Below are 115343 nucleotides of genomic sequence, written 5' to 3'. Positions count from 1 at the left end.
CTAGCATAACTATAAAAGAAACTTACTGATATATATCACGTTAAGTTTCTTTTGAAAAAATTATTTTAAAGCTATTTAAAATTTATACAGCTAATTAAAGAGAGGTAAAAAGGTAAATAACACCATTTTATTAAATAATTTCTCATTTAGAATTAAAAGGGAATTAAATATTAAATAAAACTATTTTATGCTTCTCTATGATTAAAAACATATAAATATTGCCCCGTAGCCATTCTTCTAGAAGCATCTTTGGCTCTTTGCGCTAAATCACCAACATATAAAGAATCTATGGTTGTAAACCAGATTTCTAACCACTTTTCAAAATGAAGCTGACTCATGGTATGTTTCAAGTTTTTATCTACTTTTAAATGTGCTTTACTTGGGCTTCCTTTAAAACAAACATCTCCCAATAAAGCAGTAACCCAAAAATCTGTCAGTTTTTCTAAATGAGCAGGCCATTGATCCGCCGCTAGGTGGCTATTAAAAATAGGCCCTAATAATTCATTTTTTCTAACTGCATTGTAAAAACTAACAACCAATAGGTTAATATCTTTTCTGTTTTCTATTTCTTTCATTTTATATAAAATTAAAAATCCGCACAAACCAATATTAGGTGTGTGCGGATTATTTATCAACTTAAACTTAATTTTTCTTTTTGATACAATAAATGGTTTCTTGTATGGTAAACCAACAGAAGTAAAAAATACCTACAGAGAAAATAACATCACCAATAACACGCATCCATTTTAAGGTTTGTACTGTTGGAGAATAGAGTAATTCTGCATCTCTTGCAAAAGAATATCCTTTTGTTATTGACGTATAGGCTTGTATAATTCCTACAGGCAACATACTTAAAAATACCATGGCTACTAACCCAATATTTAAAAACCAAAAGGCTCTTTTTAGTTTTTTAGAACTCCAATCTCTGTCTGAATAAAAACGCAAACAGATAATAATAAATCCCATTCCTAATAATCCATACACCCCAAACAACGCTGTATGTGCATGCACTGCGGTAGTATTTAAACCTTGAATATAATATAGGGCAATTGGAGGGTTAATTAAAAAACCAAATACACCTGCTCCTACCATGTTCCAAAATGCCACGGCAATAAAGAAAAATATTGGCCATTTGTATTTTTGCATCCATAGATTCGACTTTAAAAGGTTCCAATTTTCACGAATCTCAAAGCCCATTAAAGTTAGCGGCACCACTTCTAAAGCACTAAATGTTGCTCCCAAAGCAATTGCTTGCACAGGAGTTCCCGAATAATATAAATGGTGTAAAGTTCCAATAATTCCTCCTGCTAAAAATATGGTTGCTGATGCTATAGAAGCTTTTCCTGCTGTTTTTGCTGATAAAATTTTCATTCTTAAGAAAATAAAAGCAATAATTACGGTTGCAAAAACTTCGAAGAAACCTTCTACCCAAAGGTGTACCAACCACCATCTCCAATAATTAATTACTGGTAAACTACTGTTTTCTCCATACATTAAACCAGAGAAGAAAAACATACCAATTGCTATTACAGAAATTAATAAAATGATTAATAAATGTTTAGAATCATCATTTTTTCTAATTGCAAACACAACGTGTCTACCTACCATAAGTACCCATAATATCAAACCAATACCTAAGTATATTTGCCAGAATCTACCTAAATCCATATACTCATATCCTTGATGCCCAAAGAAAAAGTTAGTTGTTAAATCTAAAAATTGATGTACACCTAACCATTCGCCCATCATAGAACCTAATACGATAAGTAATAGTGAAACGAATAGAAAATTAATTCCGAATACTTGAAACTTCATTTCTTTACCACTAATCATTGGTGCTAAAAATAATCCTGTTGCTAACCAAGTTGCAGCAATCCAAAAGACAGCCAATTGAGTATGCCAAGTTCTAGTTATAGAATATGGTAAAAAACTAGATAAATCGAAACCAAAGAAAGATTGTCCTTCTACCGTATAATGTACTGTTAAGGCACCTAAAATAACTTGCAATGCAATTAATAATGAAATAACAATGAAGTACTTTAATACAGATCTTTGAGATCTTGTTAATACCAAGGTATCTAAAGGATCTTTTTTAGGATGCATTATTGCCTCTCCTTTTTCGTGATTACGAATGTAATAATAGCTTAACCCTCCAATAAATAATAATAACAATACAATAGAAAACCCAGACCATATTTGAGCATCTGGTGTAATGGTATTATCTATTAAAGGTTCATGTGGCCAGTTAGAAGTATAGGTATAGTCTTTTTCTGGTCTGTTGGTACTTGCTGCCCAAGAAGTCCAGAATAAAAAAGCATTTAATTGTGCTAATTTTGTGGTGTCTACTAAAGCTCCTTTTGGTATTGCATATTTTTCATAACCATTAGAAAAGATGTCTGTATAATGTTTATAATTCTCTAAAATAGCGGTGTACCGATCTTTAGATATGGTAATGCTACCTGTTTTTGCATTGTATGTATTTGTTTTTACATGTTTAATTAATCGCGCTTTTAAAGCTGCTTTATTTTCTACGTCTAAATTTTCGTAGGTGGAGTTAAAATCTTTTTTTGCCCAAGCATTTAACATAAAAACGGCCTCTTTATGTATCCAATCTGCAGACCAATCTGGTGCCACATAACTACCATGGCCCCAAATAGAACCTACTTCCATTCCGCCAATAGATTCCCAAACATTCTGACCAATTTGTATGTCTGCTTTGGTTAAAAAGGTTTCTCCTGTTTCTTGTATAATAACGGTTTCTGGTATTGGTGGTTGTGTTTGATAAACTTCTGTACCCACCCAAATAAGTACTATAAAGGATAGTGTTACCACACTAGTAAATGCAATCCAAACTTTTTTCATGTTGTTGTTCTTTATATAAATTATACTACGTCTTTTACTCTTTGTTCGCTGTCTGAAACTGAAATTGTAAGTCTTATAATACAATCTTCAGTACAATATAAATCGTGAGGAACATTTGCGTCTAACGCAATTAAATCTCCTTTTTTTAATGGTTGCTTTTCTCCTTCTACTCCAAAATCTATCGTTCCTTCAAATAATTCTATAACAATAGGAAACGGCGCTTTGTGCTCTTTCATTTGTTGTCCTTTTTTCATAAGGATTCTTATTTCTTTTGTGGTTGCTGTTTTAATTAATACAGTTACTGCTGGTTTGTCTTTTCCGTAGATTAAATTTTCTGTGATCGATGCTATTTTCATTATATTAAGTTTGATTAAAGTATTAAAAGATATTTATATCTCTTGTTTGATTAAATTTTTAGCGTTTTAATAATAGTCCTTCTAAAGTCATATCATCAATTATAGATTTTATAGAAGTATTTTCTAACATATTCTTTAAGTTATCACGGATATCTACAAATTTAAAATGCAACGGACAAGGAGATTCTGCATCACATTGTTTTAATCCTAAACCGCAACCTTTATAGATATTATCTCCATCTAAAATACTTACAACTTCACTTAGTTTGGTTTCCATCTGTTTTTCTTCAATAGTAAAACCACCATAAGGTCCTTTTACAGATGTAATAATTGCATTTCTTTTAAGTTGTTGTAAAATTTTTGCTGTAAATGCTTGTGGTGAGTTTATTTCTTCTGATATTTTACTCATACTAACCTTATTACCGTTGGCACTTTCTTGTGCTATAAATAGCACAGCTCTTAGTCCGTATTCACAAGTTTTAGAAAACATAATGTTACTTATTTTAATAGCACAAATATAGCTATTATTTTATAAAGGACAAATATATCCCTTATAAATTCTGCTTGTAAATATTCTTTACTCTTTTATTCTAAAAAAAAAAGTTTAAACATAAAAAAAACCTTGTATTGATATAATAGAAACAATACAAGATTTACAACAAAAATGAGGGACAGCTAGTCAATAGGAATTGAAAGTAACGGAATATTTTGACCAGAAGCCATAACTCTGGTTTTACTTTTGTGCACAATAGATTCCCAAAAACCATATTTTTTAGGCATCATGACTAAGAGTTCTGAATGTGATTTTTTAATCTCATTTTCAATTGATTCAATCACCGAATTAGATTTTACATTTTTATAAAAATGAGTAACATCTTCTAATTCCTTATTTAGATTGCTAGTTATTTCTGTTTTTAATTCTTCAATTTTTTGATCAACATAAAAAACAGTAACCGTGGCTTTTAAGTTTAATGCTACCTGACGTAGTTTTGCTAAGGTTTTTAAAGGGATGTCTTGTAATAAATCGCACGCAAAAAGTATTTGTTTTATTTCTTTAAATTTTGCTTCTATAGGAATTGCCAATACCGGAAATTCTTTCATACTTATAACACTCGTTGTAGGATTGCCCAATAAATTTTGTTCCATAGATTTTGGAGACATACCAATCACTAAAAAACGACCATTATACGCTTTCATTAAATGATCTACTTCTTCACCCAAATCACTATAACTACTCTTATAAGAAACTTTAATTTGAAACTCTTTACTTAATTGCGCTGCTATCTTCTTTAATTTATCTTTATTTTTTTGAAAAAAAACATCTAAAGACACGGCAGATAACCTACTATTTGCAGCATGTACAGGCAATCTAAATGCATGAAATAATACAAGTTCTGTCTGAAATTGTTTTGTTAATGCTGCTGCGTATAATACAGCATTTTCAGATAATTTAGAAAAATTGGTAGCTACTATAATACTCATAACTTAGATGGTTTGTTTATACTCAAAGATAAAAAACAATCCGCATTATATGGTGGTCAAAAAAAGGGATGTATTGGTCAATAACAAGTTTTTATATAAGTTTAACAAAAAATATAAATTATATTATTTTATGTTTTTTCTAAAGTAAGAAGGCGATACACCTGTATTTTTCTTAAAGTATTTGCCAAAAAAAGAAAGGTTACTAAATTTTAATTCATTGGCAACTTGAGAAATACTCAATAACGGGTTGCTCAACAACAATTTAGCTTCCATAATTACGGTATCATCAATTAATTGACCAGCTGTTTTATCTGAAACTTCCTTTAAAACCTTAGATAAATGAGCAGAAGTTAAATGCATACGATCTGCATAAAATTTAACAGAGCGTTCGTTTTTAAAATGATCGTTTAAGATGGCTAAAAACTGAAGTGTTAATTGTTGTTGTCTATTTAAATGTGCTTCTAAATTTGGATGTTCTCTTTTAAAAATAGCTCCGTAATGATATAATAATAACCCAAAAGAATGCATTATTATTTCATTTCTAAAAGGTAAAAGAAGCTCATCGGCATTATTATTTTTTGCTAATAATTTAGACAACACTATAGAGGTTTCCTTTTCTTGTTCTAATAATTTTAACTTCGGAAAATTGTTGGCTGTTATAAAATCTATGGCATCGAACTCAGATTTCTTTAATAGTATTTTAAAAATAAAATCTACCGTAAAACTAACGCTAATAATTTCTAGATTATCACTGACTTCTATAATTTGAGAAACCGTTTGAGGTTTCACTACAATCATCTCACTAGTTTTTAAAGTATATGTAATTAGGTTTAACTGTAACTTTATGGCTCCTTTAGTAATCAATAAAAAAGTATAATTCCCTGCTCTAAAAGGTGCTGAAAAAGGAGTTTTATCAAAATTATTTTTAGACAAATGCACATGTAAATCTGTGTACAGTTGTGGTTTGTCTCCAATAATTTCGACAACGTCGTTCATCGTATAATTTTTAATAAAGGGTGTCTGCAAGGAGTTTTTATTGTTAATTGGTTATTCAAAGATACCAATTTATGTAATTAACTTGCACTAAATACCTTTTGTATTGGCTTATCTATTCCATATTTTCTTGTAGTTATATGAGGTATCATTTATATTTATAAGTGTATAAATATAAATCTTTGTTAAAAAAAAGAATGAACGTTCATTTTTATGTATCTTTGTCGTCTAATATTTAGAGAATGAAAATTATTTGGAACGTATTACGTATTTTATTTGCCATATTTATGATTTATGGAGGAATACAACATTTTGTTAAGCCAGAATTTTACACCGTATTTGTTCCTGATTTTTTAACATATAAAGACATTATTATTTATGCTTCTGGTGTGGTAGAAATCTTATTAGGTATTTTATTATTAATACCAAAATACAAATATATTGGTGCAACCGGAATCTTAATTTTAATGATATTGTTTTTACCAATTCATATTTGGGATGTGTTTTCAGAAACACCAGCTATTGGAAGTCACAAAGCAGCGTTAATTAGATTACCTATACAATTTGTGTTCATTGCTTTGGCATATAAATTTCAAAAAAACAGCAAATAATGGCAAAGCTTCAAAAAAGTATAGACAAACGTAATGCACTTGTAAAGGCAACAATAGAACTCGTTAATAATAGCGGTTTTCATGCGACACCTATGAGTAAAATTGCAAAAATGGCAAATGTATCTCCTGCTACTATCTACTTGTATTTTGAAAACAAGCAAGATTTAGTGAACAAAACATATATAGAAGTAAAAGCAAAATATACAAGCTATGCTTTTGAAACGTATGATGTTAATATGTCTGTAGAAGATGGTTTTAAATTGATATGGAACCGCATTGCTAACTTTAAATTAAAAGAATGTGAAAATGCGATGTTTTTAGCACAATGTGATAACACACCAATGATAGATGAACCAAGTAGACAAGAGGGAATTAAGCATTTACAACCCCTACTCGACTTGTGGACACGTGGTAAAAAGGAAGGTATTATTAAACCGATGTCAGATTATATTTTATATGCGTATGCTATAAATCCGTTATCCTTTTTAATGATGTCGGAAAAAAGAGGTTCTTTTAAGTTAAATGAAACTCATTTAGAAGAAGCGTATCAATCTGCTTGGAGCAGTATAAAACTTTGTAAATAAGATGAAGAAAACTGCAATTATATTAGGCGCAACCGGTTTAACGGGTAACCATATTCTTCATCAATTAATTGAAGATAAAAACTACGAGACTATAAAATTATTTTCTCGTTCTAAAATTGATGGTTTACCAAAAAAGGTAACACAATTTATAGGTGATATTTTAGATTTAGCAAAATTTAAAGCAGATTTTACAGCAGACGAAGTGTATTGTTGCATTGGTACAACTGCAAAAAAAACACCAGATAAATCATTGTACAAAAAGATAGATTATGGTATTCCTGTTACTGCAGCAAAACTATCAAAAGAAAATAACATTGCTACCTTTTTAGTAGTTTCCGCCATGGGCGCAAATACAAAAAGTACTGTTTTTTATAATAAAACAAAGGGAGAAATGGAGCGAGATGTTTTAAAACAAAACATTAAAAACACTTTTATTTTAAGACCTTCCTTAATTGGAGGAGAAAGAAAAGAAAGTAGACTTTTAGAAAAAATAGGTTTGGTGGTTATTAAAGTAATTCAACCCTTATTTATAGGAAAATTAAAAGAATATAAAATAATAGATGCTAAACACATTGCACAAGCAATGATAAACCTAGCAAATACTAAAAATAATGCCGAAGTAATAATTACTTCAAACGATATAAAAAAACTTTCAAAAAAATAAACAAAGAAAAAAATATGGAATTATTAGATAAATTAAATTGGAGATATGCTGCAAAGGCCATGAATGGTAAAGTGGTTGCAGAAGATAAAATAGAACGCATTTTAGAAGCAGCTCGTTTAGCAGCAACTTCTAGTGGGTTACAACCTTTTGAAATCTATGTAATTAAAAACCAAGAGGTAAAAGAAAAAATTAAACCAGTTGCTTGGAATCAATCTGTAATTACAGACTGTTCTCACTTATTGGTATTTGCAGCTTGGGATACGTATACACCAGAGCGCATCAACTATATGTTCGATTTAACAAACGAAATTCGTGGTTTTAAAAACGAAGGTTGGGAAGATTACCGTCAAATGTTATTAGGTATGTATCCACAAAGAGATGCTGAAGAAAACTTTAACCATGCAGCAAAACAAGCTTATATTGCTTTTAGTCATGCTATAATTGCTGCTGCTTACGAAGGTGTAGATGCAACTCCTTTAGAAGGTTTTGATCCTGTAGCGGTTGATGAAATTTTAGGCCTAAGAGAAAAAGGTTTACGTAGTGCTGTTTTATTACCATTAGGTTATAGAAAAGAAGATGAAGATTGGTTGGTAAACTTGGTAAAAGTTAGAAAACCTATGAAAGATTTAGTAACTGTAATTGAATAAAAAAAATGAAAAAAATTTTATTAAACAATAGACCACAAGGAAAACCAACAACTTCTAACTTTGAATTTGTTTCGGAAGACATTGAATTAGTAATAAAAGATGGAGAAATTCTTTTAGAAGCTGCTTATGTTTCTGTAGATCCATATTTAAGAGGAAGAATGAGCGATGCAAAATCTTACATTCCTTCTTTTGAATTAAACAAACCAGTACACTCTGGAGTAATTGCTAAAGTAATTGCTTCTAAGAACGAAAACTTTAAAGAAGGTGATTATGTTTCTGGGATGCTAAATTGGCAAACACAACAAGTTTCTAATGGAGACGGTCTTTTAAAAGTAGATGGTTCTAAAGCTCCGTTAAGTACATACTTAGGTATTTTAGGGATGACTGGTTTAACTGCTTATTTAGGATTAAACGAAATTGGAAAACCTAAAGCAGGAGAAACTATTGTAGTTTCTGGTGCTGCAGGTGCAGTTGGTTCTGTTGTTGGGCAAATTGCTAAGATTCTTGGTTTAAATGTAATTGGTATTGCAGGTACTGATGACAAAATAGCAATGCTTAAAACCAAGTTTGGTTTCGATGCAGGTATTAATTACAACACAAGTAAAGATATTAATGCAGATATTAAAGCATTGGCACCAAATGGTGTAGATATTTATTTTGATAATGTAGGTGGACCAATATCTGATGCAGTTTTATTTAACATTAACCGTTTTGCTAGAATGATTATTTGTGGTGCAATTTCTGTTTACAACAATACAGAGTTACCAAAAAGTGCTAGTGTACAGCCCTTTTTAATAAAAAATAGTGCCCTAATGCAAGGTTTTATTGTGTCTAATTATGCAGATAAATTTCCAAAAGCAATGAAACATTTATCAGGCTGGTTAGCAGAAGGAAAACTAACGTACACAGAAACCATCGTAGAAGGTTTCGATAATATACCAAATGCTTTTATCGACTTATTTGAAGGTAAAAACAAAGGAAAAATGATCGTTAAAATTTAAAAAGAAAAAAAATGAACAATTTTGAATTAAAAAACCCAACCAAAATTATTTTTGGAAAGGACACAATTAAACAATTAGAAAGTGAAATTCCTAAAGACGCTAAAGTATTATTACTATATGGTGGAGGAAGTATCAAAAAAAATGGAATTTACGAACAAGTAAAAAAAGCGTTAACAAAAGTTGATGTTGTAGAGTTTGGAGGAATCCCTGCAAACCCAGAATACGCAACTTTAATGGAAGCTTTACAAGTAATTAAAGAAGAAAACATTACCTATTTATTAGCTGTTGGTGGTGGTTCTGTAATAGATGGAACTAAATTCTTATCTGCTGCAGCATTATTTGAAGGAGATACCCCTTGGGATATTTTAACCAATAATATTAGAACAGAAATAGGAATGCCTTTTGCAACTGTTTTAACATTACCAGCTACAGGTTCTGAAATGAATTCTGGAGCCGTAATTACCAGAGCAGAAACTAAAGAAAAATTAGCAATGGGTGGTCCTGGTTTATTCCCTGTGTTTTCTATATTAGACCCTCAAGTAATTAGCTCTATTCCACAACGCCAATTGGCAAACGGATTAATGGATTCTTTTACACACGTTTTAGAGCAATATATGACCTACCCAGTTGGAGCATTATTGCAAGATCGTTTTGCAGAAAGTATTTTACAAACCATTATAGAGATTGCGCCAAAAGTATTAAAAGACCCTACAAATTATGAAGCCGCTGCTAATTTTATGTGGAGCTGTACGATGGCTTTAAACGGATTAATTCAAAAAGGAGTTCCTGGAGATTGGGCTGTTCATGCAATGGGACATGAGTTAACGGCTTTGTTTGGTATAGACCATGCACGTACTTTAGCAATTATTACTCCAAGTCATTACAAGTTTAATTTTGAAACTAAAAAAGAAAAATTAGCACAATTTGGAGAACGTGTTTGGAAAATAAAAGAAGGTAATAAAGAAGAGAGAGCGCATGCTGCAATTGATAAAACAGAAGCCTTTTTTCATAAATTAGGAATACAAACAAAATTATCTGATTATACAGATGATTATAAAGGTACTGCAGAGGAAATAGCAAAACGTTTTACAGATCGTGGTTGGTTAGGTTTAGGAGAACACCAAAACTTAACACCAGAAAAAGTAGAGAAAATAGTAAAAATGGCTTACTAATTAAATATATGAAGATCACAAAAATTATAGCTTTAACGCTTACAATTATTACAGCATCTAGTTGTAAAGAGACTAAAAAAGAAACAACCTCTGAAAAAGTTTCAGAGATAGAAACAACTATTAAAAAAGATAAAAAAATGAATATATTATTTGTATTAACATCTCACGATAAATTAGGAGATACAGGAAAAAAAACAGGATTTTGGGTAGAAGAATTTGCAAACCCATATTACACATTATTAGATAAAGGAGCAACAATTACTATTGCAACTCCAAAAGGTGGTGCTGCACCTATAGACCCAAGTAGTGATGCTCCAGATGCTGCTACAGAAGATACAGATCGTTATAATAATGATGCAGATGCAAAATCTAAAATTGCAAATACAAAAGTATTAGCAGATATGAATGCAGATGATTTTGATGCTGTTTTCTATCCAGGTGGTCACGGTCCTTTATGGGATTTAACAAACGATAAAGTATCTATTGCTTTAATTGAAAAGTTTAATAGTCAAGAAAAACCAATTGCTTTTGTTTGTCATGCACCAGCTGTGTTAAAAGATGTAAAAAATGCAGACGGAACTGCATTAGTTAAAGGTAAAAAAGTAACAGGTTTTTCTAATAAAGAAGAAGCAGCTGTTGGTTTAACAGAAATAGTACCATTATTATTAGAAGATATGCTAATAGAAAACGGTGCATTTTATTCTAATGGAGACAATTGGGCACCTTATTCTGTGCAAGATGGTAATTTAATTACAGGTCAAAACCCTGCATCTTCTCAGTTAGTTGCAGAAAAATTATTAGCTAGTTTAAAATAGTTAATTTTTAACTTTTAGTAAACAATATCAGTTTATTAATGCAAAAAGGCTCGCAAATTGCGAGCCTTTTTGCATTAATAATACATACAATTAGGCAAATTAAATCACTCCTTTATATATAAATTTAGTTTAATATACATTTTATACTAAAAAACGATAGTTTGGTTTATATACCTACAAATATTGTTATTATTTACTTTTTATCCAATACCTATAATTAGGTATATTTGTACTAATGAAAGAAATAACGAGTATTCATAATACGTATATAAAAAACTTGCTTAAACTACAAGAAAAAGCAAGAGAACGAAAAAAACAAGGTTTGTTTATCATTGAAGGTAAACGAGAAATTACACTAGCGATTTCTGCAAATTATGAATTTGATACCATTTTATTTTATCCAGATTTAATTTCAGAAAATGAAATTTTACATCTTTTTAATGCCAATGTAAACAGAATAGAAATCTCTAAAGATGTCTATCAGAAATTGGCTTATAGAGGCTCTACAGAAGGTATTATTGCTGTTACAAAAGCAAAAGACTTCTCTTTAGAAAACATCTTATTTGAAACTACAGATCCATTAATATTAGTTGCTGAAGGTGTTGAAAAACCAGGAAATATTGGTGCATTGTTAAGAACTGCAGATGCAGCAAATGTAGATGCTGTTTTTATTGCAAATCCTAAAAGCGATTTGTATAATGCAAACATTATTAGGTCTAGTGTTGGTTGTGTTTTTACCAATCAAATAGCCATAGGAACATCCGAAGAAATAATTACGTTTCTACAAGAAAAGAATATCAATATATATGCTGCTACCTTACAGAATTCTAATGAATATCATTTAGAAAAATATACAGAAAGTGCTGCAATAGTTGTAGGTACAGAAGCTACTGGTTTAACAGATGTTTGGAGAGAAGCTGCTACACAAAACGTAAACATACCTATGCAAGGGCAAATAGATTCTATGAATGTATCTGTTTCTGCTGCTATTATTTTGTTTGAAGCAAAAAGACAAAGAAATTTTAAAAAGTAAAAATGAAAGTATTAGGAATTGATATCGGTGGATCTGGAATAAAAGCAGCAATAGTAGATACAAAAAAAGGTAAATTACTTTCTAAAAGACACCGAATAGATACACCAAAACCAGCAACACCAGAAGCAGTTGCAAAGGTTGTAAATGAAATGGTAAATCATTTTAACTGGAAAAAAGCAATTGGTTGTAGTTTTCCTACCACAATTGTAAATGGTAAATGTATTCATACCGGAAATTTAAGTGAAAAATGGTTAAATGTTAAGGTTGATAAATTATTTAGAAAAGAATGTAAATTGCCTTTTTACGTTAGTAATGACGCCGATTTAGCAGGTTTGGCAGAAGTAAGTTTAGGTGCTGCTAAAAAAGAGAAAGGTGTTGTAATTATGGTTACCATAGGTACCGGAATTGGTTCTGGTCTGTTTTTTAATGGAAACCTAATTCCTAATTTAGAAATAGGTAAAATGTTACATACTAATGGTAAAATAATTGAATCTTACACCGCAGATTCCGTAAGAAAAAAAGAGAATTTAAAATTAAAAGACTGGGCTATCAGGTTCGATTCTTTATTAGAATATATAAGAATTGTATACACACCTAGTTTAATTGTTTTAGGTGGTGGAATTAGCAAAAGATATGACGGTTTTAAAGAATATTTAAAAACTGATGTAAAAGTAAAAGTTGCTGAATATAAAAACAATGCTGGTATTATTGGAGCAGCAATTTACGCGAGTAAAGAACATAAAAAATAAAATACGCTTTATTATTTTCTTTTTACAATACTACTTTCAATAAAAATTTAATGGATTATGAACTTTAGAAAAGCTACCATAAACGACGTTTCGGAAATTATTAAAATGATGGCTGAAGATGAACTTGGTAAAAAAAGAGAAAACTTTAAGAATCCTTTACCTAATTCTTATTTGGAAGCCTTTAAAAACATAGATGCAGATAAAAACCAAGAACTTATTGTTATAGAAAACAAGGATTTTCAAGTTATTGGAACTTTACAAATTACTTATATTCAGTATTTAAGTTATTGTGGCGGAATGAGAGCACAAATAGAAAATGTGTTTATTAGAAGTGATCAAAGAGGACTCGGAATAGGAAAAAGTGCTTTTGAATGGGCTATAAACCGAGCAAAAGAAAAGAATGTACATGTAGTACAATTAACTTCTGATAAAAAAAGACCTCGAGCAATTAAATTTTATGAAGACTTAGGCTTTAAAGCTACGCACGAAGGAATGAAATTACACTTTTAATAAAAACAACTCTAAGCATTTTGTTTAGCACCTTTTATATATTTTATGCAACCAACTACTTTATTCTATATCATTATTGCCATATTAATTATCAGTTTTCTGGTTGATAAATTCTTAGATATCTTAAATGAAAAACGTTTTGATGCAGGAATTCCAGCTAAATTAAAGGATGTTTATGACGAAGATGAATATAAAAAATCACAAGCTTATAAAAAGACCAGTGCTCAGTTTACTAACATCACATCATTGTTTTCTACACTTTTAACCTTAGTTTTCTTTTTTTTAGACGGATTTAAATATGTAGATGATTTTGCCAGAAGTTATACAGATAATCCAATTTTGGTTGCTTTACTTTTCTTCGGAGTTATTATGTTGGCATCAGAAATAATGACCACGCCTCTCTCCTATTATAGCACATTTGTAATTGAAGAAAAATTTGGTTTTAATAAATCGACAAAAAAAACATTTTGGTTAGATAAAATAAAAGGATTGGTAATGAGCGCCTTATTAGGTGGCGGAATTCTGGCTTTAATTATTTGGTTTTATCAACTTACAGGAGAGAATTTTTGGATGTATGCTTGGGCTTTTGTCGCTATTTTCTCTTTGTTTATGAATATGTTTTACGCTAAATTGATTGTTCCTTTATTCAACAAACAAAGTCCGTTAGAAGATGGAGAATTAAAAACTGCCATAGAAAAATATGCGAAAAGTGTTGGTTTTACCATCAATAATATTTTTGTGATAGATGGTTCTAAAAGATCCACCAAAGCAAATGCTTATTTTTCTGGTTTTGGATCACAAAAAAGAATTACGTTATATGATACTTTAATAAACGACTTAGAAACGGATGAAATTGTAGCTGTTTTAGCACATGAAGTAGGCCATTATAAAAGAAAACATATCGTTTTTAATTTAATAGCATCAATTTTATTAACAGGATTCACATTGTTTATTCTATCCTTATTTATCAATTCTGCGGTTTTATCGGAGGCATTAGGTGTTTCTATACCAAGTTTTCATATTGGTTTAATTGCATTCGGAATTTTATATTCGCCAATATCAGAAATTACAGGGTTATTTATGAATTATATGTCTCGTAAATTTGAATATCAGGCAGATAATTATGCAAAAGAAACTTTTGAAGGAAATGCCTTAATAACATCGCTTAAAAAATTATCTAAAAATAGTTTGAGTAATTTAACTCCGCACCCGGCGTATGTTTTTGCGCACTACTCTCATCCAACTTTGTTGGAAAGAATTAATAATTTAGAAAGTTAATTTTTTTCTATTACGGAATGCACTATTTTCATTAACATCATTTTATCTTTAGCATCTGCATTAACAGCAAGCATGGTTGTAAGTTCTATACAAGTGTATTGATCTTGCTTTATATAATATTTTTGTTTTGTAAATTCAATTCCTTTTTTAATTATCGTACCAGTTAACAATAAAACATTTTCACTATTTATCATCTGCTCCCCTTTAAACTCCATTCTTTCCGCAGCAGGATTATTATTTATTTTTGTCTTTTTAGTTTCATAAGAAATAGGTATAAACAAACCTACAATTAATGCTTGTGGTTTTTTAGATACATACATATTTGTAGTAACACTTGTAAAAACATCTTTATTTATATCTATTTCTACTTTCTTTTTTTGAAGTTCAAAAAGACGATTTGGCCCTGCTTTTTCTTGAGCATTCATAGTAATACTGATAAATAAAACGATAAAACTGATACAAATATTTTTCATTTTACAAAAATAAGAAATAAATACATTTAGAAAACGAAATACTTGTATGTTAAAATACTTATTGCTAAATTCACTTTGAGTTAACCCCCAATTTAAAATAACGCTTTTGGAATACACCGCAACCATAGAAGAAGAAAATAAGGAAATAGCAAAACGATATAAAGATTTGTTAAAGGGTACGTATGAGATTATGTCTAAAGAAGACAAAGAACTTATACGAAAAGCCTTTGACATTGCTGTAGATGCACATTCTGAGCAACGTAGAAAAACAGGAGAACCTTATATTTATCATCCTATTGCGGTTGCTAAAATTGTTGCTTATGAAATTGGTTTAGATGCCATTTCTATAGCTTCTGCCTTGCTGCATGATGTTGTTGAAGATACGGAATACACCTTAGAGGATATGGAAAACCTTTTTGGTGAAACCATTGCTAAAATTGTAAACGGATTAACCAAAATATCTCGCTTAAACAAAGAGCAAGATGCTTCTATACAAGCAGAAAATTTTAGAAAAATGCTTTTAACATTAAATGATGATGTTAGAGTTATTTTAATAAAAATTGCAGATAGATTACATAACATGCAAACTATGGATGCAATGCCTGCTCATAAACAGGTTAAAATTGCATCTGAAACTTTATATATTTATGCGCCTTTAGCCCATAGATTAGGTTTGTATAATATAAAAACAGAGCTAGAAGATCTTGGTTTAAAATATACAGAACCAGAGGCTTATTTTGGTATTTTAGGTAAAATAAAAGAAAGTAAAGAAGATCAAAAAGTCTATTTACAACGATTTGAAGAGACTTTAAAAGCTGGCTTAGATAAAGAAAACTTCGATTATGAAATAAAAGGGCGTTTTAAGTCTATTTATTCTATTCGTAGAAAAATGATCAATCAAAATGTAACTTTTGATGAGGTTTATGATAAATATGCCATTAGAATTATTTACAACCCAAATTCTAATGACGATAAATTTGATGCTTGGAAAATTTATACCATTGTAACCGATTACTTTAAGCCCAACCCTACGCGTTTAAGAGATTGGATTTCTCAACCAAAATCTACTGGTTATGAGGCCTTACATATTACGGTTGTAGGACCTGGTTCTCAATGGGTAGAAGTACAAATTCGCTCTAGTAGAATGAATGAAATTGCAGAAAAAGGGTATGCTGCACATTTTAAATACAAACAGGGAGAAACTAAAGACAACGGATTAGAAGATTGGTTAAATAAATTAAAAGAAACCTTAGAAACACAGTCTTTAAATGCAGTAGATTTTGTTGAAAACTTTAAACTAAACCTATATTCTAAAGAAATATATGTTTTTACGCCAAAAGGCGATTTAAAATCACTTCCAAAAAACGCCACTGCTTTAGACTTTGCTTTTTCGATACATACAGATGTTGGTTTAAAATGTAGAGGCGCAAAGGTAAACGGTAAATTAATGCCTTTAAGTCACCAATTAAAAAGTGGAGACCAAATAGAAGTAATTACAACCGCTTCTAATAAGCCAAATGCCAGATGGTTAGATTTTGTAATTACAGCAAGAGCAAAAGCAAGAATTAGAGCTGCTTTAAATGAAGAAGAAAAGTTAATTGCAGATGAAGGAAAAGCTATCTTAACACGTAAATTACGTCATTTAAAAATAAATTTCACGGATAAAAATATTAATGAACTTGTTAATTATTTTAAATTAAAAACAAGTTTCGATTTATTTTATAGAGTTGGTAGCGGTACTATAGACAATACTCTTTTAAAAGCTTTTGTTTCTCAGCGAAACAGTAAAATTTTAAATTTCTTTAAAACCAAACTAAGTAGAAATACTGCTGAAAAAGAATACGTAGAATTAGATTCTGTTACAAACAAATACGACTCTTTAGTGTTTGGTAAAGAAGAACAAAAACTAGATTATAAGCTTTCTAAATGTTGTAATCCAATTGCTGGAGATAAAGTTTTTGGTTTTTTAACCATAAATGAAGGGATAAAAGTTCATAAAATGAACTGTCCGAATGCTATTTCATTACAATCTAACTATGCCTATAGAGTAATGCAGGCTAAGTGGATAGATTCTTCTCAACAAGATTTTAAAGTTATTTTACATATTTCTGGTGTAGACAATCAAGGAATGGCAAATGATGTAACCCGTACTATTTCTAGCAATATGGGCGTTTTTATTAACAGCATAAATATTAAAGGAAATGAAGGTGTCTTTGATGGTAAAATCTCTATAAGTGTTAAAAATAGCTCGCAATTAGATAAATTGATAAAAAACCTTCTTAAAATAGAAGGAGTTAAAAAAGTAGATCGTGTTAATACTTTATAAATATCAATTGATTAAAAGTGGTATTTAATTAAGAAATAACTGTAAATTTGCTTTTTGTAAAAAATAAATCTAAATGAGTAGTTCTCTTGAAAATCAAGAAGTAGTAAAAAAAGTTTTCACCACATATTTAGGCGAAAATAAGCATAGAAAAACTCCAGAACGCTATGCTATTCTTCAAGAAATATATGCGGCAGAAGAACATTTTGATATAGAATCTCTATATATAAAAATGAAAAATAAAAATTATAGAGTTAGTAGAGCTACACTTTATAATACAATAGACTTACTTTTAGATTGCGGTTTAGTTAGAAAACATCAGTTTGATGGGCAATCTATGGCGCGTTATGAAAAAAGTTATTTCGATAAAAATCATGACCACGTTATTTTTACAGATTCTGGAGAAGTAAAAGAATTTTGTGATCCACGAATTCAAATTATAAAAAAAACCATAGAAGACGTTTTTGATATTGATATTCATAATCATTCACTTTACTTTTACGGAACAAAAAAGAACAAATCTTAATTAACATCATAACAAAATAAACAATAATTAACACAACTATAATGGCTGTAGATTTATTACTAGGATTACAATGGGGAGATGAAGGAAAAGGTAAAATTGTAGACGTACTTACAAGAAACTATGATATCATTGCACGTTTTCAAGGTGGACCAAATGCAGGACACACTTTAATTTTTGATGGACATAAACATGTTTTACACACAATTCCTTCTGGAATTTTTCACAAAACGGCTTTAAACGTTGTTGGAAATGGTGTAGTTATTGATCCTGTAATCTTTAAAAAAGAATTAGAAAATCTAGACAAACACAATATAGATTATACTTCTAAATTATTAATTTCTAGAAAAGCACACTTAATCTTACCAACTCATAGATTATTAGATGCTGCTTCAGAAACTTCTAAAGGAAAAGCTAAAATTGGTTCTACATTAAAAGGAATTAGTCCAACTTATATGGACAAAACCGGTAGAAACGGAATGAGAGTTGGAGATTTAGAACTAGACAACTGGAAAGAAAAGTATGATGCTTTAACAGAAAAGCACATTAAAATGCTAGATTTCTTTGATGTTCAGGTAGAATATGATTTAAAAGAATTAGAAGCAGAATTTATTAAAGGAATTGATAAATTAAGAACTTTAGAATTTATTGATAGTGAAGAGTTTTTAAACCAAGCTATAAAAAACAAGAAAACCATTTTAGCAGAAGGAGCGCAAGGTTCTTTATTAGATATTGACTTTGGGACATATCCTTTTGTTACTTCTTCTAACACTACTGCAGCCGGTGCTTGTACTGGTTTAGGTGTTGCACCAAATAGAATTGGTGAAGTTTTTGGAATCTTTAAAGCATACACTACTCGTGTTGGTTCTGGTCCTTTTCCTACTGAATTATTTGATAAAGATGGTGAAGACATGGCAAGAATTGGTCATGAATTTGGAGCAACAACAGGTAGAGCAAGACGTTGTGGTTGGTTAGATTTAGTTGCCTTAAAATATGCTGTAGACGTTAATGGTGTTACACAATTAATGATGATGAAAGGTGATGTTTTATCTGGATTTGATACATTAAAAATATGTACATCTTATAATTATAAAGGAAAAGAAATTAGTCATTTTCCATACAATATTGAACCAGAAAATGTTTCTGTAAACTATTCTGAGTTTAAAGGTTGGGATGAAGATTTAACAGAAATGACTTCTGCAGATCAATTACCTAAGAATTTACTTGACTATGTTGCTTTTATTGAAAAAGAAACAGGAGTTCCTGTATCTATCGTTTCTGTAGGACCAGATAGAAAACAAACAATCACTAGATAATAATCTATAATTGTGACGTTCTAAAATAGCGTTATATAATTTATAAAAAAAAGGTAGTGATTTAATATCACTACCTTTTTTTATTTATAATATTTATTTACATGCTTTCTATTTTTTAACATCATTGATAACTCTATTAGTGTCCTTTTTATATGTAAATGATCACTAATGTTACTATCTACAACTCTCTAAGAGTACGCTTCTTTAATTTAATTTTTATGATTACTTTTAAAAAAAAATAAAACACGAATAATGCCAAATACAGAAGACCTAGAAACCATTAATCTAGACAACCCTTTCAAGAGAACTCTTGTTGGAATTCAATTTTTATTTGTTGCCTTTGGAGCAACTGTATTAGTACCACTATTAATAGATATAGACCCATCTGTTGCCTTATTTACCGCAGGCGTTGGAACATTAATTTTTCATTTAATTACAAAAGGAAAAGTCCCTGTCTTTTTAGGTAGTAGCTTTGCCTTTATTGCTCCAATTATAGCTGCTACTAAATTATATGGTTATGCAGGAGCCTTAGGGGGTTTAATTGCTGTTGGTTTGGTATACGGAATTGTATCTGCAATTATAAAACTGTGGGGATTACGGGTTATTGAAAAAATATTCCCTTCTATTGTGGTTGGTCCCGTAATTATGATTATTGGTTTATCTCTAGCTCCTGTTGGAGTTAATATGGCTAAAACAAACTGGCTTATTGCTCTTTCTGTATTAGTTACAGCTATTGTTATTGTTGTTTATTCTAAAGGGCTTGTAAAATTGATTCCTATTTTTATAGGAATTGTTGTTGGATACCTTATCTCTATAATTTCTGGATTGGTAGATTTTACATCCGTTAATGAAGCTGCTTGGTTTGTGCTGCCAAAATTTACAAGACCAGAATTTAATTGGGGAGCCATCATTTATATGATTCCTGTTGCTATCGCTCCTATTATTGAACATATTGGCGATATGTACGCCATTGGTGGTGTTGCAAACAAAAAATTTGTAAAAGATCCGGGATTACATAGAACATTATTAGGAGATGGAGTAGCAACTGCTTTTGCAGGTTTTTTAGGAGGCCCACCAAATACCACTTATTCTGAAGTTACGGGAGCTGTTGCTTTAACTAAAATTGTGGATCCTCGTGTGTTACGAATTGCTGCTGTAACGGCCATCGTTTTTTCATTAGTTGGAAAGATAAGCGCGATACTAAAAACCATACCACAAGCTGTATTAGGAGGAATTATGCTACTTTTATTTGGTATGATTGCCAGTATTGGAATTAAAACATTAGTAGACGCTAAAACCGATTTTGGCAAAACTAGAAATCAAGTAATTGTTTCTATTATTTTAACCATTGGTATTGGAGGAGCTGAAATTTCTTATGGTAATTTTTCATTAGCAGGAATAGGACTCGCTTCAATTGTTGGTGTAGTATTAAACTTAATTTTACCAAAAAAATCAACACCTATAAAAGGAAGTCACGAAGAATAAATCCATTTTAATTTATATAAAAAAAGCCTTTTAGAAATATTTCTAAAAGGCTTTTTTTATATTTAATTTTTAGAATTACATCATAAACTTAATTATGAATAACACTGAAATTACATACATTATAGGCTTTATTTCTTTATATTTTCCTGTAAATAATTTTAACAGTACAAAAGACAACATACCAAATACAATTCCTTCCGCAATACTATACGTTAATGGCATCATAATAATAGTGAAAAATGCAGGAATTGCTTCTGTAAAATCTTCTAAATTAATTTTTGTAATAGGTGTTATCATCATTAAACCAACAATTATTAAAGCTGGAGCTGTTGCAGCAGCAGGGATAATCATAAATATTGGTGCAAAAAATAAAGAAAGCGCAAACATAATAGCAACCGTTAAAGCGGTCATACCTGTTTTTCCTCCTTCCGCAACACCAGCAGCGCTTTCTACATAGGTTGTTACTGTAGAAGTTCCTAGAATTGCACCTACAAATGTACCAATAGAATCTGCAAATAATGCTTGCTTTACTCTTGGTACTCTTCCTTGTTCATCTAACATTCCAGATTTTGAAGATACACCTACTAAGGTTCCAACGGTATCAAACATATCCACAAATAAGAATGTAAATAATACAATTAACATATCTATTGTAAATACTTGAGAAAAATCAAACTTAAAAAAGATAGGTTCAATTGATGGAGGTAAGCTCACGAATGTGAAATTTTCTGGAATAACAGTAACGCCAACAATTAATCCGATAAGTGTAGAAGATAGAATTCCGATTAAAATGGCTCCTTTCACTTTTTTTACTAATAAAACACCAATAATTAATACACCTGCTAATCCTACCCAAACTGCCGGGTTTTTCATATTCCCTAAAGTTACTAATGTTGCAGAATTATCTACAACTACACCAGTTCCTTTTAAACCTATAAAAGCAATAAATAATCCAATACCAACAGATACTGCGTGCTTTAAATTTAATGGAATTGAATTTACAATCAATTCACGAATATTAAACGCTGTTAATAATAAGAATACAATTCCTTCTAAAAATACTGCGGTTAAAGCAAATTCCCATGTATACCCCATTCCTAAAACTACAGTGAATGCAAAAAAAGCGTTCAGCCCCATTCCTGGTGCTAATGCAAAAGGTAATTTAGCTACTAATGCCATTACTAATGTTGCAATTACTGCAGATAAGGCTGTTGCTGTAAAAACAGCATCCTTGTCCATACCAGCTGCACTTAAAATACTTGGATTTACAGCTAAAATGTAAACCATTGTCATAAACGTAGTGATACCTGCAATAATTTCCGTTCTTAAAGTTGATTTATTTTCGGTAATTTTAAAATATTTATCTAACATCTTTTCGTTATTTAATTATAAGTTCCATTTTACAGCTAAAGTAGGTCTTCCTTTAAATGCATAAGTACCAGCAAAATTATTTGACAGTTCAAGCTCACCTCCTACAGAAAATGTTTTATTTAAATGATACCATAATTGAGGCTCTGATAAGAATACCGTTTTATCACTTAGTCCATTTTCAGACCATAGATCTGCAAATCCAGAAAAAGTTAATTTATTAGCAATGATATTCCAATACCAAGTTCCTGTTACTTGGTAGTTTCCTTTACTGGTGCCTTTAAATGTTTTGTAACCAGCATAAGTAGAAAATCCCCAAACGGCATTTGACTTACCATAATTAGCTCCACAAATCCAAGCATTATTTATGGTATAACCATTTAAACCTGTACCCCTTTCAAAAGTTCCTAATCCACCATTATATTCAATATGTAACCCAACTGGCATTTTTTCAGTTTTTAAAACACGTGCAATTTCAAAATATGCTTGACTAATTCCATTGTCTGCATTAAAATCAAAATCAGTAAAAGTATAAGTGTTTCCGTAGTTATCGGGTTTAAACATTTCAAAAGTTAACGTTACATGTTCACGAGCTAAATCATAGTGACTTTGAAAATTTTGAGCACTTAAAGTTACAACGGTAAAAAGAGCAAAAAGAGTAGTAATTTTTTTCATTATAATAAGTTAAAATTAAGCGTTAAACTTACCTTAAAATGTAGAAAACAGCCTTTTATAAATAGTTCAATTATAAACAATATACTTTTAATTCATTATAGGTAATCACCTATAAATCAGCCTTTAAAAAGGTTAAACATAAAATTAAGAAGTGAAATAAAAAAATGTTAATAAGTTTTATTCTTTAACATGTTAAACACCTCTTAATAAAATTTAATAATATCACTTTCTATAAAAAGAATTTCAAACCTTAATCCAACAATTAAATCACTAAAAAACAACACCTTATATCTTTAAATTACAAATACATATTATACAAAACAATCAAGGTTATTTCTTGTACAACTCTAAGTAAGCAATATTAGATATAGCACTAATTTATGATAAACTAAAAAGCATCTTTCAAATGAGTGAAAGATGCTTTTTATATAAAATATTCAAGATATTCTAAAAATATTGCCTTATAAGAGGATATTGATATAAACTAAATTTATAATGTTCTAAAATATTCTAAAATTAATCTAGTTTCTTTTTCTGATAAATGTTGATTAGCCATTGGCACACCCTTAAATTGAATTAACAAAGCCTTTGCTATTGGATCTTTTTTAACCATTTCTTCTGGATTTAAAATCATATTCATTACCCACTCTGGAGAGCGTCTTTCTAAAATTCCATCAGGACTAGGCCCTATAAATTTTTTATTAGCTTTATGACAAGAAGAACATTTACTTTTAAATATTAACTTTCCTTCTTCTGCCATTTTTTGATCAATAGTCCCATCTAGAGTAACAGACTTTACAGGACCAATTCCTTTGTTATTTAAATCTATTGTTATCTCTTCTTTTTCTACTACTTTAGTTTTGGTTTCTTTTTCCGGAGCTTTTTTTACAGCTGCTTTTTTAGTTGGTAAGTCGTTTGTAGATTTCTTTTTTTCTTCTCCTCCACAACTAATTAATAATAGTATTGCAAACAAAGCGATTAAATTTCTTATTTTCATTTTTGGTGTATTTAAAGGTTAATTGTTATTTTCTGTAAGTACTCGTTTTTAGTATATTTTTTATTATTTGACTTGTATTACTACTAACAAATTTAAAAAAGTAGTCTGCAAAAAAACATGACAGTTATCATATTTAAAGACTTTATTATCTTTTATAAAAAAAACTTTTTACTCAGAAAAAAACCACATTAATCACCTTATAATTAATGATTTAAAAAATATTTATAATTATTATATCTCCTCTATTAATAAACATAAAAAAAGCCTCTTTTAATATTAAAAGAGGCTTTTTTTATGATAAATATTATTCCTTATAAATTCTCTATTTCTACACCTATTAAAACAAGTTTTTGTTGTTCTATTTTAAGTGAAGTTAAAAGTGCTTCTTTGCTATCTTTAAAAGCTTCTTTTTTCACTAAAAATAATTCATTATAATACTCAATTCCGGCTTCTAAATTCTTTTTAAACTTAGTTAAAGTTCTTAATTGTTTTTTATCAATTGTAGCTTTTGCTTCATTTACTTTATCTTGTAAATGGGTAATATAAAGAGATAATTCTTTTACAAAAACATTTGGTCTATCTGTTCTGGTCATCATATTTTTTCTTCCATAAATATGGTCTGTAATATCACATAAACTCATTATTTTATCATAATATGCCATATTAGGTCCAGGGCAAACAGAAACCCCTTCTCCAATTTTCTTGGTACTTAAATTATTCAAAATTAAAGTTGATGTACCTAAACCAACACAAATACATGATTTTTCAGTAACTTTATTTACTCTTTCTTCTTTTTCTTCTGATGAAATTTCTAAAGCATCTATTTCTTTTAGTTTTAAATGTTGATACTCTCTAGATGCAGTACACAAACCTGTATCTTTAAATTCATGATTTAAAGCGATAAATTTATTCGGACAAGAAGTACCTGGTCTTCCTTTATCTATTAGCATTTGTCTTTGTACATCTTTTGTATTTCCTTTTAATGTGTTAAAAGGAACTCCTAATGGAGAGCTGTTGCTTAAATATAAGTCTTGTTCTTTAGCTTCTGCCAATTGTGCTACCGTTTTCTCATCAACACTTGTTGCTTCCGGAACCAATAAAAATGGACTTCCCCACCCTACAGAATCTAATTGATATTCTTCTAATAAAAAAGAATGCTCTTCACCAGTACCAACACCACCTTGCGTTGTTATTTTAAGTTCTAAATCTTTGGCAGGAATTATACGGTCTGCATCTTTTAAAGCTTGCTGCATTAATTCTTGCGTTTGATTGATTAAAGTTTCCTTGTTTTCTTTAAATTCTTTTAAAACAGGTCCCATTAAAAAACCATCCGTGGCAAAAGCATGTCCACCACAATTTAATCCAGATTCTACTCTATATTCAGAAACCCATAATCCTTTTTTAGCCAAAAATTTCCCTTGTATAAATGCAGATCTATAATCGCTTACTTTTAAAATAATCTTCTTTTTAATATTTCCGTTTACATCCGGAAAAAAATCATCAAAATTACTCATGTAAGTATATAACCTTGGGTTCATACCAGCAGATAGAATTAAAGAGGAAGATAATTTACTGTTAGAATATCCTCTTAATGCAGCATGTGCATCATTATATTCAATAGGTAATAACTCTTTATCTACATAATTTCCTTTATCAATTTTAGTCATAATATTGACATCAATACTCCCCATTGATAAGTTTTTAGTAGCCCAATCTTTCAGCTTAGAAAAATCTACGCCTTCTTCTGTCAGTTTTAAAAACTCTTTCCTTAATGAAGAATATTCTGGTAACATATGAATATAATCCATTAAAGCTTTACTTTTTTCTGAAGTAATATTCTTTAATTGATTGAACTTTTCTTCTGTTTGATCATGTAATAAATCTAAATAAGAAGTAATTCTCTTTGCTCTAAAATCATCAACTTTATCTGAAATTTCTTTATATGGTATTTCAAATTTTTCGCTGTAAATTTTTCGCATTTTTTCTACTAAAATATCATCCACTAAAGAAATAACAGAATCTATACCAAATTGTGCTACTTTTAAAGGAGAATCTATCGTAAACCCAATTCCCATAACAGGAATGTGAAATGAATGTGCGTTTTTCATTGTTTAATTTAAATGTTTAACTAAATTTAATTAAGCTTGCAATTTATATGTATCTGCCTTTAAAAAACATGATTAATATCATTAGAAGAAAAAAAAACTAAGCATTAAACAAATAACACTCAGTTTTTTAAACGATATATTAGATATAAAATATTCTTATTCTTTATTTTTTTGCTCTAATAGAATGGCTTTAGGAAACAAAATATTATTTTCTAAATGAATATGTTGATGTAAGTCTTGCTCAAACTCATCTAATTTAGCATACAACGCCTTAAATGTATTACAAGCTCCTTCTGGTGGTGTATAATTATTAGAAAGTTTTTTAATTTCCTTTAAGATATCACCAGCACTTTCATGTTCTTCTTCCATCATTGCTATTGGATTGTTTACGGTTCCAAAATGAGGTTGATTCACTTTTACTCCTTCTAAATCTGCTTTTACTAACTTTTTAATAAAAGGGAACAAAATAAGTTCTTCCTTTTTTAAATGTGCTGCTAATTCTTGTGCTACCTCAATAAAAAGTTTATTAATTTCTACAACTTCGGTATAATGATGTCCATGAACTTTAGCCACTTTAGCGGCATATTGCAATATTATTGGAGTACTTTCTTCTACATAAGCATGGTGAATGTTTATAATATGATCTACCAAAAAATCTAGCTTCCAACTATCATAATTATATGCATTAGAGGTTGGGGTATTTATATTTAATAGTTCTTGCTCCATTTCTTCAAAAGAAACATTGTGCTTTTTACATGCTTTTTCTATAGAAATTCCTCCTCCACAACAAAAATCTATTCCGTGTTTTTTAAATACATCTGCTGTTTTTATATTGTAAGTTACTACTTCTGCTACTGTATTATCTTTTGTAATTTTCATTTTAATATGTTTTAACTGTTTCTATAATTTTTGTAATAGTCTCATTATTATCAACTCCTAATCCTTCTTGTTGATGTACCAATTCTCCTTCCGGATTAAAAACACTGATAATGTTAGAGTGTGAAAAATCTAATGGAGAAATTTGTTTGTATTTTACAGCTAAAACATTCGCAAACTCTCTAACACCACTTTCTGTACCTTGTAATAAAGTCCATTGTTTGTTGTCTATAAAATTTTCTTTAGCAAACTCTTTCAACTTTTTTGGAGTGTCATTTTCTGGATCTATACTTACCAAAACAAATGCAACATCATTTTTTAAATCTGTTGGAATTTTTTCTTCAATATTTCTCATATCTGCTGTTAACCTTGGGCAAGCAGCTTTGCAAGTGGTATAAATCATTACCATTACCAAAGTTTTACCTTTTAGTTCTTTTAGCGCTATTTCCTTACCATCTTGTGTATTCCATTTAGAGGTTAGGTTAAAAATAGATTCATCAGAAATCATAGTAGACAAAACCTTTTTTATCACTTTTGATGTTGGCCTTAATTTCATTTCACAAACAGGACAAACACCTTCTTCTGCATATACTTTATCTCCCTCACATTTCATGGGGCATTGGTACTCCTCTTTACTACTTTCTTTAGAAGTAGATGAATTACAAGAACTTAATAATGTTGCTGTTACAACCAATAACAATATGTATTTAAGTGTTTTCATTTTTCTATTTTTTAGTATCTTTTACACATCTAAAACCTAGGTTTTTCATGGTATATTTTGCTTTTAAACTTCCTCTAATTGCGTACCTCATAAAAGCAGCATAATTCATTAAATCTGTTGCATTTACGGCTGCACTTCCACAGAATAGATTATTATCTGTATCTACATCTTTTCTAGATTCTCCAGAAATTAACACCGAATTAAAATCTGAAGTCCACTCCCAAACCAAACCATGTAAATCATATACTTTCCAATAATTTTTAAAAGTAGATCCTATTGTTTGGTTAAAACTCTTTGGTTTTTCATACCAACCTAAAATAAAGGCATTGTATTCCTTTAATTTTCTAGCATCGGGTATGTTTTTATTAGCCATCGCTACATATTCCCATTCATCTACTGTTGGCAACCTTTTTCCTTGACATTCACAATACTCTTTTGCCGCAAACCAAGATACTTGAGTTATTGGAGATTGCTCTTTTTGATTTTCACCTAAAATAGTATCAGATTTCCAATCTCGTAAATAACTTCCATCAGCAAATAATTTTATGACTTTACTTTTTTGCCATTTTGGAAATTTCTTTACAAAATCTATATACTCTTTATTTGTAACCGGATACACATCCATTAAAAAATCATTAATCTTAACATTCATAGAATCTCTACCATATAAAGGCATGTATTCTCCTCCTTTTATTTGTACCATTTTAGATTGACAACTTGTATTGGTTGCATTAAGTAGAAATAAACAAATTGTCAATCTTAAAATAGTTTTCATAGTATTTAATTGAGGTTATTAATGGCTGCTTTTTACTTCTTTTACTGTGTTTACTGTAACATTGGTTTTATTATTTCCCCAAGAATTATATACATAAGTAAGTACATCTGCCACTTCTACTTCGGTAAGTGTTTGTCTTGTCATTACACTGTTATATTTATTTCCGTTTACAGTAATTTCACCTGTTTTACCATGTAACACAATACCAACAGCTCTTTTAACATCTGCATTTAAATAATCTGATTTTGCTAAAGGAGGAAATGCATTCGGTATTCCTTGTCCTTCTCCTTGGTGGCAAGCAAAACAAGTAGTCATGTAAACTTGTTTACCATCTGCTATTTTTTTAGCCAAAGGTTTTTCTGCAGTATTCACAGCCACTTTTTCTTTATTATCATTTGGCATTGTTTGAATAGTACCTCCTTCTGGGTGATAAATTCCTTCTTGTTTTACTCCAGAATATAATTTTTTATTTTCTTCTCCAGATACTTTTAGCATTCCTAAAGCACCTTTGTTAAACGCTCTAAAAATAGCATGATCTACTAAAATAAATGTTCCGGGTACTTCTACTTTAAATTCTACAATTGCTGCACCACCAGAAGGAATTGATGTAGTTTGTACATTTGTATTTATTAAATCTCCACCTTCTACATGTACTTTATCAAAAATTTCTCCAATAACATGAAAAGAGGATGTTAAGTTTGGACCACCATTACCTACAAATAAACGAACCGTTTCGCCAACATTTGCTGTAATTGCATTATCACCAGTTAATGACCCCACTTTACCGTTAAAGACAACATAATCTGCATCTTCTTTTATAGCTTTTGTCATATCAAAAGGTTGTAGCCCTTTTTCATCGGTAGCTCCTTTGGTATAAAAGTCCCCTTGCATAATATAATATTCTTTATCTACTTTTGATAAACCACCTTCTGGTTCCACCAAAATTAAACCATACATTCCGTTTGCAATATGCATTCCAACAGGTGCGGTAGCACAGTGGTATACAAACAAACCAGGATTTAATGCTTTAAAAGAAAACGTTTTATTATGACCAGGAGCCACAAAAGAAGAGGTTGCTCCACCTCCAGGTCCCGTTACCGCATGCATATCTATATTATGTGGTAATTTATTATCTGGATGATTAGATAATGTAAATTCTATTTCATCTCCCACTCTAGTTCTTATAAAGCTTCCTGGAACAGAACCACCAAATGTCCAGTAAACATATTGTACGCCATCTGTCATGGTTCCTTCTTTTTCAAGAATTTCCATATTAACTAATAACTTTTTAGCCGTTCTATCTCCTATTGGAGCGGGCACAAAAGGAGGCGAAGTTAATTCTGCTTCCATAGTTCCTTTTATATAAATGTTAGAACTATCTACTTTAGCTAATTCTTGTTTTGGTTCACTCTTACAATTAATAAGAAGTAAACTTCCTGCAAATAGTATGCACACTGCTTTTAATAATTTCATTTTTGTTTCGATTTTTAGGTTTAGTTACAATAAAAGACTTTTTAATCCTTTATTATGAAGCAAAATTATTAATCTTCTTTAAAAAAATAAATGATATTTATCATACTAAAAGATAGTTTTATCTTTATATTTTTACAAAAAATATAAAATGTTATCAAATTCAAGTAAATATGCTATAAGAGCAGTACTCTATCTTACCGAAAAAGCGAGTGTAGATAATAAAATTGGCTCTAAAAAGATTGCAAATGATTTAACCATGCCTGCACCTTTTTTAGCCAAGACTTTACAAGAATTAACTAAAAAAAATATAATAAGCTCTGTAAAAGGACCTCATGGAGGATTTTATTTAACAGAAGCTAATGAAAAAAACTCCTTATTAGATATTATAGATTGTATTGATGGAGTAGAAAAATTTAATGAATGTTATTTAGGACAATCAGAATGCAGCGATACTAACCCTTGTGTTGTTCATCAATTATATGTACCATTTAAAGACAAATTAATTTCTAAATTAAAAAAGAAATCCATTTTAGAAATGTCTATGGAGTATGTGAAAAATAATAATATTATAAATACTTTATAACAATGATGAAAGCCAAAACACAAAGTTTTGTCGCACTTTTGTATTTATTAATTGCTTCTTCGTTAGGTATTCTATTACGTCTTTTTCCTATTATTGATATAAATATTGATTATAAATTTTTTGTACACACCCACTCTCATGTAGCTCTGTTAGGTTGGGTATATATAGGTTTAACAAGCTTACTATTTTACTTGTATATAAAAGAAGAAGCTAAAAGAAAATACACAAAATTATTTTTGTTCACCCAAGTTACTATTGTAGGAATGCTTATTAGTTTTCCGATTACAGGTTACGCCTTATTCTCTATTATTTTTTCTACATTATTTATAATTTGCTCTTATTGGTTTTATGCTTTTTTTAGAAAAAACAATAATTTAGACAAAGATAGTTCTGCTTTAAAATTTATAAATACATCGCTACTATTTATGATTATTTCTAGTATTGGCCCTTGGTCTTTAGGAATAATTATGAATACCTTAGGTAGTACATCTCATTGGTATAAAAATGCTATTTATTTCTATTTACATTTTCAATATAATGGATGGTTTATTTTTTGTTTATTAGGACTCTTTTTTTCATTTTTAGAGAAGCATCACAGCATTATTCCTAAGAAAAAAGCTGTTTCTTTTTATAGATTGATGTTATGGGGTTGTGTGTTTACTTTACCACTGTCTTTTTTATGGGTTAAACCACATGTAACTATTTATATATTAGCGCTATTAGGAGTACTTACTCAATTCTTTGCTTTAATACAATTTTATCAACTAATTAAGCATCAAAAATCATTTTTAAAAGAAAAAACAACACCTTTTTTCTACCGATTAATCAGCTTTATTTTTGTATTATTTACTCTAAAAACGTTAATGCAATCTATTACGGTAATCCCTTATTTTGCAACCTTATCTTATCAAATAAGAGACTTTGTTATAGGGTATTTACATCTTGTTTTTCTGGGTATTATAAGCCTAAGTATCTTGTTTTTTTTACATCAAAACAAACTATTAAAATTACCCAAAGTTTGGATAAGCATTTACTTAATTGGTTTTCTTTTTTCTGAAATTTTAATATTCTATAAAGGATTTTGCAATTGGCAGCAATTATCTATCATTAATAATTATTATACAATATTAGTACTGATTTCTGTATTGATGCCAATTGGTATTTTAGGAATATTTATTACGAATATAAAACCTACTTTTTCCAATCTAAAAGAACCTGTTTAGCAAATACTTCACATTGGTCTAGAGTGTCTGTAACATGCTTTAACGTTGTTTTAGGGTTTATTAAACACATTCTAATTACTACTTGACTTTGTAAAACAGTAGTTACTAAAAAGGCTTCTCTAGAGTCTACCACTCTCGTAGAAATTTCTTGATTTAATCTATCTACTTCTTCTTCTGTTAAATCTTTATTTAGTGGATTATATCTAAAGTTAATAATGGCTAAAGTAGCCGGAGAAACAATTTCCCAGTTTTTACTTTTTCTTAGGATGTCTTCAGTTTTATCAGCCAAATCTATATTATAGGTAATGGCTTTCTTAAATGCATTTAGACCATACGTTTTTATAGACATATAAAATTTTAAAGCTCTAAACCTTCTAGTTAACTGAATTCCGTAATCATAAAAATTAATTTCAGACTCATTTCCTTCAATATCCCTTAAATACTCTGGTTTTTCACTAAAAGTATTACTTAACCAAGAGGCATCTTTTACTAGTAGACAACCAATCTCATACGGTTGAAAAAACCATTTATGAGGGTCTACCGTTAAAGAATCGGCACGTTCTATTCCGCGTAAAATTCTACTCCCTTTTTTAGATAAAATTGCAGCAGCACCATAAGCACCATCTATATGAAACCAAAGATTTTCTTTTTCACAGATGTCTGCTAAATCGTCTAAAGGATCTACAGTACCAGTATTGGTAGTACCTGCAGATGCAATAATGCAAAATGGTTTTTTGCCTTCTAACTGATCTCTTGCAATTTCATTTTTAAGTTTATTCATACTAAACTTAAACTCTAAATCTGTCGGAATTATTTTAATCTGTTCCTTTTTAAAGCCTAAAACACGAATTGCTTTAATATTGGAAGAATGTGCTTGGTCTGATAAATAAATAACGCCTTTAGAAAAATCATCGCCACATTTTACTCTTCTCGCTGTTGTTAAGGCTGTTAAATTAGCCATAGAACCCCCACTTGTAAAAATTCCGCCTCCTTTAGTTACAGGAAAATCGAACATTTTTAACAACCAATTTAAAGTTACAATTTCTAGTTCTGCAGCTGCAGGAGAAACAATCCATCCGCCAGAAAAAATATTAAAACCTGTTGCTAAAGAATCTGCCATGGTACTTATAAAATTACTTGGGCCAGGTACAAAAGAAAAAGATTTCGGATGCGTAGAAATATTACTGTTTGGCAACACATTATCTACCACAAAATCTAATACTTCATTTGCATCTGTAGCATTATCTGGAGCTTCACTTAAAAATAATGAGTCCATTTCTTCTCTAGAAGCCTTAATTACTGGCTTTTTATGTTCTTCTTCTGTATAATGGTCTACAATAGTATCTACTATTTTATAGCCATAAGACTGCATTTCTTCTTTTGTTAAGTAAAAGGGTGATTTCATTCTAAAATAATTTTGTCGCAAATTACGTCAACTTAAACTTTTATTGAAGATAAAAGTTGTTTTATCTCAATAGTAAGCCCCAAAAACTTCATTTTAACGTTATGAATAAATGATTTTTATTCATCATTTAACATCTACTTATCCGAAAATGATATCGTTTTAATACAAATATCTATAATTATGTAAAAAAGTGACAAAAGTCATTTTTTATCCCTAATTATAATACAATATTTGTTAGAAATTCAAAGCCTATTATTGTGAAGGACCTAATGAATAAAAGTATTGCAACAATAGTTATTGAGAACATAAATACTGCCTCCGTTTTTAAAAAATATAAAATAGACTTTAGTATTCATGGAAACATGTTACTTAGTAAGGCTTGTGAAGAAAAAAACACCAATTTAAAACACATTCTAAAGGATTTAAAAGCAGTAAATGATAAGGTTTACTATTTGAAAGATTATAATTCTTGGAAATTAGATTTTTTAATTGATTTTTTAGTGAATATTCAACATGAGTATAAAGAAGAAAATATATTATTCTTAAAAGAATATGGAAAAAAAGTAACTGCTATCTATGGGCAAGAATACAAAGAACTTATAAAAATTAATCTGTTAATATTAGAAATTGCAGATAGTGTTCTAGAGCACATGAAAAATGAAGAATGCATTATTTTTCCTTATATAAAGAAACTTATTAAGGCGAATACTAAAAAAATAGTGACTAATACATCTAATTCTCCTTTAAACAGACCTATTGATATTATAGAAGATGATCATGAAAAAGTGAGTAAAACATTTAAAAAAATAGCTGAACTAACCAATAATTATAAGATTCCAGAAAATGCATGTATCTCTTTTAAAGTCTTATACCTAAAATTACAGCAATTTGAAGAATTATTAAACAATCATATTCATATAGAAAATAATATCTTATTTCCTAAAGCAAAAAAGTTAGAGCAATCTTTATTAATACTTTGATTGCTTAATTCAACCAATTTTTAGTTTTCTTTAATACATAGCCATTTTCTTTTCATTATTTTTGCTTAAAATTCATCATTTTGAAAAGAATACTTTTTTTATTTCTTGTTATTTCATCCTTCGTTTCTTTTTCTCAAGAAAACAGAAAAATAGAATATTATGCAGAGCAGCAAGAAGCTGATGAGGAAAAATATCCTGGAGCAACACTACTAATTGGTAATGTTAAAATGATTCATGATGGAATTATTTTAACTAGTCAACAAGCCTTATACTATAAAGATAAAAACTTTTTTAGAGCTATTGGTAATGTCTTAATTAAACAAGGAGACACAATTACTCAAACGAGTAGTTATACAGATTACAATGCCAATTCTAAACAAGCGCTTTCTTGGGGAAATGTGGTTTTAAAAGACCCAACAATGACCTTAACAACGGATACATTGCATTTTGATCGATTAAATCAGAAATTATATTACAAAAATTACGCTACCATAAAAGACCAAACAAATACTTTAAAAAGTAAAAATGGAAACTTTTATTTAGAAGATAAAAAGTTTACTGCAACTACAAGAGTTACCGTAGTAAACCCAGAACATCATCTAGAATCTGATCATTTAGATTATTATACAAACTCTGGACTAACCTATTTATACGGGCCAACGACTATTACAAATACAGAAAATGATAATAGAATTTATTGTGAAAAAGGATTCTATAATACCAAAACAGATGTTTCTCATTTTGTTAAAAATGCCAAACTCTATTTAAAAGAAAGAACTGTAGAGGGAGATAGTTTGTATTATGATAAAAGAAAAGGGTTTGCTTCTGCCACCAATAATATTCAAGTTATAGACACCGTTCAAAACTTTATAACAAGAGGTAATTATGCCGAAATATTTGAATTAAAAGATTCATTATATATCATTAAAAAGGCTGTAGCTATTTCTATTATAGATAAAGATTCTATGTTTATTCATGGAGATACTCTTTTGGTTACCGGTAAACCGGATAAAAGAATTGTAAGAACCTACCATAATGTAAAAATCTTTAAATCTGATTTACAAGGAAAGTGCGATTCTATACACACAAATCAAGAAACTGGCTTGACAAAAATGTTTAAAAACCCTGTAATTTGGTCAGATCAAAATCAAATTACTGGAGATACAATTCACCTGCTTTCTAATGTAGAAACCCAAAAACTAGACTCTTTAAAGGTATTAAACAACTCATTTATAGTTTCTAAAGATTCTATTTCTAACAAAGACTTTAACCAAATTAAAGGTAGAAATATGTTTGGGAAGTTTAAGGAAAATAAATTGCACTTACTTCTGGTAAAAGGAAATGCAGAATCTGTTTATTTTAATAGAAATGCAGAAACCAATGTTTTAGAAACCATAACAAAAGAAATATCTAGTAATATAGAATTTACTTTAGACCAAGGACAAATTGAAACCATAAAGTATTTAAAAAAATCTGATGGAGATACTTACCCTCCTTCTAAATTACCAGATGATGTTAGAGAGTTAAAAGGTTTTATTTGGCGAGAAGATGAACAGCCTAAAAAGATGGAAGACATCTTTATAAAGGACGATAAAAACACATCTTCTTCTAAAACAGAAAATAAAGTCGAAAAAATTTCTGACCTTCTGAGTAAGAAAAAGGTTCTTAAAGACAAAAAAAAGATTAAATTACCAAAATCAGCTATTTCTCCTAAAAAACAATAAGTTGAAAAAAGACTTCTTTAAATACCAAGCACAAACTACTCCTCACCCATTAGCTATAGAAATATCTAAGGCAAAAGGAAGTTATATTTATAATACTTCGGGTAAAGAATATTTAGACTTTGTAGCTGGGGTTTCTGCAAACAGTTTAGGTCATAATCACCCAAAAGTTACAAATGCCATAAAAAATCAATTAGATTCTTATGCGCATGTTATGGTTTATGGCGAGTTTATACAGCAGCCACAAGTAGCATTATGTAAATTATTAGCTCAAAATTCTCCAGAGAATTTAAACGCAGTTTATATTACAAACTCAGGAACAGAAGCTACAGAAGGTGCTTTAAAATTAGCCAAAAGAGTTACCAATAGAGCCGAAATAATTGCTGCAAAAAACTCTTATCACGGCAATACAATGGGGTCTATGAGTGTTTCTGGCGTAGAAAAACAGAATCAAGTTTTTAGACCTTTAATACCTGGTACAAGATTTATTGAATATAATAATGAAAGTGAAATAGATAAAATAACTTCTAAAACTGCAGCCGTAATTTTAGAAACCATACAAGGTGGTGCTGGTTTTATTGAACCTAAAAATGGTTTTTTAACCAAAATAAAACAACGCTGTTTAGAGGTTGGTGCTTTGTTAATTTTAGATGAAATACAAACAGGTATTGGAAGAACAGGTAAATTTTGGGGATTTGAAAACTACAATGTAATTCCGGATATTGTAATTACAGGGAAAGGTTTAGGTGGTGGAATGCCAATTGGTGCTTTTATTGCTGATTTTAAAATGATGAGTTTATTAAAAGACAATCCTAAATTAGGACACATTTCTACATTTGCAGGTCACCCTGTTATTTCTGCAGCAGCCGTAGCAACTGTAACAGAAATTACTCAGAATAACTTTATTAAAGAAGCGTTACGCAAAGAAGCATTGATTAGAAAACATTTGGTACATCCTTCAATTGTAGAGATTAGAGGAAAAGGATTAATGTTAGCTGCCATTTTAGAAAGCCCCGAATTAAACTCTAAAGTAATTTTGAAATGTTTAGAAAATGGGTTAATTCTTTTCTTTTTATTGTTTGAAGAAAAAGCAATGAGAATTACGCCTCCATTAACCATTTCTGATGAAGAAATAATAAAAGGCTGCAATATCATTTTAAAAACTATTGACGAAGTAACCCAATAAGTTTTTTATAAATTAATCTAACCTTTTTATAAACAGAAAAGAGCAATTATATAACTATAATTGCCCTTCAAATAAATCAACCATTAACATAATAGTAGATTATATTTTTTTTCTGTTATCTTATTACACTTCCAGATAAAACTGCTTTTGGTCCTGCTCCCATAGAAATTACGGTATGGTTATCTGCATCTGCTGGTACAACATGTGCCAAAGGCTTTAACGTAAAAGGTGCTGGACTATTATCTGGGCTAGGTTCAACAGAAATTACTACTGTTGCTCCTTTTAAATCTGTAGGAAAATCTACACCTGCAGCAGACCCCATTACATAATCTTCTCCTGGAAAACCTGGTCCATTTCCAACAGCCCCTTTATAAGGTGAAGTTGCAGCGTTATCATCTGCAGCATCTACAGCTGTAAAAGTACCTGTACTTACTGGTGTTCCGTTTAAAACTACCCATCCTTCATATTTCCATCCATCTGTTAAAGTTGGTAATCCTAAACCGGCAACAGCAGGAGGCGTTGTGTTATCTAAAAACCAAATTCCACTTGCTTCATTGCTATCATCATTATCTGTAGGTGTTGCTAAAAAGTATTTTCCCCAAGAAGATCCTAAAGCTTTAATTTCTCCACTAGAATCAACAACAATGTTATCAGAATTTACACTTGCTGTGTCTCCAGAAAAGTTACCAGCTAAAAGCTTCGTTGCTGCTGGTGCTAAAGCATCTGCTCCAGTTTCTCCTGCAGGTTCAATAGATAAAACAAAAGTTGTTGCTGCTTGTAAATTATCAATACCAACAGTATACGTTTGCGGAAAAGTTACACTTGTAAAAGTACCTGTACTTACTGGGCTTCCGTTTACAATTAACCATCCTTCGTAAACGAAATCAGCTCCTAATTCTTCTAAACCTGTAAAGTCTACTGTTAAATCTCCTGTTGTTGGTACAATGTTGTTGTTGTTGTCATCGTCGCTACAAGCTACAAAAGTAGTTGCAAGTGCAAATGCGAATGCTAAATTTAAAATTTTTTTCATCTTATTAATATTTATGTTAATGTTGATGACAAAATTATATGTTTAAAGCATCTTGAAATGTTAGCTAGCGAACACTTAAGCTATTTTTTGAAGTAATCTTATTTCTTTTCTATTAAAAGTGATAATACTTTCCTCTTTTAACTCGTTCATTAATACATTTAAGTTAGATCTAGAAGTACCTATTAATGATGCAATATCTTTCTGTGTATATGGGTGTTCAATAACCTTATCTCCTGTTTTTTCACAATCATAACCAAACTCTTCACAGAGTTCTTTCATAAATTCTAAAAAACGTGTTTTGGTATCTTTAAATAAAATTAATTGTAATCTTCTTTCTAATTTTTTAAAACGGAGCCCAAGAAACTTATAAATTTTTAAACTAAATGTTTTATTATCACGCATTAAATCGTGCATCGTATCTACTCCTATTGGGCAGATTGATGTGGATGCATCTACAGATTGAGCAAATTCATTTCTAACTTCTACTCCTAAAATGGCTTTTTCTCCAAACAATTCTCCTTTGGTTAAAATAGCCTTAACTACTTCTGTACCATCTTCATTATAATATCCTAGTTTTACTTTTCCTTTTTCAATTAAATAAATTTTACTTGCCGTGTCTTCTTCAAAATAGATATAATCGCTCTTTTTATAAGCATCGAAAGTATGACACTCTTTGTATTCTTTAAATTTATGCGGACAAAGAAGATTAAATAAATTTACGTTATCAAAAAACCATAGGTTATTCATAAAAAAGAGTTTCAGTTTTGGTTTTAGTAAGTCTAAAAACATAGTAATAGCTTACAAAATTTAATAAATTAAACCAAAAACTTTAACAATAAATTTGGATCAGGACAATTCTTCTTATAAAACGTTATATTTTCTTCGGATGAAACTCCTGGATAATCACCAGAATTACCCTCTAAATCTCTAATTATTTGAAAGTGTAAATGCGGTGCATAATCTCCATTTACAGATGAATCTCCTAAATACCCAATAATATTTCCTTTTAAAACCAAGTCTCCAATTTTTATATCTTCTATGGATGCTAGCGTTAAATGTCCATATAGGGTATAAAAAGTTTGACTTTCTAATTGATGTTTTAAAATGATTGTTGGTCCGTAATCACCATAATTCTTATTATTTTTAAAACTATGAACTTCCCCATCTAAAGCTGCTAAAACTTTGGTGTTTTCACCGCACCATAAATCTATACCTAAATGAATATTTCTTTTTTCATTTTCTAGTTGATTTTTAAAATATTCGCTTCTATCGTAAATATTTCTTTTTTCTAAATAACCTCCAAAAGCTACCTTAGCTTTGTTTTGTTCTAAAAATGATTTTATATATGTTTCCCATTCCGAAGAAGAAGAGATATCAAATTGTAATAAATCTTTATTTTGAGAAGAAATTGCGATAGGATAATAACTCTCTAAAGAAATTTGTACATCAATTACAGCTAAAGGTTCTTTAGATATTTGATTTAAAAACTGATTGAATTTTTCTGTATTCATAATTGTAGGGAACAAAAAAACTCTCGAATTTCTCCGAGAGCTTTATATTTAAAATACTTAAATTTTAAGCATTTTCTTTTTTAATTAAGTTTAAGGCAGAACCTTCATTATACCATTCAATCTGACCTTGATTATAGGTATGGTTTGTAATAATGATATCTTTAGATCCATCTGCATGTACAACCTCTATAGTTAAAGCTTTATCTGGTGCAAATTCATTTAAATCTAAAAAGTTAAACGTATCATCTTCTTGAATTAAATCGTAATCTGCTTCATTATTAAATGTTAAACCTAACATTCCTTGTTTCTTTAAGTTGGTTTCATGTATTCTAGCAAAAGATTTTACTAAAACAGCAGCAACACCTAAATGTCTTGGCTCCATAGCAGCATGTTCTCTAGAAGAACCTTCACCATAATTATGGTCTCCAACCACAATAGATTTAATTCCTGCAGCTTTATAAGCTCTTGCTGTATCTGGCACTCCACCAAACTCGCCTGTTAATTGATTTTTAACAAAATTTGTTTTTTTACCATAAGCATTTACAGCTCCAATTAAACAGTTATTAGAAATATTATCTAAATGCCCTCTATAACGCAACCATGGTCCTGCCATAGAAATGTGGTCTGTTGTACATTTACCAAATGCTTTTATTAGTAATTTTACACCTGTTAAATCATTTCCTAACGGCGTAAAAGGCTCTAATAATTGTAATCTGTCAGAATCATCTTTTACAGCAATTTGTACATGACTTCCATCTTTTTCTGGTGCTAAATAACCATCATCTTTTACTTCAAAACCTTTTGGAGGTAACTCCCAACCAGTTGGTTCATCTAACATTACTTCTTCACCGTTTTCGTTGATTAATGTATCCGTAATTGGATTAAAATCTAAACGACCCGCAATAGCAATAGCAGCTGTTAATTCTGGTGAAGCAACAAAAGCATGTGTATTTGGATTACCATCTGCACGCTTAGCAAAGTTTCTATTAAAAGAATGTACAATACTATTTTTAGGTGCATTTTTTGGATCATCATAACGAGCCCATTGTCCGATACAAGGTCCACAAGCATTGGTAAATATTTTAGCATCTAATTTTTCAAAGATGCCAATAATACCATCTCTGTCTGCTGTATATCTTACTTTTTCAGATCCAGGATTTATTCCTAATTCCGATTTCATTTTTAACCCTTTATCCAAAGCTTGTTGTGCTATAGAAGAAGCTCTTGATAAATCTTCGTAAGAAGAGTTGGTACAAGAACCAATTAATCCCCATTCAACTTTTAATGGCCAATCATTATCTTTAGCCGCTTTTGCCATATCAGTTCCTACTTCTGTAGATAAATCTGGTGTAAAAGGTCCGTTTAATAAAGGCCCTAATTCTGATAAATTAATTTCTATAACTTGATCGAAATATTCTTCTGGGTTAGCGTATACTTCTGCATCACCTGTTAAATAGTCTTTTACTTCATTGGCTGCATCTGCAACATCACTTCTATCTGTAGCACGTAAATAACGTTCCATAGATTCATCATACCCAAAAGTAGATGTGGTTGCTCCTATTTCTGCACCCATGTTACAAATAGTACCTTTACCTGTACAAGACATAGAAGTAGCTCCTTCACCAAAATATTCTACAATAGCTCCTGTTCCTCCTTTTGCAGAAACAATACCTGCTACTTTTAAAATAACATCTTTTGGTGCAGTCCAACCAGATAATTTACCGGTTAACTTCACTCCTATTAATTTAGGGAATTTTAATTCCCAAGCCATACCTGCCATTACATCTACAGCATCTGCACCACCAACACCAATAGCTACCATACCTAAACCACCAGCATTTACTGTGTGAGAATCTGTACCAATCATCATTCCTCCAGGAAATGCATAATTTTCTAAAACTACTTGATGAATAATTCCTGCTCCTGGTTTCCAAAAACCTAATCCGTATTTATTAGAAACCGATTCTAAGAAATTAAAAACTTCGTTACTTGTATTTAGAGCCGATTGTAAATCTGAACTTGCTCCATTTTTAGCTTGAATTAAATGATCGCAATGTGTTGTTGTAGGCACAGCAACTTTACTTTTACCTGCTTGCATAAATTGCAATAATGCCATTTGTGCAGTTGCATCTTGTAAAGCAATTCTATCTGGTGCAAAATCTACATAATCTTTTCCCCTAACAAATGCTTTGTTAGTAGTTTTATCCCACAAGTGAGAATACAAGATTTTTTCTGCTAAAGTTAAAGGTTTTCCTGTTAGTTTACGAGCTGCATCTACACGTTCTACTACGTTAGAATACACTTTTTTAATCATATTAATATCAAATGCCATAAGATTTATATCTAATTTAGTGGTTAATATTTATTAGTACACTAAGATACAAAAATATCTACTATTTTTTATAACTGAATGCTCCTTACTAAAGATTTAATACTGATAGTGAAATAGAAAATTTTGATAGAAAATAGTTGCTCGGAAATAGCTGTTACTTCCATAAATGCTAATAGCTCGGGTTAGGGATTGAAATGGAAATCCTTTTTGAGAAGTATGAACAAAAAGATTGTAATAAAAAGCCCGACCACGACTTTTTAGGAGTGGTAACCCACAAATTATATGTATACCATTCTACAAGGTTTTGGAAACCTTGCAGGTCGGAGCTACTTTAAATAACTTTTCTATGAATAAGAGCAAAAAAAAAGTCTGAGTATAAAACTCAGACTTTTTAATATAATTTTTAATCTTTAGATTATCTCACTAATTGTTTTTGAGATGGCTTAAACTTAGTTAAAACGATACCGTCTACAGCTGCTTCGTATTCTGCCATAGTTGGTGTTCTACCTAAAATTGTAGACAATACAACTACTGGAGTAGATGATAATAAAGATTCTCCTTTTTTCTCTCCAGAATCTTTTACAACTCTTCCTTGAAATAAACGTGTAGATGTTGCCATTACAGTATCTCCTGGTGCTGCTTTTTCTTGATTCCCCATACATAAGTTACATCCTGGACGCTCTAAATACAACATATTTTCATATCCAGTACGTGCTACTCCTTTTGGTGCGTTGTCATCAAATTCGAAACCAGAATATTTTACTAAAACATCCCAATCTCCTTCTGCTTTTAACTCATCTACAATATTATAGGTTGGTGGTGCAACAACTAAAGGCGCTTTAAATTCTACTTTACCATATTGAGCCTCAACATTCTTTAACATTTGAGCTAATATTTTCATATCACCTTTGTGAACCATACAAGATCCTACGAAACCTAAATCTACTTTTTTAGTTCCGCCGTAGTAAGATAATGGTCTAATGTTATCGTGTGTATAACGTTTAGAAACATCATCATTATTTACATCTGGATCCGCAATCATTGGTTCTGCGATTTCATCTAAATCAATCACAACTTCTGCGTGATATTTAGCGTTTGCATCTGGTCTTAAAGAAGGTTTAATTCCTGTTTTAAGCTCTACAATTCTATTTTCTGCCTTGTCTACTAAACCTTTAAGAACTTGACCTGCATTGTCCATTCCTTTATCAATCATGATTTGGATACGACCTTTGGCAATTTCTAAAGATTCAATTAAAGTATCATCTTCAGAAATACAGATAGAAGCTTTTGCTTTCATTTCTGCAGTCCAATCTGTAAATGTAAATGCTTCATCTGAAGTCAATGTTCCAATATGAACCTCTATGATTCTTCCTTGAAAAACGTTTTCTCCACCAAATTGCTTTAACATTTGAGATTGTGTAGCGTGTACTACATCACGGAAATCCATATAAGATTTCATTTGTCCCTTAAAAGTAACTTTTACTGATTCTGGAATTGGCATAGAAGCTTCACCTGTAGCTAATGCTAAGGCAACCGTTCCTGAATCTGCTCCAAAAGCAACACCTTTAGACATACGTGTGTGAGAATCTCCACCAATAATGATGTCCCAATCACCCACTGTAAGATCGTTAAGTACTTTATGGATAACATCTGTCATTGGAAAATATTTCCCTTTAGGATCACGACCAGTAATTAAACCAAAGTCGTTCATAAACTTCATTAACCTTGGTATGTTTGCTTTCGATTTATCATCCCAAACTGAAGCTGTATGACAACCAGATTGGTATGCTCCATCTACAATTGGAGAAATAACTGTAGCAGCCATCATTTCTAATTCTTGAGAAGTCATTAAACCTGTAGTATCTTGAGATCCTACAATGTTTACTTCTACTCGAACATCTGAACCTGCATGTAAAGTTTTTCCTGGAGTGGTACCAACAGCATTTTTGTTGAATATTTTTTCAACAGCAGTTAATCCTTGCCCTTCAATAGATATTTCTTTTGATGGTGCATAAACTGGCACTACATCTATACCTAATACTTTAGAAGCAAAGGTTTGTAATTTTTTACCGAAAACAACAGCGTAAGAACCTCCTGCTTTCATAAACTCCATTTTTTGTGGTGTAAATGCTGCAGAAATATCTTTTAATTCTGTATCTCCGTTATATAATTTTTTCTCTTTGGTATTAATAGTAAGTACAGTACCTGTTGCTACAGAATATTCTTCTTTTAAAACAGGGTCTCCATTTGCATCACGAATCGTGTTTCCTTCTGCATCTTTTTGTTGTACCCAGTTTTTAAGGTCTAAACCAATACCACCAGTTACCCCAACAGTTGTTAAGAAAATAGGCGAAATACCATTTGTACCTGCAATTACCGGCGCAATATTAATAAATGGTACATACGGACTAGATTTAATACCTGTCCATAATGCTACGTTGTTTACACCAGACATTCTTGATGATCCAACTCCCATTGTTCCTTTTTCAGCAATTAACATCACTCTTTTATCAGGATGTTGTGCTTGTACTGCTTTTAATTCGTTTTGTTGTGCAATGTTGTGTTCAAATAAACACTGACCGTGTAATTCTCTATCTGAACGAGAGTGAGCATCACCACCTGGAGACAATAAATCTGTAGAAATATCACCAACTCCAGCAATAAATGTTACTACATCTATTTTTTCATCAATCTCTGGTAATTTTGTAAAAAATTCTGCTTTCGCGTAACTTTTTATAATATCTATTGCAATTTTATTACCTTTATTAAATGCTTCTTCTAAACGTGTTGTATCTGCTTCATAAAGAAAAACTTGTGTTTTTAAAACATCTGCAGCTTGTTTTGCAATGGCAGCATCGGCTCCTAAAGCCAAGTCTAATAGCACTTTTACTGATGGTCCACCCTTCATGTGTGATAATTGCTCAAAAGCAGAAGAAGTTGTAATTTCTTTTACGATTGATTCACCTAAAATAATCTCTTTTAAAAATTTAGCTTTCACTACAGCAGCACTTGTAGTTCCTGGTAAAACATTATAGATAAAAAAGTTTAAAGATTCTTCTCTGTACTCGTTTTCTAAATCTTTAATTTGTTCAATGATTTTGCTTAGTAATTCTGCACCATCAATTGGTTGTGGATGAAGTCCTTGTTCTTTACGTTCATCTATCTGCTTAAGGTAGTCTTTATAAATACTCATGAAAGAAATCTTTAGTTACTGTAAGCCCTTTTAATTCTTATAAACGAAAAGACATACTGTAAAATTATTTTTTTATTTTAGTCTGACAAACTTACATTTTTTATATTAAAATTAAAAGATAAATAATAGATTGCGTAAATTAATGAATAAAAAAAAGTTATTCGATAAAACACTGATTTTAAATCAATAAAAAGGTTTCTTTATTGATTTATTTTGAAGTTTTAATAATTATATAGAAAATGCAGACTAATAAGCCGAATCCTGTTCCTTAAAAAGGCTCTTATCATTTATCTAGAATTACAATTACTCGTAACTTCTATCTGCCTACCCTTTAGAATCGAGCGAGTAGCTCTCAAGCTCTAATTTACATGGCATTGCACCTCATAGAGTTTACCTGGTTTCACTACAGCCTAACTGTACATTCTTTCTGTTGCACTGGTCCTCAGCTCTCGCTGGACGGATGTTATCCGCTATGATACTCTTTGGTGTCCGGACTTTCCTACTTGTAAAACAAGTCGATAAGATAAGTCTGCAATTTCTATATTATATTATGAATTTTTCTTTAATCATAAAAAAAACCCACTCATAAATGAGTGGGAAAAATTGCTATGAAAAAGAAAAAGTGTTGCCGATAAAATCGGCAACACTGCAAATATACTTTAAATATTTAAATAAAAAAACAGCTTATTTTAAAAAGTTACTTTTTTATTTAAAATTAACATTTCCTTAAGAGAACATGTCTTTAACTTTTTCAAAAAACGATTTGTCCGACTTATTTGGACTTGGTCTAAAATTCTCATTATCAGACATTTTATCAAAGAATTGTTTTTGTTCTTTATTCAATTCTTGTGGTGTCCAAACATTAATATGTATTAGAAAATCTCCAGTACCATAACGCTCTATACTTGGCAAACCTTTTCCTTTTAATCTTAAAATTTTACCCGATTGTGTACCAGCATCAATTTTAATTTTCACTTTACCTGTAACGGTATCAACTTCTTTGCTTGTTCCTAAAACTGCTTCAGAGAAATTAATATATAAATCATAATGAATATTAGTTCCTTCTCTCTTTAAAATATCATGAGGAACTTCTTCAATTAATACTAATAAATCTCCAGCAATAGAGTTTTTACCAGGAGCTTCATTTCCTTTTCCTCCTACTTTTAATTGTACACCTTCTGTAACTCCTGCAGGTATATTTATAGAAACGGTTTCTTCTCTTGTAATTAAACCTTGTGCATCTGCTTCACTTGGTTTTGTACTAATAATTTCTCCAGCACCAGAACAAGTACCACAAGTAGTAGCTGTTTGCATTCTACCTAAAATAGTATTGGTAACGCGCATTTGTTGCCCAGAACCATTACATGTAGTACACGTTTTATAAGTAACTCCTTCTGCTTGTACTTTACGTCTAACTTTTACTTTCTTTTCTACGCCTTTTGCTATTTCTTCTAAAGTAAGTTTTACACGTATTCGCATATTACTTCCTTTAACTCTTGCTTGTCGTTGGCCTCCACCACCGCCAAAACCACCGAAGCCACCTCCAAAACCGCCGCCTCCGCCGCCGCCGAAGATATCTCCAAACTGACTAAATATGTCATCCATATTCATTCCGCCGCCGCCGCCGAAACCGCCGCCACCTTGTGGACCTTCAAAACCAGCATGACCATATTGATCATATCGTGCTTTTTTGTTTTCGTCACTTAAAACCTCGTACGCTTCTGCAGCCTTTTTAAAGTTCTCTTCTGCAGCGGTATCATCCGGATTTTTGTCTGGATGATATTTAATAGCCATTTTTCTATAACCTTTCTTTATTTCTGCTTGAGTTGCAGATTTTGAAAGACCTAATATTTCGTAAAAATCTTGTTTTGCCATGTTTTATTTCAATTATCAATTAACAGTAATCAATGATCAATGGTAATTGTACATTGTTAATTGTAACTTATTGTCCAATAACCACTTTAGGATAACGAATAATTTTGTCTCCTAATTTGTATCCTTTTTCTACACAGTCAATTACTTTTCCTTTTAAATCTTCTGATGGAGCAGGAATCTGAGTAATTGCTTCGTGAATTTCAGCATCAAAAACATCACCAGCTTTTGTTTCTACTACAGACAATCCTTTTAACTCTAAAGTGTTAAATAATTTTTGATAAATTAACAACACTCCTTTTCTTAATTCTTCTGCCTCTTTATCATCTTCAATATGTGTCAGAGCACGTTCAAAATCATCAATAATTGGCAGTAAAGATGTCATTAAATCTTGTCCAGCAGTTTTAAATAATTCTATTCTTTCTCTGGATGTTCTCTTTTTATAGTTTTCAAACTCAGCAAACAAACGTAAAAACTTATCTTTTTCAGCTTGAAGCAACTCTTCTGTTGTAGGTTCTTCTTTTACAACTTCTGCTTCAACTTCTTGATTTTCTTCTACTTGAACAGTTTCTTGTTCGTTTCTTATTTCTTCTTCTTGGGTGTTATCTTTCTTACTCATTATCTTTGTAAACGTTAAAATATCTACTATTAAAAGGCAAAAACGTTGCCAACAAAAAAATAGTGTCAGATTGACACTATTTTTAATTTCTTTATATTTTAACATGTCCCCAATTTTCACCAGATTTAATTCTATGAATTTGCATATCTGAAACTCCAAATCGTTTGGCAATCATAGTGATTCTTGTTCTTTTATTTTTAAGCTGCCTTTTTATGATTTTTACTTTTCCTTCTGTTAGCTTATAACTATTTTTTTTATTCTTTATAGATTCTACAAACACAGGGTTTTTAAACTGATGCAACTCTTTTTCTCTTTTTGTTGCCCATTTTAAATTATCTAGTGTATTATCTGTTTTATCATAATTAAGATGTAAAACAAAAATTTTCTCTTCACTTTCTTTTTCTAGAAAATGTTGAGCAACTAATTTATGTAGATACCTACTAGTAGATTTATTATTTACTACTTGTTTTACATAAATGGTTTCATAGCCATTAATAAAACTTTTTTCTCTTAAAAATTCTTTATCGTCTTTAATATAAAGAACTCTTCCGTAGTTAGAAATCTTAAATTTTTTTACATCAGAAATTTTCTCATCAAATTTAATATCCTTCCACTCTTCTTTCCACAAACTTCTTATCATAATATAAAAGTATTTTTAAATTCATAAAAAACTTTTCTTTATTCAGCAATTCTTTCAATTTTAGCACCAATAGATTTTAAACGGGCTTCTATGTTTTCGTACCCTCTATCTATTTGTTCAATATTATTTATAATACTTGTTCCTTTTGCAGATAATGCAGCAATTAATAATGAAATTCCTGCTCTAATATCTGGCGATGTCATTTTGGTTGCCTTTAAAGAGCTTTCAAAATTCATACCAATTACGGTAGCTCTATGAGGATCACACAAAATTACTTTAGCGCCCATATCGATCAATTTATCAACAAAGAATAAACGGCTTTCAAACATCTTTTGATGTATTAAAACGGTTCCTTTTGCTTGTGTAGCTATTACCAAAACAATACTTAATAAATCTGGCGTAAAACCAGGCCAAGGTGCATCTGCAACGGTTAAAACAGAACCATCTATAAAGTTTTGAATTTCATACGATTCTTGTGCAGGAATGTAAATATCATCTCCTTTTCTCTCTAGTGTAATACCTAATTTTCTAAATACATTAGGTATTTGCCCTAAGTTATCCCAACTAACATCTTTAATTGTTAATTCAGATCTTGTCATTACAGCAACACCAATCCAAGAACCAATTTCAATCATGTCTGGTAAAACAGTGTGCTCACAACCACCTAGCGCTTCTACTCCTTCTATGATTAATAAATTAGACCCAACTCCAGAGATTTTTGCCCCCATAGAATTCAACATTTTACATAACTGTTGAATATAAGGTTCGCAGGCTGCATTGTATATTTTTGTAGTTCCTGTAGCTAAAACAGCTGCCATTAAAATATTAGCGGTTCCTGTTACAGAAGCTTCATCTAACAACATTTCTACACCAAATAACTCTGCTGCTTCTACTCCGTAAAAATGTTCTTCTTTATTATAACGGAATTTTGCTCCTAATCTTATAAAGCCTTCAAAATGGGTATCTAATCGTCTACGACCAATTTTATCTCCTCCAGGTCTAGGAATATATCCTTTACCAAAACGAGCTAAAAGCGGACCAACAATCATAATAGAGCCACGTAAAGAGCTTCCGTCTCTTTTAAAATCTGCAGATTCTAAATATTTTAAATTGATTTCATCCGCTTGAAAAGCGTAAGAATTTCTACTTAATTTTTCTACTTTTACACCTAATTCTCCAAGAATAAAAATTAGTTTGTTAACATCAATAATATCTGGAACGTTATTTACAACAACTCTTTCTGGGGTTAATAAAACCGCGCAGAGTATTTGTAAAACTTCGTTTTTTGCTCCTTGTGGAGTAATGGTTCCGTTTAATTTATGACCGCCTTCAATTTTAAATGATGCCATATACTAATATCTTTTTCTATTTTTATTTTGATTACTGTGTTGTGGTTTCTTGTAAGTACCTTTCGTTGCAGTAGTACCTTGACCTTGTGTACGTGGTTTTCTTAACAAGTTTTTACTTTCAGAAAGTTCTTCTTCTGTATTTCTTAAATCTAATTTACCATCAGATAAATCGAATAAATGCTTAAAAATTACAGCATCATCGACAGTGTCTTTATTCCAATTTAAATAACACTTTTTCATGTGGTTTGCAATGGTAAATACCAAAGCTTCTTTTTTCTCGCCTTCTTCCCAGCTTAAAGCAATATCTATCATTGTTTGAATATTGTTACCATAATAACGATATCTAGACGCAGATTTTGGATACGCTAATCCTTCTGGTTTTTCTTGTAATTCTTCTTTTGATGGTTGCGGATATGGAGATTCTACATCTAATTTAAAATCTGCCATGATATATAGCTGATCCCAAAGTTTGTGTTTAAAATCTGGAACATCACGTAAATGTGGTTGTAAATTCCCCATAACATCTACAATCGCTTTTGCCATTTTATCGCGTTCTTCTTTAGTTTCTAAAGCCAAACAATGGTCTACTAATTTTTGTATATGTCTGCCGTATTCTGGTATTATCATTAACGGTCTTCCTGAATTGTATTCTAAATCGAATGTCATTTTTATATTTTTGAGAAGTGTTCTCGATACATTTTCCTTTATCCTTTTAATCAAAAGAAAACACTAGAACTGAAAAATTATAGTTTGTAGTTATTTAATGTTGCAAAATAACAATTTATTTTTAGTTTCTATGAATGATTTTTAACCAATCACTTTTAATTTGGCAAATTGAAGCAATAATTTCTTCTTACCAACAGTACCAAATTTAATTTCTGCCTTTTTATTTGGGCCATTTCCCTCTAGCGCAATTACTTCTCCTGTTCCAAATCTATTGTGTTCTACAAAATTACCCACAATAATATTACCATCAAATAAATTAGGTTTTGAGGTTGCTTGAGATACCTTTTTTAAATTTTTAGGAATCACCATCTCTTTCTTCTTTACCAAATCTCGCTCCATTTTTTTACGCTGAATTGGTTTTTGAAAACGAATTCCTTTTGGGGCATCATCAAAAATACTTTTATCAACAAAATTATTAATTGCTGGGTTTGTACTTTTTGGTGTAATGTAATTTAGATATTGATCATCTATTTCCTCTAAAAATCTACTTGGTTCTGCATCTACCAATTTCCCCCATCTATAACGGGTTTGCGCATAACTTAAATAGGCCACTTTTTCTGCCCTTGTTATAGCAACGTAAAATAACCTTCGCTCCTCTTCTAGTTCACTTCGAGTATTCATACTCATTGCAGAAGGAAATAAGTTTTCTTCTAAACCAACAATGTATACGTACATATACTCCAATCCTTTAGATTGGTGAATGGTCATTAAAGAAACAGATGGTTTGTCTTCTTCTTTTTTAGCGTCAAAATCTGTAGCCAAAGCAACATCTTCTAAAAAGGTAGTTAAAGAGGTATCGCCACCTTCTTCAATTTTATCAGTAATAAAGTCCTTAATTCCGTTTAAAAGTTCTTGAACGTTTTCTACTTTACTAACTGCTTCTGGCGTTCCGTCTTTTTCTAAATCTTTTATTAATAGCGTCTTTTTTACAACGGTTTCTGCAATTTCAAATGCATTTTTTGTTTGCGATTCTACTTGCAAACTCTGCATCATCGTCATAAAATTACGAAGCTTATTTTTAGTTCCTGCATTAATTTTTAAATCTATTTTATCAATATATTTTATAATATCGAAAATTGATTTTTTATAATGATTTGCAGCTATTATTAATCGATCTATGGTTGTTGCACCAATACCACGAGCAGGATAATTGATAATTCTTTTTAACGCTTCTTCATCATTTGGGTTGATTAAAATACGTAAATAAGATAAAATATCTTTAATTTCTTTTCTTTGATAAAAAGACATTCCTCCGTAAATGGTATACTCAATTCCTTTTTTACGCAAGGCATCTTCAATAGCTCTAGATTGCGAGTTTGTTCTATATAAAACACAAAAATCATCTGGAGTTAATTGATGATTCATTTGGTTTTCCCAAATGGATTGAGCTACAAAACGTCCTTCTTCCCCATCGGAAATGGTACGCATTACATTTATAGCGTCTCCAGGATCATTTGAGGTCCAAACTTCTTTATCTAATTTTGTTTTATTTTTTTCGATTACAGAATTTGCAGCGTTTACAATATTACTTGTAGAACGGTAATTTTGCTCAAGTTTAAAAGTTTTTACATCCGGATAATCTTTCTGAAAATTTAAGATATTCTGAATATTTGCTCCCCTAAAACTATAGATACTCTGAGAATCGTCTCCAACCACACAAATATTACCAAATTTGTCTGCCAAAGCTCTTACAATAATATATTGAGAGTGATTTGTATCTTGATACTCATCTACCATTATATATCTAAAACGGTCTTGGTATTTAGCTAATACTTCTGGAAAACGCGCTAATAACTCATTGGTTCTTAACAACAAGTCATCAAAATCCATTGCCCCAGCTTTAAAACATCTATCTACATAGGTTCTATAAATATTACCAACTTCTGGCCTACTTGCATGTAAGTCTGCTTCTTGTAAATCTGCATTATTAAAATACGCTTTAACCGTAATTAAACTGTTTTTAAAGGAAGAAATTCTACCTAAAATCTGTTTTGGCTTGTATTGTTCCCTATTTAAATTCTTCTCTTTTATAATTGCCGATATTAAACGAACAGAATCTTGAGAATCGTAAATTGTAAAATTGGTTGGAAAACCTAATTTGTCTGCCTCGGTACGTAAAATTCTAGCAAAAACGGAGTGAAAAGTTCCCATCCACAGATTTCTAGACTCACTGTTACCTACAACTCCGGCAATTCTTGCCTTCATTTCTTTAGCTGCCTTGTTGGTAAATGTAAGTGATAAAATGTTGAAAGAATCTACACCTTGCTTCATTAAATGGGCAATTCTGTAGGTTAATACACGTGTTTTACCAGAACCCGCACCCGCAATAATAATCATGGGTCCATCTTTTTGTAAGACAGCTTGTCTCTGTGCTTCGTTTAAAGAATCTAAATATGTGCTCAATAGTTTATTTTGAAAGAATTTGAAAGCGTGAAATTAACCAAACTATTCGTGTATAGAAAAGAAGATGAATACTATTTATTCACAATTTATACATAACAAATTACAACGATATCTGCCCTAGAGCAGATAAATACAATTATCTGCCTATAGACAGATAATTTAAAATATCTGCTTACAGGCAGATAATATTGACTTTTAGTTAAATAAATGATATATTAGCTAAAAATTAAGATTCACAAATGACTAGTATTTTAACAGGCGACATCATCAATTCTAGAAAGAAAGATGACAATTTTTGGTTAGAAACTCTAAAAGAAGCATTGAAGACTTTTGGTGATTCTCCAAAATATTGGCAGATTTACAGAGGAGATAGTTTTCAATTAGAAATAGAAAACTCTGAAAAGGCATTTTATGCAGCTTTAAAGTTAAAATCTCATTTAAAATCGACGGTAGATATAGATGTTAGAATTGGAATTGGAATTGGAGAAAAAGAATTTAATGCTCCAGAGGTTACAGCTTCTAACGGAGAAGCTTTTGTAAATTCTGGCTATGCATTTGACACTTACTTAAAGAAGCAAACTATTGCGATTAAAACACCTTGGCAAGAAGTTGATACAGAGTTAAATATCGCTTTCGATTTAGCCTTATTAACCATGGATTCTTGGACAAAAAACTCTGCAGAAGTATTTAAAATATCCTTAGAATCGGAAAATAGTACGCAAAACGAAATTGCTGCCCTTTTAGGAATTACACAAGGACGTGTTAGTGAACGCCAAAAACGTGCTGGATTTGAACCTATTATGAAACTAGAAAAGCGTTTTAGAAAAATTATCAATCAAAAAATACATTTATAAAATGCTCTTATTTTTAAAACTTTTGTTAACTCATATTTTAGGTGATTTTGTTTTTCAGCCAGAAAAATGGGTAAAAGACAAAGAAGAAAAGAAAGTAAAGTCGATAAAATTATACTTCCATATAGGAATTCATACTATTTTATTATTACTAGTCCTTCAACTTAAATTACAAGAATATTGGCTCGCTTTTCTGTTAGTTATAATATCTCATTATGGTATAGATCTTTTAAAACTCTATCTCCAAAAAAAGAAAACAAAACGAATTTGGTTTTTTATAGATCAAGTTTTGCATCTTAGTGTATTAGTGTTTGCAACTTCTTTTTATGTTGATTTTTCTTTATCAACTGAAAACTTAATAACAGATCAAATCTTATTATTAATTATCTTTTTACTGTTGGTTATTTTTGTTTCCGCAATTATCATTAAAATAATAATTACACAATGGAATCCTGAAAGTAAAAAAGAAAATGATGATTCTCTCGAAAAAGCAGGTCGTTATATTGGTATTCTAGAACGTTTATTTGTATTTACGTTTGTAATTACCAATCATTGGGAAGCAATCGGCTTTCTACTAGCAGCAAAATCTGTTTTTAGATTTGGAGATTTAACATCATCTAAAGACAGAAAATTAACGGAATATATTTTAATTGGTACTTTATTAAGTTTTGGTATTGCTATCTTTTTAGGAGTATTATATTTGTACACTTTAAAATTCATCTAATTTATGGAAGATAAACTAATAGAAAGCATTGCATATATTCTACCCGCTACTGTTACCAGTTTCGTTGCTTATTATATATTTAATAGATTGATAATAAAGCTAAATTCTGATGAAAAAACAGCGTTATTATCTCAAAGAAAAAAAGAAGCTTTACCTATAAAACTACAAGCTTACGAAAGAATGTTGTTGTTTTGTGAGCGTATTAATCCTGTTAAAATGTTGGTGAGAATTAAACCAATTACAGAGGATACGCAAGATTATTTACAATTGTTGATTGCAAATATAGACCAAGAGTTTGAACATAATTTAGTGCAGCAAATGTATATTACAGACGATACTTGGACAGCAGTTGTGGCTACAAAAAATACCATTATTAATAAATTAAGACAAGTTGCAGAAACGGCAGAAACTGCCAATGAACTGCGGGAAAAGGTGATTATCGATTACTCTAAAACATTACCGCCAACGGATACTGCTATTGGTTTTATTAAAAATGAAGTAAAAAAACTGTTATAAAAAAAAGACCATCTAAACAGATGGTCTTTTTCTTCTTTCAGAAATAGCAAATTCCCCTTTTTAAAACTGAAGCCTTACTCCTAATTTAAAGTTTCTACCACGTGTAGAAAACCCTAAAATATCATCGTAATCTTCGTCTAAAATATTTGTAACTCCACCAAATAAAGTTACAGTGTCTTCTAATAATTTATAATTAGCCGCAAAATCTAATACTTGGTAACTTGTTAAAGTAACATCTTCCCCTGCAGTTCCAAAAGAACCATATCTATCAAAAATACTTCTATCACCTACATTTTTATAAGTAATATTGAAGAATGTATTTTTTAAGACATCCAAATCTAAACCTGCTACAAATTTATTTGCAGGAATATAATCGTTAAAATCTTCTGTATTATCTTTATCAACATACGTATAAGAAGCATTAACAGTTAAAAAACTAAGAGGTGTAATATTCGTATTTATTTCAAAACCACTAGCATCTGAAGAACCATTACCGTATTTAAAAGTAGCATTATCATAAATAATTGCATCTTCTTCTTTTCTATTAAAATAAACAGCATCAAACTGAAGCCAATCTTTATAATTTACATCAAAACCAGCTTCAAAAGTTTCATTAGATTCTGGTTTTAAATCTAAATTACCAGAAAAACCATCATACAATTGATACAAACTTGGTGTAATAAATGCTGTACTATAAGAAGTTAATAATTTTAAAGAAGCATTTTCATTTTTTAAAACTGAGTATGCAAGGTTTCCATCATAAACAGCATGATTACCATATACATTATGAATATTTAATCGTCCACCTACATTGGCACTTAAACCAAAATCTGTTATATACACTACACTTGCATAAGGATCTACAGTATTAAAATTTGCAATTCCTTTTTTAATTTCTGCAAAAGGAGTTACCGAATTATTACTATGTATTTGGTAATTTAAACCTGTAATTAATTGAATTTTACCGTCTTTAAAATCATATCTATTTACTAAATCTAAATTTACACTTCTACCAACAAATTCGTAGTTGTCTAAAGTACCCGCAAAAGAATTGAATTGCTCTAAATTTCTTTCTACCACATTTGCAGAAGCTAATAAGTAAACTTCTCCTTTATTATAAGTGTATTTTGGTTTTACACCAACTCTAAACTGCTCTTGATCTCCAGTATTTACATCACTATCAGAAAAAGCCCCTGCATCAAAATCATAATCAAAAACATCATAATTTAAGAAAGTCTCTATAGAAAACTTATCATTTACTGCATAACCTAATTTTAACAACGCATTTTTGCTATAAAAACTATCATTTTCATAAACAGCATTTGTTTTACTTTTTGCAGCAGACATTCCGTCTGTTCCAGTAATACTAAAAGAACCTAAGAAATTAAGTTTCCCTAAAGTACCGTTTAAACTTACGTTTTGGTTGTTATCAGATAATCCGCTTCCTTTAACATTTGCAGTATTATTTGTACCAATACTTGTTTCAAAAGAACCAGAAATATTATCTTCTGATGCTTTCTTTAAAACAACATTAATAACTGCAGTAGCTGCTCCAGAACCGTATAATGTAGATGATGCTCCTTTTAAAATTTCAATAGACTCTATTTGACTAACGGCTAATAAACGTAAATCGAATTGTTGATTAATTGCAGATTGATCTGTAACTGGCACACCATCAATTAAAACTAAAACTTGCCTATTTCTTCCTCCTCTAATATTAATACTTCTTGGTTCTGATGCATTAGAATTTACACCTCTAACATCAATACCAACAACATTATTTAGGATTTCAATAACATTTTTACCAGCATTTTGTTGCAATTCTTTTTGAGTAATTTTCTGAATTACCTTACCAGTATTCTCTTTTTTTAGATTAAATTTTGTAGCTGTAACAACAACTTCGTCTAAAGCCTCTACTTTTTCTTTTTGCTGTGCAAAAAGATTTGTGCTAGCAAAACTACATGCCAAAACACCAACAATTAATAATTGTTTTTTCATTTTTAATGATTTAATTTAAGTCTTCTTCTTTTACAAGAAAACAATAATGATTACTCCTTGTTAAACAAGGAATCTAAATAAATCAGGTAAATTTGTGTACAAAATAGAATTAGTACATAAACCTTTATCCCGAAAGTTTTAATTGTTAAAATGTATCAAATCTAGGCAGGTATCCTGGCTTGCGTCTTGTAATTTGTCTTCCCATTTTTATACTGAATATATTTTCAATAATTAAACAGTGACTTAAAGATAATTACAAGCTTAATAACTTACAGTTGCGGGAACAGCTTCGGTGTTAAACCGAATTCCCTTTTAATTTGTTCTCAAAAAAACAAAACCTAAATTCTTCACAAATGTAGATTATTTCTAATTACTAGAATCTAATAATTAATAAATTTTCAGCTTAATTCATTCCAAAATTCTAAGTATTCTCAGAAAATCAATTTAAGAAAATATTCTATTTATATAACGTCCACATTTCTTAAATCTTTATAAAATAACTGCTTTAAAAATTCTCGATAACTTTAGGTATAAATCATAAAAGAAAAGCAATTTAAATACTATTTAAGATATTCTTTCCTTTTTAAAAAAATGTTTACAACCTTTGTCTTTATATATTTTTAAATTATGATTCATTATATTTCTGGCGGAGAACGATCTGGTAAAAGTAGTTACGCCCAAAAAATAGCTGAAGAAATTTCTAAAAACCCCTTTTATTTGGCAACTTCTAGAATTTGGGATGAAGGTTTTAAAACAAGAGTAGAAAGGCACATTTCTGATAGAGACAAACGCTGGACAACCATTGAGGAAGAAAAAAATATTAGTGCTGTTATTGTTGATAAATCTACTGTAGTGGTAGACTGCGTAACATTATGGTTAACAAACTTTTATGTTGACACTAAATATGATGTAGAAGAATCTTTAAAATTAGCCAAACAAGAAATAGAAAAACTAGTAGAAATTGATGCTACTATTATCATTATTTCTAATGAAATTGGTATGGGATTACATGCAACTACAGAATCTGGAAGAAAATTTACAGAACTACAAGGCTGGATGAATCAATTTATTGCAAAAAAAGCAGATAAAGCAACTTTTATGGTTTCTGGATTGCCCTTAAAATTAAAATAAAACATGATTTCAAAAATTACACCTCTTTCTAAAGAAATAATAAATACTCTTCAAAAAAAGATAGATTTTAAAACAAAACCTATCGGAGCTTTAGGTATGTTAGAAGATATTGCTATTAAAATTGGTAGCATACAAAACACATTAACACCTAAAATTACAACACCAACAATTGTTGTTTTTGCTGCAGATCATGGAATTACAAAAACAAAAAAGGTAAGTCCATATCCGCAAGAAGTAACGCAACAAATGGTGCTAAATTTCTTAAACGGAGGTGCTGCAATTAATGTTTTTTGTAAACAAAACAATATCAATTTAAAAATTGTTGATGCTGGTGTAAATGCAGATTTCACCCCAAATAATCAATTAATATCTACTAAAATAGCAAAAGGAACCAAAGATTTTTCTACTGAAAAAGCGATGACAATTACAGAATGTAATACTGCGCTAGAAAAAGGAAAAGAAATTGTAAACACTCTATTTAAAGAGAACTGTAATACCATTGGTTTTGGAGAAATGGGGATTGGAAACACTTCTTCCGCAGCACTTTTAATGAGTTATTTTACAGCCGTTAACATTGAGAATTGTGTGGGGAAAGGAACAGGTTTAAATGATCAAGGTCTTCAACAAAAAAAGATTGTTTTAAGACAAGTATACGATAAACATTCATTAACAATACATTCACCAATAGATGCACTTACTGCTTTTGGTGGCTTCGAAATTGTAATGATTACGGGTGCCATTTTAGAAGCAGCGGCTTTAAAAATGACAATTCTAATTGACGGATTTATTGTTACAGCTGCCTTGTTAGCTGCTTTTGCTATTGATAAAAATGTACTTGATTACTGTCTTTTTACACATTCTTCCGGAGAACAAGGGCATCAAAAAATATTAAATCACTTAAATGTAAAACCTATTTTAAATTTAGGTTTACGTTTAGGAGAAGGAACAGGAGCTGCGGTTGCACTGCCTATTATTCAATCTTCGGTGCTATTTTTAAACGAAATGGCTACTTTTGAAAGCGCCAATATCAGCGAAGCTTAAAGCTATGAAAAAAGAAATTCATTATTTTTTAACAGCCATATTATTCTTTACAAGAATACCTTGCCCAAAATGGGTCGGGCATTCCTCTGAAATGCTAAATAAAAGTAACCGATACTTTTCTTTAGTAGGTATTTTAGTAGGATCTATTGCTGCTTTGGTTTACTACTTGGCAACGTTTATTTTTACTCCGGAAATTTCTATAATTTTAAGTATGATTTCTTCTATTTTGACAACTGGAGCTTTTCATGAAGATGGTTTTGCCGATTCTTGCGATGGTTTTGGAGGTGGCTGGACCAAAGAAAAAATCTTACTAATCATGAAAGATTCCAGATTAGGAACTTTTGGAGTTATAGGATTATTTTCAATTCTTTTATTAAAATTTGCAGCAATACAAGCGCTTAGTTCATCTGCTATAAACATTCCTTTACTTATTATTTCTGGTCATGCCATTAGTCGTTTTATTGCTACTATCCTACTCTACACGCATCCGTATGTAAGAGATATTGAAACTTCTAAAATAAAGCCGACAACAACACAAATGAGTACAAAATCTTTAGTGATTTCTTTCTTTTTTGGAATTTTACCTCTTTTCTTTTTTCAAAACTACAGAGTATTTCTATGTCTTATACCTTTATTAATAACGTATTGGTATGTAGCTCGTTTTTTTAAGAAATGGATTGGTGGACAAACAGGAGATTGTGCGGGTGCTTTGCAACAAGTTGCAGAAGTTATTTTTTATCTTTTTATACTCGTTTTATGGAGATTATATTAATTAGACATACAACTCCCAAAATAGCAAAAGGAATTTGCTACGGACAAGCGGATCTTGATGTTACTGATACTTTTTTAGAGGAAATTAAACCTATTTTAAAGAAAGTTTCTACTTATGATGCTGAAACTGTTTATTATAGTAGTCCGCTTAAAAGGTGTAAAAAACTTGCAGAAAAACTTTCGGATACTGTTCTTTTTGATGATCGTCTAAAAGAATTAGATTTTGGAGATTGGGAACTACAAAACTGGAACGATATCAATAAAACTGAATTAGATATTTGGATGAATGACTTTGTAAGGGTTGCTGTAACAAATGGCGAATCATATTTAGATTTACATGCTAGAACTACAAATTTTCTTTTAGAAATAAGCAAGCAAAAACACAAAAAGGTTGTTATTATAACGCATGCAGGTGTTATGAGAAGTTTGCATTCTTTTATCAATAAAATCCCTTTAGAAAAATCTTTTGATTTAAAATTACAATACGCACAAGTTTTAGAAATAAATTATTAAAATGAAACATCTTTTAGCTTTCTTAATTATAAGTAGTCTCTTCTTTTCTTGTCAAAAAAAAGCAAATCAAGCAACAGTAAAAACAACGCTAAAAAGCACCATAAAGTATGCAAAAGGTTTTGACATAATTACAATAGGTAATCAGAAAAAATTGGTAATAAAAAAACCGTATCAAAACTCTAAAGAAGAATTTACCTACCTACTTGGCGATAAAACGGATTTAAGTAAAAATGAATTAAAAATCCCTATTAAAAACATCGTGGTTACAAGTACTACCCATATATCAATGTTAGAACAAATTGGTGCAGAAAAGTATTTAACAGGGTTTCCACAAACAAAATTTATTTCATCAGAAAAAACTAGAAAACGTATTGCTGATGGTAAGGTTGTTGAGTTAGGTAGTGAACGATCTATGAACACAGAAAAACTACTAGAATTAGCACCAAATCTCGTCATTGGTTTTGGCTTAAATGGTAATAATAAAACATATAAAACGATTATGAGAAACGGAATTCCTGTTATTTATAATGGAGATTGGTTAGAAGATACTCCTTTAGGTCGCGCAGAATGGATTAAGTTTTTTGGTGTTTTATTCAACAAAGAAAAAGAAGCAGACAGTATTTTTAACGTTATTGAGTCTAATTATTTAGCTGTGAAAAAAATAGCTTTAAAATCAAAAACTATTCCCACTATTATTTCTGGAAATTTATTTAAAGATACCTGGTATATGCCAGCTGGTAAAAGTTTTATTGCTACTTATTTTAAAGATGCCAACACAAATTATATATGGAAAAACACACAAGGAAATGGTAGCTTACCTTTAAGTATAGAAAGTGTTTTAGACAAGGGAAAAGATGCCGATTTTTGGATTGGTTGTGGTTTATTTGAAAGCAGAGAAGAAATGTTAAGATCTAATCAATCTTACAATTCTTTTAATACTTTTAAGAATAAAAACGTATATACCTATGCCACTAATAAAGGAATAACGGGCGGACTTATTTACTTTGAAAAAGCTCCTGTAAGACCAGATTTACTTTTAAAAGACATAATAAAAATTACGCACCCAAATTTGTTGCCAAATTATAGCTTAACTTTCTTCGCAAAAATGAATTAAATTAAGTTTCTATAAAAATAATAATTTTAATGAAAAAATTACGTCCAAAATCTAACATAGATGAGCTTTGTTATCCTTTTATATATGAAGATTCTTCTCTTTGCGATTATGAAATAGAAACAGATCAACTAACTCGTTCAGTAGCTTGGGCTATTAACGAACTCTCTGTTTTAATCTTAAATTACCCTAATAGCGAAGAACTAAAAAAACTAGAAAAAGAATTAAACTGGTTAGTACCTCTTTGCTACCATCTTAATGGTTCGATAAGAGGGAAATTAGCTATTACAGAAAATGATCATCAACAATTATTAGATCATTATAGAAAGATGAAGTTAATAGTTGAAGATACTATTTCTGGTTTTGTTTTACCTGGAGGAAAATCTCCTGTAGGTATTTTGAATCAGTGTTCTTCACTTTCAAAGAAGGCCGTTAGATTAATGGTAATTATACACAATAATGAAAACAAAGAAGTTGCCGATATTTTACCAAAATTCGCAAATTTACTTTGTAACTATTTTTTTACCGCCACAATTCTAATCAATAAAGTAACTGGTTTTAAAGAAACTCCTTTTGTTAGTAAGAGTTATTAATTTATAGTAAAATTACATTTCATTTTTATTCGAATCAAACTCATTTCCATCGATAATCTAATAAAACCATTTTCAAATTTAATACCTTTATCACTTAACAATTTTGATAGAGATGAGAATAGAAAATGAATTAAAATTAGGTTTTAAAGATGTTATGATTCGTCCTAAAAGATCTACACTAAAATCGCGTTCGCAAGTAAGTTTAGAAAGAACATTTACTTTTTTACATAGTGATGTTGTTTGGACAGGAATACCAATTATGGCGGCAAATATGGATACCGTAGGTACTTTTGAAATGGCAAAATCACTTGCAAAACATGGTCTTTTTACAGCAATTCATAAACATTATTCTATTGAAGATTGGAGAAGTTTTGCCGCAAAAGCGGATAAAAAAACATTAAATAATATTGCAGTTAGTACAGGAACTGGAAAAGAAGATTCGGAAAAAGTGAAGCAAATTTTATCTGAATTTCCTCAAATTAACTTTATTTGTGTGGATGTTGCCAACGGTTATTCTGAACATTTTGTAAATTTTGTTCAAAAAATGCGTAAAAATCACCCAAATAAAGTAATCATTGCTGGTAATGTGGTAACAGGTGAAATGGTAGAAGAATTATTATTAGCTGGCGCTGATATAATTAAAGTTGGTATTGGTCCTGGTTCTGTTTGTACAACGCGTGTAAAAACCGGAGTTGGTTATCCACAATTATCTGCTATCATAGAATGTGCAGATGCTGCTCACGGAATGGGCGGACAAATTATTTCTGATGGAGGTTGTAAAATTCCTGGAGATCTTTCTAAAGCTTTTGGTGGTAGTGCAGATTTTGTAATGTTAGGTGGTATGCTTGCTGGTCATGAAGAAAGTGGTGGTGAATTGATTGAAAAAAATGGAGAAAAATTCAAAGCTTTTTACGGAATGAGTTCTACAACTGCTATGAATAAACATGTTGGTGGCGTTGCAAACTATAGAGCTTCTGAAGGAAAAACGGTTGACGTTCCTTATAGAGGAAATGTAGATGATACCATTATAGATATTTTAGGCGGAATTAGATCTACATGTACCTATGTTGGTGCAAGCAGATTAAAAGAATTGACGAAAAGAACTACTTTTATTAGAGTCCAAGAACAGGAAAATCAAGTATATTCTTAATGAAAAATTTAAATTTTATTCTTGTTTTATTCTTTTTAACGTTAACGATTTCTTGTAAAAAAGAAATCGTTAACGTTCATAAAAACTCACAATCCGAAAGTAGTATTAAATATGCGAAAGGGTTTGATATTATTGATAATCATGGTATTAAAAAGTTGATTATAAAATCTGCTTATCAAAAATCTAAAGAAGTTTCTGAATATATTATTAAAAACAAATCCGGAAATAGTTCCTCTATAGAAAACACCATCTATACTCCTATTCAAAAGATTGTAATAACATCTACAACTCATATTCCCATGGTTGAGTTATTAAACGAAGAAACTTCCATTATTGGTTTTCCGTATGCTAAATATGTTTCATCAGAAAAAACTAGAAAATTAATAGATAACGGAAAAATAAAAGAAATAGGAAAAGAAACCTCTTTAAATACAGAAATATTATTGGACCTGCAACCCGAGTTAGTTGTTGGCTATAGTGTTTCTTCTGCAGATAAAAGTTTGACAACCGTTAAAAGAGCTGGTATAAATGTAATTTACAATGGAGATTGGTTAGAAGAAACTCCGTTAGGAAGAGCGGAATGGATTAAATTCTTTGGTATTCTTTTTAATAAAGAAAAACAAGCTGATAGTATTTTTAAAGTAATTGAAAGTAATTATTTAGAGGCTAAAAAAATAGCTTTAAAATCAACCAACAAGCCCACCATTTTGTCTGGAGCAATCATGAGTAAAGATATTTGGAATTTACCTGCAGGAGAAAGTTTTGTTGCACAATTTATAAAGGATGCAAACCTTAATTACTTGTGGCAAGACACAAAAGGAAAAGGAAGCTTGTCTCTAAGTTTTGAAAGTATTTTTGATAAAGGCCAAAATGCCGATTATTGGATTTCTCCTGGATATTTTTCTACCAAAGAACAATTATTACAAAGCAATAAAATTTATGCAGAATTTGATGCTTTTAAAAATGATAAAATTTACACTTCAACAATTAAGAAAGGTAAGACTGGTGGTATCATTTATTTTGAATTAGCACCTACAAGACCAGATTTAGTTTTGAAAGATTTTATAAAAATTACAAATCCAGATTTGTTACCAAATTATAAAATGACATTTTTTGAAAAAATGAAATAAAAAAAAAAGCCTTCAGTAAGATACTGAAGGCCTTTTGTTATTGAAAAATTTTGGGGGAAATTTCTACTTCAAAAATACTATAAATAGTAAGTTATTCTTGTTATTTTACGGGTAGTATTGGGGTAGTATTAAGGTAGTCTTTAGGTGGTTCTTCTAAAAACCCTAGTGTTTTATGACTTTTTTAATGGTTAATGCTTCTTTTCTATTTTTGATATCTAATTTTAAGTAAATATTTTTTACATGAAATTTAACGGTATTTACAGAGATATTTACTTCGCTTGCTATTTCTTTATTAGACTTACTAGATACTATTAAGTTAAAAATTTCTCTCTCCCTTAAACTCAAGTTGTCTAAATCTACTTTTAATAGTTCTTCTTGAGTTGTAAGATGTTTTATTTCTTTAGAGAACTTTATAATTTCATTTTTCATAAAGAAATTATATCTTCTTAAATCTTTTTCTCTAAACAAAACAGCAAATGATAAAACTATAATTTGTAAAAAGCCCCCCATTTTTAAATTGGTTGCATTTGTTTCAAATAACGAAACACCAAAATTCTTTAAAACAAAAAAGTCTAATCCGCTAAATAATGAAATTGCAAAAGAAAAAACAAAGAGCTTCGTATAGTTGTTTTTATTAAAAAGTAAAATACCTAAAAACCAATAGATAAATAAAAGTAGCAATGTTAAAACGCTTAGAATTATATAGAATTCATTTATTCTAAAAATAATAAATAAGATAACAAATAAAACAATGATTAGAAACAAACCAAAAGTATACTTCTTAGCCCCTTGAAAATACTTATCTAACAAAACAAAACTATTTCCAAATTTTAATGATGTATAGCTTAATAAAATATAATCTAGTAAAATTAAGAATTCTATTATTTTTTGGTCAACATTAAAAACATTTAATAAACCATCAAAAATTACAAAACTAAAAGAAATACTAATTAGCAAAAAAGCATGATATAAAAATGCAACATTTTTAAAAAAACAGTAGTAATTAATACTAAAAATAATTACCAAAAAAGTTACTCCATAGTAAAACCCATTAATACTAAGTTGCACTTTTTCTGTAAAAGTAGCCTCCTCAATTGTACTCAATTCTACAGGGAAATAAGAACTAAAATTAGAACTCGCTTTTATGTATACCGGATCTTTTCTAGAGAATTTAAAAGAAATATATCTTTGATTACTTAATTTAGAAATCTCTTTATTCTTTTGGTATGCATGTACATTTATTGCTCTTATATTATTTATTCTAAAGATATAGTCTATATCCGTTTCATTTTCAAGTACCTTAAACCAAAAAGTAGCTTTAGAATGTCTTTCTAAAACTTGTTTATGTAAAGGTTTAAAATCTACTGTGTCAATATCTTTATAACTAAAACTACTATTAGTATCTTTAAAATAATAAACATCAGATTGAGAAAAAGTATTAAACCCAACTATAAAAAGAAAGATTAAGAGTAGTTTAATTTTCATTAATGGTTTTTTTTAAAAATAGAATGTCTTATATAAATAGATATATAAGAAATTAAAAAACAAAAATAGAAGAAAAACTACGACTACATTTTAAATAAATATTATTTTTTTTCAAATTAATGTAAATTTTCTTTTTCTAATTAGCTCTTAAAAATAGCTTAAATTTTTAAAACTTCTTTTCTACTTTTAATATTTAATTTTCCATAAATGTTTTTGACATGAAACTTAACGGTATTCACAGAGATATTTACTTCAGCTGCTATTTCTTTATTAGACTTACTAGATACAATTAAATTAAAAATTTCTCTTTCTCTAAAACTTAAAACATCTAAATTTATCTTTATAGATTCTTCTTGTACTGTAAGTTGTTCTATTTCTTTAGAAAACTTTATAATATCTTTTTTCATTAAAGAATTATATTTCCTTAAATCCTTTTCCCTATATAACACAGCAAAAGAGAGGATTATAATTTGTATAAAACCACCAATTTTTAAATTAGTAGCATTGGTTTCAAATAAAGAAATTCCGAAATTTTTTAAAATAAAAAAATCAATTCCGCTAAACAATATAATTACATAAGAAAATGTAAATAATTTAGTATGTGTATTTTCCTTAAAAAGTAACACACCTAAAAACCAATAGATAAATAAAAGTATAGCTGTTAAAACACCTAAGGTTATATATAATTCGTTTTTTTTAAAAATTAAAAATAATATTACAAATAAAATAATACCTACTCCTATTGTATAAGTATACTTTTTTACTTTAGGATAATAGATATCTAATAACAGAAAACTATTTGCAAACTTTGATGCAAAGTAAGCTAGAACAGTGAAATTTAATAAAATTAAAAACTGAATATATTTTTCATCAACATTAAATAAATGCAAAATACCATCAGATAATATAAAACTAAAAGTTAGACTGGCTAATAAAATAGCATGGTATAAAAATGAATTGTCTCTAAAAAAATAGAAATAATTAAGACTAAACAGAATTACTAAAAAAGCAACTCCATAATAAAAACCATCAATAAGTAATTGTACTTTTTCTTTAAAAGCAGCGTCTTCTTCTGTATTTAATTCAACAGGAAAATAGGCACTAAAATTAGAACTTACTTTTATATATATTGGCGCTTCTCTAGAAAATTTAAAAGAGGAATACCTTTGATTCTTTAATTTTTTAATTTCTCTTAAATTTTGATACGCCTTTGCATTCGTAGCTCTTATACTTATAATTCTAAAAATATAACTTAAATATGTTTTATTAGCTGGTATCTTAAACCAAAAAGTAGCTCCAGATTTTTCTTCTAAAATATCCTTTTCTAAAGGTTTAAATTCTACTTTGTCAATATCTTTATAACTAAAACTACTACTAGCATCTTTAAAATAATAAACGTCAGATTGAGAAAAAGTAGATACTACAAAAAAAAGAAATATTAGTAGTACCTTAAATTTCATATATACTTTCCTATTATTATTATTATTATTGCTGTTGCTGCTCTTGTTGTTGTTTTATTTTTTTCTTTTGATATTGAATTTCAGGTATTTTTTTTTCTTTTTTATCTATATCGTTATTCTTTAATGTAGAATTATCTTCCATAAAATATTAAAATTAAAACAACTTTGTCTGATTTTCATCATCTATTTTTTTCTGCTCTGCTTTTTTTCTTGCTATCGATTTTTGCAATGCAATTTTTGCTTTTTCTTCTGCAGAAAGTTCTTCTAAAATAGGTTTTTTAGTTTCCGGTATCGGAATATCAATAGGCAATTCATCTTCAATAACTTCTTCATCAGCATCATCTATATCTTCAGATACTTCTTCTTCTGGTTCATTAAAAGGTAAGGGTTCTAATAACCTAACTTGTTTTATTTTTTCGGTTGTTAACTGGTTTCCTTGTGCTTTAATTCCTTTAACAGAAATAAATTCTTCAAAATTGACTTCTTCATTTTCTAAACTTCTTTTAGAAAATTGAACTTCAGCAATTGGTCTATAATCTGTTGCAACAATTTCTAATTGACTTTTTACATGATCAGAAATAAATTCTTCTTCTTTTTCAGTTGTTTCAATTAAGAAACGTTTTACGTAATAACGCTCTTTTTCACCATCAAAATAAATAGCAGAAATTGGCTTGTTAGGCTTCCATTTTTCTAAGACAATCATATCATCTTCAAAATGCATCGCTAAATTTGGTTTTACCGCTTTTGCTTTTCCACTTTGTGTAATAATTAATAACTTATCCTCTGCTCTAAATTCTCCCAACAACTCTCCTCTTTCATCAACATTTAAACGCTGCACAGTATCATCAAACCAAATTTTACGAGGTTTTAATGTAGAAACACCTTCAGATTTAAAATCTACAGATTTAATGGCGTATTTTGTTATTCTATTTCCTCTTACAGCTCTACCTTTTACCGTTAAATCTGCAAAATCTATATCCCATTTTAACTTTTTAACACTACCAGCTGCACGTAAATTAACCGTTACAACTTCTGCTTCTCCATTTAAGTTTGCAGTAAAATAATGCACAATAGATCCTTTATTTCCGTTTGTTAAATCGTACTCTTTATCTCTAGTAACAGACGTAACATTAAAACGCTTCATGTAAGACGCACCTCTAGCACCGTCTCTGTACATAAAATTATAAACGGTTCTTCTGTCTTTCTTTTTAAAGATAGCAACATAAATAATATCTTTACCTACAAAGGTCTTAGTATCTACTTTAGACACCATCATCCCTCCATCTTTTCTAAAGATAATAACATCATCAATATCAGAACAATCAGTTATAAACTCATCTCTTTTTAGAGAAGTTCCTATAAACCCTTCTTCTCTATTTACATAGAGTTTTGCATTATTCATTGCCACTTTAGAAGCCACAATATCATCAAAAATTCTAATTTCTGTTTTACGTTCTTTGTCTTTTCCGTACGTCTCTTTTAGACGTTTAAAATAATTTATTGCAAACTCAATTAAATTTGCTAAATGATCTTTTACTACAGCAATTTTCTCTTCTAAACCTTCTATAAATTGTCTTGCTTTGTCAATATCAAACTTAGATATTTTCTTAATTCTAATTTCTGTTAAACGTGTAATATCGTCTACAGTAATCGCACGTTTTAAATGTTTAATATGTGGTTGTAAACCTTTGTCTATCGCCTCAATTACGCCATCCCAAGTTTCTTCTTCCTCTATATCTCGGTAAATTCTGTTCTCAATAAAAATACGTTCTAAAGAAGAAAAATGCCATTGCTCTTCCAGTTCGTTTAACTGAATTTCTAATTCTTTTTTAAGCAAATCAACCGTTAAATCTGTAGAATGCTTTAACATTTCTGATACACCTACAAAAACAGGTGTATTATTTTCTATAGTACATGCTAAAGGCGATATTGATGTTTCGCAACTTGTAAAAGCATACAACGCATCAATCGATTTATCTGGCGATACATTTGGTGGTAAATGCACCAAAATTTCTACTTCTGCTGCTGTATTATCTTCAATCTTTTTTATTTTAATTTTCCCTTTATCGTTGGCTTTTAAAATACTATCAATTAAAGTGGTGGTGGTCGTAGAAAACGGAATTTCATTAATCACCAACGTCTTTTTATCAAGCTGATGAATTTTAGCACGAACTCTTACCTTCCCTCCACGTTTACCATCATTATAATGAGTGAAATCTGCAATTCCTCCTGTTAAAAAATCAGGAACAATCTTAAAACTTCTCCCTTTTAAGTACTTTATAGAAGCGTCTATTAATTCAATAAAGTTATGTGGTAATATTTTAGTAGACAAACCAACCGCAATTCCCTCTGCTCCTTGCGCTAACAATAACGGAAACTTTACAGGCAAATCTATTGGCTCTTTTCTACGTCCGTCATAAGACATTTTCCAAGCGGTAGTTTTCGGATTAAAAACAACATCCAACGCAAATTTAGACAAACGTGCCTCAATATAACGAGAAGCCGCAGCTCTATCTCCCGTTAAAATATTACCCCAGTTTCCTTGCATATCAATCAGTAATTCTTTCTGACCAATTTGCACCATGGCATCTGCAATAGAAGCATCTCCATGTGGATGATATTGCATGGTGTGACCAACAATATTTGCTACCTTATTGTAACGTCCATCATCTAAATCTTTCATAGAATGCATAATTCTACGCTGCACTGGTTTTAACCCGTCTTCTAACGACGGAACCGCTCTTTCTAAAATCACATAACTAGCATAATCTAAAAACCACTCCTTGTACATCCCTGTAACTTTGGTTATGGTTTCTACCGCTTCTGCCGGATTTTCTAGAGAATCAGATTGATTTTCTGGAATCGTTAATTCTTCTTCGTGTTCGTTCTCGTTAATTTCTTCACTCATTTAAAAAAACGTTTATTCGTTTAAGAGTTTACTTATTTTTTTTTTTGGCGTTTTAACAGGCTTTGCGCTGTATCTTTTTGCAAAAAAAGCAAAAAGGATGTCGCTTCAATCCCTAACGCAGCGTACTTGCCAACTATATTTTTTAATCTTAATCTTTTTTATAACCGATTTTATTTGTCTCTGGCCTATTTTATTTCTTCTCCACCAATTCATCTAAACTAATTAACATGGCAACTCGTTGTTCTGTAAAAAACATTGAAACATAACGCAAACTCATCGTTTTAGAATTGGCGGTCTCAAATTGAGACCTTCAATTTTTATTTTCTAAACCATTACAAAAATATAATTTTCAGACCTCACAGGTTTTAAAAACCTGTGAGGTCTTGATACAAATTATTGGTTTACATTTATTTCCTTTTTATTTTATTAACCTTAAAATAACAAATTGTAATCTTAAAACTTTCAAACTCATTATTAATCATTTTAAACATACAGACTTTTAATCCCTCTAAAAGGAAATCTAACTTGTTTACTTTTAAAACCTTGAAGTTTCAAATTGACTCCTCAAGTTGTTTTATTATTTTAATTCTCCCAATCAATATCTAAATTTTGAACTTCAATATTTCCATATTCGTATTTATAACCTCCATCAGAATCCTTGTAACCTATCTTTATAGTTACAAAACTTAATTTTTCTACTGTTGGAAGAATTTTAATAAAATTAATTGAAGCCTTAACAGGAATATTTGTTGGTACTTTATTACACATGTAAGAAGCAAATTTTGAAGAAACTTTTGAACCAACCGAAACAATATCTGAGTTATATTCATTTCCTTCTAAATCGTAAGCTTTAGCATCTTTTATACTTTTATTAAAACAAATATCTTGATGTACCTTTTTATGTTTAATTAAAAATTCAATTCTTACTTGTTGTGTATTCTTATCTCCTTTACAACTCAATAATTTTAAATCATAATCATTTGAAAAAGACTTTATCTTTATTTCATCTAAAACTTTATTTTCTACAATTTCTTTTGCAATAAAAGCTTTATTCTTCGAAATCATTTCTCCTGTTAAAATAGCACTTTGCAATGGTACGGCTAATCTCATTTGAGAGTTTGGAACTTTAATAATAGCAAAAGTATAATAATTATTTTCAGATTTAACACGTTTAAAATATCTAATTTTTCCTTTAAAGCCATTAAATTCTTTTGACACTGGAATAATATATTCCCCTTTTATTATCATATTATTGTCTTTGTCTTCAAACACATCATATGAAGGAACTACATCTAGAGCAAGAGCATCATCTATATTATCTAATACACTTTTATGTTTATAAGCAAATATATTTCTAAATGTTTCTCCATTTAAAGCATTACCTAATTGAATAACATCCTTAATTTTATAACTATTTTTATCTGGTCCTGTTTGAGTTTCTTTTGTTCTTTCTCCTGGGAATTGAGAAAAAGTTATTGATGTAATTAATAAGCAAAATAAAGTAATTTTAATCTTCATAATTGTTTCTTTTTTAAATTTTCTTTAACATAATAATTTTAATACCAAAAAACAGTATTATTTTAATTGAACGTATCCAATTGCATCCACTATATTTTTTTAGGTTTACATTCTTCAGAGGGTTAAAAAAAATTACTATTTAGAAAACTTTTTAGATTCAAATTCCTTTTTAACGCTTCTAAAATTTGGCTAAAGCCAATATTCTTATCATTTATTAAACACAGGCTAAAGCCTGTGACAATTCAAAATCATAATAAACCTTTTTCTTACCTTTTGAATTGCCTATGGATTTATCCATAGGTATTTAATTCCATCAACACAGAGGCTTTAGCTAAATTCACTCCACCCCATCATTACCGGAATCATTAACTAATCAAAGTCCTTTCCATCGGAAAAGATTTAAGATAGACTCTCTTCATCCTCAATAGTATCCAATTCAACCTTTAAATTCTCTATAATAAACTTCTGTCTATCCGGAGTATTTTTTCCCATATAAAACTCTAGCATTTGCTCAATAGACATTTCTTTGTCTAACATTACAGGATCTAAACGAATATCATTTCCTATAAAATGAACAAATTCATTCGGAGAAATTTCACCTAAACCTTTAAATCGAGTTATCTCTGGTTTTCCTCTCAACTTTGCAATAGCGTCTCGTTTTTCTTCATCAGAATAACAATAAAAAGTTTCTTTCTTATTCCGAACTCTAAATAACGGTGTTTCTAAAATATATAAATGCCCTTCTTTTATCAATTCAGGGAAAAACTGCAAGAAAAATGTTATCAATAACAAACGAATGTGCATACCATCTACATCGGCATCGGTTGCAATTACAATATTATTATAGCGCAATTCTTCTAAACCATCTTCTATATTTAAAGCAGCTTGCAATAAATTAAATTCCTCATTTTCATACACAATTTTCTTACTTAATCCATACGAATTTAAAGGTTTCCCTTTTAAACTAAAAACCGCTTGTGTATTTACATTTCTAGATTTTGTGATAGAACCAGAGGCAGAATCTCCCTCGGTAATAAAAAGTGTAGATTCTAAATAGGCTTCTTTTTTTGTATCACCTAAATGAACTCTGCAATCACGTAATTTTTTATTGTGTAAACTAGATTTTTTAGCTCTGTCTTTTGCTAGTTTTCTAATTCCGGAAAGCTCTTTTCGTTCTTTCTCTGCCTGAACAATTTTTCTATGTAATGCATCTGCAACATCAGTATTTCTATGCAGGTAATTATCTAATTTCGTTTTTAAGAAATCGTTTATATAAGTTCTTACAGTTGGTAAGTCTCCTCCCATGTCTGTAGAACCTAATTTTGTTTTTGTCTGACTCTCAAAAACAGGTTCCATTACTTTAATGGCAACCGCAGAAATAATAGATTTTCTAATATCCGAAGCTTCAAAAGCTTTGCCGTAAAACTCTCTAATTGTTTTTACAATTGCTTCTCTAAACGCAGATTGATGCGTTCCACCTTGCGTGGTGTGTTGTCCGTTTACAAAAGAATGGTATTCTTCTGAATATTGTGTTTTACTATGCGTAATGGCAACTTCTATATCATCTCCTTTTAAGTGAATTATTGGGTACAACATATCATCTACATTGTTGTTATCTTCCAATAAATCTTTCAGTCCGTTTTCTGAAATAAATTTTTCACCGTTAAAAATTATGGTTAAACCTGGGTTTAAATACACATAATATTTGAGCATTTTTGCAACATACTCATTTCTAAATTTGTACTTCTTAAAAATTTCTTCATCCGGAATAAAAGAAACTTTGGTTCCCTTTCTACGAGAAGATTCTTCTAAAAACTCTTCGTTTTCTAAATTTCCTTGGCTAAATTCTGCCGAAGCAGATTTACCATCACGAGAAGATTCTACTCTAAAAAATGACGAAAGTGCATTTACTGCCTTTGTACCAACTCCATTTAAACCTACCGATTTTTTAAACGCTTTAGAGTCGTATTTTCCACCAGTATTCATCTTAGAAACTACGTCTACCACTTTACCTAAAGGAATTCCACGTCCATAATCTCTAACAATAACTTTGCTTCCATGAATAGAGATTTCAATGGTTTTTCCGGCGCCCATAACATACTCATCTATAGAGTTGTCTAAAACTTCTTTTACAAGAATGTAAATTCCATCGTCTGCAGAAGACCCATCGCCCAATTTACCAATGTACATTCCCGGACGCATTCTTATGTGCTCTTTCCAGTCTAAAGACCTGATATTATCTTCGGTATATTTTGTTTCTTGACTCATGAAATATGTTACTATTGTTAGGTTTGAAGCCTTGCTAAAATAGCATTAAACAAGCTAAAATAAAAGGACTCAGCCAATTAGTTATCAACAGGATTTCAACGATTCTTTTATCTAAATTTTATCAACTTATAAAAATAAAATCTAAAGAAATTAAGGAAAAATTATCAAATTTAACACTCCTTCAAAAATACAAATTCCGCATAAAAATCACAAAAAAAAACAATATGTTATATTTTTAAACAAGTCATTATTTACCCAACAATTTTATTACTTTTGACGTCTGATATAAAATAAAACAAAGTGAAAAACGCACAATTAATAAAGTTAGCAAATAAATACGGAAGTCCTTTATATGTTTACGATACAGATAAAATAGAATCTCAATACAACAGGTTAACAAATGCTTTTAGCAGCGTTAAAAGTTTAAAGTTAAATTATGCTGTAAAAGCACTTTCTAATATTAATATATTAAAGTTCTTTAAAGACTTAGGTTCTGGTTTAGACACTGTTTCTTATCAAGAAGTACAATTGTGTTTAACTACAGGAATTGAGCCTCACGACATTATTTACACGCCAAACGGTGTTTCTTTATCAGAAATTGAAGAAGTTGCTAAATTGGGTGTTCAAATTAATATTGATAACCTTTCTATTTTAGAACAATTCGGACAAAAACATCCAGACATTCCTGTTTGTGTGCGTATCAATCCACATATTATGGCAGGTGGAAATTCTAAAATTTCTGTGGGTCATATCGATTCTAAATTCGGAATTTCTATTCACCAAGTACCTCATATTAAACGTGTGGTAGAAAATACGGGAATGAATATCAACGGAATTCACATGCACACTGGTTCTGATATTTTAGATATCGATACTTTTTTACGTGCCTCTGATATTTTATTTGATGTTGCTAAACAATTCGAAAACATCGATTTTATCGACTTTGGAAGTGGATTTAAAGTGCCTTATAAAGAAGGAGATATTTCTACAGATATAGAGCAATTAGGTTTGCAGTTATCAGAGAGATTCAATGAATTTTGTGCAGATTATGGTAAAGACATTACTTTAATGTTTGAACCTGGTAAATTCTTAGTTTCAGAAGCAGGTTCTTTTTTAGCAAAAGTAAATGTTGTTAAACAAACAACTTCTACGGTTTTTGCACATGTAGACACAGGTTTTAATCACTTGGTAAGACCAATGATGTACGATTCTTATCACCATATTACCAACATTTCTAACCCAAAAGGAAGAGATCGTTATTACTCTGTAGTTGGTTATATTTGTGAAACGGATACGTTTGCATCAAACAGAAGAATTGCAGAGATTTCAGAAGAAGATGTTTTATGTTTCCACAATGCGGGTGCATATTGTTTTTCAATGGCGTCTAACTACAACTCTCGCTATATTCCTGCAGAAGTTATGGTACACAAAGGAAAAGATTACCTTATTAGAAAAAGACAAACAATTCAAGATATTTTACACAACCAAGTTGTAGTAGATTTTTCTAAAACAGAAAAAGCAGAAGCTTAAAAAAAGCTTTTAAACAAGTTATAAATCCATCAGAAAATATATTTTTTGGTGGATTTTTTTATTAAATTTACCTTATATAATTAAAACAAATTTAAAATGAAAATATTAGGAATTGGAAGTAATTACGTTACTGACTTGAAAGACATTGCCGAAAAAAAGAATGCTAAAAAGTTCATTTTTTCAAAACCAGAAAGTAGTTTAGCTGTTAATTGTGATGTAGAATACCCTAGTAGCATTACAAACGAATTAATTTACGAAATAGAACTAGTTGTTAAAATAGGAAAAGAAGGAAAAAATATTTCTAAAGAAACTGCAAACTCTTATATTTCAGAAATTGCCGTAGGTATCGATTATACTGCAACAGACCTTTTAAAAGACGCAAGAGAAACGAAACATCCTTGGGATTTTGCGAAAGGTTTTGATGGTGCTGCTCCTATTTCTAGTTTTAAACCGGTTTCTAATTATAATTTAGGTGATATTGATTTCGATTTAAAAATAAACGGAGAAGAAAAACAAAAAAGTAATACAGCGTATATGATTCATGATTTTGCTGACATTATTGTGTTTATTTCTAAATATATGACCTTACAACCTGGAGATTTAATTTTTACAGGAACTCCTGCTTTAGGAAAAGGAGAAATTTTTAAAGGAGATCAATTACAATGTTCTGTTAACGGAGAGTTGTTGTTAGATTTTAAAATGATTTAATTGTCTATTCGAGCGTAATCGAGAATTTTTAATTATTAAAAACAAGATCTCAACTGCGCTCGATCTGACAAAACCCTATATTATTATATTTTTTTTATGAAAATAAGACTTTCTAATATTGAAGATATTCCTGCAATAATGACAATTATAGATGACGCCAGAGAACTCTTAGCATCCTTACATATTGATCAATGGCAAAACGGATATCCGAATGCAGCCCAAGTAGAAAATGACATCAAAAATAATGAAAGTTATGTTGTTGTAAATGATGACAATATTGTGATGGCAACTTCTATGTTTACATTCAAAAAAGAACCAACTTACAAGGAAGTTATAGACGGAAATTGGTTGGTAGATGAAGATAAAGTCTACGGAGTAATACACAGAATGGCAATTAAAAAAGAGTTTAGAAAATTAGGTTTGGCAACATTTCTTTTTAGTGAATTTCATCAAACATTAAAAGATAAAAACATTAAAAGCTTAAAGATAGATACTCACGAAGACAATCTAGGAATGCAGTCTTTAATTAAAAAATTGGGTTATAGCTATTGTGGAATTATTTACACAGGCTATAATGCAAAAAGATTAGCCTTTGAGAAAGTGATTCTCTAAAAAAAATTCTCGACACAAAATTCTTAAAAAAAAAATTTCACTCGAAGTGACAGAATGCTCATACTTGTAAACGTATTATAACACGCAATGTCACTTCGAGTGATTTTTCTGACAAAGGATGAGAAATTTTATCGATAAATTTTGTTAAAATAACCTAAAAATCAATTAATTAACAAACTGTTTCGATAAAGTTAGTTAAAAAGGTTAAACATAAATTAAAGTGATTTTTTTTTCAAGAAAAAGCTATTTATTTGTATCAAACAAATTAAAATTATAATTATGAAAAAAGTATTACTAGTAACATTATTAACAGTTTTAAGCATTGTAAATGCAAATGCACAAGACATCGAATTCGGAGTTAAAGCTGGACTAAATTTTGCTTCCATTAACGGAGACAATACCAAAGATTTAGGCACTGTCACCTCTTTTAATTTTGGTTTAATGGCAGAAATTCCCTTTACAGAAAAATTTTCGATTCAACCTGAATTGTTATTTTCTGGTCATGGTTTTAGTACAGGATCTGACACAAATGATTTTGTTGCTTTAAATTATTTAAACATCCCATTAATGGGAAAATATTATGTTACAAAAAGACTAAGTTTTGAAGCAGGACCTCAAGTGGGTTTTTTACTTTCAGCAACAGATGACAATACAAAAGCAGATGTTAAAAATGCTTACAAAGACCTAGATTTTGGAGTAAATTTAGGACTTGGATATAAACTAGATAACGGACTTAATTTTAGTGCACGTTATAATGTTGGTCTTTCTGACATTAATGAAGTGAAAACTGATAAAAATAGAAACGGTGTGTTTCAAGTTTCTGTTGGCTACTTCTTTTTTTAAGACATGACAATTATATAAGAAAAACACAAAATAAAACTATATTTACAACCTCATAAATTCATTTTTATGAGGTTCTTTTTTCTGATCAAATTCATATAAAAAATGCAGTTACTTTCATATATAATTCAACAAACACAACTTTCTTCTAAATCTGTAGAAAACACTATTTCATTGTTAAATGAAGATGCTACAATTCCTTTTATCAGTAGGTATAGAAAGGAAAGGACAGGTAATTTAGATGAAGTTCAAATTGGTGATATTGTCAAGTTTAAAGAAACTTTTGAAGCCTTAGAAAAGCGTAAAAAAGCAATTTTAAAAGCCTTAGAAGAACAAAATGTTTTATCAGCAGAATTAACACAAAAAGTAACTACTTCTAAAGATTTAATTGCTTTAGAAGATTTGTATTTACCTTTTAAGAAAAAGCGAAAAACCAAAGCAGAAACTGCTCGTTTACAAGGCTTAGAACCACTGGCAAAAATGATGATGAGTCAGCGTGTAAACGACTTAGAACATACCGCTTCTAAATACACGTCCAAGGAAGTTGTAACTATTGATGATGCATTAGAAGGTGCACGATTCATTATTGCAGAATGGATTAATGAGCGCACAGATATCAGAAATAATATTAGACGAGAATTAGAACGTTATGCTACAATTACATCAAAAGTAATAAAAACAAAGTCTGAAGATGAAAAAGCTCAAAAATTTAAAGATTACTTTGATTGGAGCGAATCTTTAAGCAGAATTCCATCTCATCGATTTTTAGCAATTTTAAGAGCCGAAAATGAAGGTTTTATCCGTGTTAAAATAGAAATTGACACAGAAAGAGCCCTTCAAAAAATGGAAGAACGAATTATTCGTACGCAAAACGAATGCACTCCACAAATAGAACTCGCTATAAAAGATGCTTATAAACGCTTATTGTATCCATCTTTATCTAACGAAAGATTATCATTAGCAAAAGAAAATGCAGATGAAGACGCTATAACCGTATTTTCTAAAAACTTAAAACAATTGCTTTTAGGTGCTCCTTTAGGCGAAAAAAGAATTTTAGCCATCGACCCTGGATTTAGATCTGGTTGTAAAATTGTATGTTTAAATGAGCAAGGAGATTTAGAGCATAATGAAACTATTTTTCCGCATGCACCACAAAATCAAACCATAGAAGCTATCAAAAAAATAAGCTCTTTGGTAGAAGCGCATAAAATTGAAGCCATTGCAATTGGTAACGGAACTGCGTCTAGAGAAACCGAACAATTGGTTAAAAAAATTGAGTTTAAACATTCGGTAGATGTATTTGTAGTGAGTGAAGCTGGAGCATCTATTTATTCCGCTTCTAAAATTGCAAGAGATGAATTTCCAAATTATGATGTTACCGTTCGTGGTTCTATTTCTATAGGAAGACGATTGCAAGATCCTTTGGCCGAATTGGTTAAAATTGATGCAAAATCAATTGGAGTTGGACAATATCAACATGATGTAGATCAAACGAAATTGAAAAAATCTCTTGATACAACTGTAGAAAGTTGTGTAAATACCATTGGTGTAAATATTAATACTGCAAGTGAATCTTTGTTGAGTTATGTTTCTGGAATTGGACCAAAATTGGCAGAAAACATTGTGAATTATAGAAATGAAAATGGTTCTTTTACTTCTAGAAATACCATTAAAAAAGTACCTCGTTTAGGCGGAAAAGCATACGAACAAGCTGCTGGTTTTTTACGAATTAAAAAAGGAAAAAATCCGTTAGATGATTCCGGCGTGCATCCAGAAAGTTATGTTTTGGTTGATAAAATGGCCAAAGATAATAACATAAAAGTTTCTGAATTTATTGGTAACAAAGAATTGATTCAGAAAATAAATCTAAAAAATTATATTTCAGAAACTATTGGCCTACCTACTCTAGAAGATATTATTAAAGAATTAGAAAAACCAGGTTTGGACCCAAGAGCCAAAGCAAAAGTATTTTCTTTTGATAAAAATATTAAAAATATTGACGATTTAAGAATAGGACAACTCTTACCCGGAATTGTAAATAACATTACCAATTTTGGATGTTTTGTAGATGTTGGAATCAAAGAAAGTGGCTTAATTCATGTTTCTAACTTATCAGATACTTTTGTAAAAGACGTTAGTGCAATTGTAAATCTACAACAACAAATTATTGCAAAAGTAATAGAGGTTGATGTTGTGAGAAAACGAATTCAATTGGCTTTAGTAAAGTAAAATAATAATTTCTTATCTTTATAAAATGAGCAATAAAATAGAAAAAAATGATCTTTGGGATGACTTAACAGATTCTCAAAAGGATGAGATTCAACAAGAAGTTAATGAATCTAACAAAAAGAAAAAAACAACTTGGGACGATGTTAAAAAAGAGCTCTCAAAATTGAAATAAAATACATATACTACAGGTTTTAAACCCCAAAAAGAGCTCATATTTAATATTTTTGTAACAAAATGTAAATTCTATTGTAAAATTTCTAAAATAAATTATTATAAAATTTCAGAAGTTGATATGTTTAGAAAAAGAATTCAATTGGCTTTGGTGAAGTAAATTTCTTACCTTTATAAAATGAGTATAAAAAACGAAAAGAAGGATTTTTGGGATGACTTAACTCAATCTCAAAAAGAAGAAATAGAGCAAGGAATAAAAGATTTAGATGAAGGCAGAAGTATTTCTTGGGAAGATTTTAGGAAAGAAATAGAAAATTATTAATAAGATATACTTATGTATGACTTTTCAACACTTAATTCTTTCGAATTTGAAAAACTAGTTTGTGATTTATTAAATTTAGAGAAAGAAAAAAATCAACCTAGATTTCAAATTTTTAAAGAAGGAAAAGATAAAGGTATTGACTTATATTCAGGAGAGAGTTATCATCGTGAAAACATAATTGTTCAAGTAAAACATTATGTAAAATCTCCTTTATCAAAATTAAAGTCTAATTTAAAAAACATTGAACTACCTAAGGTCAAATTATTAAATCCTGATTCTTACTATATTGTAACATCCTCCGAATTAAGCTTTCAAGATAAATTAGATTTAAAAGAAGTATTTACTCCATATATAACTTCTACAAGTAACATTTATGGTAGAGATGATTTAAATTCCATATTAAGAACAAATAAGGAGCTTGAAGAAACACATTATAAATTATGGTTTTCTTCTTCAATTGCTTTAAGAAATATTCAAAAATATAAATTTGAAGGAAGAAGAAAACAATTTACTTCAAATATTTTAAAAAGAAAATTACGGTTATTTGTCCCTACATTTTCGTACTTCCATTCATTAGAAAAATTAAAAGAAAATAAATTCGTAATTATTACAGGTGAGCCTGGAGTTGGGAAAACTACAATTTCTGACATGGTAATATATGACTTTATTAAAAGAGACTATGAAATAAATATAATTTATGATTCAATTAGTGAAATTGAGGAGACTATTAATTTAGATAAAAGTAAACAGGTTTTTTATTTTGATGATTTCCTCGGTCATACACAAGCTGAAATTTCAAAATCAAAAGCTGCTGAAAATTATCTTTTAAAAATTATCAACTTAATTGAAGGAAGTGAAAATAAATTTTTAGTTTTAAATACAAGAAAGTTTATTTTATCTTCTTTTCTTGAAGAATCTGAAAGATTAAATAAATCTGATATTTTAGAAAAAGAATCAAAAGTAGAAGTTAAAGCATATAGCTATGGAGTCAAAAGGAGAATATTAGATCTTCATATATTGGAATCTAATTTAGATTTGAATAATCTGAACATTTTAAAAAAACATGCATCCCATATTTGTTTTCATCAAAATTTCTCACCTAGAATAATAGAGTTCTTTACTTCTGACTTAAATAAAGATTTTAATCCTCAAGAATTTGAGAAATTTATTTTTGAAAACTTAACCAACCCTAAAGAAATTTGGAAACACGCATATTTGAAACAAATTACTGATTTCGATAGATTTTTATTAAATACACTTTATTCTGCAAATGGAAGTGCCAATAAAATTGAATTAGAAATCCTTTATAATTCAAGATTAAATTATGAAGTAGCTAATAATAATTATAAAAAACCCATTGATTCATTTAATACATCGTTAAGAGTTTTAAATGAAGGATTTTTATCAATAAATAATTTTTCTAAAAATATAGAAATCTCTTTTATTAATCCATCCCTTCAAGACTATCTTATTTATTTTATTCAAGATAATAGTTCTGAGAAAGAAAGAATAATAAAATCTGCTCACAAAATTGAGCAATGGTTTTGGTTTTTTTTTAAGTATAATAAATTTGAAAAACTTGATTCAAACTATTCAAACTTCTTCTTAGATACCAACACAAATTATCAAAAAAATGAAGAGTCAATTTTTTTAAGTGCTATTTTCATTTATTATTATATAAACCCTAATAATTCTACTATTCCAAAACTTTTAAAATCAATAAAAGATTGGGAATTCATTTATGAGAGAAATAGTTATACTTCATACCTTTTAAATCATTTTATGTTTAACTCAATAAGTAATTATAGCGTTAATGAAACTTTATCAAGTTTGGATAATTCTTTTTTCTTAAACTATATTAATAACTATGAGACAATTTATGATATCATTGATAGGACGCAATTGCTGGAGAACCATTATGATTTTTCATTTAAAAATTACATAACAAAAAACTTAAATATTCCATTGCAAAAAAAAACAATAGAATATTTTTTAAAAAACTTAGAGTCCTTATTTAAGGATTTGTTTGATGAAGAGTATGAATATTTAATAAGGCTTAAAGAAAAAGACCTTTTTGAAGATTCAATTTATCATTTAAAGAAAAGCCTTACATTCATTCAAAATAATATATCAGAAGATTTTGTATTTAATTTTTCTTCTATTGAAAATAAAGACTGGGACCAAGTTATTAAAAACAACATAATTGAAGGTGTAACAGAAATTCCTAAAAAATTTAATGAAGACGATATTGATGAAATTTACGAAAATGAATATTCTAATGAAGTTTATGATAATTATGAATATGATTTAGAAAGCTATTATAATGAGAAAAAAATAATTCATAGACCTAATTCAATTATACTTAACGAAATAGATGATTTACCATTTTAATTAAATAGATTAAAAACTTCTCAAATAATTCCTTAATTTCGACCTCACAAAAATAATCAATGAAAGTCTGTATTGCCGAAAAGCCATCTGTAGCAAGAGAAATAGCTAGTATTCTAGGAGCCAACACAAAACGTGATGGTTATTACGAAGGAAACGGTTATGCGGTAACATATACATTCGGACATTTGTGCACACTTTTAGAACCTAAAGATTACAAGCCGCATTGGAAAAGTTGGGATTTGAACAATCTACCAATGCTTCCAGAACGTTTTGACACCAAAGTTACGGGAGATGCAGGAATTAGAAAACAATACAATATTGTAAAATCTTTATTTGATAAAGCAACGGTTGTAATTAATTGTGGGGATGCTGGGACAGAAGGAGAATTGATTCAGCGTTGGGTAATTAATCAAGCCGGTTATAAAGGAGAAGTACAACGTTTATGGATTTCGTCTCTTACAGAAGAAGCTATAAAAGAAGGTTTTAAAAACCTAAAACCTGCAGAAAAATACGACAACTTATATTATGCAGGTTATTCTAGAGCTATTGGAGATTGGCTTTTAGGGTTAAATGCAACGCGTTTATACACCGTAAAGTTTGGTGGATTTAAACAAGTTTTATCGGTTGGTAGAGTACAAACTCCTACCCTAGCCATGTTGGTAAATCGTTTTGTTGAAATTGAAAATTTTAAACCACAACCTTATTGGGAACTACAAACAACCTATAGAAATACCCTTTTCAATTATGAAGATGGGCGCTTTTTAAAACAAGAAGACGGACAAGTTTTAGCAAATAAAGTGAAAGAATCTGATTTTGAGATTGTTTCTGTTACCAAAAAGAAAGGGAAAGAATACGCTCCGAAACTGTTTGATTTAACTGGTTTACAGGTATATTGTAATAATAAATTTGGCTTTTCTGCGGATGAAACTTTAAAAATGGTTCAGAAGCTATATGAAATGAAAGTAGTTACGTATCCTAGAGTTGATACTACTTTTTTACCAAATGATGTGTATCCTAAAATTGCAGGTATTTTATCTAAATTAACAAATTACAGCGCACTTACTCAACCTCTTTTAGGTAGTAAAATAAAGAAATCGAAACGTGTTTTTGATGATAAAAAAGTAACAGATCACCACGCAATTATTCCTACCGGAATTCAAGGAAATTTGCAATACAATCAGCAACAAGTGTACGATATTATTACTCGTAGATTTATTGGTGTTTTCTATCCAGATTCTGATGTTTCTAATACTTCAGTAATTGGTAAAGCTGCAGATGTACCTTTTAAAACAACCGGAAAAGAAATTTTAACCAAAGGTTGGCGTGTAGCTTTTGAAACAGAAGAAAGCAAAATTAAGAAAGAATTAAACGAACAAATGACATTGCCTTCATTTGTAAAAGGTGAAAAAGGACCACACGAACCTTCATTCTTAGAGAAAGAAACCAAACCTCCAAGAAATTTTACAGAAGCAAGCTTATTGCGCGCCATGGAAACTGCTGGAAAGCAAGTAGATGATGAGAATTTACGTGAATTAATGAAAGAAAACGGAATTGGAAGACCTTCTACAAGAGCAAGTATTATTGAGACTTTATTCCGAAGAAAATATATTGAGCGTAAAAAGAAATTGGTTTTACCAACACAAACCGGAATCGATTTAATTAATATTATTGACAACGAATTATTAAAATCTGCTGAATTAACTGGTCGTTGGGAAAAACGTTTAAAAGAAATTGAACGAGGAGAATTCAACGCCGGAACCTTCATTAATAATATGAAGAAAATGGTAGATGAATTGGTGTATGAAGTCCGTTCTAATACTTCTAAAAAACGAATTACTTCTAACGCAGAAGTCATTGCGAGTTCAACGAAGCAATCTATTGTTTCAAAGACAAAAAAAACTCCAACAAAAAAACAAGTTGCAGGAAAAACTTGTCCCAAATGTAAAAAAGGACAACTCTTAAAAGGTTCTTCTGCCTTTGGGTGTTCTGAATATAAAAACAATTGCGATTTAAAAATTCCGTTTGAAATTTACGGGAAGAAAATTTCTGAAAACCAATTGATACGATTGGTTGACAAAGGTTGTACTACTAATTTAAAAGGCTTTAAAACGGATAATGGTTCTGTAGAAGGCTTAATAAGATTTGATGATGCTTTTAAATTGAAATTAGAACCTAAACAAAAAGTAGTCACTTCTAACTCTGTCGAAAAGAGTTCTGATAAAATTATGTGTCCAAAATGTAAACAAGGAACTATTTTAAAGGGTAAAACAGCTTATGGTTGTTCTGCTTATAAGTCAGGTTGCGATTTTGTTTTCACATTTGATAACATCAAAAAAATAGCCAATGGAAAACCATTGACTAAAGATTTGGTGATAAAAATTATAAGTAGTTAATATTTACAATCAACTGTCATTTCGAAATAAGTTTTTTTTTAGCGATTGAGAAATCTCACATCCTCTTTACAAAATCAACAAGTAAAAAAAACGGCTTACTCAGCATACATTTTATCAATAAGAGCTTTGTATTTTTTATAAATTACTTTACGTTTAAGTTTTAAAGTAGCCGTAATTTCTCCTGCCTCAATAGTAAACTCTTTTGGTAATAAAGTAAATTTCTTAATTTTTTCAAACTTAGAAAACTCCTTTTGCAATTCTTCAAAACGTTTTTCTAACATGGTTTTAATCTGATTATTATTAATCAAATCTTCAATATCTTTAAAACTAATTTTATGCTCTTCAGCATATTTTTTAATATTCTCGAAACTAGGAACCGCCAAAGCCGTAACATACTTTTGCTGATCTCCTATCACAGCAATTTGCTCAATAAAAGAATCACTAACTAAAGCCATTTCAAGTTTTTGAGGAGCAATATATTTACCTCCAGAAGTTTTCATTAAATCTTTAATTCTATCAGTAATTACTAAGTTTCCTAATTCGTCAATTTTTCCTGCATCACCTGTTTTAAACCAGCCATTTTCAAAAACTTCAGCAGTAGCTTCTGGTTTTTTATAATAGCCTTTCATAACTCCAGGTCCTTTTACCAAAACTTCATCATTAGCACCAATTTTAATTTCGGTTCCTAAAATTGGCTTACCCGCAGAATTAAACTCGAAGTAGTGATCACCAAACAACGTAACTGTAGCAGTTGTTTCTGTTAAACCATAGCCACATTTTATATTTAATGCAAACGAATGAAAAAACGAAACCATATCTGGTACTAAAGGTGCTCCGCCACAAGGCATAAACTTTATATTCCCTCCAAAGACATCACGTAATTTACTAAGTACCAATTTATCTGCTATTTTATATTTTAGCTTTAACATTAGTGGTACTTTTTTATCAAAACGACGATAGGTATTATGGTATTTATTTCCAACTCCCAATGCCCAACTTGCCAATTTCATTTTAGTAGGGGAAGCTTCTTTTCTTTTTTCTTGAATAGCAGCAAAAATTTTCTCAAAGATTCTAGGTACTGTACACATCAAAGATGGTTTAACCTCTTTTAAGACATCTGCAATTTTCTTTGGGTCTTGGTTAAAATACACCTGAATTCCTTTTTGTAAGCAGAAAAACACCCAACTACGTTCGTAAATATGACTTAATGGTAAGAAACTTAAAGTTACATCATTTTCATCTACATCTAATTCTGCTTCATGTGCTTTTAATGAGGATGCAAAATTGTTATGATCTAACATTACTCCTTTAGGCTCTCCGGTAGTTCCAGAGGTATAAATAATACTAGCTAAATCATCTAACTTAGAGTCTAAATGACGCTTTTCTAATTCATTTTCAATACTTTTTGGAAATTCTGCATTTATAAAATCATTAAAATAAACAGCTTTTTTATGGCCTCTTAAATCTACAGTACTTGTTAAGGCTACTATTAATTTTAAGTATGTATTATTTTCTGAGACTAATTCTACTTTATCAAACTCATCTTGATCTCCCACAAACAACACACTAATTTCTGCATCGTTAACAACGTATTCTACTTCTTTCTGAGAATTGGTTGCATAAATAGGAATCGTTACGGCTCTTACACCCATAATTCCTAAATCAGCAATAATCCACTCTGTCATATTTTGAGCAAAAACACCAATATTGTCTTGTTCTTTAATTCCGAAATTGATTAAAGCTTTAGAAACTTGCTGTATTTGAAAATAAAAAGAATCCCAAGAAATTCCTTTCCAACTTTGTGAAGCTTCATCTTTATAAAAAACTGCATCTTTTGTTGTAAATCGATTAGCGTTATCTTTAATTACTTCTAGTAAATGTTTATAATTCATCTTTCGATTATTTTTAAATAAGGATATTATAACTATCAAATTTACGAATATTTCAAAGATTTAAACAGATATCAAATTATATATTAATGTTAATGAAGTATCAAACCAATGTATCATTCTATTTTTTCGGTTAAATTTAATAGGTAAAAAAATTAATAATATCCTTTTTAAATTCTTTATTAACTTTTTAACAATAACTAATGTTAAAACTTATAGCTATTTCCTTATTTTGCCTTAGTTTTAACAAAAAAATTAAATAGTAAATGGATTTTACAAACCCACTAGTATATGGTGTACCGTGTTTCTTAGCACTTATTTTAGTCGAATTAACATATAGTAAGCACAATAAAAAAGAAGAAAAGAAGAAAATTTATAAATGGAAAGATTTAGCAGCTAGCCTTACCATGGGGATTGGTTCTGCTATTCTAGCTCCTTTAACAAAAACAATTGCTGCAATTGTACTTTTTAATTTTGTCTATGAAATATTCAATCCTTTAGTTGATGGAATTCGCACAAATTTAATGGGCTACGAATCTTTTGGATACGCTTGGTATATTTGGCTTATTTGTCAAGTTTTAGACGATTTTAGTTATTATTGGTTTCACAGACAAAACCACAATGTACGTTTTTTATGGGCAGCACATATTGTACACCATTCTTCGGATAATTTTAATTTAGGAACTGCCGTTAGAAACGGATGGTTTACCATTCTTTACAAACCATTTTTTTATGTGTGGATTGTTGCTATTGGTTTTCCACCAGAAATGTTAGTCGTTTGTTTAGGTATTGAAGCTTTATGGCAATTTCAATTACATACCGTTTACATTGGTAAATTAGGTTTCTTAGATAAAATATTGAATACACATACCATGCACCAAGTACATCATGCTCAAAATTTTGAGTATATGGATAAAAATCATGGTGGATTTCTAAACGCTTTTGATAGAATGTTTGGTACTTTTAAAGAATTTGACGAAAATATTGACATCAAATATGGAGTTACGCATCCGCCAAACTCTTATAATCCGTTTGTTATTCTAACACATGAATATAAAGATATTTGGGACGATATGAAAAAATCTAAGAACTGGTATCATAAATTTATGTATGCATTTGCCGCACCAGGTTGGAGCCATGATGGAAGTACACTAACCATTAAACAAGCTCGTAAAGCTTTACAAGAAGAATAATATGTTTTTTTTTAAGCAAAACTTGTCAACTTAAAAAAAGGAATCTCAAAATAAATTTGAGATTCCTTTTTTTATTAAATGATATAAAAGATAAGTAAACTTACGCTTGATTAAAACGACATCCTTTTTTTGAAGTAAGAAAAACCGATTCCGTCTTTCGATTTATCTCAAGAGACATTCCAAGCTGTAAATAACTCTTAATAAAACTAAGACGTTATTTGACTAAAAAACTCAAAGATTTCTCCTTTAGAAATAGCACTTCCTTTTTCTATTAAATCGAAAATTTCAGTATTCCTATCATCTTTATTATAAGGTTTTGTTCCTTTAAAAATCTCTACAGAATTATCCATAGGATTTTGCATTAACCATTCAAAACCTTTTTGTTCTAATAAATTAATATCCCAAGTAATTTTAATGGCAATTCTATGTATTTCTTCAGCATCACACTTAAACAGGTTTACAGAGGTTTTAGAAAAATGTTCTACATAGTTTGTTTTTGTTAGCACATTATCCCAAACAACATCAGAAAAAACATTCATCTCCTCTTCTGCAACTTGTGGTGTTTCTTCTTTTATTTTATTCCATTCTTTAACGTCTATACTTTGGGTTGCTAAAAAACGAGCAAAGTCTTCGTGTAAGCTTTCGAATTGTTCTTTGGTAAGTTGTCTATATTTCATAATTTATGGTAAAAAAAACCGCCCAATTATGGGCGGTTCAAATATCTGAATTCTTTATTGATTTAGAAAGAATATCTTAAACCAACTTGTGCTTGCCATCTAGAAAGTAACGTAGAATTATATACAAAAGTTTCTTTTAAGTCTGAATTAAAACTATAGGTTGGTAAACCTGTATTATCTACAGTAACACCTAATAATTGTACTGCATCTGGTTGTTGTACTAAGCCCCAGTTTGAGTTTAATAAATTACCAAAGTTTAAAATATCTATAGTAAACTCTAAAGAATTATTGTTTCCTAATTTTAAATTCTGGATAAATTTTACATCCATCTTTCCTCTCCAAGGTGATAATGCACCATAACGTTCTGCATATTCTCCCTGTCTATCACTTAAATAATCATCTTGATTTATATAACTTCTTAAGCCATCTTTTTGATCTTGAATAGATAAGTCTCCAGTATTTACTGGAGCTTTAAATGTCATTGCGTCTATTTCGCTGTCTGTTGGTATGTAAATTAAATCATTTAAGTTAGAGCCATCATTATTAATATCGCCTGCGTATGTATAGTTAAAACGACCTCCTTTTGCCAATTCATAGAAAGAAGAAATTGTGGTTGTCCATTTATCATTTGTTCCATAATTCCAAGATTTAGAAGCTACCGCAATAAAACGATGTGTATCTCCATATTTAGAATGTGCTAATGTTGCATCATTTGCATTAGATAAAACTGGATTAAAATCGAAAGCATCTCCTGTTATTTCTGCTTCAATAGAGTTTACATCTTTAGAATTTAAGTAATTATAGGCTGCCATTAAATACAATCCATTATCAAAATTTCTCTGTGCTTTTAAGGATGCATTTAAAGTTCTTCCTTTATCAGAATTGGTAAATACATAAGCATTTGATTTATCATTTGGTCCTCCCCAGTTTGGGCTTCTGTCTGTATCTGTATACACCAATCTATTATCTATACCACCTGCCAAAGTTCCTGTAGGTGTTTTTAAACCCCAGTTTTGCACATGTGCTCCGTTTATATCTTTTGTGTACGAAAGATCTGAAGTTAAAATAGTACCATCTTTTAATTTTACATCTGCTCCCAAACTTGTTCTCCAAACTTGTGGGAATTTAAAATCTGGATCTACAACTTGGTAAAAATATACATTAGGATTTGCTATTTGGTTACCTAACCAAACAAAAGGAAAACGTCCTGTAAATAAACCAGAACCACCTCGTAATTGTAAAGTACTATCTCCATTTACATCCCAGTTAAAACCAATTCTTGGTGAAACTAAGAAGTTGTTATTTGGCATTTTAGTAGAATCAAATAATACTGTTTCTCCTGTAGCAGGGTCTGTATATGGATTATTAGGTAAGTAAAAACTTTTATCTATTACGTCTTGTGCTTTATCTGCAGAATTGAAAAATAAAGGCTTATCAAAACGAACACCATAAGATAATTTAAAATTATCATTTATATTCCAATCATCTTGTACGTAAAAAGCAAACTGACCAACATTTGTTTCTGCTAATGCCCAAGAATCATTGGCGTTATTAGTAGTAAATGTGCTTTGGGCAGCAGCCATAGCATCCGCTAAAAGACCATTAGTAATTCCTGTTCTAAAAGCATCCATACTAGCAAAATCTCCACCAAATGCACCTACATAACCTCTTGCATCTCCAAAGCCATAAGCTCCTAAATTAAATGAATTCTCAAATTCGAATTTTTCAAAAGAAAAACCAACTGTATAGTTATGGTCTCCATTACTTATATTTAAATTATTTGTAATTTGAAAAACTTTTTGATCTAATGTATTGTTAATAGAAAAAGGTTCATGACCTGAAATTATATAATTTCCTCCGTTACCATCTTGAATTCTAAATGCTGGCATAGGTGCAGATTTAGGACTTCTAAAATCATCGAAATGTGTATATCCTGCTTGAAATTTGTTTGTTATATTATCTGTAACAGTAGAATTTAATTCTAATAAAAATGAATTCAAATTATTATTAATTTGATATCCAGAATTTTCGAATTGTAACATTTGAGAACTTGGACCTCTAAAACCAAGTGCTGTTGGATGCGCTGGCAAATCTCTAGAGGCGTTTAAAAAATTATATACAAATGAAAGACGATTGTCTTTGTTGATATTCCAATCTAACTTAAACAATCCTTTGGTACTTTTAGAATCGTGTGTAAAACCTTCATAAGCACCGGTACTGTAACCAATACCTGCTAATGCGCTTTTAACTTCATCTAAATCTGATTTTAAAACTCTAGATTCATTAATAGCTCCCGAACCTGTGTTTGGTAACCAAGACTGACCTAAATCTGATCTATTGTCTTTTTCGAAATTTATAAAAACAAATAATTTATCTTTTATAATCGGTGCACCTATACTAGCTCCTACTTGAGATTGTGATAATTTAGGAACAAAAATACTTTCTCCTTTAATTTTACCTCCTGTAAAATCTTGATTTCTGTAATATCCGTATGCGGTTCCTGTTACGGTGTTTGTTCCACTTTTGGTTACTGCATTTACAGAAGCACCTGTAAAACCAGATAAAGTAACGTCATAAGGTGCTGTAGAAACAGAAATTTGCTCTATAGCGTCTAAAGATACTGGCTGAGAAGCTGTTTGTCCTCCGGGTGTTGCTGCATCTAAACCAAAAGGATTGTTAAAGATAGAACCATCTAATGTAAAGTTATTAAATTGGTCATTTCTCCCTCCAAAAGATCCACCTGAAGCAGAAGGGTCTAAACGCGTAAAATCTGATGCCGATCTAGATATCGTTGGCAATATCTTTAAATCTTTAGTTCTAATACTTGTCTGTGCTCCTGTTCTATCGTTATTAAAAACAGCATTTTTACCAGAGCTAATTACAACTTCTTCTAAAGTATTACTATCTTCAGACAAAACAACATCTACATTTGACGTTTCACCTAATGTTAAAAAGATATTTGTTATCTTTTTAGATTTAAAACCTAGGTAACTAATTGTAATTGTATACGGACCTCCAATTCGTAAATTAGATAGCGCGTACCTACCATTATCTTGTGCTGTTGTACCAGATACGGTACCTGTTGGAGTATGCAAAGCAACAATTGTTGCTCCGAATAAAGGTTCTCCAGAATTCTCCGTAATAATTCCGTTAATTTTTGATGTTGTTGTTTGTGCATTTGCAACGAAACTAAACATTAAAATGAATGAACATAAAAAAAGTAATTTTTGCTTCATCTTTTTGAATTTAAGTTTATATAACCAAAAATAGAGCAAAAAAAAAGTCTACTCGTTAAAGTAGACTTTTAGTTCTTAACAATTATTTAACAATTGTTATTTATTCAGCAATAACTTCAAAAGAAATTTCAGCAACTACTGCTCTGTGTAATCTTACAGAAGCTTCATATTTACCTAATCTTTTTACAGAACCACCAACAACTTTAATAAATTTCTTATCTAAGTCTGTTCCTGCTTTTGCAAGTGCTGCAGCTAAATCGATGTTGTTTACAGAACCAAATAATTTGTCTCCTGAACCAACTTTAGATGCAATTTTAATTTCATATCCTTTAACTGCTTCTGCTATTACATTAGCGTCTTCAATTAATTTAGCTTCTTTGTAAGCACGTTGTTTTAAATTCTCTGCTAAAACTTTCTTTGCAGATGAAGTAGCTAAAACTGCTTGTCTTGTAGGGATTAAGAAGTTTCTACCATAACCGTTTTTCACGTCTACGATATCATCTTTGAATCCTAAATTTTCTACGTCTTGTCTTAATATCAATTCCATGTTCTACCTCTTTATTATTTTAACATATCTCCAACGTAAGGCATTAACGCTAAATGACGCGCTCTTTTAATTGCTTGCGCAACTTTACGTTGATATTTTAATGAAGTTCCTGTTAAACGTCTTGGTAAAATTTTACCTTGTTCGTTTACTAAATACATTAAGAAGTCTGCATCTTTAAAATCGATATACTTGATATCTTTTTTCTTAAATCTACAGTATTTAGCTTCTTTTTTAGTGTCTATATCTAACGGCGTTAAATATCTAACGTCAGCAGATTTACCGCCTTTTGCTTGTTGTTCTATTGATGCCATTTCTTATTTTTTTGTAGATTTAACACGTTCAGTTCTAATTTTTGCCCAAGCAGCTGCATGTTTGTCTAATCTAACAGAAAGGTAACGCATAACGCTATCATCTCTTCTAAATTCTAACTCATAAGCAGAGATTTCTTCTCCAGCAATTTTAAACTCTAATAAGTGATAAAAACCACTTTTTTTCTTTTGAATTGGATAAGCTAATTTCTTTAAGCCCCAGTTCTCTTTCGAGATCATTTCAGCTCCTTTAGAAACTAAATAATCTTCAAACTTTTGTACTGTCTCCTTTATCTGAGTATCAGATAAAACGGGATTCAAGATGAAAACAGTTTCGTAATGATTCATAAATTAAATATTTATTGTTTATTTTTAAGGCTGCAAATATAATAACTTTTTTATAACTAGCGTTATATATAACAGTTATTCTTGCTAAGAATATGTAAAACAAGCATATTACGTGTAAATAAATGCAGATGTGTCAATTTTTTCTACTTAAAAAGTATCATTATTATTTAATTTTCTAAATAATTAAGAATGTCATTAATAATAAGGTAATTTAAAAAAAAGAAAAAACCTCTAGGTTGAAACACAAAACAACACCAGAGGTTTATCAAAAATATTCTAGTTAAAATTAGACTTCAAAAGCTTCTAAATGAAAAGCTTCGCTAATTTCTTTATAAACAATTTTTCCTTTTATAATATTTAATCCTTTGTCTAAAGATGCATCTGTAGCACACGCTTCTTCCCATCCTTTATTTGCAATATTTAAAATATATGGCAATGTTACATTTGTTAGAGCAATTGTAGAAGTATAAGGTACAGCTCCTGGCATATTTGCTACACAATAATGCACTACATCATCAATAATATACGTAGGATCTTCGTGTGTTGTTGCTTTGGTGGTTTCAAAACAACCTCCCTGATCTACGGCAACATCAACAATAACAGTTCCTGGTCGCATATCTTTAAGCATGTCTCTAGTAATTAATTTTGGAGCCTTTCCTCCTTTTACTAAAACACCTCCAATAATTAAATCGTGTGTTTTTATTAGTTGTCTAATACTGTATTCACTAGAAAAAGCGGTGGTAACATGGTTTGGTAAAACATCATTTACATAACGTAAACGTTTCATATTAATATCCATAATAGTAACATGAGCACCTAAACCTGCTGCCATTTTTGCTGCTTGTACACCAACAACTCCTGCTCCTAAAATTAATACTTTTCCTGGTGCAACACCTGGTACACCACCTAATAAGATACCACGTCCTTTAATTGGTTTTTCTAAATACTTAGCACCTTGCTGAATTGCCATTCTTCCTGCAACTTCAGACATTGGTGTTAATAAAGGTAAAGTTCCTTCACTATCTTCTACTGTTTCATAAGCAATACAAATAGATTTACTTTCTATCATTGCTTTTGTTAAAGGCTCGCATGATGCAAAATGAAAATATGTAAAAACAATTTGATCTTCTTTAATTAAAGGATATTCTGAAGCTATTGGTTCTTTTACCTTTACAATCATTTCACTCTGGCTGTAAACTTCTTCTATGGTAGGTAAAATAGTTGCTCCTACCTTAATGTAATCGGCATCAAAGAAACCACTTCCTTCTCCTGCTGTAGACTGTACGTAAACAGTATGATTTTTTTTAGTCAACTCAAAAACACCTGCGGGTGTCATACCAACTCTACTTTCGTTATTCTTAATTTCTTTAGGAATTCCAACTTTCATTATTGCTTAATTTAGATGTTTTAAGCAAGTAAATTTACTGTCTTTTTGTTTGTATTTTAACAAAAATATTAAAAATTGTTATTTTTACTGATGTCCTATTTTTTGTTATTTTAAAATGATTTAATACAAAATTCTATTCATTAAAATTATCAAATATTCAATAAAACTCACAAAAAACTGACATCAGCAATATTATCTTTAACGTTTTAATCTAAATCTAAACGAATTCCCATAGAAATGTTTCTAGTTTCGGTATTTTTAAATAAAGGGTTTAAATCATATTTTACATAAAAACTAGTAGATCTATACCCCACATAAGCACTTAATCCATAATTAACAGTATTCATATTAAAATTATTGAATTGCACTTCTTCAACTTCAACATTGCTTTCATCTTTGTATTCTAAATATTGTCTTGTTCCTAATTTAAAACCAACAAAACCTCCAAGACCTAAACGAACAGATCTATTTGTTCTATCTTTTACAAAACCATCTTTATCCGTTTTATTTTTAGAAAAATCCCATTCTACATGCATCGGAAAGTTCATTTGTACATGACGTAATCTACTTTCTGATAATTTGTTATCAAAGACCTTAACCTCTGTAATATCTCCATCCTTTACATGAATACTATTATTATCTAATCGTAAATTATTCCAAAGAAAAGAAAGTCCGTATTTAAAATATAATTGAGAAGGTTCTTTAGTGAATCGAGTTTTCCAGGTCCAACCTAATTCGTAAAAATGAGATTGCCATAATTTATAATCAGAATCATTTAAAGAAGATAACTCATGATTATTTAATACATTATTAACCCCCATTGCAAATACAAATTGAGATGTTGTCCTTCTATCTTTTCGAACTTTAAGATCTCTTTCTTTTCGTCTTCTTTCACTATCATTTCTATCTCCTCCTTCCATATTAAAACGGAACGTTTTATTACCTACATTAAACGTATTATCGTCATTATCAAACTCACTTTCTTCATCTGAACTCGCTATTCTACCATTGGTTTTATCCTGCACCAATAATTGCAACAAACGCTCTTGTTCTCCTACTAATTTTTCAATTCTTCTGGCATAATAAGAAGCAACCTCTTTCTTTAAGGTATTTGAAATCGGTTTTGTAATTTCTCCTTTCTCTAGCCTTTCATCAATAGCAACCACTTTTATTCTTAATGAGTCTTTTTGAGTTGCTGTAATGCGTTCTATTCTTTTAGATATTTTATTTACTTCTTTCTCAAAAGTTTTTGCTTGAGATACGGCAATAGTTGTACTTAACAACACTAATATTAGTAGTATTCTTTTCATCTTGTATGTTTTAAAAAATTGTTTTTATTTGATAAAATCCTTTCGTAATCTAGCTTCAATTAAAACGTCTTTTAATTATACTACCACAGAAAGTGATTTAATTTAATCGTTTCTACTTGCAATAGCAGTTGCAATATCTGTTACTCTTTTCTTTAAAGATTGTAAGAAATTATTCTGAAAATCTTCTTCTCCAATAGTGCGTTCTACTTCAGCCAAAATAGCTTCTGGACTCACTTTAATATTAGAATTTTTAAGCTCATTTTTAATTGTACTTAAAACATCTTCCCTTGTTAAATTTAGTTTTGCATAATACTCCTTTACTTCAGTTGACGAATGTGTTACCGCGAATAACAAATCATCACTATTAATTTTTATGCTACTATTTGGGTCTTGTTTTAAGATTTCTTTATTTATTGTTTTCTCCTTCGTCGGATGATCCTCAGATACTGCTACCACTGTTTTGATAACTTCCTCCGTTGTCGGAATTACATTGTTTTTATTGTTTGCAACTATAGAATTATTGATAGATTTTTTAGATTCCTCCTTTGTCGGAATGACATTCTTTTTTGTAACAACATTTTTATTAGAAATTTCTACTTGCTTCTCTTCTACTTCATCAATCTTAACAATTGCTTCTTCTGCAGGAATTTCATTTATAAATTGATCTATTTTTGCATCAATTGTAATCGTATCAATCGGGTTTTCAACAATAATTTCTAATGGTGCAACATCTTCATTTTTATTCAAAAATAGAAAACCGACACTTACTAACAATAAAACACTAGCAGCAGCTCCCATATAGAATATCCATCCTTTTTTCTTTTGCTTTGGTTGCTCATCTAATTGTGTAGACAAACGTTCCCAAGCAGAAGCCGATGGATTTATCGTTCTATTATCTAACTTATCTTTTATATTTTTATCTATATTATTTGTCTCCATTGCTCACTGTATTCATTTTGTAATAATTCTGTTGCAATAATTTACGTGCTTTAAATAATTGCGATTTAGAGGTACTTTCTGAAACATTTAATTTCTCTGCAATTTCTGAATGTTTATATCCTTCTATCGCATATAAATTAAATACCATTTTATAACCTTCTGGCAATTGATCTATCAATTTCTGAATATCTTCTACAGATGTGTTTTCTAAACTTTCTGTTGCTGCATCATCAAAGACATAATCTTCGTCTGATAAATCAATTAAATTCTTTTTACGGAGATAAGAAATACAAGTATTCACCATAATTCTGCGAATCCAACCTTCAAAACTACCTTCGTGTTTAAACTTGTGTAAGTTTGTAAAAACCTTTAGAAAACCTTGTAATAATAAATCTTCTGCATGATGCAAGTCTTTTACATATTGCCTACAAACTCCCAACATTTTAGGCGAATGTTGCTCGAACAATTGTTGTTGCGCTTCCCTATTGTTGTCTATCGCTTTTTTAATGAGCGATTTTTGTTTGTTATGTAATTTTATAATTTTCAAGCCTCTCGTTTCGTTTTTAACTGCCTTACAAATATATAGACTACAGAAGTCTTAAAAAGGTTGCTTGAAGATAAAAAAATAATTTATTTATCACTCCAACCAAACTTAAACTCTTTGTCTATCAAATAATAAATGAAAATAAAATATTTTATTTTTCATAAAATTAAGAACATTATTATTCATTTCTTAATTATCTAGAACAAAAAAAGGGACTCAAAACTGAGCCCCTTTTTTAAAATAGAATATTAAAAATTCTTAATTATTGTTATTGTCTTTATCATCATCTTCTTTAGAAGTTTTGTTCCAAATTTTAATCTCATCATCTTTAGTAACACCTTCTAAAATTTCAACATTTACACCGTCTGACGTTCCTAATTTCACATCTTTCTTGTCAAATTTTCCTTCTGCATTTTTAATTTCTACATAAGGCAACTCTGTTTTTCTATCAAATTGTAATAAAGATTCTTTAATAGATAAAACACTGTCTTTTCTCTCTAAAACAATTTCTGCATTTGCGCTATAACCAGCTCTAATAAAATGCTCATCATCTAAAGAAACGTCTGCTTTAATTTTAAATTGAACTGCTCCTGCTTCTTCTGTTCCTTTTGGAGCAATGAAGTTTAAAACTGCTGGGAATTTCTTGTTTTCGATAGCTCCTAAAGAAATTTCTATTTCTGTTCCTTTTACCAATTTTCCAACTTCAGATTCATCTACTTTCCCTTCAAAAATCATTTTAGTCATATCTGCAATGGTAGCAATTGTTGTACCTGCACTAAAACCATTTGTTTCTACAACTTGATATCCTTTTTTAACAGGAATTTCTACCACCATACCAGAAGTTGTTGCTCTAATATTTGTATTTGCTCCAGAAGAACCTGCAGATCCTTTTTTAATAATCTGATAATCATTTTGTGCATTACGTAAATCGTTTTTTGCTTGATTATACGAAAGTTCTAAAGACTCAAATTCTTGACGAGAAATAACTCCTTTATCAAATAATTTTTTATTTCTGTCGTATTGAATTTTAGTATTATTTAATTGAATTTGAACTGAGTTAATACGTCCTTTTGCACTTGTTAAAGATTGTTCGTTTGGCACAACTCTTACTGTAGCTATTAAATCTCCTGCTTTAACAATCTCTCCTTCTTCAACAACTATTTTATCTATAATACCTGCTATTTGTGGTTTTATTTCTACTTCTTCTAACGGAGTAACTTTACCAGTAGCAACACTTTTTTTAACAATTGTTGCTTTAAAAGCTTTTTCTGTTTTGTATTCTATTGGTGATGCACTGTTCTTTTTACCAAACCAAATTAGTACTGCTATTAATGCAACAGCTATTCCTCCAAAAATGATTACTTTTTTCATTTATCTTTTATTTATTCTTGTTAGTTGATTTTTTTTATTCTTCTCTTAATGCGTCTATTGGTTTCACTATTGTTGCCATATACGCAGGTATAAATCCTATTAATGTTCCTAAAAATACTAATACTGCATATGCTATTAAAACAATAGGAATATCTACTGTAGGATTTACAAGAAATTCTACAAAATTATCTAATAACATTAAAACTAATCCACCAGCAATAATTCCTAAAGAACCTGCCAATAGCGTTAAAAATAGCGATTCTAATATAATTTGTTGTCTCACTTTATTTGGCGTTGCACCTAAAGCTCTTCTAATTCCTATTTCTTTTGTTCTTTCTTTAACGGTAATCAACAAAATATTACCAATTGCAAAAACACCAGCAATTAAGGTTGCAATACCAACAAACCATGTTAAAAATTGCATTCCTGTTAAAAAACCTGTAACCTGTTTTATACGTTCGCCTAAGTTAAACCCTCTAAATGCTCTGTTATCATCTGGATGAATTTTATGTAAATTTTTTAATAATAACTTTACATCAGATTCTAATTGAACAATATCAAATTCATCTTTTCCGGTTACAACCATCCATTCAAATTTATCTCCTTTATTATACACTAATTTAAAGGTACTAAAAGGTATGTGAATGTTATTCTTTCCTTCAAACTGACTCGTTTCATAAACGCCAACAACTTTATAATTGATGCCACTTACTTTTATATAAACACCTATAGCGTCTTCACTTCTATCAAACAATTCTTTATAAACACCTTCACTAATAACACAAACTTTTTTATTTTCGTCCATGTCACTTTGGTTGATAAACCTACCTTCTATCAAGTTCTTTTTTTGAACTAGATCTATTAAAGGAAAATCTCCAAAAATGGTAAAATTACCAGTTTTTAAACCATGAACTACTTGTCCGCCAGTTGCATTTCTTGGCACTACAAACTGAATACCTTCTATTTCTGAACGAATTTTATCTACATCACTTAATCTTAAACTAATCTGGCGTCCTTCTTGAAAACCTTTAAAAGGCATCGACGTTCTACTCCCAGACATAAAAACACTGTTAGTAGCAAAATTACCAAACATGCTATTAAAACTATTTTCTATTCCTTTGGCTGCGCCTAATAAACCTACCAATAATAGAATTCCCCAAAATGCCCCAAAAATGGTGATTGCAGTTCTAGTTTTATTCTTTCGAATACTACCGTAAATTTCTTGCCAAGTATCTTTTTCAAATAAAAATCTCATAATTAATCTGAATTTAGTGCTACTACGGGTTTAATTCTTGCTGCTTTTTTGGCTGGTAAATATCCTGCAATTAAACCGGCACAAACAAGTGTTAATGTTGCTCCAATAACTACAGGTTGAGAAACACTAGGATTTAAAATAAAGTATTTCTCTAAACTTGGTCCGGCTATTTCTAAAATACCTATTCCTAGTAGCAAACCAGCATAACCAGAAATAGCGGTAATAAAAACAGCTTCTTGCATTATCATAGCAACAATCATTTTTGGTGTAGCACCAACTGCTTTTCTAATTCCTAATTCTTTGGTTCTTTCTTTAACGATGTACACCATAATATTACTAATACCTACAACTCCAGCTATTAGGGTTCCAAAACCAATTACTAGAATTAAAATACTTAAGCCAAACATCATACCTGAGACTTCCTTATTATTTGTCGCGTAATTATCTAATCCAATTCCTCTTTGGTCATTGGGTGAAACATTATGTCTTTTCTTTAATTCTCTGTGTAATTCACTACTAAATGCAATAGCTTCATCTATACTTAAATCTGGGTTATATGTAATTCCAAATTCATCTACATAATCGTTATTTCCATACATTCTTTGCATTGTAGAAAATGGAGTGTAAATATATCTTTCATCACTATCTCCTCCAGGATCAGAGAAAATACCAATAACTTTATACATAATTCCCCCTATATTTATTTGTTTTCCAAAAGCACTTAATTGACCAAACAAATCTTTTTCTACCATTCTACCAATTACAACAACTTTTCCTCTTTCTTGTATATCTCTATAATTTAAAAAACGACCTTCTGTTACTTCTGCTGATTCCAACACATAATATTCTGGATATACACCTCTAATAGTGTAATTGTCTTTTTCATCTTTATAAACAACATTCTCAGACCTCTGAATTCTTGGACTTATGGTTTGAATTTTATCTCCATAATTTTCTTTGATATAAGTAAAGTCATCATTTTTAAATTGAATTCTTCTACCTATTTGGTTTCCTTTATAAGCTATAGTGGTGTTATTTGTCCAAATATAAATGGAGTTCATAGCATCTTTTGCAAACTCATTTTTAAAAGTATTTTGAAGTCCGTTACCAATACCAAAAAGTAACGTAAAAAGTAAAATAGCAAACGCAACCGTAAAACCAGACAACGCAGAACGCAACTTGTTTTTACTAATGCTTTGAAATATTTCTCTCCAACGATCTAAATCAAACATAATTAAACTGTTTTAGATACATTTGTATATTCATCACTAATAATAAGACCGTCTTTTAAACGTACAATTCTCTTAGTTTGCTCTGCTACTTCCTCCTCGTGGGTAATAACAAACACCGTCATTCCTTCATTATTAATGTCTTTTAATAATTGCATTACAGAATCTGTTGTTGTAGAATCTAATGCTCCGGTTGGCTCATCTGCTAAAACTACTTTTGGTTTTGTAACCAAAGCTCTTGCAATGGCAACACGCTGTTTTTGTCCTCCAGAAAGTTCGTTTGGTAAATGATTTGCCCAATCTTTTAATCCCACTTTTTCTAAATATTCTAAGGCAATCTGCATACGCTCTTTTCTTGCCATTCCTTTATAATACAAAGGCAGCGCAACGTTTTCTAAAGCTGTTTTGTATGAAATAAGATTGAATGACTGAAATATAAACCCTAAAAATTTATTTCTAAGAATTGCAGCTTTTTTCTCGTTTAGGTTCTTTATTAATTGTCCGTTTAGGAAATAATCACCTTCATCATGTTCATCTAATAAACCAACAATGTTTAATAAAGTAGATTTACCAGAACCAGAAGATCCCATAATAGAAACAAATTCGCCTTCTTTTATATGTAGATTAATACCTTTTAAAACATGTAGAGAATCTTTACCTATTGGGTAAGATTTGTGTAGTTTTTCTATTCTAATCATTGGTTGGTTAATTTTAAGCTAATATATTTTTAAGTAAAATCTTTACATAAAATAAAGCGTTATTTACTCGAATACTAACATAAGACGTCTCATTAAAAAAAATGTTACAAGAAAATTAACTTTTTTTTAAAACATTTAAAGATACCTGTATTTTCTTTAAAACAAAACTACTTTAGAAACCATTATCAATTTTTATCTGTTTCGAAAAAAGATAAAGTATCTTTGTTTTCTTAAATTTTGAAATGCTAAAATGATTGATTTACCAAAAAACAAAAAGATTATTTTATTTGATGGTTTTTGTAATTTATGTAACGATTCTGTCTTAAAAGTAATTAAATATGATACTAAAAACATCTTTTTATTTACAGCCTTACAGTCTGATAAAGGGAAAGAAATTATAAATCTGTTAGGAATTGACATTTCTAAAATTGATTCTATTGTTTTGTATGAACCTGGTGTTTCTTATGAAGTAAAATCTACTGCAGCTTTAAAAATTATGAATGACTTTGGTGGAATTTGGAGTCTAAGTCAAATCTTTTTATTTTTACCAGAAGCATTTAGAAATTATGTTTACGATTATATTGCTAAAAACCGTTACAAATGGTTTGGAAAAAAAGAAACGTGTATGATTCCAACACCTGAATTAAATGCGAAATTTTTAGATTAAAATGAACGCGGTTTTATCAATTAAATATTCATTATTCTCTTTTGTATTTACAATAGCTATTGCTATTTTGTCTGTATATATGAATGATGACAATTCTTATATTATTTCAAATTTAGTAGGAATTCTCGCTTTTGTAATTCTATTTTTATCAATTATAGGATTATTAAAAGCTGTAAAAAGTATTAATGAAACTAAAAAGTTTCAGGTATTTATGGCATTCCTATTAAATATATTTTTTTTAACCCTATACTCTTATTTAATAATATCAAACTCTTAATAGCAACATGAACGTACCAAAAGAAATAAAATGTGTCATTTTTGACATGGATGGCGTAATTATAGATTCAGAAGAAATTCATAAAAAAGCATATTATGAAACCTTTACTTCTGTTGGAGTAACTGTTTCAGAAGATTTATACAAAACCTTAACAGGCTCTTCTACCATTAATGCTTTTCAGAAATTAGTAACACATTTTAACTTAGATTTAGACCCAGAAGCATTGGTTTTAAATAAAAGAAAACGCTATGTAAATTTCTTTGAAAGCGACCCAACATTACATCTAGTAAAAGGTGTAGAAGAATTGATAAAGCATTGTCATAAAAAAGGTTTAACCTTAATTTTAGCTTCTTCTTCTGCGATGGTTAATATTGATAGAGTTTTTAATAGATTTGATTTAAACCAATATTTTACGGCAAAAATTAGTGGTGCAGATTTAACCGAATCTAAACCAAACCCAGAAATCTTTAACAAAGCAGCTATTCTAGGAAATACGCCAAAAGAAAATTGTGTGGTTATAGAAGATTCCGATAATGGTGTTAAAGCGGCTAATGATGCTGGTATTTTTGTATTTGGCTACAGAAACCCAATGTCTGAAGATCAATCTTTAAAAAATGCCGATTTTATAGTAAATAATTTTAAAAGATTGCATAAAATTATCTAAAATACTGTTTATCAATAACATATTAAGAAATAACTTTATTAAAACATTATAATGAGAAAAATAGTAGTATTGGTTATCATATTTGGAATTTGGAGTTGTAAATCTGATCAAAACCAAATTGAACAAGTCACTTCCTTCAAAGGACAACAAGTAACAGGTGTTACTGTGAGTGATAAAGGTAGAATTTTTGCTAATTTTCCGAGATGGAGAGAAAACGTTAAAAATTCGGTTGTTGAAGTTCTTGATGATAAAAAGTCAACTGCTTATCCTAACAAAAAATGGAACAGTTGGAAATTAGGTACAGCAATCTCTGATAGCGTATTTGTAGCTGTACAATCTGTTGTTGCTTTCGAAAACATTGTCTATGTTTTAGATACACGTAATCCATTATTTAAGGGGGTATTAGATAATCCTAGAGTTTTTGCTTTTGACCTTTCTACAAATCAGTTGATAAAAACCTATATTTTATCCGAAGACAGTTTTCTAAAAGATTCTTATATAAACGATTTACGTGTTGATAAAAAAAAGGGTAAAATATACTTAACAGATTCTGGACATGCAGGCCTTGTAGTGGTTGATATAAATTCTGGAGATTCTTTTAGAGTATTAAATAATCATACCTCTTCACTTGCAGAAACCAATCACTTAACTTTTAAAAACAGTATATGGGAAAATACGGTTCATTCAGACGGAATTGCATTGGACACTAAAAATGATGTTTTATATTTCCATGCTTTAACGGGTTATAATTTATATGCTATATCTACTGAATTTTTAATAAAAGGGAATAACACTGAAATTGAAAAAAATGTAAAACTTATTGCAAAAACAACTGCTCCAGATGGAATGATTTTTGATCAATCGGGTCTTTTATTTCTTGCTGATTTAGAAAATAACAAGATTATGAAATTTAATATTTCTAACGGTAAAATAAGTGTTTTTGCTGAAGGTGAAAAAATTAAATGGGCAGATACATTTAGCATCTATAATGATGAATTATATTACACCAATTCTAGAATTAATGAAGTTAAAGGAGATATTAGCAATATGGAATTTACTATTCATAAAATGAGCATAATCGAAGCAAAAAAATAGCTAGAAACTTACTGTTTACATCTTTTAATGGTAAACGATTCCTACTCATTGATAAATATCAAAAAAAAAGCTTGGAGATGTCTCCAAGCTTTTTTTTTACAAACGATATTACAACTTTTAAATCATTAAAAAACATGTATTTTCAGTATAATTAACCTTATGAACTTTTCTGTATATTAATGGTTTACTGTTTTAAATTTTCACCTATAATCATCAAAATTAATTCTACTAAAGAAAGCTTTTATCAACTATAAAAAAAGAGTTCTATTTTTATTTTATCCTTTTTTCCACCAAGATTTCTTCACCTCAGCTTCTCCGTAACCATAGCCATAACCGTAACCGTATTTTGCTTCTATATCTACATCATTTAATAAAACCGTCATATTAGGCAAACGTTTATCTTTATATAATTTTGCAGGTATTTCTAACAAACGTTTGTCTAAATAATTGGCTCTAATTGTATAAATAAACAAATCTGCCCCCCTACCTAATAACATGGTATCTGTTACTAATTTTACCGGAGCTGTATCTACAATTACAAAATCGTAATGTTCTTTTCCATACGCTAAAAGATCTTCAAAACGTCCGTTACTTAATAATTCCGAAGGGTTTGGTGCTATTACACCAGAGTGCAACACATCAATATTAAGTGCATCTACATGTTCTATTACATCGGAAACTTTTAATGTATTATCAGTTAAATAATGTGTAATTCCTTTTCCTAATTTTATATCTAAATATTCTTCTAAACGAGGTTTTCTAATATCTGCACCAATTAATAATACTTTCTTGTTTGATAATGCCAACACCGCAGATAAGTTTACAGAAATAAAAGTTTTCCCTTCACTTGCTAATGTAGACGTTATAAAAATAGTTTTCCCACCTTCTTTAATTCCTGCGCCAGAAAGCATAAAATCTAAATTTGTACGAATCATTCTAAAAGATTCAGACAAACCACTTCTATCATCTTTCTTAATGACTTTAGTAGTGTCTTTAGTTTTTGGAATTTCGCCCATTAAAGGTGCTTTTACAATAGATTCTACTTCTTTGGTATTATGCACTTTATTATCTAATAAAAATAACACATAAATAATTGCAAATGGTATTACTAATCCTAATGAAATAGCAATTAAGTACATTACTTTACCTTTCGTATTTATCGGATTATCACTGCCTCTTGCAGTATCAATTACTTTTGCATTAGGCACTGTTACCGCAAGAGAAATTGCATTTTCTTCTCTTTTTTGAAGTAAATAAAGATATAACGTTTCAATAATCTGTTGTTGTCTTTCAATATCCCTAAACTCTCTATCTTGTTTTGGTACAGAAGACATTCTATAACCTACTTTGCTTTCTGCTTTTTGAGCATCGATTAAAGAAATACTTAAAGATGATTTTAAGTTTACCAAACTTTGATAAATACTGCCTCGTAACTGAGCTATTTGAGAGTTTAAATTAACAATTACAGGATTTTTAAGACTAGATCCTTCTAAAATTCTATTACGTTCTAAAATTAAATCATTGTACTGAGAACTATTAAGATCTAAACTACCATCATTTAAACCTAAATTAGCAGGTATTAAGTTTTCTTTATTTTCTGTTATATAAGTCATTACATAATCAGTTAACCGTATCTGCGTATTTAAATCTACTATTTTCTTTTCTAATTCTGCGTTATTTTCTAGTACTATGGCAGCTTCTGCAGGAATACCTGTTAATCTATTATTAGACTTAAAATCTTCTACTCCCTTATCTACTGCAGATAAATCTTTTTCTATAACGGCCAACCTTTCATCGATAAAAGTACGGGTATTATTTCCTATTATATTTTTACCAGCAACAGCATCTTCATTATATTGAGCTACCAAACCATCTAAAATAGCGGTTGATTTTGCTTTATTTTGAGAAATTAAACTAAGTTCTAATAAACTAGATTTTTCAAACATTAAACCTACTTGAAGCGCCCCTCTTAAACCTTCTACAACATTGTTTAATGCAGATATTTTAACGGTAACTATTTCATTTATATTCTTAATTTCATTTTTTGTTGGTGTTATGGTAATATTACCAAAGCTGGTGCTTATGTTCTCTCCAAACACATGTTTCTTTACACTTTCATCCTCCGAAATAAATTCAAATTGAGATTTAGATATTACACGAATTTTAAATGTAGTATTTGATTGATATACTTTTTCTTTAGAAAAAAAAGATATTTTAAAAGGCACCTCTGTATTATACATTTCTGTAATACGGCCTCTATCTTCTTTGTAAAATGTTGTATATACACCTAATTCTTTTACAACACGCTCCATGAGTGTGTATGATTTTAAAATACCGATTTCATTATCTATCGATTTTTTTCCTCCACCTATTAAACCTAAATCTTCAAAAGCAGAAAGCTCACTAGATAAACCACCATTACTATCATCATCAATTAAAATTGTTGTTGCTACTTGATATTGATTTGGTGTATAATAAGAGTACGCATACGCTATTGCGATTGCTACTATTACAGTAATAATAAACCATTTCCAATGAACTAAATATTTTTCTAACTGTTCTCTTATATTTATAGGTTCTTCTTCCTGAAAAATATAATTTAAAGGGTTCTCTTGTTGCATAATTTAAAAAATAGTTATTGTATTAGAATGGCAATAATTGATATAAACGTGGCAATTGAAGTAAAAATAACACTCGTATTTGCCCCTATACCAGAAGAATTAATCTTACTTTTATTGGGTTCTACATAAATAAGATCATTTTGTGATAAGTAGTAATATGGAGAATTAAATAAGGCTTTATTTGTAATATCTATTGGTATAAAAACACGTTCTCCGTCTCGTTCTCGTATTAATGTAATATCTCTATTTCCATTAATTGTTAAATCTCCGGCTAAACCTAAAGCCTCTACAATGGTGATTCGTTGATTTTGAATTTGATATGTACCAGGTTTATTAACCTCACCCAAAACAGTTACTTTAAAATTAATGGTACTAATATTTATAATGGGATTAGAAATATATTCTGCCAATTTTGTATGTAAGAACTCACTTAATTCGTTAGTTGTCATCCCTGTTACTTTTAAAACACCTAATACCGGAAACTTAATTTCTCCACTTGCATTTACTAAATAAGGTAATGGTTTAGCACTTCCTATTGAATTCTCTAAAATTGGAGTTTCATACAAATTAAAAGGTAAAACTGCTTCTGCATTTGCTGCAGATACGTTTATATTTAGTAAATCATCTTTTTGAATAGTAGGTTCATATTGTTGTAATCTACTATTTACTATCACCTTTTTTTTATCTCCGAAATACACGATTTTTTTCTTAGAAACACACGAAGTGACTAAAAATAAAAGCAATACGGATGTTACATATAGATACTTCATTTTTTTTATAGATATTTAATTATTGATAAAATTCTTTTTTACAATTATTGTATAATTATTTATTGATAATAATACTTTTTAGTTTTTCTTTAATTTTAAGCGTTCTTTATTAATACTGCTTTTTAGTTTATAAAAGAGCAATAGAAATAACCCGAAAGCCATAACGAATACACCTAACATTTGAAAGCTATTTAAGCAAGACCCTAATTTTATGATAAAAATTACAAACAGGTAATTAATAAAACCTAATAACATAGTAGCCTTAAAATGAGACATACCAAAATCTATTAAAACATGGTGAGAATGGTTTCTGTCTGGATAAAATGGACTTTTCTTTTGCAATAAACGAACTCCAATTACTCTTAACAAATCAAACAAAGGGATACATAAAATAGCCATTAAAACAAAAAAACCATTTTCTGGTTTAAATGTAAAGTGACTATACATACTAATATCTATCGCCATAAACCTTAAAGACAAAAAGGCGATACAAAAACCTATTAATAAAGAGCCTGTATCTCCCATAAATATTTTTTTCTCGGTTGAAAAATTAAAAAATAAATAGGCTAATAACATCCCTATAAAACTTAAACAGATTAAGTAATAAAAATACAAATCAATGGCATAAAATATTAAGCTAAATACACTAAAAATTATAATAGCAATAATAGATGCCAAACCATCTATACCGTCAATTAAATTATAGGCATTTATAATTGTTAACACCAATAATGTACTTGCAATATATACCAGCCATAATGGTATTTCAAAAATTCCCAAAAAACCATATAAATTATTTCCTTCTAAAGCATTATGAAAAAATAAAAATAAGACTGCTAATGCCTCCATAAATAGCTTCGCTTTTGGAGAGGAGACTACTAAATCATCTTTAGCACCTACCATAAATATCAATGTACTACTTGCTATTAAATTTAAACCAATATTCTCTGTATCAAAATGTTGAATAAAAAAAAGCGTTAATATTAAGGTTACAAAAAAGGCAACACCTGCCATTGTAGGCGTTGCTCCTTTGTGAGAACTACGCTCATTTGGTTTTTCATTTAAATGGCGTGTTATTATTACCCAACTTATTTTAGGTATTATATAATAAACTAATAAAAGTGAATTTATAACAGCTAGTATGCTTACTACCGTTAAGTTAGACAATATTTCTTTTAACATGTTTAGTCGGTTTTATTTGTAATTTTTTGCTTTTAGCAAATCCCATAAAAAAAGAGGTGTAGACACAAAATTACGTTTCCATAAACGTTTAGGTTCTCTTAATAATCTAGGGAACCACTCTAATCCTAACTTTATCCAAAAAGGACTAGATCTCTTTACTGTACCTGCATAAAAATCAAATACAGCTCCAATACAAGTAATCACTTTAACATCTAAAAAGTCACTATTTGTATGCACCCATTTTTCTTGTTTAGGAGCTGTCATACCTACAAATAAAATATCTGGTTTGCATTTATTTACTGCCGTTATCATATTAAGATTATCTTCTTTAGAAAATTCTGATTTATAAGGCGGTGAATAAGTATTTACAGTGATGGTTGGAAACTCTTTTTTTATTCTTGTTGTTATTAAACTTAATGTGTTTTCTGAAGCTCCTAAATAAAAAATAGTTAACTTTTTTAATGCTGCTTCTTCCAATAAAAACTGATGCATATCTGCACCTGCAATTTTTTTTATTACTTTACCATTAAGTACTTTGGTAGCTAAAACAATTCCGGTTCCATCTGGCAGCAATACATTACTTTCATTTAAAGCTTGACTAAAAAACGGATCTTTTTTAGCCTCACAATAAGAATGAGGGTTTATAGTATTGATTATTTGTTTTGTTTTAAAAAGTGATAATTCACTTAAATCGTTAGCATAAACTTTTTCTGTAACATCTTTTAATTTAATCATCTCTTGGTTTTATTTTAGATAGAATTTAAAATATTAAACATATTTTTTTCAAAAAATTTCAATGTATAAGATTCTTCATATTTCTCTTTAGCAGCTATTCCTAGACGATTTCTAAGAGGAAAATCATTTATTAACAGTTCTAACTTATTCGCTAAATCAACTACATTTTGTTGTTCTACTAAAAAACCATTTACTCCATCCGTTACAATTTCTGGTATTGCTCCCTCAAAAGTTGTAACCATGGGTAAACCAAACTGAGAAGCTTCTAATAAGACTAATGGAAAACATTCATTATGATAAAACGTGGGCAATACAAAAATGTCTGAAGAATTAAATATTGCTGTTTTATCACTATTATACTTTTTACCTAAATAAAAAACTTGATTTACTAATTGCAATTCTTTTAACTTCTCAGTAAATATTTCTTTTGTAACATCTCCTTCTCCTCCAACAAAATTACATGTAAAATCAATTCCTTTTTTATTTAGAATTTGTAGTGCTTTTAATAGAATAATAACACCTTTAGATGCTATTAAATTTGAAAGAAACAATAATTTAGGTATTTCATTTTTTAGCCGTTTAGTAACCAAATCTTGATGTATTGGAGGTATTCCATTTGGGCAATAATACACATCGTCTTCATCAACATATTTCTTAACATCATAATACAAGTGCTTAGAAAGTAGAATCACTTTTGTGTTTTTGAACACCTTTTGATATAAAAAATTATCAAATCTTTTTTCTTGTCTCGTATGTACCCCTTTGTTATGAAAATGTAACACTATTGGACGTTGGAAACACTTTACAAGAAGTACAATAACAGCATCTTTATAAAAGCCAAACCCCTTAGCCGTCATGGCTAAATAAATTAAGTCGGGCTTGTTGACTAAAAGCTGTTTTAACGTTTGAAAAACAATAGACAAATACCTTAAAACTTTTCCTAATGGATTTTTCCCTATTTCATCAATCGTTTTTGATGTTCCTAAATCAATGTAATCCGTTTTAAAACTATTATTGATTATAGTACTATCCTTTATAAACTGCCCTACCATAGAAGAACCATGTACAGGAGGTGGTAAATGCAAAAGAAACAATATCTTTTTAGCCATTATTTTTTATTTAAGACATGTATTACTTTGGCTGGGTTACCTGCTACTACAGTGTAAGGAAGTACATCTTTAACGACTACAGATCCTGCTCCTATAATGGCATTGTTACCAATAGTAATTGGCCCAATAATTATGGTATGAGGCCCTATCAAGACATTATCACCAATAACAGGAGAACCTAGATCTTCTCCTTCTAAAGACTCTTTATTCCCAATAGTTGTATGGTGTTTTAAGGTTACATTTTTTCCAATTACAACCTTGTTGTTTAAAACCAAACCTGTAACATGATGAATAACCAAACCTTCTCCTATTACTGTTGATGCAGGAATTTCGCACTTCAATAAAAAATCTGTTATAAACTTGTATAAAATAATAACAGGAGAGAATAAGATTTTAGTAAAAATATTATTCATTCTAATTCTAAAATATCGCATAAAGACATAATTGCAGACTACAATTTTTCCTTTAAAATTAGAATTCTGTTTTGCTGCTTTTATTATTTGAGAAATCAACATACTTTTATCAATAATGTCATAGAACTAATTTTGTACATCTTATTTTACTTACAAGAAGTACTCTTGTATTAATTGGATGCGTACTATTTTTTTAAATATTCAATAAAACTAGCCGTAACTAGTTTTTGCCCTTTAGGATTTAAGTGTATTCTGTCATAAAATAAACTCGCTTTAGCACTATATAACTCGTTATAATCTAAAAACTTTATATTACTAAACTTAGATTCAATACTTTTGAAATAAGTGATTTCAGAATTAAATTTTCCTATTTCAGCGTTGTTGTATATTGAGGATGTTGGAACGTATAACAATATGATGTTTATGTTTTTTTGAGTTATTTTTTTTAGCGTATTTTCAAATGTTTTTCTATTCTCATTTGTAGAAACGATCTTTCTAAAATCACCTTTTTTAATATCAGAATTTAAAGCAACTGTATCTAAGACTCCTACTTTTAGATTGTCCCAACTTTTTAAATAACCTCTAAAACTACCACTCACTAAACCTTCGTTATATCTAGATGATTTTATAATTTGATGTTGCCAAAAATCTCCAAAAGCTGCATTTCCAAAAACATAATCATTAATTGTCTTTTCACCCATAAATGGATAAAACTGTTTGTAAGAGTTATCACTTAACCCCTCTCCTGTAAACATCCAAGCATCTACAGCGTATACGACTAATTTTAATTGCTGATTACTTTCTAATAATTGATCTATCATTAAATCTCTTTCAACAATGTTTACACCTTCTCTTGTATATTTAGAAACTTTTACATGAAGTTCTTTCTCCATCTCTACCTTATCAATACCAAGCATTAAATGAGAGTGACCAACAAGTGCAATTTCATTATCAGTATATAAACCATAATATGCATACAACCCATTTAATAAAAAGTAATTCACTCCATTATCTAAAACGATAAGTAATAACAGAAATAGGAATCCTTTTTTTAAGTAGTCCTTAAAAAGCTTGTTCTTAATCTCCTTTTTAATCATAATTTAAAATTGAAAATAAATAAAAGCATTCGAAGACATTCCAAATAAAGCAATTGTAATTAACAAGAAGGCATAAGACAACCACTCAACAAAGCTTGGCAATTGCGTTTTTGAAAAGTAAATGGACACCTTATTATTGAATTGTAAAATTTGCACACCTATTAAAAATAAGATTAACAATACAGAGAGTACTGTTGTTACAGAAGATCCTCCTGTCCATAATTGTCCCGAAAAACTAACTATTTTTGTAATAATTAAAAAAGCATCAGAAACCGAATTTGCTCTAAAAAATATCCAAGCAAAACAGACCAAAATAAATACCATAATAATTTTAAAAAATTTATAGTATCCTTTTTTCATTACATCTTCAGCCCCTATTAATACTAGTGTTTTTTTACCTATAAATTCTATAAAATAATAAAAGGCATGTAATGCTCCCCAAATAACAAATGTCCAATTAGCACCATGCCAAAGCCCGCTAAGTAAAAACACCACTAAAATATTAAATACCCAACGACTGATTGAAACACGATTTCCTCCTAAAGGAATATACACGTAATCACTAAACCAAGTAGATAAAGAAATGTGCCAACGTTTCCAAAATTCTCCTATAGAAATCGATAAATAGGGTAAATTAAAATTCTGCATTAAACGAAACCCTAACATTCTTGCACTACCAATAGCCATGTCTGAATACCCACTGAAATCACAATAAATCTGAAAAGTAAAAAATACAGTTGCTACGATTAATGTTGGACTCGAATGTGCTTCAGGATTGTTAAAAACCGAATCTGAGTAGACAGATAATCTATCTGCAATAACTATTTTTTTAAATAAACCCCAAATAAACAATTTAGCACCTTCTACAAATCTTTTAATATCAAATTCATGTTCCTCATAAAATTGCTGTAATAAATTAGTGGAACGCTCTATAGGTCCTGCAACCAATTGAGGAAAAAAAGCAACATAGGTTGTAAACCTAACTAAGCTAGTTTCTACACCTACTCTATTTCTATAAATATCTATAGAGTAACTTAATGCCTGAAAAGTGAAAAATGAAATTCCTACTGGTAGTATAACATTTAAAGTATATTTATTAGCATGAACATCAAAAAAAGAGGCTAAATTAGAAAATGAATCAATAAAGAAATTGGCATATTTAAAATAAAATAGAGGCAATAATGAAAACATCAGTGCAGTTGCAAACCATTTCTGTTTTCCTTTTTTAGTAGCAGCATAAAATATTTTTTTTCCGCAAAAAAAATTTAAAACACTTACTCCAAACATTAGCAACGCAAATTTCCAACTCCAAACCGAGTAAAAAATATAGGAAGCAATTAATAGAAAATGTATGCGCCATTTATGTTTTAGTGAAAAGTAAATAACTAAAACAACTAAAAAAAAGAATACATACTGCCAAGAATTAAATAGCATAATTTATTTATAGGTTTATCTTTTTCATATAACTATAGAGACTATTATATGTTTTTTAATAAGTCTTGCATTTTTTGATCAAAAGTAAAAGGCATTGCACTTTCTCTTAACTCTGTAATACTTTTGCCTAATGGTTTTACTTCATCAAAAGCTTGTTTTAACTTCGTTGATAAATCATTTTCTTCATTAGGGTTAAACAACACCCCATTCTTCTTATTTATCAATGAAGATGCACCTGCTAGATCTGAACATAAAACACGACAACCACCAACTAAAGCTTCATTAACAACTGCTCCAAAAGGCTCATAGGTACTTGGTAAAACAAATAATTGAGAAAAAAGATACCAGTTGTATAATTCTACACCTTCTTTTCTACCTATAAATAAAACGTCTTCTAAAATGCCTAATTTCTGTGTAAACTCAATTAATTTTTCTTTCAACTCTCCTTCACCAACAAGCACCAGTTTTTTATCTTTTTCTTTAACATTGTAAAAACATTTTATCAGAAAAAATAAATTTTTAACATCCACCAATCGCCCAACATAAAGCAGTACTTTTTTGTCTTTTAAATCATATTTGGCAATATTGATGTTCGCTTGATTTACGGCGTTTGAATATTTTTTTAGCAATGATTTTTCTGAATGAATAACAGGAAAATCTAGTGTGTTACTCGTAATACTAACATTGTTTTTATACCAATTAGAAACCTCCTTACTCGTAAACACAACTCCATTAATATTTTTAGAGATAAAATTTCTAAAAAATAATCTCAAGCCTTTTCTGTCTTCAGAGTTTTTTATGCTATCATCACTTAAAGTGTATATTTTAATTCTAGGGTTTTTAATTTTACAATACAGAAATGCTAACAATGTAATTTGACTATATTCTGCACAGAAAATAATATCTGGATTTTCTTTTTTTATAATTGAAAAAACGCCTGTTCTAATTGATCTTCCCAAAATTTCGAAACCATTGGAAACATAATTGCACTTAAAATTACAAAGAGATTTTAAGTTTTCTTGATTAAATTTTTGATCACTTACATTTTTTAAACTAAAATAAAATGAAGCTGAATAATACTCATTTAAAGAATTAAAAAAATCGACTCTGTAAGGTGCTAAAGCAGGATGAAAAATTAATGCTTTCATTAAAATTTTATTTTTGATTCTTCTTTAAAATCTTGTTTAAAACAACATTCGGAACTAATGTTAAACATAAGTACGCGTAAACTACCTTATTTAAGGGATTGTAGTAAATAGCATCAAAAGACTCTTTAATAGATTTAGATCTTAAGCCTAATCTTAAATAAATGGAAGCTCTCATTTTTTTCCAAGAAGAAAT

Annotated in this window: 101 protein-coding genes, 1 other RNA gene and 1 riboswitch; of the genes, 44 read left to right on the top strand and 58 right to left on the bottom strand. The window is 29.8% G+C overall.

The window, feature by feature from the left end:
• Nucleotides 1-185: 185 nt before the first annotated feature.
• From GQS58_RS08930 to GQS58_RS08905, 6 genes are all read right to left on the bottom strand, one after another.
• Nucleotides 186-575: a group III truncated hemoglobin gene (locus GQS58_RS08930; RefSeq protein WP_166385016.1), complete on the bottom strand. Its 390-nt coding sequence runs from the start codon at nt 573-575 to the stop codon at nt 186-188.
• Nucleotides 576-642: 67 nt separating this feature from the next.
• Nucleotides 643-2862, bottom strand: coding sequence for a nitric-oxide reductase large subunit (locus GQS58_RS08925; protein WP_166385014.1), 2220 nt, complete (start codon nt 2860-2862; stop codon nt 643-645).
• Between the two features lie 20 nt (nt 2863-2882).
• On the bottom strand, nt 2883-3218 hold the full coding sequence (locus GQS58_RS08920; protein ID WP_166385012.1) for a cupin domain-containing protein: 336 nt from the start codon (nt 3216-3218) through the stop codon (nt 2883-2885).
• Between the two features lie 58 nt (nt 3219-3276).
• Nucleotides 3277-3708: an RrF2 family transcriptional regulator gene (locus tag GQS58_RS08915; RefSeq protein WP_166385010.1), complete on the bottom strand. Its 432-nt coding sequence runs from the start codon at nt 3706-3708 to the stop codon at nt 3277-3279.
• A 185-nt stretch (nt 3709-3893) separates the two neighbouring features.
• Nucleotides 3894-4700, bottom strand: coding sequence for a universal stress protein (locus tag GQS58_RS08910; protein ID WP_166385008.1), 807 nt, complete (start codon nt 4698-4700; stop codon nt 3894-3896).
• Nucleotides 4701-4823: 123 nt separating this feature from the next.
• Nucleotides 4824-5696: a helix-turn-helix domain-containing protein gene (locus GQS58_RS08905; RefSeq protein ID WP_166385006.1), complete on the bottom strand. Its 873-nt coding sequence runs from the start codon at nt 5694-5696 to the stop codon at nt 4824-4826.
• A 239-nt stretch (nt 5697-5935) separates the two neighbouring features.
• Between GQS58_RS08905 and GQS58_RS08900 the strand changes: the two genes are divergently transcribed.
• The 11 genes from GQS58_RS08900 to GQS58_RS08850 all read left to right on the top strand — a co-directional run bounded on the left by GQS58_RS08900 (nt 5936) and on the right by GQS58_RS08850 (nt 14757).
• On the top strand, nt 5936-6304 hold the full coding sequence (locus GQS58_RS08900) for a MauE/DoxX family redox-associated membrane protein (protein WP_166385004.1): 369 nt from the start codon (nt 5936-5938) through the stop codon (nt 6302-6304).
• Nucleotides 6304-6888 (top strand): TetR/AcrR family transcriptional regulator, encoded by a 585-nt coding sequence (locus GQS58_RS08895; RefSeq protein ID WP_166385002.1) that lies wholly within the window; start codon nt 6304-6306, stop codon nt 6886-6888. Before GQS58_RS08900 ends, GQS58_RS08895 begins: the two co-directional genes overlap by 1 nt.
• Nucleotide 6889: 1 nt before the next feature.
• Nucleotides 6890-7552 carry an NAD(P)H-binding protein gene (locus GQS58_RS08890; protein ID WP_166385000.1) on the top strand — a complete coding sequence of 221 codons (663 nt, stop codon included), beginning with the start codon at nt 6890-6892 and terminating at the stop codon, nt 7550-7552.
• A gap of 14 nt (nt 7553-7566) precedes the next feature.
• Nucleotides 7567-8199, top strand: coding sequence for an NAD(P)H-dependent oxidoreductase (locus GQS58_RS08885; RefSeq protein WP_166384998.1), 633 nt, complete (start codon nt 7567-7569; stop codon nt 8197-8199).
• A 5-nt stretch (nt 8200-8204) separates the two neighbouring features.
• Nucleotides 8205-9200, top strand: a complete 996-nt coding sequence (locus GQS58_RS08880; RefSeq protein WP_166384996.1) for an NADP-dependent oxidoreductase — start codon at nt 8205-8207, stop codon at nt 9198-9200.
• Nucleotides 9201-9211: 11 nt separating this feature from the next.
• Nucleotides 9212-10372: an iron-containing alcohol dehydrogenase gene (locus tag GQS58_RS08875; protein WP_166384994.1), complete on the top strand. Its 1161-nt coding sequence runs from the start codon at nt 9212-9214 to the stop codon at nt 10370-10372.
• An 8-nt stretch (nt 10373-10380) separates the two neighbouring features.
• Nucleotides 10381-11187, top strand: coding sequence for a type 1 glutamine amidotransferase domain-containing protein (locus GQS58_RS08870; RefSeq protein ID WP_205860412.1), 807 nt, complete (start codon nt 10381-10383; stop codon nt 11185-11187).
• Nucleotides 11188-11422: 235 nt separating this feature from the next.
• Entirely contained in the window at nt 11423-12220 is a 798-nt protein-coding gene (locus GQS58_RS08865; RefSeq protein ID WP_166384992.1) for a TrmH family RNA methyltransferase, read from the top strand.
• A 2-nt stretch (nt 12221-12222) separates the two neighbouring features.
• The gene (gene ppgK, locus GQS58_RS08860) at nt 12223-12969 is read left to right on the top strand and encodes a polyphosphate--glucose phosphotransferase (RefSeq protein ID WP_166384990.1); all 747 of its coding nucleotides are present in this window, start codon (nt 12223-12225) and stop codon (nt 12967-12969) included.
• A gap of 57 nt (nt 12970-13026) precedes the next feature.
• Nucleotides 13027-13479 (top strand): GNAT family N-acetyltransferase, encoded by a 453-nt coding sequence (locus GQS58_RS08855; RefSeq protein ID WP_166384988.1) that lies wholly within the window; start codon nt 13027-13029, stop codon nt 13477-13479.
• A gap of 45 nt (nt 13480-13524) precedes the next feature.
• Nucleotides 13525-14757 (top strand): M48 family metallopeptidase, encoded by a 1233-nt coding sequence (locus GQS58_RS08850; RefSeq protein WP_166384986.1) that lies wholly within the window; start codon nt 13525-13527, stop codon nt 14755-14757.
• On the opposite strand, the gene GQS58_RS08845 is transcribed toward GQS58_RS08850, so the two are convergent.
• On the bottom strand, nt 14754-15230 hold the full coding sequence (locus GQS58_RS08845; RefSeq protein ID WP_166384985.1) for a hypothetical protein: 477 nt from the start codon (nt 15228-15230) through the stop codon (nt 14754-14756). The genes GQS58_RS08850 and GQS58_RS08845 overlap by 4 nt on opposite strands.
• Nucleotides 15231-15336: 106 nt before the next feature.
• Between GQS58_RS08845 and GQS58_RS08840 the strand changes: the two genes are divergently transcribed.
• From GQS58_RS08840 to GQS58_RS08825, 4 genes are all read left to right on the top strand, one after another.
• The gene (locus GQS58_RS08840; protein WP_166384983.1) at nt 15337-17556 is read left to right on the top strand and encodes a RelA/SpoT family protein; all 2220 of its coding nucleotides are present in this window, start codon (nt 15337-15339) and stop codon (nt 17554-17556) included.
• Between the two features lie 73 nt (nt 17557-17629).
• Complete coding sequence (locus GQS58_RS08835; protein ID WP_068452590.1) at nt 17630-18079, top strand: Fur family transcriptional regulator; 450 nt, start codon at nt 17630-17632, stop codon at nt 18077-18079.
• Nucleotides 18080-18120: 41 nt separating this feature from the next.
• Nucleotides 18121-19392, top strand: coding sequence for an adenylosuccinate synthase (locus GQS58_RS08830; protein WP_166384981.1), 1272 nt, complete (start codon nt 18121-18123; stop codon nt 19390-19392).
• Between the two features lie 252 nt (nt 19393-19644).
• Nucleotides 19645-20877: a uracil-xanthine permease family protein gene (locus GQS58_RS08825; RefSeq protein WP_166384979.1), complete on the top strand. Its 1233-nt coding sequence runs from the start codon at nt 19645-19647 to the stop codon at nt 20875-20877.
• A gap of 75 nt (nt 20878-20952) precedes the next feature.
• On the opposite strand, the gene GQS58_RS08820 is transcribed toward GQS58_RS08825, so the two are convergent.
• The 8 genes from GQS58_RS08820 to nirK all read right to left on the bottom strand — a co-directional run bounded on the left by GQS58_RS08820 (nt 20953) and on the right by nirK (nt 29870).
• On the bottom strand, nt 20953-22248 hold the full coding sequence (locus tag GQS58_RS08820) for an NCS2 family permease (RefSeq protein ID WP_166384977.1): 1296 nt from the start codon (nt 22246-22248) through the stop codon (nt 20953-20955).
• A 15-nt stretch (nt 22249-22263) separates the two neighbouring features.
• Entirely contained in the window at nt 22264-22920 is a 657-nt protein-coding gene (locus tag GQS58_RS08815) for a DUF5020 family protein (RefSeq protein WP_166384975.1), read from the bottom strand.
• A 490-nt stretch (nt 22921-23410) separates the two neighbouring features.
• Nucleotides 23411-23917, bottom strand: a complete 507-nt coding sequence (locus tag GQS58_RS08810; RefSeq protein ID WP_166384973.1) for a c-type cytochrome — start codon at nt 23915-23917, stop codon at nt 23411-23413.
• A gap of 311 nt (nt 23918-24228) precedes the next feature.
• The gene (locus tag GQS58_RS08805) at nt 24229-26025 is read right to left on the bottom strand and encodes a hypothetical protein (RefSeq protein ID WP_166384971.1); all 1797 of its coding nucleotides are present in this window, start codon (nt 26023-26025) and stop codon (nt 24229-24231) included.
• 156 nt (nt 26026-26181) lie between these two features.
• Entirely contained in the window at nt 26182-26904 is a 723-nt protein-coding gene (gene ric / locus GQS58_RS08800; protein ID WP_166384969.1) for an iron-sulfur cluster repair di-iron protein, read from the bottom strand.
• A 1-nt stretch (nt 26905) separates the two neighbouring features.
• Nucleotides 26906-27622, bottom strand: coding sequence for an SCO family protein (locus tag GQS58_RS08795; protein WP_166384967.1), 717 nt, complete (start codon nt 27620-27622; stop codon nt 26906-26908).
• Between the two features lie 4 nt (nt 27623-27626).
• On the bottom strand, nt 27627-28397 hold the full coding sequence (locus GQS58_RS08790) for a formylglycine-generating enzyme family protein (protein WP_166384965.1): 771 nt from the start codon (nt 28395-28397) through the stop codon (nt 27627-27629).
• Between the two features lie 18 nt (nt 28398-28415).
• Complete coding sequence (gene nirK / locus GQS58_RS08785; protein ID WP_166384963.1) at nt 28416-29870, bottom strand: copper-containing nitrite reductase; 1455 nt, start codon at nt 29868-29870, stop codon at nt 28416-28418.
• A 148-nt stretch (nt 29871-30018) separates the two neighbouring features.
• On the opposite strand from nirK, the gene GQS58_RS08780 reads away from it, so the two are divergent.
• Together GQS58_RS08780 and GQS58_RS08775 are read left to right on the top strand one after the other, a co-directional pair.
• Complete coding sequence (locus GQS58_RS08780) at nt 30019-30453, top strand: RrF2 family transcriptional regulator (RefSeq protein WP_166384940.1); 435 nt, start codon at nt 30019-30021, stop codon at nt 30451-30453.
• Between the two features lie 2 nt (nt 30454-30455).
• Nucleotides 30456-31676, top strand: coding sequence for a hypothetical protein (locus tag GQS58_RS08775; protein WP_166384938.1), 1221 nt, complete (start codon nt 30456-30458; stop codon nt 31674-31676).
• On the opposite strand, the gene GQS58_RS08770 is transcribed toward GQS58_RS08775, so the two are convergent.
• Complete coding sequence (locus tag GQS58_RS08770) at nt 31645-33081, bottom strand: pyridoxal phosphate-dependent decarboxylase family protein (protein ID WP_166384936.1); 1437 nt, start codon at nt 33079-33081, stop codon at nt 31645-31647. The two genes, GQS58_RS08775 and GQS58_RS08770, sit on opposite strands and share 32 nt — an antisense overlap.
• 269 nt (nt 33082-33350) lie before the next feature.
• Here GQS58_RS08770 and GQS58_RS08765 point away from each other — a divergent pair, with 269 nt between their 5' ends.
• The 3 genes from GQS58_RS08765 (at nt 33351) to GQS58_RS08755 (ending at nt 36968) form a co-directional block, all read left to right on the top strand.
• Nucleotides 33351-34061, top strand: a complete 711-nt coding sequence (locus tag GQS58_RS08765; RefSeq protein ID WP_166384934.1) for a DUF542 domain-containing protein — start codon at nt 33351-33353, stop codon at nt 34059-34061.
• A gap of 80 nt (nt 34062-34141) precedes the next feature.
• Nucleotides 34142-35785 carry an OstA-like protein gene (locus GQS58_RS08760; protein ID WP_205860411.1) on the top strand — a complete coding sequence of 548 codons (1644 nt, stop codon included), beginning with the start codon at nt 34142-34144 and terminating at the stop codon, nt 35783-35785.
• A gap of 1 nt (nt 35786) precedes the next feature.
• Nucleotides 35787-36968 carry an aspartate aminotransferase family protein gene (locus tag GQS58_RS08755; protein WP_166384932.1) on the top strand — a complete coding sequence of 394 codons (1182 nt, stop codon included), beginning with the start codon at nt 35787-35789 and terminating at the stop codon, nt 36966-36968.
• A 115-nt stretch (nt 36969-37083) separates the two neighbouring features.
• On the opposite strand, the gene GQS58_RS08750 is transcribed toward GQS58_RS08755, so the two are convergent.
• The 12 genes from GQS58_RS08750 to GQS58_RS08695 form a co-directional block, all read right to left on the bottom strand.
• The gene (locus GQS58_RS08750; protein WP_166384930.1) at nt 37084-37998 is read right to left on the bottom strand and encodes an anti-sigma factor; all 915 of its coding nucleotides are present in this window, start codon (nt 37996-37998) and stop codon (nt 37084-37086) included.
• A gap of 75 nt (nt 37999-38073) precedes the next feature.
• Nucleotides 38074-38745, bottom strand: coding sequence for a Crp/Fnr family transcriptional regulator (locus GQS58_RS08745; protein WP_166384928.1), 672 nt, complete (start codon nt 38743-38745; stop codon nt 38074-38076).
• A gap of 68 nt (nt 38746-38813) precedes the next feature.
• Nucleotides 38814-39509, bottom strand: coding sequence for a peptidoglycan DD-metalloendopeptidase family protein (locus GQS58_RS08740; RefSeq protein ID WP_166384926.1), 696 nt, complete (start codon nt 39507-39509; stop codon nt 38814-38816).
• Between the two features lie 64 nt (nt 39510-39573).
• Nucleotides 39574-41841: an aconitate hydratase gene (locus tag GQS58_RS08735; protein WP_166384924.1), complete on the bottom strand. Its 2268-nt coding sequence runs from the start codon at nt 41839-41841 to the stop codon at nt 39574-39576.
• A gap of 415 nt (nt 41842-42256) precedes the next feature.
• A complete protein-coding gene (locus tag GQS58_RS08730) occupies nt 42257-45034 on the bottom strand; it encodes a bifunctional aconitate hydratase 2/2-methylisocitrate dehydratase (protein ID WP_166384922.1) in 2778 nt (925 codons plus the stop codon).
• Nucleotides 45035-45268: 234 nt separating this feature from the next.
• Nucleotides 45269-45570: RNase P RNA component class A (rnpB, locus tag GQS58_RS08725), an RNA gene on the bottom strand.
• A gap of 190 nt (nt 45571-45760) precedes the next feature.
• Nucleotides 45761-46909, bottom strand: a complete 1149-nt coding sequence (dnaJ, locus tag GQS58_RS08720; protein WP_166384920.1) for a molecular chaperone DnaJ — start codon at nt 46907-46909, stop codon at nt 45761-45763.
• 67 nt (nt 46910-46976) lie between these two features.
• Complete coding sequence (locus tag GQS58_RS08715; RefSeq protein ID WP_166384918.1) at nt 46977-47525, bottom strand: nucleotide exchange factor GrpE; 549 nt, start codon at nt 47523-47525, stop codon at nt 46977-46979.
• A 91-nt stretch (nt 47526-47616) separates the two neighbouring features.
• Nucleotides 47617-48165, bottom strand: a complete 549-nt coding sequence (locus GQS58_RS08710; RefSeq protein WP_166384916.1) for an HNH endonuclease — start codon at nt 48163-48165, stop codon at nt 47617-47619.
• A gap of 38 nt (nt 48166-48203) precedes the next feature.
• A complete protein-coding gene (gene murA / locus GQS58_RS08705) occupies nt 48204-49514 on the bottom strand; it encodes a UDP-N-acetylglucosamine 1-carboxyvinyltransferase (protein ID WP_166384914.1) in 1311 nt (436 codons plus the stop codon).
• A 3-nt stretch (nt 49515-49517) separates the two neighbouring features.
• Complete coding sequence (locus GQS58_RS08700; RefSeq protein WP_166384912.1) at nt 49518-50180, bottom strand: DUF4290 domain-containing protein; 663 nt, start codon at nt 50178-50180, stop codon at nt 49518-49520.
• Between the two features lie 141 nt (nt 50181-50321).
• Nucleotides 50322-52643, bottom strand: coding sequence for an ATP-dependent helicase (locus GQS58_RS08695; RefSeq protein ID WP_166384910.1), 2322 nt, complete (start codon nt 52641-52643; stop codon nt 50322-50324).
• A gap of 239 nt (nt 52644-52882) precedes the next feature.
• Here GQS58_RS08695 and GQS58_RS08690 point away from each other — a divergent pair, with 239 nt between their 5' ends.
• The 3 genes from GQS58_RS08690 to GQS58_RS08680 are packed head-to-tail and all read left to right on the top strand — an operon-like array spanning nt 52883 to nt 54734.
• Nucleotides 52883-53497, top strand: a complete 615-nt coding sequence (locus GQS58_RS08690; RefSeq protein ID WP_166384908.1) for a SatD family protein — start codon at nt 52883-52885, stop codon at nt 53495-53497.
• Between the two features lies 1 nt (nt 53498).
• Complete coding sequence (locus tag GQS58_RS08685; protein WP_166384906.1) at nt 53499-54218, top strand: DUF3307 domain-containing protein; 720 nt, start codon at nt 53499-53501, stop codon at nt 54216-54218.
• A 3-nt stretch (nt 54219-54221) separates the two neighbouring features.
• A complete protein-coding gene (locus GQS58_RS08680) occupies nt 54222-54734 on the top strand; it encodes a hypothetical protein (protein WP_166384904.1) in 513 nt (170 codons plus the stop codon).
• A 60-nt stretch (nt 54735-54794) separates the two neighbouring features.
• Here GQS58_RS08680 and GQS58_RS08675 read toward each other — a convergent pair whose 3' ends face one another.
• A complete protein-coding gene (locus tag GQS58_RS08675) occupies nt 54795-56732 on the bottom strand; it encodes a TonB-dependent receptor plug domain-containing protein (protein WP_166384902.1) in 1938 nt (645 codons plus the stop codon).
• Between the two features lie 146 nt (nt 56733-56878).
• A riboswitch (cobalamin riboswitch) is annotated at nt 56879-57089 on the bottom strand.
• Nucleotides 57090-57359: 270 nt separating this feature from the next.
• On the opposite strand from GQS58_RS08675, the gene GQS58_RS08670 reads away from it, so the two are divergent.
• The 8 genes from GQS58_RS08670 (at nt 57360) to GQS58_RS08635 (ending at nt 64172) form a co-directional block, all read left to right on the top strand.
• Nucleotides 57360-57863, top strand: coding sequence for a bifunctional adenosylcobinamide kinase/adenosylcobinamide-phosphate guanylyltransferase (locus tag GQS58_RS08670; RefSeq protein ID WP_166384900.1), 504 nt, complete (start codon nt 57360-57362; stop codon nt 57861-57863).
• A 3-nt stretch (nt 57864-57866) separates the two neighbouring features.
• Nucleotides 57867-58904 (top strand): nicotinate-nucleotide--dimethylbenzimidazole phosphoribosyltransferase, encoded by a 1038-nt coding sequence (cobT, locus tag GQS58_RS08665; RefSeq protein WP_166384898.1) that lies wholly within the window; start codon nt 57867-57869, stop codon nt 58902-58904.
• Between the two features lie 4 nt (nt 58905-58908).
• On the top strand, nt 58909-59676 hold the full coding sequence (locus tag GQS58_RS08660; protein ID WP_166384896.1) for an adenosylcobinamide-GDP ribazoletransferase: 768 nt from the start codon (nt 58909-58911) through the stop codon (nt 59674-59676).
• Nucleotides 59661-60188, top strand: coding sequence for an alpha-ribazole phosphatase (gene cobC, locus GQS58_RS08655; RefSeq protein WP_166384894.1), 528 nt, complete (start codon nt 59661-59663; stop codon nt 60186-60188). Before GQS58_RS08660 ends, cobC begins: the two co-directional genes overlap by 16 nt.
• Nucleotide 60189: 1 nt before the next feature.
• Nucleotides 60190-61302, top strand: a complete 1113-nt coding sequence (locus GQS58_RS08650; protein ID WP_166384892.1) for an ABC transporter substrate-binding protein — start codon at nt 60190-60192, stop codon at nt 61300-61302.
• Between the two features lie 29 nt (nt 61303-61331).
• The gene (locus GQS58_RS08645; protein WP_166384890.1) at nt 61332-61892 is read left to right on the top strand and encodes a cobalamin adenosyltransferase; all 561 of its coding nucleotides are present in this window, start codon (nt 61332-61334) and stop codon (nt 61890-61892) included.
• A 112-nt stretch (nt 61893-62004) separates the two neighbouring features.
• Nucleotides 62005-63042: a GMP reductase gene (locus GQS58_RS08640; protein WP_166384888.1), complete on the top strand. Its 1038-nt coding sequence runs from the start codon at nt 62005-62007 to the stop codon at nt 63040-63042.
• The gene (locus GQS58_RS08635; protein ID WP_166384886.1) at nt 63042-64172 is read left to right on the top strand and encodes an ABC transporter substrate-binding protein; all 1131 of its coding nucleotides are present in this window, start codon (nt 63042-63044) and stop codon (nt 64170-64172) included. The genes GQS58_RS08640 and GQS58_RS08635 overlap by 1 nt, the downstream gene beginning before the upstream one ends.
• Before the next feature lie 162 nt (nt 64173-64334).
• On the opposite strand, the gene GQS58_RS08630 is transcribed toward GQS58_RS08635, so the two are convergent.
• The 5 genes from GQS58_RS08630 to GQS58_RS08610 form a co-directional block, all read right to left on the bottom strand.
• Nucleotides 64335-65657, bottom strand: coding sequence for a LuxR C-terminal-related transcriptional regulator (locus tag GQS58_RS08630; protein WP_166384884.1), 1323 nt, complete (start codon nt 65655-65657; stop codon nt 64335-64337).
• 158 nt (nt 65658-65815) lie between these two features.
• Complete coding sequence (locus GQS58_RS08625) at nt 65816-67117, bottom strand: LuxR C-terminal-related transcriptional regulator (RefSeq protein ID WP_166384882.1); 1302 nt, start codon at nt 67115-67117, stop codon at nt 65816-65818.
• A 154-nt stretch (nt 67118-67271) separates the two neighbouring features.
• The gene (locus GQS58_RS08620) at nt 67272-70025 is read right to left on the bottom strand and encodes a DNA gyrase/topoisomerase IV subunit A (RefSeq protein WP_166384880.1); all 2754 of its coding nucleotides are present in this window, start codon (nt 70023-70025) and stop codon (nt 67272-67274) included.
• A 582-nt stretch (nt 70026-70607) separates the two neighbouring features.
• Entirely contained in the window at nt 70608-71543 is a 936-nt protein-coding gene (locus GQS58_RS08615; protein WP_166384878.1) for a hypothetical protein, read from the bottom strand.
• A 399-nt stretch (nt 71544-71942) separates the two neighbouring features.
• On the bottom strand, nt 71943-73811 hold the full coding sequence (locus tag GQS58_RS08610) for a DNA topoisomerase IV subunit B (RefSeq protein WP_166384876.1): 1869 nt from the start codon (nt 73809-73811) through the stop codon (nt 71943-71945).
• A 300-nt stretch (nt 73812-74111) separates the two neighbouring features.
• Here GQS58_RS08610 and lysA point away from each other — a divergent pair, with 300 nt between their 5' ends.
• From lysA to GQS58_RS08565, 9 genes are all read left to right on the top strand, one after another.
• A complete protein-coding gene (lysA, locus tag GQS58_RS08605) occupies nt 74112-75341 on the top strand; it encodes a diaminopimelate decarboxylase (RefSeq protein WP_166384874.1) in 1230 nt (409 codons plus the stop codon).
• A gap of 96 nt (nt 75342-75437) precedes the next feature.
• Entirely contained in the window at nt 75438-76049 is a 612-nt protein-coding gene (locus GQS58_RS08600) for a fumarylacetoacetate hydrolase family protein (protein ID WP_166384872.1), read from the top strand.
• Nucleotides 76050-76145: 96 nt separating this feature from the next.
• The gene (locus GQS58_RS08595) at nt 76146-76661 is read left to right on the top strand and encodes a GNAT family N-acetyltransferase (protein ID WP_166384870.1); all 516 of its coding nucleotides are present in this window, start codon (nt 76146-76148) and stop codon (nt 76659-76661) included.
• 279 nt (nt 76662-76940) lie between these two features.
• Nucleotides 76941-77504 carry a porin family protein gene (locus GQS58_RS08590; RefSeq protein ID WP_166384868.1) on the top strand — a complete coding sequence of 188 codons (564 nt, stop codon included), beginning with the start codon at nt 76941-76943 and terminating at the stop codon, nt 77502-77504.
• 102 nt (nt 77505-77606) lie between these two features.
• On the top strand, nt 77607-79730 hold the full coding sequence (locus GQS58_RS08585) for a Tex family protein (RefSeq protein ID WP_166384866.1): 2124 nt from the start codon (nt 77607-77609) through the stop codon (nt 79728-79730).
• Between the two features lie 25 nt (nt 79731-79755).
• On the top strand, nt 79756-79902 hold the full coding sequence (locus GQS58_RS08580) for a hypothetical protein (RefSeq protein WP_166384864.1): 147 nt from the start codon (nt 79756-79758) through the stop codon (nt 79900-79902).
• 177 nt (nt 79903-80079) lie between these two features.
• Nucleotides 80080-80223, top strand: a complete 144-nt coding sequence (locus GQS58_RS08575; RefSeq protein WP_166384862.1) for a hypothetical protein — start codon at nt 80080-80082, stop codon at nt 80221-80223.
• A 12-nt stretch (nt 80224-80235) separates the two neighbouring features.
• Entirely contained in the window at nt 80236-82614 is a 2379-nt protein-coding gene (locus tag GQS58_RS08570) for a restriction endonuclease (protein ID WP_166384860.1), read from the top strand.
• A 59-nt stretch (nt 82615-82673) separates the two neighbouring features.
• Nucleotides 82674-85007 (top strand): type IA DNA topoisomerase, encoded by a 2334-nt coding sequence (locus tag GQS58_RS08565; RefSeq protein WP_166384858.1) that lies wholly within the window; start codon nt 82674-82676, stop codon nt 85005-85007.
• A gap of 95 nt (nt 85008-85102) precedes the next feature.
• Here GQS58_RS08565 and GQS58_RS08560 read toward each other — a convergent pair whose 3' ends face one another.
• Nucleotides 85103-86899 carry an AMP-dependent synthetase/ligase gene (locus GQS58_RS08560; protein WP_166384856.1) on the bottom strand — a complete coding sequence of 599 codons (1797 nt, stop codon included), beginning with the start codon at nt 86897-86899 and terminating at the stop codon, nt 85103-85105.
• A gap of 263 nt (nt 86900-87162) precedes the next feature.
• Between GQS58_RS08560 and GQS58_RS08555 the strand changes: the two genes are divergently transcribed.
• On the top strand, nt 87163-88089 hold the full coding sequence (locus GQS58_RS08555; protein WP_166384854.1) for a sterol desaturase family protein: 927 nt from the start codon (nt 87163-87165) through the stop codon (nt 88087-88089).
• A 206-nt stretch (nt 88090-88295) separates the two neighbouring features.
• On the opposite strand, the gene GQS58_RS08550 is transcribed toward GQS58_RS08555, so the two are convergent.
• From GQS58_RS08550 to GQS58_RS08490, 13 genes are all read right to left on the bottom strand, one after another.
• Nucleotides 88296-88766 (bottom strand): DUF6495 family protein, encoded by a 471-nt coding sequence (locus tag GQS58_RS08550; protein ID WP_166384853.1) that lies wholly within the window; start codon nt 88764-88766, stop codon nt 88296-88298.
• Nucleotides 88767-88828: 62 nt separating this feature from the next.
• Entirely contained in the window at nt 88829-92002 is a 3174-nt protein-coding gene (locus GQS58_RS08545; protein WP_166384851.1) for a carboxypeptidase regulatory-like domain-containing protein, read from the bottom strand.
• A 100-nt stretch (nt 92003-92102) separates the two neighbouring features.
• The gene (gene rplI, locus GQS58_RS08540) at nt 92103-92549 is read right to left on the bottom strand and encodes a 50S ribosomal protein L9 (protein WP_166384849.1); all 447 of its coding nucleotides are present in this window, start codon (nt 92547-92549) and stop codon (nt 92103-92105) included.
• Nucleotides 92550-92563: 14 nt separating this feature from the next.
• Nucleotides 92564-92860 carry a 30S ribosomal protein S18 gene (rpsR, locus tag GQS58_RS08535; protein ID WP_068452452.1) on the bottom strand — a complete coding sequence of 99 codons (297 nt, stop codon included), beginning with the start codon at nt 92858-92860 and terminating at the stop codon, nt 92564-92566.
• Nucleotides 92861-92863: 3 nt separating this feature from the next.
• Nucleotides 92864-93205, bottom strand: a complete 342-nt coding sequence (rpsF, locus tag GQS58_RS08530) for a 30S ribosomal protein S6 (RefSeq protein WP_166384847.1) — start codon at nt 93203-93205, stop codon at nt 92864-92866.
• Nucleotides 93206-93491: 286 nt separating this feature from the next.
• The gene (gene ald / locus GQS58_RS08525; RefSeq protein WP_166384845.1) at nt 93492-94592 is read right to left on the bottom strand and encodes an alanine dehydrogenase; all 1101 of its coding nucleotides are present in this window, start codon (nt 94590-94592) and stop codon (nt 93492-93494) included.
• 206 nt (nt 94593-94798) lie between these two features.
• The gene (locus tag GQS58_RS08520) at nt 94799-95902 is read right to left on the bottom strand and encodes a hypothetical protein (RefSeq protein WP_166384843.1); all 1104 of its coding nucleotides are present in this window, start codon (nt 95900-95902) and stop codon (nt 94799-94801) included.
• Nucleotides 95903-96004: 102 nt separating this feature from the next.
• Entirely contained in the window at nt 96005-96841 is an 837-nt protein-coding gene (locus GQS58_RS08515; RefSeq protein WP_166384841.1) for a hypothetical protein, read from the bottom strand.
• Nucleotides 96828-97388, bottom strand: coding sequence for an RNA polymerase sigma factor (locus tag GQS58_RS08510; protein ID WP_166384839.1), 561 nt, complete (start codon nt 97386-97388; stop codon nt 96828-96830). Before GQS58_RS08510 ends, GQS58_RS08515 begins: the two co-directional genes overlap by 14 nt.
• A gap of 255 nt (nt 97389-97643) precedes the next feature.
• Nucleotides 97644-98756: an efflux RND transporter periplasmic adaptor subunit gene (locus GQS58_RS08505; RefSeq protein ID WP_166384837.1), complete on the bottom strand. Its 1113-nt coding sequence runs from the start codon at nt 98754-98756 to the stop codon at nt 97644-97646.
• 34 nt (nt 98757-98790) lie between these two features.
• Nucleotides 98791-100011: an ABC transporter permease gene (locus GQS58_RS08500; RefSeq protein ID WP_166384835.1), complete on the bottom strand. Its 1221-nt coding sequence runs from the start codon at nt 100009-100011 to the stop codon at nt 98791-98793.
• Nucleotides 100012-100013: 2 nt separating this feature from the next.
• Nucleotides 100014-101243 carry an ABC transporter permease gene (locus GQS58_RS08495; protein ID WP_166384833.1) on the bottom strand — a complete coding sequence of 410 codons (1230 nt, stop codon included), beginning with the start codon at nt 101241-101243 and terminating at the stop codon, nt 100014-100016.
• Between the two features lie 2 nt (nt 101244-101245).
• On the bottom strand, nt 101246-101938 hold the full coding sequence (locus GQS58_RS08490; RefSeq protein WP_166384831.1) for an ABC transporter ATP-binding protein: 693 nt from the start codon (nt 101936-101938) through the stop codon (nt 101246-101248).
• 250 nt (nt 101939-102188) lie between these two features.
• On the opposite strand from GQS58_RS08490, the gene GQS58_RS08485 reads away from it, so the two are divergent.
• From GQS58_RS08485 to GQS58_RS08475, 3 genes are all read left to right on the top strand, one after another.
• Nucleotides 102189-102605, top strand: coding sequence for a thiol-disulfide oxidoreductase DCC family protein (locus GQS58_RS08485; protein WP_166384829.1), 417 nt, complete (start codon nt 102189-102191; stop codon nt 102603-102605).
• Between the two features lie 284 nt (nt 102606-102889).
• On the top strand, nt 102890-103546 hold the full coding sequence (locus GQS58_RS08480) for an HAD family hydrolase (protein ID WP_166384827.1): 657 nt from the start codon (nt 102890-102892) through the stop codon (nt 103544-103546).
• 51 nt (nt 103547-103597) lie between these two features.
• Nucleotides 103598-104641 (top strand): L-dopachrome tautomerase-related protein, encoded by a 1044-nt coding sequence (locus GQS58_RS08475; RefSeq protein WP_166384825.1) that lies wholly within the window; start codon nt 103598-103600, stop codon nt 104639-104641.
• A gap of 275 nt (nt 104642-104916) precedes the next feature.
• On the opposite strand, the gene GQS58_RS08470 is transcribed toward GQS58_RS08475, so the two are convergent.
• The 10 genes from GQS58_RS08470 to GQS58_RS17050 all read right to left on the bottom strand — a co-directional run.
• Nucleotides 104917-107262 carry a GumC family protein gene (locus GQS58_RS08470; RefSeq protein ID WP_166384823.1) on the bottom strand — a complete coding sequence of 782 codons (2346 nt, stop codon included), beginning with the start codon at nt 107260-107262 and terminating at the stop codon, nt 104917-104919.
• Between the two features lie 14 nt (nt 107263-107276).
• Nucleotides 107277-108032 carry a polysaccharide biosynthesis/export family protein gene (locus tag GQS58_RS08465; protein ID WP_166384821.1) on the bottom strand — a complete coding sequence of 252 codons (756 nt, stop codon included), beginning with the start codon at nt 108030-108032 and terminating at the stop codon, nt 107277-107279.
• Between the two features lie 78 nt (nt 108033-108110).
• Nucleotides 108111-109214, bottom strand: a complete 1104-nt coding sequence (locus GQS58_RS08460) for an MraY family glycosyltransferase (protein ID WP_166384819.1) — start codon at nt 109212-109214, stop codon at nt 108111-108113.
• 12 nt (nt 109215-109226) lie between these two features.
• Nucleotides 109227-109949, bottom strand: a complete 723-nt coding sequence (locus GQS58_RS08455) for a WecB/TagA/CpsF family glycosyltransferase (protein ID WP_166384817.1) — start codon at nt 109947-109949, stop codon at nt 109227-109229.
• Between the two features lie 14 nt (nt 109950-109963).
• Nucleotides 109964-111058 (bottom strand): glycosyltransferase family 4 protein, encoded by a 1095-nt coding sequence (locus tag GQS58_RS08450; protein WP_166384815.1) that lies wholly within the window; start codon nt 111056-111058, stop codon nt 109964-109966.
• Entirely contained in the window at nt 111058-111573 is a 516-nt protein-coding gene (locus GQS58_RS08445; RefSeq protein WP_166384813.1) for a serine O-acetyltransferase, read from the bottom strand. The genes GQS58_RS08450 and GQS58_RS08445 overlap by 1 nt, the downstream gene beginning before the upstream one ends.
• A gap of 83 nt (nt 111574-111656) precedes the next feature.
• Nucleotides 111657-112568, bottom strand: coding sequence for a hypothetical protein (locus GQS58_RS08440; protein WP_166384811.1), 912 nt, complete (start codon nt 112566-112568; stop codon nt 111657-111659).
• Between the two features lie 3 nt (nt 112569-112571).
• Complete coding sequence (locus GQS58_RS08435) at nt 112572-114002, bottom strand: MBOAT family O-acyltransferase (protein WP_166384809.1); 1431 nt, start codon at nt 114000-114002, stop codon at nt 112572-112574.
• Between the two features lie 44 nt (nt 114003-114046).
• On the bottom strand, nt 114047-115150 hold the full coding sequence (locus GQS58_RS08430; protein WP_166384807.1) for a glycosyltransferase: 1104 nt from the start codon (nt 115148-115150) through the stop codon (nt 114047-114049).
• Between the two features lie 7 nt (nt 115151-115157).
• Nucleotides 115158-115343, bottom strand: a 186-nt coding sequence (locus GQS58_RS17050) for a hypothetical protein (RefSeq protein ID WP_205860410.1), incomplete at its 5' end; no start/stop codon positions are given.

The sequence above is a fragment of the Polaribacter sp. 11A2H genome, assembly GCF_011379025.1.
Lineage (GTDB): Bacteria > Bacteroidota > Bacteroidia > Flavobacteriales > Flavobacteriaceae > Polaribacter.
The sequence above is the reverse complement of the archived record's forward strand: the minus strand, read 5'-3'. Positions and strand labels throughout refer to the sequence as shown.

Excerpts from the sequence above, each read along its gene's own strand:
- dnaJ (WP_166384920.1), bottom strand. The coding sequence starts at position 46,909 with ATGGCAAAACAAGATTTTTACGAAATATTAGGTCTTTCAAAATCTGCA.
- ald (WP_166384845.1), bottom strand. The coding sequence starts at position 94,592 with ATGAAAGTTGGAATTCCTAAAGAAATTAAGAATAACGAAAGTAGAGTT.
- GQS58_RS08830 (WP_166384981.1), top strand. The coding sequence starts at position 18,121 with ATGGCTGTAGATTTATTACTAGGATTACAATGGGGAGATGAAGGAAAA.
- GQS58_RS08640 (WP_166384888.1), top strand. The coding sequence starts at position 62,005 with ATGAGAATAGAAAATGAATTAAAATTAGGTTTTAAAGATGTTATGATT.
- GQS58_RS08710 (WP_166384916.1), bottom strand. The coding sequence starts at position 48,165 with ATGATAAGAAGTTTGTGGAAAGAAGAGTGGAAGGATATTAAATTTGAT.
- GQS58_RS08745 (WP_166384928.1), bottom strand. The coding sequence starts at position 38,745 with ATGAATAACCTATGGTTTTTTGATAACGTAAATTTATTTAATCTTCTT.
- GQS58_RS08545 (WP_166384851.1), bottom strand. The coding sequence starts at position 92,002 with ATGAAGCAAAAATTACTTTTTTTATGTTCATTCATTTTAATGTTTAGT.
- GQS58_RS08615 (WP_166384878.1), bottom strand. The coding sequence starts at position 71,543 with ATGAAGATTAAAATTACTTTATTTTGCTTATTAATTACATCAATAACT.
- GQS58_RS08490 (WP_166384831.1), bottom strand. The coding sequence starts at position 101,938 with ATGATTAGAATAGAAAAACTACACAAATCTTACCCAATAGGTAAAGAT.
- cobC (WP_166384894.1), top strand. The coding sequence starts at position 59,661 with ATGGAGATTATATTAATTAGACATACAACTCCCAAAATAGCAAAAGGA.
- GQS58_RS08895 (WP_166385002.1), top strand. The coding sequence starts at position 6,304 with ATGGCAAAGCTTCAAAAAAGTATAGACAAACGTAATGCACTTGTAAAG.
- GQS58_RS08815 (WP_166384975.1), bottom strand. The coding sequence starts at position 22,920 with ATGAAAAAAATTACTACTCTTTTTGCTCTTTTTACCGTTGTAACTTTA.
- GQS58_RS08700 (WP_166384912.1), bottom strand. The coding sequence starts at position 50,180 with ATGACATTCGATTTAGAATACAATTCAGGAAGACCGTTAATGATAATA.
- GQS58_RS08555 (WP_166384854.1), top strand. The coding sequence starts at position 87,163 with ATGGATTTTACAAACCCACTAGTATATGGTGTACCGTGTTTCTTAGCA.
- GQS58_RS08520 (WP_166384843.1), bottom strand. The coding sequence starts at position 95,902 with ATGAAAAGAATACTACTAATATTAGTGTTGTTAAGTACAACTATTGCC.
- GQS58_RS08910 (WP_166385008.1), bottom strand. The coding sequence starts at position 4,700 with ATGAGTATTATAGTAGCTACCAATTTTTCTAAATTATCTGAAAATGCT.
- GQS58_RS08435 (WP_166384809.1), bottom strand. The coding sequence starts at position 114,002 with ATGCTATTTAATTCTTGGCAGTATGTATTCTTTTTTTTAGTTGTTTTA.
- GQS58_RS08485 (WP_166384829.1), top strand. The coding sequence starts at position 102,189 with ATGATTGATTTACCAAAAAACAAAAAGATTATTTTATTTGATGGTTTT.
- GQS58_RS08930 (WP_166385016.1), bottom strand. The coding sequence starts at position 575 with ATGAAAGAAATAGAAAACAGAAAAGATATTAACCTATTGGTTGTTAGT.
- GQS58_RS08475 (WP_166384825.1), top strand. The coding sequence starts at position 103,598 with ATGAGAAAAATAGTAGTATTGGTTATCATATTTGGAATTTGGAGTTGT.
- GQS58_RS08450 (WP_166384815.1), bottom strand. The coding sequence starts at position 111,058 with ATGGCTAAAAAGATATTGTTTCTTTTGCATTTACCACCTCCTGTACAT.
- ric (WP_166384969.1), bottom strand. The coding sequence starts at position 26,904 with ATGAAAATTACAAAAGATAATACAGTAGCAGAAGTAGTAACTTACAAT.
- GQS58_RS08880 (WP_166384996.1), top strand. The coding sequence starts at position 8,205 with ATGAAAAAAATTTTATTAAACAATAGACCACAAGGAAAACCAACAACT.
- GQS58_RS08580 (WP_166384864.1), top strand. The coding sequence starts at position 79,756 with ATGAGCAATAAAATAGAAAAAAATGATCTTTGGGATGACTTAACAGAT.
- GQS58_RS08440 (WP_166384811.1), bottom strand. The coding sequence starts at position 112,568 with ATGATTAAAAAGGAGATTAAGAACAAGCTTTTTAAGGACTACTTAAAA.
- GQS58_RS08670 (WP_166384900.1), top strand. The coding sequence starts at position 57,360 with ATGATTCATTATATTTCTGGCGGAGAACGATCTGGTAAAAGTAGTTAC.
- GQS58_RS08630 (WP_166384884.1), bottom strand. The coding sequence starts at position 65,657 with ATGAAAATTAAACTACTCTTAATCTTTCTTTTTATAGTTGGGTTTAAT.
- GQS58_RS08780 (WP_166384940.1), top strand. The coding sequence starts at position 30,019 with ATGTTATCAAATTCAAGTAAATATGCTATAAGAGCAGTACTCTATCTT.
- GQS58_RS08865 (WP_166384992.1), top strand. The coding sequence starts at position 11,423 with ATGAAAGAAATAACGAGTATTCATAATACGTATATAAAAAACTTGCTT.
- GQS58_RS08480 (WP_166384827.1), top strand. The coding sequence starts at position 102,890 with ATGAACGTACCAAAAGAAATAAAATGTGTCATTTTTGACATGGATGGC.
- GQS58_RS08735 (WP_166384924.1), bottom strand. The coding sequence starts at position 41,841 with ATGGCATTTGATATTAATATGATTAAAAAAGTGTATTCTAACGTAGTA.
- murA (WP_166384914.1), bottom strand. The coding sequence starts at position 49,514 with ATGGCATCATTTAAAATTGAAGGCGGTCATAAATTAAACGGAACCATT.
- GQS58_RS08925 (WP_166385014.1), bottom strand. The coding sequence starts at position 2,862 with ATGAAAAAAGTTTGGATTGCATTTACTAGTGTGGTAACACTATCCTTT.
- GQS58_RS08905 (WP_166385006.1), bottom strand. The coding sequence starts at position 5,696 with ATGAACGACGTTGTCGAAATTATTGGAGACAAACCACAACTGTACACA.
- GQS58_RS08835 (WP_068452590.1), top strand. The coding sequence starts at position 17,630 with ATGAGTAGTTCTCTTGAAAATCAAGAAGTAGTAAAAAAAGTTTTCACC.
- nirK (WP_166384963.1), bottom strand. The coding sequence starts at position 29,870 with ATGAAATTATTAAAAGCAGTGTGCATACTATTTGCAGGAAGTTTACTT.
- ppgK (WP_166384990.1), top strand. The coding sequence starts at position 12,223 with ATGAAAGTATTAGGAATTGATATCGGTGGATCTGGAATAAAAGCAGCA.
- rpsR (WP_068452452.1), bottom strand. The coding sequence starts at position 92,860 with ATGGCATCAATAGAACAACAAGCAAAAGGCGGTAAATCTGCTGACGTT.
- GQS58_RS08455 (WP_166384817.1), bottom strand. The coding sequence starts at position 109,949 with ATGATTAAATTAAAAGATGTTACAGAAAAAGTTTATGCTAACGATTTA.
- GQS58_RS08590 (WP_166384868.1), top strand. The coding sequence starts at position 76,941 with ATGAAAAAAGTATTACTAGTAACATTATTAACAGTTTTAAGCATTGTA.
- GQS58_RS08770 (WP_166384936.1), bottom strand. The coding sequence starts at position 33,081 with ATGAAATCACCCTTTTACTTAACAAAAGAAGAAATGCAGTCTTATGGC.
- GQS58_RS08625 (WP_166384882.1), bottom strand. The coding sequence starts at position 67,117 with ATGAAATTTAAGGTACTACTAATATTTCTTTTTTTTGTAGTATCTACT.
- GQS58_RS08585 (WP_166384866.1), top strand. The coding sequence starts at position 77,607 with ATGCAGTTACTTTCATATATAATTCAACAAACACAACTTTCTTCTAAA.
- GQS58_RS08660 (WP_166384896.1), top strand. The coding sequence starts at position 58,909 with ATGAAAAAAGAAATTCATTATTTTTTAACAGCCATATTATTCTTTACA.
- GQS58_RS08820 (WP_166384977.1), bottom strand. The coding sequence starts at position 22,248 with ATGTTAGATAAATATTTTAAAATTACCGAAAATAAATCAACTTTAAGA.
- GQS58_RS08470 (WP_166384823.1), bottom strand. The coding sequence starts at position 107,262 with ATGCAACAAGAGAACCCTTTAAATTATATTTTTCAGGAAGAAGAACCT.
- GQS58_RS08595 (WP_166384870.1), top strand. The coding sequence starts at position 76,146 with ATGAAAATAAGACTTTCTAATATTGAAGATATTCCTGCAATAATGACA.
- GQS58_RS08505 (WP_166384837.1), bottom strand. The coding sequence starts at position 98,756 with ATGAAAAAAGTAATCATTTTTGGAGGAATAGCTGTTGCATTAATAGCA.
- GQS58_RS08900 (WP_166385004.1), top strand. The coding sequence starts at position 5,936 with ATGAAAATTATTTGGAACGTATTACGTATTTTATTTGCCATATTTATG.
- GQS58_RS08805 (WP_166384971.1), bottom strand. The coding sequence starts at position 26,025 with ATGAAAAACGCACATTCATTTCACATTCCTGTTATGGGAATTGGGTTT.
- GQS58_RS08550 (WP_166384853.1), bottom strand. The coding sequence starts at position 88,766 with ATGAAATATAGACAACTTACCAAAGAACAATTCGAAAGCTTACACGAA.
- GQS58_RS08825 (WP_166384979.1), top strand. The coding sequence starts at position 19,645 with ATGCCAAATACAGAAGACCTAGAAACCATTAATCTAGACAACCCTTTC.
- GQS58_RS08890 (WP_166385000.1), top strand. The coding sequence starts at position 6,890 with ATGAAGAAAACTGCAATTATATTAGGCGCAACCGGTTTAACGGGTAAC.
- GQS58_RS08565 (WP_166384858.1), top strand. The coding sequence starts at position 82,674 with ATGAAAGTCTGTATTGCCGAAAAGCCATCTGTAGCAAGAGAAATAGCT.
- GQS58_RS08750 (WP_166384930.1), bottom strand. The coding sequence starts at position 37,998 with ATGAAAAAAATTTTAAATTTAGCATTCGCATTTGCACTTGCAACTACT.
- GQS58_RS08715 (WP_166384918.1), bottom strand. The coding sequence starts at position 47,525 with ATGAGTAAGAAAGATAACACCCAAGAAGAAGAAATAAGAAACGAACAA.
- GQS58_RS08870 (WP_205860412.1), top strand. The coding sequence starts at position 10,381 with ATGAAGATCACAAAAATTATAGCTTTAACGCTTACAATTATTACAGCA.
- GQS58_RS08795 (WP_166384967.1), bottom strand. The coding sequence starts at position 27,622 with ATGAAAACACTTAAATACATATTGTTATTGGTTGTAACAGCAACATTA.
- GQS58_RS08645 (WP_166384890.1), top strand. The coding sequence starts at position 61,332 with ATGAAAAAATTACGTCCAAAATCTAACATAGATGAGCTTTGTTATCCT.
- GQS58_RS08765 (WP_166384934.1), top strand. The coding sequence starts at position 33,351 with ATGAATAAAAGTATTGCAACAATAGTTATTGAGAACATAAATACTGCC.
- GQS58_RS08600 (WP_166384872.1), top strand. The coding sequence starts at position 75,438 with ATGAAAATATTAGGAATTGGAAGTAATTACGTTACTGACTTGAAAGAC.
- GQS58_RS08790 (WP_166384965.1), bottom strand. The coding sequence starts at position 28,397 with ATGAAAACTATTTTAAGATTGACAATTTGTTTATTTCTACTTAATGCA.
- cobT (WP_166384898.1), top strand. The coding sequence starts at position 57,867 with ATGATTTCAAAAATTACACCTCTTTCTAAAGAAATAATAAATACTCTT.
- GQS58_RS08875 (WP_166384994.1), top strand. The coding sequence starts at position 9,212 with ATGAACAATTTTGAATTAAAAAACCCAACCAAAATTATTTTTGGAAAG.
- GQS58_RS08610 (WP_166384876.1), bottom strand. The coding sequence starts at position 73,811 with ATGAGTCAAGAAACAAAATATACCGAAGATAATATCAGGTCTTTAGAC.
- GQS58_RS08570 (WP_166384860.1), top strand. The coding sequence starts at position 80,236 with ATGTATGACTTTTCAACACTTAATTCTTTCGAATTTGAAAAACTAGTT.
- GQS58_RS08430 (WP_166384807.1), bottom strand. The coding sequence starts at position 115,150 with ATGAAAGCATTAATTTTTCATCCTGCTTTAGCACCTTACAGAGTCGAT.
- GQS58_RS08575 (WP_166384862.1), top strand. The coding sequence starts at position 80,080 with ATGAGTATAAAAAACGAAAAGAAGGATTTTTGGGATGACTTAACTCAA.
- GQS58_RS08845 (WP_166384985.1), bottom strand. The coding sequence starts at position 15,230 with ATGAAAAATATTTGTATCAGTTTTATCGTTTTATTTATCAGTATTACT.
- GQS58_RS08690 (WP_166384908.1), top strand. The coding sequence starts at position 52,883 with ATGACTAGTATTTTAACAGGCGACATCATCAATTCTAGAAAGAAAGAT.
- GQS58_RS08680 (WP_166384904.1), top strand. The coding sequence starts at position 54,222 with ATGGAAGATAAACTAATAGAAAGCATTGCATATATTCTACCCGCTACT.
- GQS58_RS08810 (WP_166384973.1), bottom strand. The coding sequence starts at position 23,917 with ATGAAAATAAGAAATTTAATCGCTTTGTTTGCAATACTATTATTAATT.
- GQS58_RS08495 (WP_166384833.1), bottom strand. The coding sequence starts at position 101,243 with ATGTTTGATTTAGATCGTTGGAGAGAAATATTTCAAAGCATTAGTAAA.
- GQS58_RS08560 (WP_166384856.1), bottom strand. The coding sequence starts at position 86,899 with ATGAATTATAAACATTTACTAGAAGTAATTAAAGATAACGCTAATCGA.
- GQS58_RS08775 (WP_166384938.1), top strand. The coding sequence starts at position 30,456 with ATGATGAAAGCCAAAACACAAAGTTTTGTCGCACTTTTGTATTTATTA.
- GQS58_RS08885 (WP_166384998.1), top strand. The coding sequence starts at position 7,567 with ATGGAATTATTAGATAAATTAAATTGGAGATATGCTGCAAAGGCCATG.
- rpsF (WP_166384847.1), bottom strand. The coding sequence starts at position 93,205 with ATGAATCATTACGAAACTGTTTTCATCTTGAATCCCGTTTTATCTGAT.
- GQS58_RS08465 (WP_166384821.1), bottom strand. The coding sequence starts at position 108,032 with ATGAAGTATCTATATGTAACATCCGTATTGCTTTTATTTTTAGTCACT.
- GQS58_RS08500 (WP_166384835.1), bottom strand. The coding sequence starts at position 100,011 with ATGAGATTTTTATTTGAAAAAGATACTTGGCAAGAAATTTACGGTAGT.
- GQS58_RS08675 (WP_166384902.1), bottom strand. The coding sequence starts at position 56,732 with ATGAAAAAACAATTATTAATTGTTGGTGTTTTGGCATGTAGTTTTGCT.
- GQS58_RS08460 (WP_166384819.1), bottom strand. The coding sequence starts at position 109,214 with ATGTTAAAAGAAATATTGTCTAACTTAACGGTAGTAAGCATACTAGCT.
- GQS58_RS08730 (WP_166384922.1), bottom strand. The coding sequence starts at position 45,034 with ATGAGTATTTATAAAGACTACCTTAAGCAGATAGATGAACGTAAAGAA.
- GQS58_RS08620 (WP_166384880.1), bottom strand. The coding sequence starts at position 70,025 with ATGAGTGAAGAAATTAACGAGAACGAACACGAAGAAGAATTAACGATT.
- GQS58_RS08855 (WP_166384988.1), top strand. The coding sequence starts at position 13,027 with ATGAACTTTAGAAAAGCTACCATAAACGACGTTTCGGAAATTATTAAA.
- GQS58_RS08445 (WP_166384813.1), bottom strand. The coding sequence starts at position 111,573 with ATGTTGATTTCTCAAATAATAAAAGCAGCAAAACAGAATTCTAATTTT.
- GQS58_RS08515 (WP_166384841.1), bottom strand. The coding sequence starts at position 96,841 with ATGGAGACAAATAATATAGATAAAAATATAAAAGATAAGTTAGATAAT.
- GQS58_RS08850 (WP_166384986.1), top strand. The coding sequence starts at position 13,525 with ATGCAACCAACTACTTTATTCTATATCATTATTGCCATATTAATTATC.
- GQS58_RS08915 (WP_166385010.1), bottom strand. The coding sequence starts at position 3,708 with ATGTTTTCTAAAACTTGTGAATACGGACTAAGAGCTGTGCTATTTATA.
- GQS58_RS08740 (WP_166384926.1), bottom strand. The coding sequence starts at position 39,509 with ATGAATACAGAAAAATTCAATCAGTTTTTAAATCAAATATCTAAAGAA.
- GQS58_RS08650 (WP_166384892.1), top strand. The coding sequence starts at position 60,190 with ATGAAACATCTTTTAGCTTTCTTAATTATAAGTAGTCTCTTCTTTTCT.
- GQS58_RS08685 (WP_166384906.1), top strand. The coding sequence starts at position 53,499 with ATGCTCTTATTTTTAAAACTTTTGTTAACTCATATTTTAGGTGATTTT.
- GQS58_RS08635 (WP_166384886.1), top strand. The coding sequence starts at position 63,042 with ATGAAAAATTTAAATTTTATTCTTGTTTTATTCTTTTTAACGTTAACG.
- rplI (WP_166384849.1), bottom strand. The coding sequence starts at position 92,549 with ATGGAATTGATATTAAGACAAGACGTAGAAAATTTAGGATTCAAAGAT.
- GQS58_RS08920 (WP_166385012.1), bottom strand. The coding sequence starts at position 3,218 with ATGAAAATAGCATCGATCACAGAAAATTTAATCTACGGAAAAGACAAA.